The 115343-nt window shown below is 62.0% G+C and carries 102 protein-coding genes and 2 pseudogenes (2 of these 104 running past the window's edge); 48 read left to right on the top strand and 56 right to left on the bottom strand.

From position 1 onward, the window contains the following. A protein-coding gene (locus ACKJSM_RS05315) for a lipocalin family protein (RefSeq protein WP_236182508.1) crosses the window boundary here: on the top strand, nt 1–101 show its final stretch. It extends 469 nt beyond the left edge of the window; only the last 101 of its 570 coding nucleotides appear in the window; its start codon lies beyond the left edge, outside the window; its stop codon occupies nt 99–101. A gap of 48 nt (nt 102–149) precedes the next feature. On the opposite strand, the gene ACKJSM_RS05320 is transcribed toward ACKJSM_RS05315, so the two are convergent. Beyond that, a complete protein-coding gene (locus ACKJSM_RS05320; protein ID WP_410236835.1) occupies nt 150–1514 on the bottom strand; it encodes a formimidoylglutamate deiminase in 1365 nt (454 codons plus the stop codon). A gap of 145 nt (nt 1515–1659) precedes the next feature. Here ACKJSM_RS05320 and hutC point away from each other — a divergent pair, with 145 nt between their 5' ends. The 20 genes from hutC to ACKJSM_RS05420 all read left to right on the top strand — a co-directional run bounded on the left by hutC (nt 1660) and on the right by ACKJSM_RS05420 (nt 25943). Continuing rightward, nucleotides 1660–2370 carry a histidine utilization repressor gene (gene hutC / locus ACKJSM_RS05325; protein ID WP_236182522.1) on the top strand — a complete coding sequence of 237 codons (711 nt, stop codon included), beginning with the start codon at nt 1660–1662 and terminating at the stop codon, nt 2368–2370. Then, nucleotides 2367–2936, top strand: coding sequence for a HutD family protein (locus ACKJSM_RS05330; RefSeq protein WP_410236836.1), 570 nt, complete (start codon nt 2367–2369; stop codon nt 2934–2936). The genes hutC and ACKJSM_RS05330 overlap by 4 nt, the downstream gene beginning before the upstream one ends. A gap of 489 nt (nt 2937–3425) precedes the next feature. Next, nucleotides 3426–5108: a urocanate hydratase gene (gene hutU / locus ACKJSM_RS05335; protein ID WP_236182505.1), complete on the top strand. Its 1683-nt coding sequence runs from the start codon at nt 3426–3428 to the stop codon at nt 5106–5108. Nucleotides 5109–5182: 74 nt separating this feature from the next. After that, the gene (locus ACKJSM_RS05340) at nt 5183–6655 is read left to right on the top strand and encodes a purine-cytosine permease family protein (RefSeq protein ID WP_410236837.1); all 1473 of its coding nucleotides are present in this window, start codon (nt 5183–5185) and stop codon (nt 6653–6655) included. A 70-nt stretch (nt 6656–6725) separates the two neighbouring features. After that, a complete protein-coding gene (locus ACKJSM_RS05345; protein ID WP_410236838.1) occupies nt 6726–7694 on the top strand; it encodes an ABC transporter substrate-binding protein in 969 nt (322 codons plus the stop codon). Nucleotides 7695–7778: 84 nt separating this feature from the next. Continuing rightward, a complete protein-coding gene (locus tag ACKJSM_RS05350; protein ID WP_007952475.1) occupies nt 7779–8630 on the top strand; it encodes an ABC transporter permease in 852 nt (283 codons plus the stop codon). Beyond that, nucleotides 8627–9457, top strand: a complete 831-nt coding sequence (locus ACKJSM_RS05355; protein WP_236182502.1) for a glycine betaine/L-proline ABC transporter ATP-binding protein — start codon at nt 8627–8629, stop codon at nt 9455–9457. Before ACKJSM_RS05350 ends, ACKJSM_RS05355 begins: the two co-directional genes overlap by 4 nt. 81 nt (nt 9458–9538) lie before the next feature. Next, nucleotides 9539–11062, top strand: a complete 1524-nt coding sequence (gene hutH, locus ACKJSM_RS05360; RefSeq protein WP_410236840.1) for a histidine ammonia-lyase — start codon at nt 9539–9541, stop codon at nt 11060–11062. Nucleotides 11063–11179: 117 nt separating this feature from the next. Then, a complete protein-coding gene (gene hutH, locus ACKJSM_RS05365) occupies nt 11180–12712 on the top strand; it encodes a histidine ammonia-lyase (RefSeq protein ID WP_410236842.1) in 1533 nt (510 codons plus the stop codon). A gap of 63 nt (nt 12713–12775) precedes the next feature. Further along, on the top strand, nt 12776–13981 hold the full coding sequence (gene hutI, locus ACKJSM_RS05370) for an imidazolonepropionase (RefSeq protein WP_410236843.1): 1206 nt from the start codon (nt 12776–12778) through the stop codon (nt 13979–13981). Between the two features lie 10 nt (nt 13982–13991). Beyond that, nucleotides 13992–14792, top strand: a complete 801-nt coding sequence (gene hutG, locus ACKJSM_RS05375) for an N-formylglutamate deformylase (protein ID WP_410236844.1) — start codon at nt 13992–13994, stop codon at nt 14790–14792. A 190-nt stretch (nt 14793–14982) separates the two neighbouring features. Continuing rightward, the gene (locus tag ACKJSM_RS05380) at nt 14983–15930 is read left to right on the top strand and encodes a choline ABC transporter substrate-binding protein (RefSeq protein WP_410236845.1); all 948 of its coding nucleotides are present in this window, start codon (nt 14983–14985) and stop codon (nt 15928–15930) included. After that, nucleotides 15930–16847, top strand: a complete 918-nt coding sequence (locus ACKJSM_RS05385) for an alpha/beta hydrolase (protein WP_410236847.1) — start codon at nt 15930–15932, stop codon at nt 16845–16847. Before ACKJSM_RS05380 ends, ACKJSM_RS05385 begins: the two co-directional genes overlap by 1 nt. 104 nt (nt 16848–16951) lie before the next feature. Beyond that, complete coding sequence (gene pip / locus ACKJSM_RS05390; protein WP_007952436.1) at nt 16952–17923, top strand: prolyl aminopeptidase; 972 nt, start codon at nt 16952–16954, stop codon at nt 17921–17923. Continuing rightward, nucleotides 17920–18357, top strand: coding sequence for a D-aminoacyl-tRNA deacylase (dtd, locus tag ACKJSM_RS05395; protein WP_064592873.1), 438 nt, complete (start codon nt 17920–17922; stop codon nt 18355–18357). The genes pip and dtd overlap by 4 nt, the downstream gene beginning before the upstream one ends. A 321-nt stretch (nt 18358–18678) precedes the next feature. Next, a complete protein-coding gene (locus tag ACKJSM_RS05400; RefSeq protein ID WP_276574245.1) occupies nt 18679–20493 on the top strand; it encodes a glucan biosynthesis protein G in 1815 nt (604 codons plus the stop codon). Continuing rightward, complete coding sequence (gene mdoH, locus ACKJSM_RS05405) at nt 20486–23056, top strand: glucans biosynthesis glucosyltransferase MdoH (protein WP_236182494.1); 2571 nt, start codon at nt 20486–20488, stop codon at nt 23054–23056. Before ACKJSM_RS05400 ends, mdoH begins: the two co-directional genes overlap by 8 nt. A gap of 246 nt (nt 23057–23302) precedes the next feature. After that, nucleotides 23303–24100 (top strand): transporter substrate-binding domain-containing protein, encoded by a 798-nt coding sequence (locus tag ACKJSM_RS05410; protein WP_236182493.1) that lies wholly within the window; start codon nt 23303–23305, stop codon nt 24098–24100. 156 nt (nt 24101–24256) lie between these two features. Then, on the top strand, nt 24257–25216 hold the full coding sequence (locus tag ACKJSM_RS05415) for an amino acid ABC transporter permease (protein ID WP_410236850.1): 960 nt from the start codon (nt 24257–24259) through the stop codon (nt 25214–25216). Next, nucleotides 25209–25943 carry an amino acid ABC transporter ATP-binding protein gene (locus tag ACKJSM_RS05420; protein ID WP_236182491.1) on the top strand — a complete coding sequence of 245 codons (735 nt, stop codon included), beginning with the start codon at nt 25209–25211 and terminating at the stop codon, nt 25941–25943. The genes ACKJSM_RS05415 and ACKJSM_RS05420 overlap by 8 nt, the downstream gene beginning before the upstream one ends. A gap of 61 nt (nt 25944–26004) precedes the next feature. On the opposite strand, the gene ACKJSM_RS05425 is transcribed toward ACKJSM_RS05420, so the two are convergent. The 11 genes and pseudogenes from ACKJSM_RS05425 to ubiE form a co-directional block, all read right to left on the bottom strand. Then, the gene (locus ACKJSM_RS05425) at nt 26005–26877 is read right to left on the bottom strand and encodes a methyl-accepting chemotaxis protein (protein WP_371807397.1); all 873 of its coding nucleotides are present in this window, start codon (nt 26875–26877) and stop codon (nt 26005–26007) included. Continuing rightward, nucleotides 26860–27921: pseudogene (locus ACKJSM_RS05430) on the bottom strand (methyl-accepting chemotaxis protein); the annotation flags it as partial. The gene ACKJSM_RS05425 and the pseudogene ACKJSM_RS05430, both read right to left, overlap by 18 nt. Nucleotides 27922–28012: 91 nt before the next feature. After that, nucleotides 28013–28720, bottom strand: coding sequence for a 16S rRNA (uracil(1498)-N(3))-methyltransferase (locus ACKJSM_RS05435; RefSeq protein ID WP_410236852.1), 708 nt, complete (start codon nt 28718–28720; stop codon nt 28013–28015). Beyond that, the gene (gene tatC / locus ACKJSM_RS05440; RefSeq protein ID WP_339489413.1) at nt 28717–29505 is read right to left on the bottom strand and encodes a twin-arginine translocase subunit TatC; all 789 of its coding nucleotides are present in this window, start codon (nt 29503–29505) and stop codon (nt 28717–28719) included. Before tatC ends, ACKJSM_RS05435 begins: the two co-directional genes overlap by 4 nt. Further along, a complete protein-coding gene (gene tatB, locus ACKJSM_RS05445) occupies nt 29502–29948 on the bottom strand; it encodes a Sec-independent protein translocase protein TatB (protein WP_410236853.1) in 447 nt (148 codons plus the stop codon). The genes tatC and tatB overlap by 4 nt, the downstream gene beginning before the upstream one ends. Nucleotides 29949–29958: 10 nt before the next feature. Further along, on the bottom strand, nt 29959–30237 hold the full coding sequence (locus ACKJSM_RS05450; protein WP_410236855.1) for a twin-arginine translocase TatA/TatE family subunit: 279 nt from the start codon (nt 30235–30237) through the stop codon (nt 29959–29961). Nucleotides 30238–30262: 25 nt separating this feature from the next. After that, nucleotides 30263–30595, bottom strand: a complete 333-nt coding sequence (locus ACKJSM_RS05455) for a phosphoribosyl-ATP diphosphatase (protein ID WP_236181091.1) — start codon at nt 30593–30595, stop codon at nt 30263–30265. Next, nucleotides 30588–30989, bottom strand: coding sequence for a phosphoribosyl-AMP cyclohydrolase (gene hisI / locus ACKJSM_RS05460; RefSeq protein WP_007909357.1), 402 nt, complete (start codon nt 30987–30989; stop codon nt 30588–30590). Before hisI ends, ACKJSM_RS05455 begins: the two co-directional genes overlap by 8 nt. A gap of 80 nt (nt 30990–31069) precedes the next feature. Then, nucleotides 31070–32674, bottom strand: a complete 1605-nt coding sequence (gene ubiB / locus ACKJSM_RS05465) for a ubiquinone biosynthesis regulatory protein kinase UbiB (RefSeq protein ID WP_410236857.1) — start codon at nt 32672–32674, stop codon at nt 31070–31072. Continuing rightward, on the bottom strand, nt 32671–33294 hold the full coding sequence (locus ACKJSM_RS05470) for an SCP2 domain-containing protein (protein WP_410236859.1): 624 nt from the start codon (nt 33292–33294) through the stop codon (nt 32671–32673). The genes ubiB and ACKJSM_RS05470 overlap by 4 nt, the downstream gene beginning before the upstream one ends. Continuing rightward, nucleotides 33294–34064 (bottom strand): bifunctional demethylmenaquinone methyltransferase/2-methoxy-6-polyprenyl-1,4-benzoquinol methylase UbiE, encoded by a 771-nt coding sequence (gene ubiE / locus ACKJSM_RS05475; RefSeq protein WP_007952418.1) that lies wholly within the window; start codon nt 34062–34064, stop codon nt 33294–33296. The genes ACKJSM_RS05470 and ubiE overlap by 1 nt, the downstream gene beginning before the upstream one ends. Before the next feature lie 164 nt (nt 34065–34228). Here ubiE and ACKJSM_RS05480 point away from each other — a divergent pair, with 164 nt between their 5' ends. The 3 genes from ACKJSM_RS05480 (at nt 34229) to ACKJSM_RS05490 (ending at nt 35950) form a co-directional block, all read left to right on the top strand. After that, a complete protein-coding gene (locus tag ACKJSM_RS05480) occupies nt 34229–34504 on the top strand; it encodes a polyhydroxyalkanoic acid system family protein (RefSeq protein ID WP_007952417.1) in 276 nt (91 codons plus the stop codon). 161 nt (nt 34505–34665) lie between these two features. Continuing rightward, entirely contained in the window at nt 34666–35088 is a 423-nt protein-coding gene (locus tag ACKJSM_RS05485; protein WP_410236860.1) for a phasin family protein, read from the top strand. A 10-nt stretch (nt 35089–35098) separates the two neighbouring features. Continuing rightward, a complete protein-coding gene (locus ACKJSM_RS05490) occupies nt 35099–35950 on the top strand; it encodes a phasin family protein (RefSeq protein WP_410236862.1) in 852 nt (283 codons plus the stop codon). Nucleotides 35951–36050: 100 nt separating this feature from the next. Here the strand turns inward: ACKJSM_RS05490 and ACKJSM_RS05495 are convergent, their stop codons facing one another. The 10 genes from ACKJSM_RS05495 to ACKJSM_RS05540 form a co-directional block, all read right to left on the bottom strand. Beyond that, a complete protein-coding gene (locus ACKJSM_RS05495; protein WP_236181095.1) occupies nt 36051–36671 on the bottom strand; it encodes a TetR/AcrR family transcriptional regulator in 621 nt (206 codons plus the stop codon). 28 nt (nt 36672–36699) lie between these two features. Beyond that, entirely contained in the window at nt 36700–38382 is a 1683-nt protein-coding gene (gene phaC, locus ACKJSM_RS05500) for a class II poly(R)-hydroxyalkanoic acid synthase (protein ID WP_236181096.1), read from the bottom strand. Nucleotides 38383–38534: 152 nt separating this feature from the next. Then, entirely contained in the window at nt 38535–39389 is an 855-nt protein-coding gene (gene phaZ / locus ACKJSM_RS05505; protein ID WP_007952412.1) for a poly(3-hydroxyalkanoate) depolymerase, read from the bottom strand. 69 nt (nt 39390–39458) lie between these two features. Continuing rightward, nucleotides 39459–41138, bottom strand: a complete 1680-nt coding sequence (phaC, locus tag ACKJSM_RS05510) for a class II poly(R)-hydroxyalkanoic acid synthase (RefSeq protein WP_039772445.1) — start codon at nt 41136–41138, stop codon at nt 39459–39461. Nucleotides 41139–41396: 258 nt separating this feature from the next. Beyond that, on the bottom strand, nt 41397–41774 hold the full coding sequence (locus ACKJSM_RS05515; RefSeq protein WP_011332068.1) for a gamma-butyrobetaine hydroxylase-like domain-containing protein: 378 nt from the start codon (nt 41772–41774) through the stop codon (nt 41397–41399). 76 nt (nt 41775–41850) lie between these two features. Beyond that, nucleotides 41851–43188, bottom strand: coding sequence for an ATP-dependent protease ATPase subunit HslU (gene hslU, locus ACKJSM_RS05520; RefSeq protein WP_410236863.1), 1338 nt, complete (start codon nt 43186–43188; stop codon nt 41851–41853). Between the two features lie 49 nt (nt 43189–43237). Further along, nucleotides 43238–43774: an ATP-dependent protease subunit HslV gene (gene hslV / locus ACKJSM_RS05525; protein WP_236181098.1), complete on the bottom strand. Its 537-nt coding sequence runs from the start codon at nt 43772–43774 to the stop codon at nt 43238–43240. A gap of 155 nt (nt 43775–43929) precedes the next feature. Beyond that, complete coding sequence (locus ACKJSM_RS05530; protein WP_236181099.1) at nt 43930–44643, bottom strand: SPOR domain-containing protein; 714 nt, start codon at nt 44641–44643, stop codon at nt 43930–43932. 1 nt (nt 44644) lies between these two features. Beyond that, nucleotides 44645–46381, bottom strand: a complete 1737-nt coding sequence (gene argS / locus ACKJSM_RS05535) for an arginine--tRNA ligase (protein ID WP_410236864.1) — start codon at nt 46379–46381, stop codon at nt 44645–44647. Between the two features lie 142 nt (nt 46382–46523). Beyond that, entirely contained in the window at nt 46524–48743 is a 2220-nt protein-coding gene (locus ACKJSM_RS05540) for a primosomal protein N' (RefSeq protein ID WP_410236865.1), read from the bottom strand. Between the two features lie 328 nt (nt 48744–49071). Here ACKJSM_RS05540 and rpmE point away from each other — a divergent pair, with 328 nt between their 5' ends. The 3 genes from rpmE (at nt 49072) to ACKJSM_RS05555 (ending at nt 51569) form a co-directional block, all read left to right on the top strand. Next, nucleotides 49072–49293 carry a 50S ribosomal protein L31 gene (rpmE, locus tag ACKJSM_RS05545; RefSeq protein WP_410236866.1) on the top strand — a complete coding sequence of 74 codons (222 nt, stop codon included), beginning with the start codon at nt 49072–49074 and terminating at the stop codon, nt 49291–49293. 41 nt (nt 49294–49334) lie between these two features. Then, nucleotides 49335–50117, top strand: a complete 783-nt coding sequence (locus ACKJSM_RS05550; protein WP_410236868.1) for a thermonuclease family protein — start codon at nt 49335–49337, stop codon at nt 50115–50117. A 183-nt stretch (nt 50118–50300) separates the two neighbouring features. Beyond that, nucleotides 50301–51569: a malic enzyme-like NAD(P)-binding protein gene (locus ACKJSM_RS05555; protein WP_007952395.1), complete on the top strand. Its 1269-nt coding sequence runs from the start codon at nt 50301–50303 to the stop codon at nt 51567–51569. A gap of 158 nt (nt 51570–51727) precedes the next feature. On the opposite strand, the gene ACKJSM_RS05560 is transcribed toward ACKJSM_RS05555, so the two are convergent. After that, on the bottom strand, nt 51728–54172 hold the full coding sequence (locus ACKJSM_RS05560; protein ID WP_373874309.1) for a penicillin-binding protein 1A: 2445 nt from the start codon (nt 54170–54172) through the stop codon (nt 51728–51730). Nucleotides 54173–54391: 219 nt separating this feature from the next. Here ACKJSM_RS05560 and ACKJSM_RS05565 point away from each other — a divergent pair, with 219 nt between their 5' ends. From ACKJSM_RS05565 to hemE, 11 genes are all read left to right on the top strand, one after another. After that, nucleotides 54392–55456, top strand: a complete 1065-nt coding sequence (locus ACKJSM_RS05565; RefSeq protein ID WP_339489391.1) for a pilus assembly protein PilM — start codon at nt 54392–54394, stop codon at nt 55454–55456. Then, nucleotides 55456–56022 carry a PilN domain-containing protein gene (locus ACKJSM_RS05570; RefSeq protein WP_410236870.1) on the top strand — a complete coding sequence of 189 codons (567 nt, stop codon included), beginning with the start codon at nt 55456–55458 and terminating at the stop codon, nt 56020–56022. The genes ACKJSM_RS05565 and ACKJSM_RS05570 overlap by 1 nt, the downstream gene beginning before the upstream one ends. Next, complete coding sequence (pilO, locus tag ACKJSM_RS05575; RefSeq protein WP_410236871.1) at nt 56019–56642, top strand: type 4a pilus biogenesis protein PilO; 624 nt, start codon at nt 56019–56021, stop codon at nt 56640–56642. Before ACKJSM_RS05570 ends, pilO begins: the two co-directional genes overlap by 4 nt. Then, nucleotides 56639–57163, top strand: a complete 525-nt coding sequence (locus ACKJSM_RS05580; protein ID WP_236181108.1) for a pilus assembly protein PilP — start codon at nt 56639–56641, stop codon at nt 57161–57163. Before pilO ends, ACKJSM_RS05580 begins: the two co-directional genes overlap by 4 nt. Before the next feature lie 14 nt (nt 57164–57177). Continuing rightward, on the top strand, nt 57178–59256 hold the full coding sequence (pilQ, locus tag ACKJSM_RS05585) for a type IV pilus secretin PilQ (protein ID WP_410236872.1): 2079 nt from the start codon (nt 57178–57180) through the stop codon (nt 59254–59256). A gap of 4 nt (nt 59257–59260) precedes the next feature. After that, entirely contained in the window at nt 59261–59779 is a 519-nt protein-coding gene (gene aroK / locus ACKJSM_RS05590; RefSeq protein WP_011332081.1) for a shikimate kinase AroK, read from the top strand. A 152-nt stretch (nt 59780–59931) separates the two neighbouring features. After that, the gene (aroB, locus tag ACKJSM_RS05595; protein WP_236181110.1) at nt 59932–61032 is read left to right on the top strand and encodes a 3-dehydroquinate synthase; all 1101 of its coding nucleotides are present in this window, start codon (nt 59932–59934) and stop codon (nt 61030–61032) included. A 10-nt stretch (nt 61033–61042) separates the two neighbouring features. Next, nucleotides 61043–62644, top strand: coding sequence for an AAA family ATPase (locus ACKJSM_RS05600; RefSeq protein WP_410236873.1), 1602 nt, complete (start codon nt 61043–61045; stop codon nt 62642–62644). Nucleotides 62645–62993: 349 nt separating this feature from the next. After that, entirely contained in the window at nt 62994–67439 is a 4446-nt protein-coding gene (gltB, locus tag ACKJSM_RS05605) for a glutamate synthase large subunit (RefSeq protein WP_410236875.1), read from the top strand. Nucleotides 67440–67472: 33 nt separating this feature from the next. After that, nucleotides 67473–68891, top strand: coding sequence for an FAD-dependent oxidoreductase (locus ACKJSM_RS05610; RefSeq protein ID WP_007909438.1), 1419 nt, complete (start codon nt 67473–67475; stop codon nt 68889–68891). 168 nt (nt 68892–69059) lie between these two features. Beyond that, entirely contained in the window at nt 69060–70127 is a 1068-nt protein-coding gene (hemE, locus tag ACKJSM_RS05615) for a uroporphyrinogen decarboxylase (protein ID WP_007952372.1), read from the top strand. 71 nt (nt 70128–70198) lie between these two features. Here hemE and ACKJSM_RS05620 read toward each other — a convergent pair whose 3' ends face one another. From ACKJSM_RS05620 to ACKJSM_RS05630, 3 genes are all read right to left on the bottom strand, one after another. Then, on the bottom strand, nt 70199–70843 hold the full coding sequence (locus ACKJSM_RS05620) for a retron system putative HNH endonuclease (protein WP_236181113.1): 645 nt from the start codon (nt 70841–70843) through the stop codon (nt 70199–70201). After that, on the bottom strand, nt 70840–72111 hold the full coding sequence (locus ACKJSM_RS05625) for an AAA family ATPase (RefSeq protein ID WP_236181114.1): 1272 nt from the start codon (nt 72109–72111) through the stop codon (nt 70840–70842). The genes ACKJSM_RS05620 and ACKJSM_RS05625 overlap by 4 nt, the downstream gene beginning before the upstream one ends. Before the next feature lie 77 nt (nt 72112–72188). After that, nucleotides 72189–73466 (bottom strand): MFS transporter, encoded by a 1278-nt coding sequence (locus tag ACKJSM_RS05630; RefSeq protein ID WP_410236877.1) that lies wholly within the window; start codon nt 73464–73466, stop codon nt 72189–72191. A 118-nt stretch (nt 73467–73584) separates the two neighbouring features. Between ACKJSM_RS05630 and ACKJSM_RS05635 the strand changes: the two genes are divergently transcribed. Continuing rightward, nucleotides 73585–74481 (top strand): LysR family transcriptional regulator, encoded by an 897-nt coding sequence (locus tag ACKJSM_RS05635; protein ID WP_236181116.1) that lies wholly within the window; start codon nt 73585–73587, stop codon nt 74479–74481. Here ACKJSM_RS05635 and ACKJSM_RS05640 read toward each other — a convergent pair whose 3' ends face one another. Next, nucleotides 74482–74919: an excinuclease gene (locus ACKJSM_RS05640; protein WP_410236878.1), complete on the bottom strand. Its 438-nt coding sequence runs from the start codon at nt 74917–74919 to the stop codon at nt 74482–74484. A gap of 118 nt (nt 74920–75037) precedes the next feature. Here ACKJSM_RS05640 and ACKJSM_RS05645 point away from each other — a divergent pair, with 118 nt between their 5' ends. Together ACKJSM_RS05645 and ACKJSM_RS05650 are read left to right on the top strand one after the other, a co-directional pair. Further along, nucleotides 75038–75343 (top strand): type II toxin-antitoxin system RelE/ParE family toxin, encoded by a 306-nt coding sequence (locus ACKJSM_RS05645; RefSeq protein WP_039766452.1) that lies wholly within the window; start codon nt 75038–75040, stop codon nt 75341–75343. Further along, complete coding sequence (locus tag ACKJSM_RS05650; protein ID WP_011332089.1) at nt 75340–75627, top strand: addiction module antidote protein; 288 nt, start codon at nt 75340–75342, stop codon at nt 75625–75627. Before ACKJSM_RS05645 ends, ACKJSM_RS05650 begins: the two co-directional genes overlap by 4 nt. 47 nt (nt 75628–75674) lie before the next feature. Here ACKJSM_RS05650 and ACKJSM_RS05655 read toward each other — a convergent pair whose 3' ends face one another. From ACKJSM_RS05655 to ACKJSM_RS05755, 21 genes are read right to left on the bottom strand one after another with little or no spacing between them, the layout of a single operon-like run. Then, the gene (locus ACKJSM_RS05655) at nt 75675–76115 is read right to left on the bottom strand and encodes a hypothetical protein (protein WP_064592917.1); all 441 of its coding nucleotides are present in this window, start codon (nt 76113–76115) and stop codon (nt 75675–75677) included. 20 nt (nt 76116–76135) lie between these two features. Continuing rightward, the gene (locus ACKJSM_RS05660) at nt 76136–77371 is read right to left on the bottom strand and encodes a beta-ketoacyl-ACP synthase (protein ID WP_085611127.1); all 1236 of its coding nucleotides are present in this window, start codon (nt 77369–77371) and stop codon (nt 76136–76138) included. Then, entirely contained in the window at nt 77371–78099 is a 729-nt protein-coding gene (locus tag ACKJSM_RS05665; protein ID WP_410236879.1) for a 3-ketoacyl-ACP reductase FabG2, read from the bottom strand. Before ACKJSM_RS05665 ends, ACKJSM_RS05660 begins: the two co-directional genes overlap by 1 nt. Beyond that, nucleotides 78096–78557: a hotdog family protein gene (locus ACKJSM_RS05670; RefSeq protein ID WP_410236881.1), complete on the bottom strand. Its 462-nt coding sequence runs from the start codon at nt 78555–78557 to the stop codon at nt 78096–78098. Before ACKJSM_RS05670 ends, ACKJSM_RS05665 begins: the two co-directional genes overlap by 4 nt. Next, nucleotides 78554–79750 (bottom strand): beta-ketoacyl-[acyl-carrier-protein] synthase family protein, encoded by a 1197-nt coding sequence (locus tag ACKJSM_RS05675; RefSeq protein WP_410236883.1) that lies wholly within the window; start codon nt 79748–79750, stop codon nt 78554–78556. The genes ACKJSM_RS05670 and ACKJSM_RS05675 overlap by 4 nt, the downstream gene beginning before the upstream one ends. Further along, nucleotides 79747–80229: a hypothetical protein gene (locus tag ACKJSM_RS05680; RefSeq protein ID WP_236181124.1), complete on the bottom strand. Its 483-nt coding sequence runs from the start codon at nt 80227–80229 to the stop codon at nt 79747–79749. Before ACKJSM_RS05680 ends, ACKJSM_RS05675 begins: the two co-directional genes overlap by 4 nt. After that, nucleotides 80229–80954 (bottom strand): class I SAM-dependent methyltransferase, encoded by a 726-nt coding sequence (locus ACKJSM_RS05685; RefSeq protein WP_410236884.1) that lies wholly within the window; start codon nt 80952–80954, stop codon nt 80229–80231. The genes ACKJSM_RS05680 and ACKJSM_RS05685 overlap by 1 nt, the downstream gene beginning before the upstream one ends. Further along, nucleotides 80951–82198, bottom strand: a complete 1248-nt coding sequence (locus ACKJSM_RS05690) for an NAD(P)/FAD-dependent oxidoreductase (RefSeq protein WP_410236885.1) — start codon at nt 82196–82198, stop codon at nt 80951–80953. Before ACKJSM_RS05690 ends, ACKJSM_RS05685 begins: the two co-directional genes overlap by 4 nt. After that, a complete protein-coding gene (locus tag ACKJSM_RS05695) occupies nt 82185–83345 on the bottom strand; it encodes a sodium:proton antiporter (protein ID WP_410236886.1) in 1161 nt (386 codons plus the stop codon). Before ACKJSM_RS05695 ends, ACKJSM_RS05690 begins: the two co-directional genes overlap by 14 nt. Beyond that, nucleotides 83342–85681, bottom strand: coding sequence for an MMPL family transporter (locus ACKJSM_RS05700; RefSeq protein WP_410236887.1), 2340 nt, complete (start codon nt 85679–85681; stop codon nt 83342–83344). Before ACKJSM_RS05700 ends, ACKJSM_RS05695 begins: the two co-directional genes overlap by 4 nt. Then, complete coding sequence (locus ACKJSM_RS05705) at nt 85665–86267, bottom strand: outer membrane lipoprotein carrier protein LolA (RefSeq protein ID WP_410236888.1); 603 nt, start codon at nt 86265–86267, stop codon at nt 85665–85667. Before ACKJSM_RS05705 ends, ACKJSM_RS05700 begins: the two co-directional genes overlap by 17 nt. After that, the gene (locus tag ACKJSM_RS05710) at nt 86264–86689 is read right to left on the bottom strand and encodes an acyl-CoA thioesterase (protein WP_085648031.1); all 426 of its coding nucleotides are present in this window, start codon (nt 86687–86689) and stop codon (nt 86264–86266) included. The genes ACKJSM_RS05705 and ACKJSM_RS05710 overlap by 4 nt, the downstream gene beginning before the upstream one ends. Further along, on the bottom strand, nt 86682–88226 hold the full coding sequence (gene hutH / locus ACKJSM_RS05715) for a histidine ammonia-lyase (RefSeq protein ID WP_410236890.1): 1545 nt from the start codon (nt 88224–88226) through the stop codon (nt 86682–86684). Before hutH (ACKJSM_RS05715) ends, ACKJSM_RS05710 begins: the two co-directional genes overlap by 8 nt. Further along, nucleotides 88207–89154 (bottom strand): glycosyl transferase, encoded by a 948-nt coding sequence (locus tag ACKJSM_RS05720; protein WP_236181131.1) that lies wholly within the window; start codon nt 89152–89154, stop codon nt 88207–88209. The genes hutH (ACKJSM_RS05715) and ACKJSM_RS05720 overlap by 20 nt, the downstream gene beginning before the upstream one ends. Continuing rightward, nucleotides 89151–89885 carry a glycosyltransferase family 2 protein gene (locus ACKJSM_RS05725; RefSeq protein WP_410236891.1) on the bottom strand — a complete coding sequence of 245 codons (735 nt, stop codon included), beginning with the start codon at nt 89883–89885 and terminating at the stop codon, nt 89151–89153. The genes ACKJSM_RS05720 and ACKJSM_RS05725 overlap by 4 nt, the downstream gene beginning before the upstream one ends. Next, complete coding sequence (locus tag ACKJSM_RS05730; RefSeq protein ID WP_410236892.1) at nt 89878–91557, bottom strand: AMP-binding protein; 1680 nt, start codon at nt 91555–91557, stop codon at nt 89878–89880. The genes ACKJSM_RS05725 and ACKJSM_RS05730 overlap by 8 nt, the downstream gene beginning before the upstream one ends. After that, nucleotides 91554–92099 (bottom strand): hypothetical protein, encoded by a 546-nt coding sequence (locus tag ACKJSM_RS05735; RefSeq protein ID WP_236181134.1) that lies wholly within the window; start codon nt 92097–92099, stop codon nt 91554–91556. Before ACKJSM_RS05735 ends, ACKJSM_RS05730 begins: the two co-directional genes overlap by 4 nt. Continuing rightward, entirely contained in the window at nt 92096–92350 is a 255-nt protein-coding gene (locus ACKJSM_RS05740) for an acyl carrier protein (protein ID WP_007947135.1), read from the bottom strand. The genes ACKJSM_RS05735 and ACKJSM_RS05740 overlap by 4 nt, the downstream gene beginning before the upstream one ends. A 9-nt stretch (nt 92351–92359) precedes the next feature. Next, nucleotides 92360–92620, bottom strand: a complete 261-nt coding sequence (locus ACKJSM_RS05745; RefSeq protein ID WP_085701087.1) for a phosphopantetheine-binding protein — start codon at nt 92618–92620, stop codon at nt 92360–92362. Continuing rightward, complete coding sequence (locus tag ACKJSM_RS05750) at nt 92601–93410, bottom strand: lysophospholipid acyltransferase family protein (RefSeq protein WP_236181135.1); 810 nt, start codon at nt 93408–93410, stop codon at nt 92601–92603. Before ACKJSM_RS05750 ends, ACKJSM_RS05745 begins: the two co-directional genes overlap by 20 nt. Next, on the bottom strand, nt 93386–94111 hold the full coding sequence (locus ACKJSM_RS05755) for a beta-ketoacyl synthase chain length factor (protein WP_236181136.1): 726 nt from the start codon (nt 94109–94111) through the stop codon (nt 93386–93388). The genes ACKJSM_RS05750 and ACKJSM_RS05755 overlap by 25 nt, the downstream gene beginning before the upstream one ends. Before the next feature lie 369 nt (nt 94112–94480). Here ACKJSM_RS05755 and ACKJSM_RS05760 point away from each other — a divergent pair, with 369 nt between their 5' ends. Next, on the top strand, nt 94481–95251 hold the full coding sequence (locus ACKJSM_RS05760) for a ParA family protein (protein WP_007952339.1): 771 nt from the start codon (nt 94481–94483) through the stop codon (nt 95249–95251). A gap of 6 nt (nt 95252–95257) precedes the next feature. On the opposite strand, the gene trxC is transcribed toward ACKJSM_RS05760, so the two are convergent. Next, nucleotides 95258–95692: a thioredoxin TrxC gene (gene trxC, locus ACKJSM_RS05765; protein ID WP_236181138.1), complete on the bottom strand. Its 435-nt coding sequence runs from the start codon at nt 95690–95692 to the stop codon at nt 95258–95260. Nucleotides 95693–95886: 194 nt separating this feature from the next. Between trxC and ACKJSM_RS05770 the strand changes: the two genes are divergently transcribed. Beyond that, entirely contained in the window at nt 95887–96183 is a 297-nt protein-coding gene (locus ACKJSM_RS05770) for a type II toxin-antitoxin system HigB family toxin (RefSeq protein WP_207984807.1), read from the top strand. Then, a complete protein-coding gene (locus ACKJSM_RS05775) occupies nt 96180–96581 on the top strand; it encodes a type II toxin-antitoxin system HigA family antitoxin (protein ID WP_207984808.1) in 402 nt (133 codons plus the stop codon). Before ACKJSM_RS05770 ends, ACKJSM_RS05775 begins: the two co-directional genes overlap by 4 nt. A gap of 6 nt (nt 96582–96587) precedes the next feature. Here ACKJSM_RS05775 and selO read toward each other — a convergent pair whose 3' ends face one another. The 5 genes and pseudogenes from selO to ACKJSM_RS05800 form a co-directional block, all read right to left on the bottom strand. Then, a complete protein-coding gene (gene selO / locus ACKJSM_RS05780) occupies nt 96588–98051 on the bottom strand; it encodes a protein adenylyltransferase SelO (RefSeq protein WP_410236893.1) in 1464 nt (487 codons plus the stop codon). A gap of 48 nt (nt 98052–98099) precedes the next feature. Beyond that, nucleotides 98100–101453 carry a mechanosensitive channel MscK gene (gene mscK / locus ACKJSM_RS05785; RefSeq protein ID WP_236181141.1) on the bottom strand — a complete coding sequence of 1118 codons (3354 nt, stop codon included), beginning with the start codon at nt 101451–101453 and terminating at the stop codon, nt 98100–98102. 34 nt (nt 101454–101487) lie between these two features. Next, a complete protein-coding gene (locus ACKJSM_RS05790; RefSeq protein WP_236181142.1) occupies nt 101488–103230 on the bottom strand; it encodes a potassium/proton antiporter in 1743 nt (580 codons plus the stop codon). A gap of 172 nt (nt 103231–103402) precedes the next feature. Next, nucleotides 103403–104275 (bottom strand): methyl-accepting chemotaxis protein, encoded by an 873-nt coding sequence (locus ACKJSM_RS05795; RefSeq protein WP_371850982.1) that lies wholly within the window; start codon nt 104273–104275, stop codon nt 103403–103405. 30 nt (nt 104276–104305) lie between these two features. Beyond that, nucleotides 104306–105055 (bottom strand): annotated as a pseudogene (locus tag ACKJSM_RS05800) (MCP four helix bundle domain-containing protein); the annotation flags it as partial. A 251-nt stretch (nt 105056–105306) separates the two neighbouring features. On the opposite strand from ACKJSM_RS05800, the gene ACKJSM_RS05805 reads away from it, so the two are divergent. From ACKJSM_RS05805 to ACKJSM_RS05815, 3 genes are all read left to right on the top strand, one after another. Then, nucleotides 105307–105537 carry a hypothetical protein gene (locus ACKJSM_RS05805; protein ID WP_007952320.1) on the top strand — a complete coding sequence of 77 codons (231 nt, stop codon included), beginning with the start codon at nt 105307–105309 and terminating at the stop codon, nt 105535–105537. Next, entirely contained in the window at nt 105534–105836 is a 303-nt protein-coding gene (locus tag ACKJSM_RS05810; protein ID WP_039766503.1) for a cell division protein ZapA, read from the top strand. The genes ACKJSM_RS05805 and ACKJSM_RS05810 overlap by 4 nt, the downstream gene beginning before the upstream one ends. A gap of 100 nt (nt 105837–105936) precedes the next feature. Continuing rightward, on the top strand, nt 105937–107874 hold the full coding sequence (locus ACKJSM_RS05815) for a methyl-accepting chemotaxis protein (RefSeq protein WP_410236894.1): 1938 nt from the start codon (nt 105937–105939) through the stop codon (nt 107872–107874). 64 nt (nt 107875–107938) lie between these two features. On the opposite strand, the gene ACKJSM_RS05820 is transcribed toward ACKJSM_RS05815, so the two are convergent. Together ACKJSM_RS05820 and putA are read right to left on the bottom strand one after the other, a co-directional pair. Then, the gene (locus ACKJSM_RS05820; RefSeq protein ID WP_410236896.1) at nt 107939–109741 is read right to left on the bottom strand and encodes an acyl-CoA dehydrogenase; all 1803 of its coding nucleotides are present in this window, start codon (nt 109739–109741) and stop codon (nt 107939–107941) included. A gap of 159 nt (nt 109742–109900) precedes the next feature. Continuing rightward, nucleotides 109901–113854 carry a trifunctional transcriptional regulator/proline dehydrogenase/L-glutamate gamma-semialdehyde dehydrogenase gene (gene putA / locus ACKJSM_RS05825; RefSeq protein WP_410236898.1) on the bottom strand — a complete coding sequence of 1318 codons (3954 nt, stop codon included), beginning with the start codon at nt 113852–113854 and terminating at the stop codon, nt 109901–109903. 456 nt (nt 113855–114310) lie between these two features. Between putA and putP the strand changes: the two genes are divergently transcribed. After that, on the top strand, nt 114311–115343 hold the 5' portion of the coding sequence (putP, locus tag ACKJSM_RS05830; RefSeq protein ID WP_410236899.1) for a sodium/proline symporter PutP. Its footprint extends 452 nt past the window's final position; the window shows 1033 of its 1485 coding nt (coding positions 1–1033); its start codon is at nt 114311–114313; its stop codon lies beyond the right edge, outside the window.

The raw sequence follows: 115343 nt of genomic DNA on the forward strand, positions 1-115343 counted from the left end.
TGCGTGAGGAACTGCTGAGCAAGGCACGTCAGCAGGGTTACGACACCACGCGCCTGATCTGGCGGGCGTCGGATCAGCAGATGGCCAAGACGTCCAACTGACGCGCAACAAAAAACCTGTGGAGGTTGCCCTCCACAGGTTTTTTTATGTCAGCCCAAAAGGTCTCGCAGAACCTGGGTGAAGGCGCGATTGCTGTCCTCCTCCCCGGCATGTCGCCCCTCTCGAACAACCCACTGACCGTTGACCAGCACGTCGCGCACCTGACGGTCACCGCCGGCAAACAGCCAGCGGTTCAGGATCCCGTCACCACTGGCGGTGGCCAGATACGGATCGCTGCCATCGAGCACAATCCAGTCGGCACGTTTGCCGACCTCCAGCGCACCGATCGGCTGGCCCAACGCCTGAGCGCCACCGTCCAGCGCCGCGTCATACAACGTGCGCCCAACCATTGGCTGATCCGCGCCATACAAGCGGTTGCGTCGCTGATCGCGCAGGCGCTGGCCGTATTCCAGCCAACGCAGTTCTTCCACCACGCTCAACGACACATGGCTGTCGGAGCCGATACCCATGCGCCCGCCCTGGGCGAGAAAATCCACCGCCGGGAAAATCCCGTCGCCGAGGTTGGCCTCGGTGGTCAGGCACAGGCCGGCGATGGCGCGACTCTTGGCCATCAGCGTGACTTCTTCCGGATTGGCGTGGGTCGCGTGCACCAGGCACCAGCGCTGATCGACTTCGGTGTTCTCGTACAGCCATTGCAGTGGACGGCGACCGCTCCAGCTCAGGCAGTCATCGACTTCCTTCTGTTGCTCGGCGATGTGGATGTGTACCGGGCATTGCTTGTCGCTGGCCGCCAGCACTTCGCTGATCTGCTGCGGCGTGACCGCGCGCAACGAGTGGAAGCACAGGCCCAGCGACTGGGCCTGTTGCTGCGCCAGCAGCGGCTGCAGACGCGATTGCAGCTTCAGGTAATTTTCGGTGCTGTTGATGAAGCGGCGCTGACCTTCGTTCGGCGTCTGGCCGCCGAAACCACTGTGGCTGTAGAGCACCGGCAGCAAGGTCAAACCGATACCGGCCGAGCTGGCCGCCTGGCTGATGCGCAATGCCAGTTCGGCCGGGTCGGCGTAAGGCTGGCCGTTGTTGTCGTGGTGGACGTAATGGAATTCGGCGACCGAGGTATAACCGGACTTGAGCATTTCGATGTACAGCTGACGGGCGATCACACCGAGCTGGTCCGGGCTGATTTTTCCGACGAGCCGGTACATCAGATCGCGCCAGGTCCAGAAACTGTCGTTGGGATTGCCGGCCACTTCCGCCAGTCCTGCCATCGCTCGCTGGAACGCGTGGGAGTGCAGATTGGGCATCCCCGGCAGCAGCGGACCGCTCAGCCGTTCGGCGCCATCTGCGGTGGAATCGGCCTGGATTCGGGTCAGCACGCCATCGGCGCTGACCTCGAGACGTACATGGTTGGCCCATCCGTTAGGCAGCAGCGCGCGTTCGGCGAAGAAGGCGGACATGGTTCAGTACCCCATCGTGTGTTATTTGTATATACATATACAGACGTTTGCCTGCCCGGTAAACTCCGGCAAGCTAGCCACTTTCACCAATGAACAGGGATCCACCGTGCCGACTCCGCCTCCAGTCTCCCCGTTGGCCGCGAACATGGGCGACAGTCCGGCGCCCTTGTACGCCCGCGTCAAACAGATGATCACCCAGCAGATCGACAGCGGTAACTGGCCGCCACATTACCGCGTGCCGTCGGAAAGCGAGCTGGTCAGCCAGTTGGGCTTCAGCCGCATGACCATCAACCGCGCACTGCGGGAAATGACCGCCGACGGTCTGCTGGTGCGTATGCAAGGCGTCGGCACGTTTGTCGCCGAACCGAAGAGCCAGTCCGCGCTGTTCGAAGTGCACAACATCGCCGACGAAATCGCCTCCCGTGGCCATCGCCACACCTGTCAGGTCATCACTCTGGAAGAAGAGGCCGCCGGTTCCGAGCGCGCGCTGGCGCTGGACATGCGCGAAGGGCAGAAGGTGTTTCACTCGCTGATCGTGCATTACGAAAACGACATTCCGGTGCAAATCGAAGACCGCTTCGTCAACGCGCTGGTCGCCCCTGACTACCTCAAGCAAGACTTCACCCTGCAAACGCCTTACGCCTATCTGAACCAGGTCGCGCCGCTGACCGAAGGCGAGCACGTGGTCGAAGCGATCCTCGCCGAAGCGTCCGAATGCAAACTGCTGCAGATCGAAAAGGGCGAGCCGTGCCTGTTGATCCGCCGTCGTACCTGGTCGGGTCGTCAGCCGGTGACGGCGGCGCGCCTGATTCACCCCGGTTCTCGTCATCGTCTGGAAGGGCGTTTTCATAAATGAATGGTTTGAAGGTTTTACGCGCCGAAGGCTACCCGCGCATGCCGTGGAAAAACGGCGGCGGCAGCACCGAGGAAATCACCCGTGACGCCGGTGCCGGCCTCGACGGTTTTGGTTGGCGCCTGTCGATTGCCGACATCGCCGAATCCGGTGGTTTCTCGACTTTCGCCGGTTACCAGCGGGTGATCACGGTGTTGCAGGGCGACGGCATGACCCTGTGTGTGGACGGCGACGATACTCGGCCATTGTTACCCCTCGACCCGTTTGCCTTCAGCGGCGAAAGCCAGGTCTCCTGCACCTTGCTTGGCGGCGCGATCCGCGACTTCAACCTGATCTATGCGCCCCAGCGTTACCGCGCACGGCTGCAATGGCTGGAGGGCGAGCAGCGGTTTTTCAGTTCGGCGAGCACCGTGCTGGTGTTCAGTGTCAGTGAACTGCTGGAGGTCACGGTCGGTGACAGTGCATCGCAACTGGGTCGCCATGACTGTCTGCAACTGGACGGTAACACCGGGCTGACCGAGATTGCCGTCACGGCCGGCTGCTGCGTGATCGAACTGTCCATGCGCTGATTCTCTCCCACGGATCGTTCCCATGCTCTGCGTCACAAAGCGGACGCGGAGCGTCCATGGCGGCATTCCCGCGCAGAGCGTGGGAACGATCAAACTGTGAAAGACCGCTGCTTTGAAAGCAGCGGTTTTTTTTCGTCCCGACGTTCCCGAAATGCGCACCAACTTGTTACCGAACGCCCCAGCGTGGCGCAAAACCACGCTTTCGTAACAACCTCGCGCCGCCCTCAATTCACCCCACGAAAAATTTCATGAACGCCAGAACCCTTGATTCAGGCGCTCTGCAGACCTGTCCGGGATTTTTGTTGAACAGCCCTCCAACAAGTTGGCCGCTTGATTGCATATGCTTGTATGTACAAGTAAAGACGTATGCGTATGAGTCAATCGAGACTCTCCGCAGCGTCCACTGATTCGCTTGTCGCGCACTGAGGCGCACAGGCTGCTTGCCCACTGCCAGGGTTGGTTTGAATTGATCGCTGAGGAGTCTTTTTCGTGACTGACAATAAGCCTACTAAGTTTCGTAATGTTGAGATCCGCGCCGCCCGCGGCAACAAGCTGACCGCCAAGAGCTGGCTGACCGAAGCGCCGCTGCGCATGCTGATGAACAACCTCGACCCGGAAGTCGCCGAGAACCCGAAAGAGCTGGTGGTCTACGGTGGCATCGGCCGCGCTGCGCGTAACTGGGAGTGCTACGACAAGATCGTCGAGAGCCTGACCCACCTCAACGAAGACGAAACCCTGCTGGTGCAATCGGGCAAGCCGGTCGGTGTGTTCAAGACTCACAGCAACGCCCCGCGCGTGCTGATCGCCAACTCCAACCTGGTGCCGCACTGGGCGACTTGGGAGCACTTCAACGAACTCGACGCCAAAGGCCTGGCCATGTACGGCCAGATGACCGCCGGCAGCTGGATCTACATCGGCAGCCAGGGCATCGTCCAGGGCACCTACGAAACCTTCGTTGAAGCCGGCCGCCAGCACTACAACGACAACCTCACCGGCAAGTGGGTACTGACCGCCGGCCTCGGCGGCATGGGTGGGGCCCAGCCACTGGCCGCGACCCTCGCCGGTGCCTGCTCGCTGAACATCGAATGCCAGCAGATCAGCATCGATTTCCGCCTCAAGACCCGCTACGTCGACGAGCAGGCCACAGACCTCGACGACGCGCTGGCCCGCATCGCCAAATACACCTCCGAAGGCAAGGCTGTTTCCATCGCCCTGTGCGGCAACGCCGCTGAAATCCTGCCGGAACTGGTCAAGCGCGGCGTGCGTCCGGACATGGTCACCGACCAGACCAGCGCCCACGACCCGCTCAACGGTTATCTGCCGGCCGGCTGGACCTGGGACGAATACCGCGCCCGCGCCAAGACCGAGCCAGCCGCTGTGGTCAAGGCCGCCAAGCAATCGATGGCGGTGCACGTCAAAGCCATGCTCGACTTCCAGAAGATGGGCGTGCCGACGTTCGACTACGGCAACAACATCCGTCAGATGGCTCAGGAAGAAGGCGTCGAAAACGCATTCGATTTCCCTGGCTTCGTACCGGCCTACATTCGTCCGCTGTTCTGCCGTGGCATCGGCCCGTTCCGCTGGGCGGCGCTGTCGGGTGATCCGCAAGACATCTACAAGACCGACGCTAAAGTCAAAGAACTGATCCCGGACGACGCCCACCTGCACAACTGGCTGGACATGGCGCGCGAGCGCATCAGCTTCCAGGGTCTGCCGGCGCGTATCTGCTGGGTCGGCCTGGGCCTGCGCGCCAAGCTCGGTCTGGCGTTCAACGAAATGGTGCGCAGCGGCGAGCTGTCGGCCCCGATCGTGATCGGTCGCGACCACCTCGACTCCGGCTCGGTCTCCAGTCCGAACCGTGAAACCGAATCGATGCAGGACGGCTCCGATGCCGTCTCCGACTGGCCGCTGCTCAACGCGCTGCTGAACACCGCGAGCGGTGCGACCTGGGTGTCCCTGCACCACGGTGGTGGCGTCGGCATGGGCTTTTCCCAGCACTCGGGCATGGTGATTGTCTGTGACGGTACTGACGAAGCGGCCGAGCGTATCGCTCGCGTGCTGCACAACGACCCGGGCACCGGCGTCATGCGTCACGCCGATGCCGGTTACCAGATCGCCATCGACTGCGCGAAGGAGCAGGGCCTGAACCTGCCGATGATTACCGGCAAGTGAATATCGGCGGGAGCGGGCACCCTCGCTCCCACAGGGCCACAACACTAACCAGAACAATCCACAGAGGTTGAATCATGGCGGGCAACACCGATCGTGCAGGCAGTAAACCGTTGATCGAAAGGCGTTCGATCGACTACATCCCGGAAGCGGAAAGACACGGTCGTCTGTTCAGTCAGTTCACCCTGTGGATGGGGGCCAACCTGCAAATCACCGCGATTGTCACCGGGGCCCTGGCCGTGGTGCTGGGCGGCGATGTGTTCTGGTCGTTGATCGGTCTGCTGATCGGGCAACTGCTGGGTGGCGGGGTGATGGCGCTGCATGCGGCGCAAGGGCCGAAGCTTGGCCTGCCGCAGATGATTTCCAGCCGGGTGCAGTTCGGCGTTTACGGCGCGGCGATTCCGATCGTGCTGGTGTGCCTGATGTACCTCGGTTTCACCGCCACCGGAACCGTGCTGTCCGGTCAGGCGCTGGGCCAGTTGTTCGGGGTCAGCGACACTGTCGGCATCCTGCTGTTCGCCAGCGTCATCGTCGCGGTCACGGTGCTCGGTTATCGGGTGATCCATTGGATCGGCCGTATCGCCAGTGCCATTGGCGTGATTGCTTTCGTGTACCTGTTCAGCCGTTTGATGAGTCAGGTGGACGTCGGTGCTCTTCTGCAAATCCGCCACTTCAGCTGGAGCAGTTTCCTGCTGGCGGTGTCGCTCGCGGCCTCCTGGCAGATCGCTTTCGGCCCATACGTGGCGGACTACTCGCGCTACCTGCCGAGCAAGGTGTCTTCGGTGAAAACCTTTTTCGCCGCCGGTGCCGGTTCGGTGATCGGTGCGCAGGTGGCGATGATTCTCGGTGTGTTCGCGGCCGCTTCGGCCAACGGGCAATTCGCCGGTCATGAAGTCGCCTACATCGTCGGTCTGGGCGGGACCGGTGCCACCGCCGCGCTACTGTATTTCAGCATCGCGTTCGGCAAGGTCACCATCTCGACCCTGAACTCCTATGGCAGCTTCATGTGCATCGCGACCATCATCAGCGGCTTCCGAGGCCACGTGACGGTCACCCGGATGCAGCGTCTGGGGTTCGTGCTGGTGATCGTCGGCGCGGCGACCCTGATCGCGCTGCTCGGCCAGCACTCGTTCCTCGGTGCGTTCAAGTCTTTCATCCTGTTCCTGCTGGCGTTCTTCACGCCCTGGAGCGCGATCAACCTGGTGGACTACTACTGCATCACCCGCGAGCGCTACGACGTACCGGCGCTGGCGGATCCGAACGGTCGCTACGGCCGCTGGAACCTCCTCGGTATCAGCATTTATGTGTTCGGGGTGCTGGTGCAGCTGCCGTTCATTTCCACCAAGTTCTATACCGGTCCATTGGTAGCGGCTCTGGGGGATGTGGATATTTCCTGGATCATCGGTCTCGTGCTGCCCGCAGCGCTGTACTACGTCTGCGCGAAAAAATGGCACGGCACCGTACCCGACCGACTGATTCTGCCCGTCGAGCAGCACAGCGTTGTACAACCTAAAACAAGCGGGGCCGGTCGCGCTGCGGCGCAGGCCTGATCTGGACGTGGACAGGGCTGGATGCCTCTTGACTGCCGTAAGCCAATTCATGATTAGGAGCGTCACAACAATGAAATCGAACAAGACCCTGCTGACCACTTTGCTTTCCATGGGCCTGCTGGCCAGCGCCGGCGCGACTCAGGCCGCCGGCTGGTGCGAGTCCGGCAAACCGGTGAAATTCGCCGGCCTGAACTGGGAAAGCGGCATGCTGCTGACCGACGTTATGCAAGTGGTGCTGGAAAAAGGTTACGACTGCAAGACTGACAGCCTGCCGGGCAACTCCATCACCATGGAAAACGCCCTGAGCAGCAACGACATCCAGATCTTCGCCGAAGAATGGGTCGGCCGCAGCGAGGTCTGGAACAAGGCCGAGAAGGCCGGCAAGGTGGTCGGCGTCGGCGCCCCGGTGGTGGGCGCGATCGAAGGCTGGTACGTGCCGCGCTACGTGATCGAAGGCGACGCCAAGCGCAAGCTGGAAGCCAAGGCGCCGGACCTGAAAAACATCGCCGACCTGGGCAAATACGCCGCTGTCTTCAAGGACGCCGAAGAGCCTTCAAAGGGGCGTTTCTACAACTGCCCGGCCGGCTGGACCTGCGAGCTGGACAACAGCGAAATGCTGAAAAGCTATGGCCTGGAAAGCAGCTACACCAACTTCCGCCCGGGCACCGGTCCAGCCCTGGATGCGGCGGTGCTGTCGAGCTACAAGCGTGGCGAGCCGATCCTGTTCTACTACTGGTCGCCAACCCCGCTGATGGGCCAGATCGACGCAGTGAAACTGGAAGAGAAACCGGGCGTCGACAAGACCGTGACCATCAAGGTCGGTCTGTCCAAGACCTTCCACGAACAAGCGCCGGAGCTGGTGGCCGTGCTGGAAAAGGTCAACCTGCCGATCGACTTGCTGAACCAGAACCTGGGCCGCATGGCGAAGGAACGTATCGAGTCGCCGAAACTGGCGAAAATCTTCCTCAAGGAACATCCTGAGGTCTGGCATGCGTGGGTGAGTGAAGACGCTGCCAAGAAAATCGACGCGGCGCTGTAGGTGGAATTCCTCCCGGCCAACCGAGAGGCTGGCCGGGGTGTTCGCCGCCATCGCTTGATTGAGTTTCCTGATTGAGAGCCGCTTATGTTTCCCGAAAGCTTTACCTTTTCCATCGCCGACTGGGTCAACGGTTGGGTCGATGCGCTGGTCACCAACTACGGCGATGTGTTCCGCCATATCTCCGACACCCTGCTGTGGGCCATCGTCAATCTTGAAGGCCTGCTGCGCGCCGCGCCGTGGTGGTTGATGCTGGCCATCGTCGGTGTCGTGGCCTGGCACGCAACGCGCAAAGTCGTGACCACTGCCGTGATCGTCGGTCTGTTGTTCCTGGTCGGGGCCGTCGGTCTGTGGGACAAGTTGATGCAGACCCTCGCGCTGATGATGGTGGCGACGGTCATTTCGGTGCTGATCGGCGTACCGCTGGGGATTCTCTCGGCGCGCAGCAATCGCCTGCGTTCGGTGCTGATGCCGCTGCTCGACATCATGCAGACCATGCCGAGCTTCGTGTACCTGATTCCGGTGCTGATGCTGTTCGGCCTGGGCAAGGTGCCGGCGATTTTCGCCACCGTGATCTACGCCGCGCCGCCGCTGATCCGCCTGACCGATCTGGGCATCCGCCAGGTCGACGGCGAAGTGATGGAAGCGATCAACGCCTTCGGCGCCAACCGCTGGCAGCAACTGTTCGGCGTGCAACTGCCGCTGGCCCTGCCGAGCATCATGGCAGGGATCAACCAGACCACCATGATGGCCCTGTCGATGGTGGTGATCGCCTCGATGATCGGTGCCCGTGGCCTGGGTGAAGATGTGCTGGTGGGCATTCAGACCCTCAACGTCGGACGCGGGCTGGAAGCCGGTCTGGCGATCGTGATTCTCGCAGTGGTCATCGACCGCATTACCCAGGCGTATGGTCGGCCACGGCATGAGGTGAGCAAATGAGCAACGCAACCGTGAGCAAGATCGAAGTCAAAAACGTCTTCAAGATTTTCGGCAACCGCGCCAAGGATGCCCTGGCGATGGTCGGCCAGGGCAAGACCAAGGATCAGGTGCTGAACGAAACCGGTTGCGTGGTCGGGGTCAACGACTTGTCCCTGAGCATCGGTACCGGCGAGATCTTCGTGATCATGGGCCTGTCCGGTTCCGGCAAGTCGACCCTGGTGCGCCACTTCAACCGCCTGATCGACCCGACCAGCGGCGCGATCCTGGTGGACGGCGTGGACATCCTGCAATACGACATGGACGCCTTGCGCGAATTTCGCCGGCACAAGATCAGCATGGTGTTCCAGAGCTTCGGCCTGCTGCCGCACAAGACCGTGCTCGACAACGTCGCCTACGGCCTGAAAGTGCGCGGCGAGACCAAGCAACTGTGCGCCGAACGCGCGCTGCACTGGATCAACACCGTGGGCCTCAAGGGCTACGAAAACAAATACCCGCACCAGCTCTCCGGCGGCATGCGCCAGCGTGTAGGTCTGGCCCGCGCATTGGCGGCGGACACCGACATCATCCTGATGGACGAAGCGTTCAGCGCGCTGGATCCGCTGATCCGCGCCGAGATGCAGGACCAGTTGCTGGAGCTGCAAAAGACCCTGCACAAGACCATCGTCTTCATCACCCACGACCTCGACGAGGCCGTGCGCATCGGCAACCGCATCGCGATCCTCAAGGACGGCCGCCTGATTCAGGTCGGCACGCCGAAAGAGATTTTGCATTCGCCGGCGGACGAGTATGTCGACCGGTTCGTGCAGCGGCGGTCGGCGGTGGTTTAAAGGTTTACGGCAGGCTCGTTCCCACGTCGAACCGTCTGCGTGGGAATACATCCCGTGACGATCAGGTTAAAGAGGTTTTAGATGTCCCAGGCTGAAAAAATCGTGATCGCCGACGCTCCGATGCGTTGGCAGGATGTGGTCGCAGTCGCTCGTCATGGTGCGCCGCTCGAGCTGTCGGCTCAGACCTGGGCGCGCATTGAAAACGCGCAGGGCATCGTCCAGCGCATCGTTGCCAGCGGCGAGCGCGCCTATGGCGTGAACACCGGGCTCGGCGCGCTGTGCAACGTCTCGCTGAAAGACGAACAGCTCAGCCAGCTGTCGCGCAACACCTTGCTCAGCCATGCCTGCGGCGTTGGTCCGGTGCTGGCCGATGAGCAGACCCGCGCGATCATGTGCGCGGCGATTCGCAACTACAGCCACGGCAAATCCGGGATTCATCGCCGGGTGGTCGAAGCGCTGCTGGCGCTGCTCAATCGCGGCATCACCCCGCAAGTGCCGTCCCAGGGCTCGGTGGGTTACCTGACTCACATGGCACACATCGGCATCGCGCTGCTGGGCGTGGGCAATGTCAGCTATCGCGGGCAGGTCGTGTCCGCGCAGCAGGCGCTGGCCGAAGAAGGCCTGCAACCGGTACAGCTCGGGGCGAAGGACGGCCTGTGCCTGGTCAACGGTACACCGTGCATGACCGGCCTCGGTTGCCTGGCGATTGCCGACGCCACGCGTCTGGTGCAATGGGCCGACGTGATCGGCGCCATGAGCTTCGAAGCCCAGCGCGGCCAGATTGCCGCGTTCGATGCCGAGATCATCGCGCTCAAGCCGCATCCAGGCATGCAGCAGGTCGGCGTCAATCTGCGCGCCTTGCTCGATGGCAGCGAAGTGATCGCTGCGAGCAAAGGTATTCGCACTCAGGATGCCTTGAGCATCCGCTCGATCCCGCAGGTGCACGGCGCCGCCCGCGATCAACTGGAACACGCGATCAAACAGATCGAAACCGAACTCAACGGCTGCACCGACAACCCCTTGCTGTTGGGCACGCCGGACGACTTCCGGGTGATGTCCCAGGCCAACCCGCACGGGCAATCGGTGGCGTTGGCGGCGGATCTGCTGGCGATTGCGATGGCTGAAATCGGCTCGATCGCCGAGCGACGTCTGGATCGCCTGATCAACCCGCACGTCAGCGGTCTGCCGGCGTTTCTGGTGGCCAATCCGGGGGTGAACTCCGGGATGATGATCGTGCAATACGTCGCTGCGTCGCTGTGCGCGGAAAACCGCCAGTTGGCGCAACCGGCGGTGCTCGACAACTACGTCACCTCGGGCCTGCAGGAGGACCACTTGAGCATGGGCACCAACGCCGCGCTGAAGCTTCTCCGCGCGCTGGAAAACTGCACGCAGATTCTTGCCATCGAGTACCTGCTGGCGGCTCAGGCGTTTGAATTTCTCAAGGAACAGCGCTTTGGCACCGGCACTGATGTGGCGTGGCGGCTGCTGCGCGAAAAAGTCCCGGCCTACGATCAGGACCGCTGGCTGGCGCCGGATATCGCCGCTGCCGCAAGCGTTCTGAAAGACCCGGATCTACTGCACAACGCATTACCGAATCTGCACTGACAACTACCCATACCAGCGTGCCAAGGCGCGGATCGTCCAAAAGACGAGAAGCGACGGATAACGGAATGCTCCGGAGCGACTGGTAGTTAATAACAATGCCTCAAAAGGAGCATTTAAATGACGGCGCTGAACCTGATCCCCGGCCAACTGAGCCTGGCCCAACTGCGTGACGTTTATCAGAATCCGGTCAAGCTGACCCTCGACAACAGCGCCAGCGCGCAGATCGAAGCCAGCGTGGCCTGCGTCGAGCAGATCCTCGCGGAAAACCGCACCGCCTACGGCATCAACACCGGTTTCGGCCTGCTGGCCTCGACCCGCATCGCCAGCGAAGACCTGGAAAACCTTCAACGCTCGCTGGTGCTGTCCCACGCCGCCGGCGTCGGCCAGCCGATCAGCGATGAGCTGGTGCGCCTGATCATGGTGCTCAAGGTCAACAGCCTCAGCCGTGGTTTCTCCGGGATCCGTCGCGTGGTGATCGATGCGCTGATCGCCCTGATCAACGCCGAGGTCTATCCGCACATTCCGTTGAAAGGTTCGGTCGGCGCATCCGGTGACCTGGCACCGCTGGCGCACATGTCGCTGGTGCTGCTGGGCGAGGGCAAGGCGCGCTACAAGGGCGAGTGGATGGAAGCGACCCAAGCGTTGAAAGTCGCCGGTCTGACCCCGCTGACGCTGGCGGCCAAAGAAGGTCTGGCGCTGCTCAACGGTACTCAGGTGTCTACCGCATTCGCGCTGCGCGGTCTGTTCGAAGGTGAAGACCTGTTCGCCGGCGCACTGGCGCTGGGCGGTCTGACGGTGGAAGCAGTGCTCGGTTCGCGTTCGCCGTTCGACGCGCGCATCCACGCCGCCCGTGGCCAGAAAGGCCAGATCGACGCCGCTGCCGCTTACCGCGATCTGCTGGGCGAGCGCAGCGAAATCTCCGACTCGCACCAGAACTGCGAGAAGGTTCAGGACCCGTACTCGCTGCGTTGCCAGCCGCAAGTCATGGGCGCGTGCCTGACCCAGTTCCGTCAGGCCGCTGAAGTGCTGGCCATCGAAGCCAACGCCGTGTCCGACAACCCGTTGGTATTCGCGGCCGAAGGCGACGTGATTTCCGGCGGCAACTTCCACGCCGAACCCGTGGCCATGGCCGCTGACAACATGGCGCTGGCGATTGCCGAAATCGGTTCCCTGAGCGAGCGCCGTATCTCGCTGATGATGGACAAGCACATGTCGCAACTGCCGCCGTTCCTTGTCGCCAACGGTGGCGTGAACTCCGGCTTCATGATCGCCCAGGTGACCGCAGCGGCCCTGGCCAGCGAAAACAAGGCACTGTCCCATCCGCATTCGGTGGACAGCCTGCCGACCTCCGCCAACCAGGAAGACCACGTGTCGATGGCCCCGGCCGCCGGCAAGCGTCTGTGGGAAATGGCCGAGAACACGCGCGGGATTCTCGCTGTGGAGTGGCTGGCGGCGGTGCAGGGTCTGGACTTGCGCAACGGCCTGAAGACCTCGGCCAAACTGGAACAGGCTCGGGGGATTCTGCGTCGCGAAGTGCCGTTCTACGAGAAGGACCGCTTCTTCGCCCCGGACATCAATGCGGCGACCGAGCTGCTGGCCTCGCGGGTGCTGACGGAGCTGGTTCCGGCGAAACTGCTGCCGAGCCTTTAACCACCACTGATGATCGTTCCCACGCAGAGCGTGGGGACGATCGCAATCCAACGGAGGCCTACAGTGAAAACCCTCTGGCAACACTGCCACGTCGCAACCATGGCGCAAGGCGTCTACTCGATCATCGAGGATGCGGCCATCGTGACGTCCGGTGCGTTCATCGAGTGGATCGGCCCGCGCAGCCAACTGCCATCAGGCGAATACCCGGCGGTCAATGACCTGCAAGGCGCGTGGGTCACCCCCGGCCTGATCGACTGTCACACCCATACCGTGTTCGGCGGCAACCGCAGCGGCGAATTCGAAAAACGCCTGCAGGGCGTCAGTTACGCCGAGATCGCCGCGGCCGGTGGCGGCATCGCCAGCACCGTGCGCGCCACCCGCGAAGCCTCGGAAGACGAGCTGTTCGCCAGCGCCGCCAAGCGCCTGAAAAGCCTGATGCGCGACGGCGTGACCACGGTCGAAATGAAATCCGGCTACGGCCTTGATCTGGCCAGCGAGCGCAAGATCCTGCGGGTCATCCGTCGCCTCGCCGCCGAGCTGCCGATCAGCGTGCGCAGTACCTGCCTGGCCGCCCACGCATTGCCGCCGGAATACAAGGATCGCGCCGACGACTACATCGATTACATCTGCGCCGAGATGCTCCCGGCCCTGGCCGCTGAAGGCCTGGTGGATGCGGTGGATGCGTTCTGCGAATACCTGGCGTTCTCCCCGGAGCAGGTCGAGCGGGTGTTCATTGCCGCACAAAAACTCGGGTTGCCGGTGAAGTTGCATGCCGAGCAATTGTCGTCGTTGCACGGCTCCAGCCTCGCTGCGCGCTATCACGCGTTGTCCGCCGATCACCTGGAGTTCATGGACGAAGCCGACGCCATCGCCATGGCCGAATCCGACACCGTCGCGGTGTTGTTGCCGGGCGCGTTCTACTTCCTGCGTGAAACCCAGTTGCCGCCGATGGACGCCCTGCGCAAGCACAAAGTGAAAATCGCCATCGCCAGCGACCTCAACCCCGGCACCTCGCCGGCGCTGTCGTTGCGCCTGATGCTGAACATGGCCTGCACCTGCTTTCGCATGACTCCGGAAGAGGCGTTGGCCGGCGCCACGATTCATGCGGCGCAAGCCCTGGGCATGGCCGAAACCCACGGCTCGCTGGAAGTCGGCAAGGTCGCGGATTTTGTCGCCTGGCAGATCGACCGCCCGGCGGATCTGGCCTACTGGCTGGGTGGTGAACTGGACAAGCGCGTCGTGCGTCACGGCGTTGAATCAAGTCTGTAGGAGAGCGGTTGTGGATAAGGTTCTGAACTTCAAACAAGGGCGCGTGCCGCTGCTGATCAGCATGCCCCACGCCGGCGTGCGCCTGACCCCGGCGGTCGAGGCCGGTTTGATCCCGGACGCGAAAAGCCTGCCGGACACCGACTGGCACATTCCGCAGCTCTACGATTTCGCCGCCGAGCTGGGCGCCAGCACCCTGGCAGCGGAATACTCGCGGTTTGTCATCGACCTGAACCGGCCGTCCGACGACAAGCCGCTGTACGCCGGCGCCACCACCGGTCTGTACCCGGCGACGCTGTTCGATGGCATTGCGTTGTTCAAGGAAGGCAAGGAGCCGTCGAAAGAAGAACGTGCGACGTACCTTGAGCAAATCTGGACGCCATACCACCGCACCTTGCAGGAAGAACTGGCGCGGCTGAAGGCTGAGTTCGGTTACGCGCTGTTGTTCGATGCGCACTCGATCCGTTCGATCATCCCGCACCTGTTCGACGGCAAGCTGCCGGACTTCAACCTCGGGACCTTCAATGGCGCCAGTTGCGATCCACAACTGGCCACGCAACTGGAAGCGATCTGCGCCCGCCACGCCGATTACAGCCATGTGCTGAACGGACGCTTCAAGGGCGGCCACATCACCCGTCACTACGGCAACCCGGCCGAGAATATCCACGCCGTGCAACTGGAGCTGGGCCAGTGCACCTACATGGAAGAGTTCGAACCGTTCCGCTACCGTGCCGATCTGGCGGAGCCGACGCGGGTGGTGCTCAAGGAGCTGCTGCAAGGGCTGCTCGCCTGGGGCACAAAGCACTACAACTGAGTCTGCTCTGATCGTTCCCACGCAGACGGTTCGACGCCTCGACGTGGGAACGATCGGGAGAAGTCGCCACCGTGCAAATCCCGGTCGCCACAGTTCGCTTTTCCCGCTCGTCTGCTGCGTAATGTTTCGGCCACGGTGCAAGAAGACACCGATCCGAACAATAACCCGCTGCCGCACGAGACGATCCCACATGAAAAAACTGTTCACTCGTTGTGCGTTAATCCTGACCGGCAGTGCGCTGCTCAGCGCCGGTGCCCTGGCTTCCGATGATGCTTCCTGCAAAACCGTGCGCATGGGCGTGGTCAACTGGACCGACGTGATCGCCACCAGCGGCATGGCCGACGTGCTGCTCAACGGCCTCGGCTACGAAAGCAAGCAGACCAGCGCCGTGCAGCAAATCATCTTCGCCGGCATCCGCGACAAGCGCCTCGATATCTTCCTCGGCTACTGGAAACCGGCGATGGACAAGAACATCGCGCCGTTCCTCGCCGCCAATCAGGTCAAGGTCATGGACAAGCCCAGCCTGGCCGACGCCCAGGCGACGCTGGCGGTGCCGGATTACGTGGCGGCGGCAGGGCTGAAGACCTTCGGCGACATCGCAAAATTCAAGGATCAGCTCGGTGGCAAAATCTACGGCATCGAGCCCGGCAGCGGTGCCAACACCACGATCAAGACCCTGATCGAAACCAACCATTTCGGCCTGAAGGATTTCAAGATCATCGAATCCGGTGAGGCCGGCATGCTTGCCGCCGTGCAGCGGGCGGTGAACCGCAAGGAGTTCGTGGTATTCGTCGGCTGGACCCCGCACCCGATGAACATCAACATGAAGATCACCTACCTGACCGGCAGCGATGACGTCTATGGCCCCAACGAAGGCGCCGCCACCGTTTCCACGGTCACCGCGCCGGACTACGCCGAGCGCTGCCCGAACGTCCATCGACTGCTGGAAAACCTGACCTTCACCGCCGCCCAGGAAAGCCAGTTGATGGTGCCGATCATGGAGCGCAAAACGCCTCAGGAAGTGGCGAAGAGCTGGCTGCGTGAGCATCCCGAAGACTTGCAACGCTGGCTGGCGGGTGTCAGCAGTTTCGACGGCAAGGACGGCGTGGCCACGGTTCAGGCCAGCCTGAAAAACTGATGGGCACTTATCCACTCTCGCCGTCGATGGCGGCGTTCGTCGCCAGAACCGAAGGTTTTGCGAGCGAGGACAGCAGCCTCGGCGGATTGCGCAAATCCTATGACGACATGTGCCGCGCCTTTACGCCCGAACGGCCGGCGGGTCTGGAGGTGGTGGATTTCCAGTTGAGCGGGGTGGCGGTGCGCTCGTATCGCCCGCCCGTCCAGCCATCGGCCAGTGGCTGGCCGTGCGTGTTGTACCTGCACGGCGGCGGTTGGGTGGTCGGCGGGCTGGATTCCCATGACTTCATCTGCTGCGAGCTGGCGATGGCGCTCGGGGCGATGGTGGTGGCGGTGGATTATCGGCTGGCGCCGGAGCATCCGTTCCCGGCCGGTTTCGAGGATTGCCTGAGCGTCTGGCGCGCGTTGCGCAGCGGGCCGTTCTGGTTCGATCCCGGACGGATGCTGGTGGCGGGCGACAGCGCCGGGGGCAATCTGGCGGCGGCGCTGTGCCTGGCGTTGCGCGATGCCGACGAGCCGCTGCCGGGCGCGCAGGTCTTGATCTATCCGGGGCTGGGTGGCGACGAGCAGTTACCGTCGCGCAGTGAATGCGCCGATGCGCCGTTGCTCGCCAGCAGCGATGTCGACTGTTATCACGCCTTGTACCTGCGCGGCACCGCGAAGCCGAACGCTTATGCGCTGCCGTTGCGGGCCGCAGACTTCAGCAGATTGCCCCCGGCCTGGATCGCCGTGGCGCAGTTCGATCCGCTGCGCGACGATGGCGTGTGCTACGCCGGTCGCCTGAATGCTGCAGGTGTCGACGCGGCGTTGTACTACGGCGAAGGGCTGGTTCACGGTTGCCTGCGGGCGCGGCATCAGGTCGCCGAGGTCGATCGTCTCTTTGAGAACCTGCTGGGGTTCATGGCTGACAAATTGTGACAGCGCGCGGGCATGCTCATTGACGTAAATCGGGTTTATGATGCCGGACGGCAGAATAATAGAAGTCCCCCCAGGGATGACCTCGACCCCTTACGGAGCGCGCAATGCAGACTTTGTTTCCGCAGATCAAACCTCACGCACGGCACGATCTGGCCGTCGATGACACCCATACCCTGTACGTCGACGAAAGCGGTTCACCGGAAGGTTTGCCGGTGGTGTTCATCCACGGAGGTCCCGGCGCCGGGTGCGACGCCCAGAGTCGCCGCTACTTCGATCCGAACCTGTATCGCATTGTCACCTTCGACCAGCGCGGCTGCGGTCGCTCCACGCCCCACGCCAGCCTGGAAAACAACACCACCTGGGATCTGGTCGAAGACCTTGAGCGTATTCGTAAACACCTGGGCATCGACAAATGGGTGCTGTTCGGCGGCTCCTGGGGCTCGACCCTGGCGCTGGCCTACGCGCAGACCCACCCGGAGCGCGTGCATGGCCTGATCCTGCGCGGGATCTTTCTCTGCCGTCCGCAGGAAATCGAATGGTTCTACCAGGCCGGTGCCAGCCGTCTGTTCCCCGATTACTGGCAGGACTACCTTGCGCCGATCCCGCTGGACGAGCGTGACGACCTGCTCAGCGCTTTCCACAAACGCCTGACCGGCAACGATCAGATCGCCCAGATGCACGCGGCCAAGGCCTGGTCGACCTGGGAGGGGCGCACCGCGACCCTGCGCCCGAACCCGCTGGTGGTCGATCGCTTCTCCGAACCGCAGCGCGCCCTGTCGATCGCGCGGATCGAATGCCACTACTTCACCAACAATGCGTTCCTCGAGCCAAACCAGCTGATTCGCGACATGGGCAAGATCGCCCATCTGCCGGGCGTGATCATCCACGGCCGTTACGACGTGATCTGCCCGCTCGACAACGCCTGGGAACTGCATCAGGCCTGGCCGAACAGTGAGTTGCAGGTGATCCGCGATGCCGGCCACGCCGCGTCCGAACCGGGCATCACCGATGCACTGGTGCGCGCCGCCAGCAAAATGGCCCGGCGTCTGCTCGACCTGCCGCCCGAAGAAGCATGAAGGGGCTGTTGCAGCGCGTGAAAGGCGCGCGGGTCGAAGTGGCGGGGGAGGTGGTCGGCAGTGTCGATCAGGGTCTGCTGGTGCTGGTGGCGGTCGAACCCGACGACACGCCGGCCAGCGCCGACAAACTTCTGCATAAGCTGCTTAACTATCGAGTGTTCAGTGACGCCGAGGGCAAGATGAATCTGTCCCTGGCGGATGTGGGCGGCGGGTTGCTGCTGGTCTCTCAGTTCACCCTCGCCGCCGACACCAAAAGCGGGTTGCGCCCGAGTTTCTCGACCGCCGCCCCTCCGGCGCTGGGCGAAGAATTATTCGACTATCTATTAAGCAAAGCGAAACAGATGCATGGCACAGTGGCATCAGGTAGATTCGGCGCGGATATGCAGGTGCACCTGGTCAACGATGGCCCGGTAACCTTCCTGTTACAGACATGAAAGCGCCTGAAACATCTTTTTAAGGGCATTTCGACTGAAAACAGGGAATTTTCGCGATAAATACTTTGTTACCCCTGATGCGTTGTCACGCGGGCTACTAGATAATCGCGCGCTACGGGGATCAGCGTTCGTTGGTCCATTTTGACTTAGGTAGAGACTTGTCCGGATCCGATTGGGGAATCATTTTGACCCAGCGGAGTCGGAACAATGCTCGCCAACTTGGCAAGGGTGTCCTGAAAGGTCGGTTTTTCTGTACCGCATCCCTTACAGGCACTTCATCTGGCCGTTGGTTTATTGATCTGTTTTCGGCGAGGGTTGCTCGTGATTGTTAGTCCCTGTAATGCAGCAAAATTGTCTGCCAAACGCTTGCGCAGCGCTCTGGTAGCGGGCTCGGCAGTACTCTGCCTGCTCAGCGCCGGCCAGCTTTGGGCATTCAGTCTTGATGATGTGTCGGCCAAGGCCAAAGACCTGGCCGGGCAGAAGTTCGAAGCCCCGCGCAGCAACCTGCCGAACGAATTCCGTGATATGAAATTCGCGGACTACCAGAAGATTCGTTTCCGCACTGAAAAAGCCGAATGGGCCGACCAGAAAACCCCGTTCAAGCTGTCCTTCTATCATCAGGGCATGCACTTCGATACGCCGGTGAAAATCAACGAAATCACCGCGAACACCGTCGAAGAGATCAAATACGATCCGAGCCGTTTCGATTTCGGCGACCTGAAGTTCGATCCGAAGGCCACCGAACAACTGGGCTACGCCGGTTTCCGTGTCTTGTACCCGATCAACAAGGCGGACAAGCAAGACGAAATCATGACCATGCTGGGCGCGAGCTACTTCCGCGTGGTCGGCAAGGGGCACACCTACGGCCTGTCGGCCCGTGGTCTGGCGATCGATACCGCTCTGCCGTCCGGTGAAGAATTCCCGCGTTTTCGCGAGTTCTGGATTCAGCAGCCGAAGCCGGGCGACAAGCACCTGGTGATCTTCGCCCTGCTGGATTCGCCACGTGCGACCGGCGCCTACCGTCTGATCCTGCGTCCGGGCAGCGACACTATCGTCGACGTCAAGGGCCAGATGTACCTGCGTGACAAGGTCGGCAAGCTCGGCATCGCGCCGCTGACCAGCATGTTCCTGTTCGGCGCCAACCAGCCGTCGAAAGTGCTCAACTACCGTCGTGAACTGCACGACTCCAGCGGTCTGTCGATCCATGCCGGCAACGGCGAGTGGATCTGGCGCCCACTGAACAACCCGAAACACCTGGCCGTGAGCAACTTCAGCGTCGAGAACCCGCGTGGTTTCGGTCTGCTGCAACGTGGCCGTGACTTCAGCCATTACGAAGACCTCGACGACCGTTACGACAAGCGTCCAAGTGCCTGGATCGAGCCGAAGGGCGACTGGGGCAAGGGCACCGTCGATCTGGTCGAGATCCCGACCGCCGACGAAACCAACGACAACATCGTTGCGTTCTGGAGCCCGGAAAAACTGCCGGAGCCTGGCCAGCCGCTGGACTTCGCCTACCGCATGCACTGGACCATCGACGAAGCCGCGCTGCACGCGCCGGACAGCGCCTGGGTCAAGCAGACCCTGCGTTCCACGGGTGACGTCAAGCAGTCGAACCTGATCCGTCAGCCGGATGGCAGCGTGGCCTACCTGGTCGATTTCGAAGGCCCGTCCCTGGCGGCCCTGGCCCCGGATGCGGACGTTCGCAGTCAGGTCAGCATCGGCGACAACGCCGAACTGGTCGAGAACAACGTGCGCTACAACCCGGAAACCAAAGGCTGGCGCCTGACCCTGCGGATGAAGATCAAGGACCCGAGCAAGTCCACCGAGCTGCGCGCAGCCCTGGTGCGGCCGGCGGTCACCGCTGATCTGGCCAAATCTTCGGTACCGACGTCCAACTCGTCGGTGGCCAAGGCCGACAAGGTTGCCGCCAAGCAACAAGAGAAAGCCGACAAGGAAGCCAAGGCCGCCGAGGCCAAACAGGCCGACGCCAAGCCGGTTGCAGATGCCAAGGACAAGGCCAACAAAGACGCCAAGCAGCCAGCCGCTGCAGACGCGGCCCCAGCCACACCGGAATCGGCGCCGACTGAAGAAGTCCTGACCGAGACCTGGAGCTATCAGTTGCCTGCCGATGAGTAACTCTCAAGTACAGCCAGAGACTCTGTCCGAGTACCTGGCACATCTGCCGATGACCGACGAGCAGCGCGCGGAACTCGCGGGCTGCCAGTCCTTCAGCGAATTGCATGAACGCCTGTCGTCCAGGACCTTTGACGCGCCGACCGAAGCCGCCCAGGCTTCGGTCGGCCAGCGCCTGATCCTGAGCACCGCCGAAGAGCTGCAAGACGCGGAAATGCTGGTGCTCGACGCCAGCGGCCGGGTCAGCATGAAGGCCACGCCGCCGATCCGTCGGACCAAGGTCGTGCCGGAGCCATGGCGCACCAACATCCTGGTGCGTGGCTGGCGCCGCCTGACCGGCCGGACCAACCCGCCGCAACCGCCGAAGGACGCCAACGTGCTGCCGGCGGCGCGCTGGCGCACGGTCGGTTCGATCCGTCGCTACATTCTGTTGCTGCTGATGCTGGGTCAGACCATCGTCGCCGGCTGGTACATGAAAGGCATCATGCCGTATCAGGGCTGGTCGTTCGTCGATCTGGAAGAAGTCCTGCATCAACCGCTGCTGCAAACCGCCACGCAAGTGCTGCCGTATGCGCTGCAAACCAGCATCCTGATCATGTTCGGGATTCTGTTCTGCTGGGTGTCGGCCGGTTTCTGGACCGCGCTGATGGGCTTCCTCGAATTGCTCACCGGCCACGATAAATACCGGATCTCCGGTAAAAGTGCCGGCAACGAACCGATTCCCAAAGACGCCCGTACTGCACTGGTGATGCCGATCTGCAACGAAGACGTGCCGCGGGTGTTCGCCGGTCTGCGCGCGACCTTCGAGTCGGTCGCCGCTACCGGTGACCTCGATCGCTTCGACTTCTTTGTGCTCAGCGACAGTAACGACACCGACATCTGCGTTGCCGAGCAGCAGGCCTGGTTGGATGTCTGCCGCGAAGCCAAGGGCTTCGGCAAGATCTTCTATCGTCGCCGTCGCCGTCGCGTCAAACGCAAGAGCGGCAACCTCGACGACTTCTGCCGTCGCTGGGGCGGTGACTACAAGTACATGGTCGTGCTCGACGCCGACTCGGTGATGAGCGGCGAGTGCCTGACCAGTCTGGTGCGCCTGATGGAGGCCACTCCGGACGCCGGCATCATCCAGACCGCGCCGCGTGCGTCGGGCATGGACACGCTGTATGCACGCATGCAGCAATTCGCCACCCGCGTTTACGGTCCGCTGTTCACGGCTGGCCTGCACTTCTGGCAGCTGGGTGAATCCCATTACTGGGGTCACAACGCGATCATCCGCATGAAGCCGTTCATCGACCACTGCGCCCTGGCGCCGTTGCCGGGCAAGGGAGCGTTCTCCGGTGCGATTCTGTCCCACGACTTCGTTGAAGCCGCGCTGATGCGCCGTGCCGGCTGGGGCGTGTGGATTGCCTACGACTTGCCGGGCAGCTACGAAGAACTGCCGCCGAACCTGCTCGACGAACTCAAGCGTGACCGTCGCTGGTGCCACGGCAACCTGATGAACTTCCGTCTGTTCCTGGTCAAAGGCATGCACCCGGTGCACCGCGCAGTGTTCCTGACCGGCGTGATGTCTTACCTGTCGGCGCCGTTGTGGTTCTTCTTCCTGGTGCTGTCGACCGCGCTGCTGGCGGTGAACACGCTGATGGAGCCGCAGTACTTCCTTGAACCGCGTCAGCTGTATCCGTTGTGGCCACAGTGGCATCCGGACAAGGCGATCGCGCTGTTCTCGACAACCATCGTGCTGCTGTTCCTGCCGAAGCTGTTGAGCATCATCCTGATCTGGGCCAAGGGCGCGAAAGAGTTCGGCGGCAAGTTCAAGGTGACCCTGTCGATGCTGCTGGAGATGCTGTTCTCCATGCTGCTGGCGCCGGTGCGGATGATTTTCCACACCCGTTTCGTTCTGGCCGCTTTCCTCGGCTGGGCCGCGACCTGGAACTCGCCGCAGCGTGACGACGACTCCACGCCATGGAGCGAAGCGATCAAGCGTCACGGTCCGCAGACGCTGCTGGGCTTCTTCTGGGCCCTGCTGGTGATCTGGCTGAACCCGAGCTTCCTGTGGTGGCTGGTGCCGATCGTCGGTTCGCTGATGCTGTCGATTCCGGTGTCGGTGATTTCCAGCCGCGTCGGTCTGGGCCTCAAATCCCGTGACGAGAGCCTGTTCCTCATCCCCGAGGAATACAATCCGCCACAGGCGCTGCTGGCCACCGATCAGTACACCCACGAAAACCGCTGGCATGCACTGAACGACGGTTTCGTCCGCGCGGTGGTCGATCCGCAGCAGAACGCTTTGGCGTGCTCGCTGGCGACTTCGCGTCACGGTCAGGCCGAGCCGATCGAATGGCTGCGTCAGGAACGTGTGCGTCACGCGATCAAGGTCGGCCCGGCCGGGCTGAACAACCATGATCGTCTGCAATTGCTGAGCGATCCGGTGGCCCTCGCCCGTCTGCACGAGCAGGTATGGGCCGAAGGGCACGCCGAGTGGCTGGACGCCTGGCGGGCTTCGGTGAAAGCCGATCCCCATGCGCCGCTGTTGCCGCTCAAGCCTGTGAGCTTGCAGGCGCAACCGGCCTGATGAAGAACCCCGCGAAAGCGGGGTTTTTTTTGCCTGCCGATTAGCGTCGCGGATCACTCGTTCCCACGCTCCGCGTGGGAATGCAGCCCGGGAGGCTCTGCGTCCCATCCGGCACCGACCGATCAAAAAACCTTGTGCAAACGGACGAGTGCGTTAGCATCCGTCCCCGAATTGGCGCACCCGGACAATCTTGTCCATTTCTGTCGGTTTTCGCGCCGCAAACGCAATGGTTTTGGGGACTTGAAGATGAAGAAGTATCTGTCGATGCTGCTGGTCGGCGTCACGGCACTGGTTGCAGTCAATGCGGCGCAGGCCGGCGCAATCGACGACGCGGTCAAGCGCGGTTCGTTGAAAGTCGGTATGGACCCGACCTACATGCCGTTCGAGATGACCAACAAGCGCGGCGAAATCATCGGTTTCGAAGTCGACATCCTCAAAGCCATGACCAAGGCCATGGGCGTCAAGCTGGAGCTGGTCTCCACCGGTTACGACGGGATCATCCCGGCGCTGATGACCGACAAGTTCGACATGATCGGCAGCGGCATGACCCTGACTCAGGAGCGCAACCTGCGCCTGAACTTCAGCGAACCGTTCATCGTGGTTGGCCAGACCCTGCTGATCCGCAAGGAGCTGGAGGGCACCATCAAGTCCTACAAAGACCTGAACACCGCCGACTACCGCATCACCTCCAAGCTCGGCACCACCGGCGAGATGGTCGCCAAGAAACTGATCTCCAAGGCCAAGTACCACGGCTACGACAACGAGCAGGAAGCCGTGCTCGACGTGGTCAACGGCAAGGCGGATGCCTTCATCTACGACGCCCCGTACAACGTGGTCGCGCTGAACAAGGTCGGCGCCGGCAAACTGGTGTTCCTCGACAAGCCGTTCACCTACGAGCCACTGGCCTTCGGTCTGAAGAAGGGTGACTACGACAGCCTCAACTTCATCAACAACTTCCTGCACCAGATCCGCGAAGACGGCACCTACGATCGCATCCATGACAAGTGGTTCAAGAGCACCGAGTGGCTCAAGGACATGGAATAACACTCGCTCGCCGATCGTTCCCACGTCGAGGCGTCGAACCGTCTGCGTGGGAATGCCGCCCGGGACGCTCCGCGTCCCTTCGCAAGCGTGACGCAGAGCGTCACAGGATGCATTCCCACGCACAGCGCGGGAACGAGCGAATCAGAGAAACATTCAATGAAACAGAAAAAAGCCCAATGGCCCTGGCACGTCCTGACCGTGCTGGTGCTGGTCGGCCTGGCCGGCGCGCTGTATTACGCCACGTCGCTGATGTCCTACGAATGGCGCTGGAACCGCGTGCCGCAGTACTTCGCCTATCAGGCCGAGGAAACCCAGCGCGCGGCCGACATTTCCACCGTCAGCGAACTGGTGCGCAAAGGCGACAGCGCGCAAGTCACCCTGCGCAACGATGCCGGTGACGAGCAGCACCTGACCGTCGACGAAAACAGCCTGCAATTTGCCCAGGGCGACGATGTGGCCGAAGGTGACGTCGTGGGCGTGACCCGGCATTGGGCGGCAGGTCCGCTGTTGTGGGGCCTGTGGACGACGCTTTGGCTGTCGGTGGTGTCCGGCGTGCTGGGCCTGCTGATTGGTCTGGCCACCGGGCTGTGCCGGCTGTCGAGCAACCCGACCCTGCGCGACCTGTCGACGATCTATGTCGAACTGGTGCGCGGTACGCCGCTGCTGGTGCAGATCTTCATTTTCTATTTCTTCATCGGCACGGTGATGAACCTGTCCCGGGAGTTCGCCGGGATCGCCGCGCTGTCGCTGTTCACCGGCGCCTACGTGGCGGAAATCATCCGTTCCGGCGTGCAGTCGATTGCCCGTGGCCAGAACGAAGCCGCCCGTTCGCTGGGCCTGAGCGCCGGCCAGTCGATGCGTCATGTGGTGCTGCCGCAGGCGTTCAAGCGCGTGCTGCCGCCGCTGGCCGGGCAGTTCATCAGTCTGGTCAAAGACACCTCGCTGGTGTCGGTGATCGCCATCACCGAGCTGCTGAAAAGTGGCCGCGAAGTCATCACCACGTCGTTCTCGCCGTTCGAAATCCTGTTCTGCGTGGCCGGCCTGTACCTGTTGATCAACCTGCCGCTGTCGAAAATCGCCAGCCGACTTGAGCGGAGGCTCGCGCAAAGTGATTGAAGTCCGCGATCTGGTAAAAGTCTTCGACACCCGTGGGCAAGTCGTGCGCGCGGTGGATAACGTCAGCACGTCCGTGGCCAAGGGCGAAGTGCTGGTGGTGATCGGTCCGTCCGGTTCCGGCAAGTCGACCTTCCTGCGTTGCCTCAATGGTCTGGAAGAATTCGATTCCGGCTCGGTGAGCATCGACGGTCTGCAACTGGCCGACCCGAAAACCGACGTCAACGCCTACCGCCGCGAAGTCGGCATGGTGTTCCAGCATTTCAATCTGTTCCCGCACATGACCGTGCTGGAGAACCTGTGCCTGGCGCAGAAAGTCGTGCGCAAACGCGGTCAGAAGGAAAGCGAGGCCAAGGCCCTGGCGTTGCTGGAGAAGGTCGGCATCGCCCAGAAAGCCCGCGAATACCCGTCACGCCTGTCCGGCGGACAGCAGCAGCGTGTGGCGATTGCCCGGGCGCTGGCGATGGACCCCAAGGTCATGCTGTTCGACGAACCGACCTCGGCCCTCGACCCGGAAATGGTCGGTGAAGTGCTCGAGGTCATGAAGAACCTGGCCGTGGAAGGCATGACCATGGTTTGCGTGACCCACGAAATGGGCTTCGCCCGGGAAGTGGCGGATCGGGTGCTGTTCTTCGATCACGGCAAACTGCTGGAAGATGCCTCGCCGGCCGAGTTCTTCGATGCACCGAAGGATCCACGGGCTCAGGCGTTCTTGCGGCAGGTCCTCTAAACGCGACGTCACCGATCGTTCCCACGCGGAGCGTGGGAACGATCAGGGTGGGTGAATTACCTCAAACCTTGAATCGGCCCACCAGCGTTTGCAGGTGAGTGCCCAGGCGCGCCAGCTCGACGCTGGAGGCCGCCGTTTCTTCACTGGCCGCCGAGGTCTGATCCGAGACATCCCGCACATTCAACACGCTGCGGTTGATCTCTTCGGCCACGGCGCTCTGCTGCTCTGCCGCTGCGGCGATCTGCTGGTTCATCGCCTGAATCGCCGAAACGGTACGGGTGATGCTTTCCAGTGAGCCACCGGCACGACGGGTCAGCTCAACGCTGCTGTCGGTCAGGGTGCGGCTGTTATCCATGATCGTCGCCACTTGCTGGGTGCCGTTCTGCAGGCCGACGATCAGCTCTTCGATCTCTTCGGTGGACTTTTGAGTGCGCTGGGCCAGGCTGCGGACTTCGTCGGCAACCACCGCAAAACCACGTCCGGCTTCACCGGCACGGGCAGCCTCGATGGCGGCGTTGAGGGCCAGCAGGTTGGTTTGCTGAGCCACGGACTTGATCACGTCGAGCACGCTGCCGATCTTGTCGCTTTCGCGCTTGAGCTCGCCCATGGCCTCGGTGGAATGGCCGACTTCGGCAGCCAGGCGTTCGATCTGGGCAATGGCCTCGCCAACCACCTTGTCGCCTTCACGGGCCTGCTGGTCGGCGGCGACCGCTGCTTCCGAAGCTTCCTCGGCGTTGCGTGCGACTTCCTGCACGGTGGCGGCCATTTCGTTCATGGCTGTGGCGACCTGGTCGGTCTCGACTTTCTGATTGTTGACCCCGGCGCTGGTCTGCTCGGTCACCGCGGACAACTCTTCGGCGGCGCTGGCGATCTGGGTCACGCCGTCGCTGATGCCGCCGATCAGTTCGCGCAGGCCCTGGGTCATGCTCTGCATCGAGCGTTGCAGTTGACCGAGTTCGTCGCGGCGCAGGGACACCAGATTGTGGGTCAGGTCACCGGCGGCCACACGTTCGGCGACTTTCAGGGTCTGCTCCAGCGGGATGATGATCTGCCGGGTGATCGCCCAGGCCGCGAGCAGACCGAAGGCCAAGGCCAACAGGGTGGCGATCATCAGCATGTTCTTGGCGTGCGCGGCGTCGGTGTCGCGGACGATGGTCTGGGACACCGTGAGCTTCTTGCTGACGTCGAGCAGAATGTCACCCTGAGCCGACATGCGAGCCAGGGCCTTGGCATTGTTGACCTGGGAGTCGCGGAACTGGCTGACGGCAGCGCGGTAAGCCTTGAGCGATTCGGTGGCCTGTTGCAGGTTGGCGATGTGTTGCTCGGGCAGTTTGCTCGGCAGGCTTTCAAGCGTGTTCAGGGCAGCGGCGATGGCATCCAGCGCCGGTTGTTCGGCCTCGGCCTTGCCGCTGTAGGTGTAGCCGCGCACCTGATAGCGCGCCTGCTGCAGCAGTTTGCTCAGTTCGATCACGCTGTTGAATTGCGCAACGCTGTCGCCTTGCAGCAGGGATTTCTCGACTTCGCTGACCTTGGCCACGGCGTTGTCGGCACTGGCGCCGAGTTTGCTGCGGGCATCTTCACGCTGCACGGTGGCCTGAGTCATTTCGCCAAAAGCGCGTTTGTACTCGGCGACCGCCGCCAGTTGCTGATCGATCATGGCCACGTCGGACGGTTGCTCGATCATTTGGCGGGCGCTTTGCAGGCCGCTGTCGAGTTTGCCGAGCAGGTCGTTGACCGCGCCGGGGCCCTGTTCGCCACGGCGGGCTTCATAGTCCAGACGCGCCAGGCGCAGGTCTTTGGTCAGCTCGTTGAGGCTGGAGATGAAGCCGAGCTTGTCGCCCCGGCTGATGATGCCGCTCATGCCGGTCCAGCCGGTGAAGGTAATCAACAGGGTCAGCAGCAGCACCAGGCCGAAACCGATTCCAAGCTTACGTTTAACGCTGACGTTTCCAAGACTCTCGGCTAACCAACGGTACATGCGACGACTCCCTCGGACCACTAATTGGACTTATGGAGAGGGTATCGGCTGCATGATGGCAATCTGTAACGCCTTTTGTCTGGCGAAGATTTCAGAACAGCCGGGCGAGCAGCGCGGTGACGGCGGTTTCGACCCGCAGGATTCGGTCGCCCAGTTGCACCGGTTGCAGCCCGGCCTTGGCCAGGAGGTCGATTTCGTAGGGAATCCAGCCACCCTCGGGGCCGATGGCCAGGGTCACCGGTTCGTTCAGGGCGCGGGGGCAGGGCGGGAAGTGGCCCGGATGGCCGACCAGACCGAGGGTGCCGTCGGTGATGGCTGGCAGGCGATCTTCGACGAACGGCTTGAAGCGTTTCTCGATGATGATCTCCGGCAACACCGTATCCCGAGCCTGTTCGAGGCCGAGGATCAGTTGCTCGCGGATCGCGTCCGGTTCGAGGAATGGCGTCTGCCAGAAGCTTTTCTCGACCCGGTAGCTGTTGACCAGAATCATCTTCGACACGCCCATGGTCGCCACGGTCTGGAATACCCGGCGCAACATCTTCGGGCGGGGCAGGGCGAGTACCAGGGTCAGCGGCAGTTTGGCTGGCGGTGGCTGATCGAGGGTGACCCGCAGCTCGGCTTCGCCCGCGTCCAGACGCAGCAGCTCGGCCGAGCCCATCAGACCGCCAATGCGCCCGACCCGCAGGCTGTCGCCGACTTCCGAGCGATGGACTTCCTGCAGGTGGGTCAGGCGCCGATCACGCAGCACCACACGGTCGGCCGCGATGAAGTCGGCCTCTTCGAGCAGCAGCAGGTTCATGGCTGAGTCGCTGGCGGCTGGTCGTTGTGATCGTCGGCGGTTTCTTCCGGGCGCTCGCGCTTGCTGACCAGGCTGCCGAACAGGATGCCGACTTCGAACAGCATCCACATCGGCACGGCCAGCAGGGTCTGGGAGAAGATGTCCGGCGGGGTCAGGATCATGCCGACCACGAAGCAGCCGATGATCACGTACGGGCGGATCTTCTTCAGGTATTTGACGTCGACCACGCCGATCCACACCAGCAGCACCACGGCCACCGGGATTTCGAACGCCACGCCGAAGGCGAAGAACAGCGTCATGACGAAATCGAGGTAGCTGGTGATGTCGGTCATCATTTCCACGCCGGCCGGGGTGGCCGAGGCGAAGAACTTGAAGATCAGCGGGAACACGAAGAAGTAGGCGAACGCCATGCCGGTGTAGAACAGCAGGATGCTGGAGATCAGCAACGGCACCGCGATACGCTTCTCGTGCTTGTACAGGCCGGGTGCGATGAAGCCCCAGATCTGATGCAGGATCACCGGGATCGCCAGGAACAGCGAGACCATCATCGTCAGCTTCAGCGGCGTCAGGAACGGCGACGACACGTCGGTGGCGATCATCGTAGCGCCGGCCGGCAGGTATTCACGCAGCGGCGTCGAGACGAAGGTGTAGATCTGCTGGGTGAAGGCAAACAGCCCGGCGAAGATGATGAAGATCGCCGCCACGCAACGCAGCAGGCGGGTGCGCAACTCGGTGAGGTGCGAAACCAGCGGCATGTGCTGGTCGTTTTCGGGGAGATCGCTCATGGGGCTCGCGGCGGCAATGTTGGGTCGTGAGGCGCTGGTGTGGTCGGCGCGGCGGTTGGAGCTACATGTTCAACCGTCGTGGCTGCGACAGCAGGTGCAGAATCGGTTGGCGCTACGACAGGTGCTGGTGGCGTCGCGGCGGCAGGCGCATGAATCGTCTGCTCACCTACAGGCTCGACCGGCGTCGGCTCCTGCTGAACCGGCGTGAAAATCTTCCGCGCCTCCTGTTCCAGCGACAGGATGTGCTCGTTGTGCAGTTGCCGACGGATTTCGTCGGCACCGATTTCACGCTCAACTTCCTGTTTGATCGCGTTGAAGCTGCGCTTCAGCCGTCCGACCCACAGGCCGGCGGTGCGCGCAGCACCCGGCAGACGCTCGGGACCCAGCACCAGCAGGGCAACGAGGCCGACGAGCAGCAGTTCAGAGAAGCTGATACCAAACATTCGTCAGTGCTCACACGTCTTTGCGGATCGGCTCTTCGACTTTCTGCGCCTGCACGTCGATGGTGTGCGGCGGGTTGGCCTGAGCGGTGGCTTGCGGCTGGACCGGTGGCACCGGTTGCGCAGGCGTGACGGTCGGATCGGCCGTTTTTTCGTCGTCGTTCATGGCTTTACGGAAGCCCTTGATCGATTCGCCAACGTCGGTGCCGAGGTTTTTCAGTTTCTTGGTACCGAACACCAGTACCACGACCACCAGGATGACGATCCAGTGTTTCCAGTCAAAAATGCCCATGTTGCTGTTCCTCTCTGATAGTTGTTCAGGTGGACGGACGCGAGGCTTTCTCGACGTGTCCGGACAGGCCGAAACGGCGATCCAGTTCATCCAGCACCGCCTGCGGATGCTGCCCCAGTTGGGCGAGCATGACCATGCTGTGAAACCACAGGTCGGCGGTCTCGTAGATCACGTCGCTGCAGTCGCCGCTGACGGCGGCGTCCTTGGCGGCAATGATCGTTTCGACCGACTCTTCGCCGACCTTTTCCAGAATCTTGTTCAGACCCTTGTGGTACAGGCTGGCGACATACGAGCTGTCGGCGGCTGCGCCTTTGCGCTCCTCAAGTACCTGAGCAAGGCGGGTCAGGGTGTCACTCATGTTTGTGTCCTGCGGAATAGATGGCGTGCGGGTCTTTCAGGACCGGGTCGACCGTTTTCCAGTCGCCGTTTTCGAAGACGCGGTAGAAGCAGCTTTGACGGCCGGTATGGCAAGCGATGTCGCCGATCTGTTCGACCATCAGGATGATGACGTCGGCGTCGCAGTCCAGCCGCATTTCATGCAGCGTCTGTACGTGGCCGGACTCTTCGCCCTTGCGCCACAGCTTGCCACGGGAACGTGACCAATAGATGGCACGGTTTTCCGCGGCGGTCAGCTCCAGGGCTTCGCGGTTCATCCAGGCCATCATCAATACGCGTCCGGTCTTGTGATCCTGGGCAATCGCCGGCACCAGGCCATCGGCGTCCCACTTGATCTCGTCCAGCCAGTTTTTCATCTTCGACTCCGACAGCGAACCCACACTTCAATAGTCGGGTTCAGGCGTTGAAACAGTGTGCCAGCCGTTCACGGAACTGGCTATCGGCGAACGACCAGATACAAGCCGACGGCCACCATGATTCCGGCGGGCCAATGCCCCAGTTCGTGCAACGGGCCCCCGGCGGCGAGGATCGTACCGCCCGCCAGATGAGCGCTGCCGAGCAGGCGCAGGAACCAGTCGTCCTTGCGTTTTTTCCACGGTGGTGGCGGGTCGTTGGCGTGGGGTTGGGACATCCGTTCGAGCAGGTCGCGGGCCATGTTGGCCAGGTGCGGCAGCTGTTCGAACTGGCTCTGAACGTTGCCGAGCAAGGCTTTGGGGCTGACGCGCTCGCGCATCCAGCGTTCGAGGAACGGCTGCGCGGTGTTCCACAGATCGAGGTCCGGGTACAGCTGACGGCCCAGGCCTTCGATGTTCAGCAGGGTCTTTTGCAGCAATACGAGTTGCGGCTGCACTTCCATGTTGAAGCGCCGCGCAGTCTGGAACAGGCGCATCAGCACCTGGCCAAATGAAATATCTTTTAATGGTTTTTCGAAGATCGGTTCGCACACGGTCCGGATCGCCGCTTCGAATTCGTTGAGCTTGGTTTCCGCCGGCACCCAGCCTGAATCGATGTGCAATTGCGCCACGCGGCGGTAGTCGCGCTTGAAGAAGGCGAACAGGTTGCGCGCCAGATAATCCTGGTCTTCCGGGGTCAGGCTGCCGACGATGCCGCAGTCGATCGCAATGTACTGCGGGCTCCACGGGTTGACGGTGCTGACGAAGATGTTGCCCGGGTGCATGTCGGCGTGGAAGAAACTGTCGCGGAACACCTGGGTGAAGAAGATCTCCACGCCGCGTTCGGCAAGCATCTTCATGTCGGTGCGCTGGTCGGCGAGGGTCGCCAGATCCGTCACCTGAATCCCGTAGATGCGCTCCATCACCAGCACTTTCGGCCGGCACCAGTCCCAATAGACTTGCGGCACGTAGAGCAGCGGCGAGCCTTCGAAGTTGCGCTTCAACTGGCTGGCGTTGGCCGCCTCGCGCAACAGGTCGAGTTCGTCGTAGATGGTTTTTTCGTAGTCGCTGACCACGTCCACCGGGTGCAGCAGACGGGCGTCGGCGGAGACCTTTTCGGCGGCGCGGGCGAGGATGAACAACCACGCCAGATCCTGAGCGATCACCGGTTTCAGGCCCGGGCGGATCACCTTGACCACCACTTCTTCGCCGGTCTTCAGTTGCGCGGCGTGTACCTGCGCCACCGAGGCCGAGGCCAGCGGCTCGACGTCAAAACGGCTGAACACTTCGCTGATCTTCTTGCCCAGTTGCTCTTCGATCAGCTTGACCGACAGCTGCGAATCGAACGGCGGCACGCGATCCTGCAACCGCATCAGCTCATCGGCGATGTCTTCCGGCAGCAGGTCGCGGCGGGTCGAGAGGATCTGCCCGAACTTGATGAAAATCGGCCCCAGGTCCTGCAACGCCAGGCGCAGCCGTGCGCCCCGGCTCAGGTCCAGCGGCTTGCGCGGGAACCAGCGCCACGGCAGGACGTAGCGCAGCGCCAGCAGGAACCACGGCAAAGGCAGATCGAACAGCAGGTCATCGAGGCGGTAGCGGATCACGACGCGCTGGATGCGCAACAGACGGCGGACGGCGAGCAGCTTCATGCGTTATCGCTTGGGTCGAGGGATCGGGAAAGGCGCTCGAAGCGCGCCTCGAGACGTTCCAGATCGAGTTTGATCCGGTCCAGTTCGCTGAAGCGGGCTTCGGCTTCGCGCTGCCCGACGAGGGTGCGCGACTCTTCGGCCAGGTATTCGGCGAGGTTCTGGTTGAGGCTGGCAAATCCTTGTTGATACCAGCGGGCGCGGCTGCGCAGGTGACCGCCGACCAGTTGCGTGCCGACCGGCCCCAGCCAGCGCGAGAGTTCGTACTCCCAGTCCAGCTCCAGGTCCTGCAGCACGCCCGCCAGCTCCAGCAGCACGCCGCTGTCGCCGTCGAGTTCGACTTCCGGTGCGTGCAGCACCGCCGTCTTGTCCTTGCTCAGGGCCAGTTTCATCAGACTCGAGGCCGGGGCGCGCAGGGTGCAGTCGACGCCGGTTTCCCAATGGGACGCCAGCATCAGGCCTTCGTCGCTCGGCAGGATGAACAGTTGCAGCGCCGGACTGCGGCAATCCACGGCAATCACTTTGCCGGTCAGGTGCGCCAGTCGCGGCAGCGCCGTGCTGTCGAGACGCAGCATGCGGTTCAGGCCGAGTTCGACGCTGGCCAGCAGCCCGGTCAGCAGCATCAGGGCTTGATGCCGCGGTGCAGGGCGACGATGCCTGCGGTCATGTTGTGATAGGTCACGCGGTCGAAACCGGCGTCGACCATCATCGACTTCAGGGTTTCCTGATTCGGGTGCATGCGGATCGATTCGGCCAGGTAGCGATAGCTTTCCGAGTCGTTGGTGATCAGCTTGCCCATCAGCGGCATGAAGGCGAACGAGTAGGCGTCGTAGGCCTTGGACATCAGCGCGTTGGTCGGCTTGGAGAATTCCAGCACCAGCAGGCGGCCGCCCGGCTTGAGCACGCGTAGCATCGAGCGCAAGGCGTCTTCTTTATGCGTCACGTTGCGCAGGCCGAAAGCGATGGTCACGCAGTCAAAGTGGTTGTCCGGGAACGGCAGCTTTTCAGCGTCGGCCTGGACGAACTCGACGTTGCCGGACACGCCGACATCCAGCAGGCGGTCACGACCGACCTTGAGCATGGATTCGTTGATGTCGGCCAGCACCACCTGACCGGTCGGGCCGACCAGGTGCGAGAACTTCTTGGTCAGATCGCCCGTGCCGCCGGCGATGTCCAGCACGCGGTTGCCGGCGCGCACGCCCGACAGTTCGATCGCGAAACGCTTCCACAGACGGTGCATGCCGCCCGACAGAAGGTCGTTCATCAGGTCGTACTTGGCGGCCACGGAGTGGAACACCTCAGCGACTTTTTCCGCTTTCTGGCTTTCCGGAACGTTTTTGAAGCCGAAGTGAGTGGTGGGTTCGGCATCGCTGCCTTTGCGCTGATCAGTCATATCGCTGTCACCAAAAGAGAATGCGCGACATTCTAATCCCCAAGCCATGCTTTGTCTTGGAATGGCTAAAGGTAAGATGGGCAACCTTCGGGACGATTTGCCGCAGTGGCGGTCAAGATTCGTTGCAGGCATTCATAGCCCCATTCAAAAGCAGGAGTCATTCAATGGCCCATATCAGTGTTGAGCGTGCCCACAGCCTGGGCAAGGAAGCAGCCCGCGAGAAAGCCGACAAACTGGCGCAGAAACTCTCCGATCAATATGGCCTGGAGCCGCAGTGGTCGGGTGATGTCCTGAACCTCAAGCGGTCGGGCGTGAAGGGCGCGGTGCATGTGGCCGAGGATTCGATCCGGGTCGACGTGGAACTGGGCCTGATGATGTCGGCCATGAGCGGCATGATCAAAGCCGAGATCGAAAAGGCGCTGGACAAAGCGCTGGTCTGATCAGGACAAAACGGGGAGCTTCGGGCTCCCCGTTTTTTTCTCGTGCACCTGCCTTTTATGTCAGTTGTTAGGGTGCCGTTTCTAATTTTTCTCCCTACTTTGTGCCTGAGCCCGACACTCGTCAGGGCAGTTCCTCAAACCTTCTGCGCGTGAGGTGCACCATGGCCAAAGTCATTTTGAAGAAAAAAATCGACGCCTCGACTTCTGCTCTGAGCGACGTCAAATCCTATGCCCGCAAGATCTGGCTGGCAGGCCTGGGTGCCTACACCAAGGTCGGTCAGGAGGGCGGCGAGTACTTTCAGGAGTTGATCAAGGCTGGTCAAACTGTTGAAAAGAAAGGCAAAAAAGTCGTCACCGAAAAACTCGAAGCGGCCAACGCCGAGATCGATGAAGCCAAGAGCGAAGTCAGCTCTTTCAAAGGGCGTGTCGAAGTTCAGCTCGACAAGGTCGAGAAGGCGTTCGACACGCGTGTCGCCAGTGCCTTGAATCGTATCGGCATTCCGTCTAAACATGACGTTGAGACACTCTCTGCTAAGCTCGATGAGCTGACGGCATTGCTCGAACGCGTCGCGCGTAAATCTTAAGGAGAACGGGATGGCTGGTAAAAAGAACACCGATAAAGAAGGCAGCTCGTGGATCGGAAAAGTCGAAGACTATTCGCGCAATATCTGGCTGGCTGGTTTAGGCTTGTACTCGAAGATCGACACTGACGGCAGCAAACTCTTCGATTCATTGGTCAAAGACGGCGAGAAAGCCGAGAAGCTCACCAAAGCTGCAGTCGGCAAGAAAGTCGATGCTGCCAAGGACTCTGCCAGCTCGGCAAAATCGCGCATCAGCGGCGTGAAAGATCGCGCACTGGGCAAGTGGGACGAGCTGGAAGGGGCCTTCGACAAGCGCCTGAACAGTGCGATTTCGCGCCTGGGCGTACCGAGCCGCAACGAGGTGAAGGATCTGCACAAGAAGGTCGATACCCTGACCAAGCAGATCGAAAAACTCACCGGCCTGAAAGCTCAACCTGTCGCGGCGAAAACCGCAGCAGCCAAGCCTGCGGCCAAAACCGCTGCCAAGCCACTGGCTAAAGCCGCCGCCAAACCGGCAGCAAAACCAGCAGCCAAAACCGCTGCCGCCAAGCCTGCAGCGAAAGCCGCGGCCAAGCCGGTTGCCGCCAAGGCCGCCGCCAAGCCAGCTGCAAAACCAGCCGCTAAAACTGCGGCCAAACCAGCCGCGAAAACCGCTGCCGCCAAACCCGCTGCCAAGCCTGCCACCAAACCGGCTGCGGCGAAAAAACCAGCAGTGAAAAAACCGGCCGCGCCGAAAGCCGCTGCACCCAAACCGGTGACCACACCGCAAGCACTGGCAAGCACGTCGAACTCCGCCTCGGCTCCAACCCCGGCGCCTGCTCCGACTGCTGCATCGACGCCGTCGACGCCAACCAGTCAGTCCTGATTTTTCAGGGCTCAAGAAAACGCCCGGCCTGTGAAGGTCGGGCGTTTTTGTTTGGGCGATTTAGAAGTCGTCTCTCTCCCCAAAGGAGAGGGCTTTTCCGTTACTCCTGATCCTCGAGGTACTGCAAAGCCATCCTCTCTGTCGCCACCTTCACCGGCGGCAACAGATGCGGCGCCACCAGCATCATGATCTGGTACACCACCAGCCGCACTTCCCCTTCACGATCAAGAATCCGCTGATAATCCAGCGAGAACAGCAACGTCATGGTGATCTGCTCCACCAGTTGCCCCAGTGCCTGGGTGTCGCTGACCAGTTGCCCCGACGCCTTCAGCCGAGCCAGCAATGAGGCCAGCGTACGCTTGAGTACATTGAGGAACTGGCGAATGCCCTTGGCCAGTTTCGGCAGGCGCCCGGCGAGGTTCGACAGGTCCTGGAACAGGAAACGATATTGCGCCAGCCGTTCGACGATCAGGTGCAGGAACAGCCAGTAATCCTCCGGCGCCAGTTCGACATCGGCGGGCGGGTCGAGCAGCGGGGCGAGGTCGTTCTGGAAACGCTCGAACAATCCGAGAATCAGCGGTTCCTTGCCGTGGAAGTGGTAGTAGAGGTTGCCGGGGCTGATCCCCATTTCATTGGCAACCTCCATCGTGGAGACGTTCGGCTCGCCCTTTTCATTGAACAACTGCAGGGCACATTCGAGGATCCGTTCGCTTGTTTTCATCCAGTCTTCTTAAAAGGGTTCGGGTCAGTCAGCGCACACGCACATAGGTACCGGGTGCCGCTTCCATCGGTGGATAATTGGCGTTGCCGAGGGTCATCTGGGTTTCGTGCAGGGTACCGGAGCGCTGCTGCACCCACTCCAGCCACTGCGGCCACCAGCTGCCGTCGACTTTCCTGGCGTCGTAGTACCAGGCGCGCGGATCACCGCTGAGCTTGCTGTTCTCGACGTAATGGGCTTTCGGGTTGCCCGGCGGGTTGAGAATGCTCTGCACGTGGCCGCTGTTGGACAGCACGAAGCGCCGCTCACCGCCCAGCAACAGCGTCGAGCGATACACCGCATCCCAGGGTGTGATGTGGTCGTTCATGCCGGCCACGCTGAAACTGTCGACCGTGACCTTCTGCAGGTCGATCGGCGTGCCGCACACTTCCAGGCCGCCCGGATGGGTCAACGGGTTGTGCTTGAAGAAGTCCAGAATGTCGCCGTGAAACGCGGCGGGCAGGCGGGTGCTGTCGTTGTTCCAGTAGAGGATGTCGAACGCCGGCGGCTCCTTGCCCAGCAGGTAGTTGTTGACGAAGTAACTCCAGATCAGATCGTTGGGGCGCATCCAGGCAAACACCTTGGCCATGTCGCGGCCGTCCAGCACGCCTTTCTGATAGGAGCGCCGCTTGGCCGCTTCCAGGGTCTGTTCATCAGCAAACAGAGTGGCCGGGGTGTTCATTTCACTGTCGAGCAGGCTCACCAGATAGGTGGCGCTGGAGACCCGCCGCAACTGCCGCTTGGCTTGCAGATGCCCCTGCAGCGCGGCGATGGTCAGCCCGCCTGCGCAGGCGCCCATCAGGTTGACCTCACGGGCGCCGGTGATTGCCCGGCAGATGTTCATCGCTTCTTCCACGGCTTCGACGTAGGTCGACAGGCCCCATTCGCGATGCCGTACATCCGGGTTGCGCCAGCTGATCATGAAGGTCTGCAAACCGTTCTTCAGGGCGAACTGGACGAAGCTGTTGCTCGGGCTGAGGTCGAAAATGTAGTACTTGTTGATTTGCGGCGGCACCACCAGCAGCGGTTTCGCATACTGTTTTTCGCTCATCGGCCGGTACTGGATCAGCTCGAGCATTTCGTTGCGAAACACCACTGACCCTGTGGTGGTGGCGACGGTCTTGCCGACTTCGAAAGCCTGTTTGGTCACCTGCCGGGGCAGGCCGTCGTTGTGCAGCAGATCATCGACCAGATGGCTCAGACCGCGCACCAGACTGTGGCCGCCGGAGTTGAACAGTTCCTTGACCGCCAGCGGATTGAGCAGGGTGTTGGAGGGCGCCACGGCATCGTTGAGCAGGGTGAAGGCGAAGTGCGCGCGGGCGCGGTCGTCGTCGCTCATGCTGCTCTCGTCGATCCAGCTCTTGACCTGTTTCTGCCAGGCCAGATAAGCCTGAAGGCTGCGCCGATAGAACGGGTTCAGGCTCCACGCCGGATCGGCGAAGCGGCTGTCCTGTGGATTGGTCGGATGCAGGGTTTCGCCGAGCAGCACGCGTCCGAGCGCGCCCCCCAGCTTCAAGGCGTGTTTTGCACTGTGGATCGGATTGCGCAAGCCGTGGGCCGCCACGCTGCGCAAGGTCGAGATCAGATCGCGGCCACGCAGACCGGTCATGGCACTCTGTGCATTGATGAACACGGCGGGGCTGGGCACCACACCCGTCGCTGGTTTGTCACGCATGACTCAACACTCCTTCGTCTTCAGGCCAAAAACAAACACACCGAACCAGAACACCATAGACGCTGTTGCGGGTTGTTGCCTGCGCAGCGTCCTGCCACGCATGTTCAAAAAATACTGTGCAAGGAACTGTCCAGAAAACCGGGTCGGGACCGTTATCCGCCCAGCGGTGTCGGGTGCGGATGCATCACCGCACGCTGACGTTCCTCCTGGAGGAATTTCATGATGATCGGCGCCACCGCCTCGGCCCGGGTAATCAGGAACAGATGCCCGTCGTCGATGATGTGCAGCTGCGCGTTGGGGATTCGCCAGGCAAGCATGCGCATGTTGATCAGCGGAATCAGCGGATCGTCATCGCCGGCCAGCACCAGCGTCGGCTGGTGGATCTTGTGCAGCCAGTGAATGCTGGTCCAGCCCAGGCCCGCGAACAGTTGCCAGTAGTAGCCGAGTTTGCCCGCCGAACGCACCTTGGCCGCATGGCTGGCGGCGAGTGTCGGGTCGCGACGGAACGAGCCGCCGTAGATCATCGGGGCGATGCGGATCACATGGGACGGCTGGATGTAGCGCCGTGGGCTGGCCATCATCCACAGCACTTTCGGCTTGCCCGGCACCATCACCGCACCGGCCGCGGTCGCCGCCAGCACCAGCTTCTTGCAGCGCTCGGGATAGTCGTAGGCGAACTGCTGCGCCAGCGCGCCACCCCACGACACGCCGATCACGTTGACCTGTCCGTAGTCGAGGTAATCGAGCATCCGCGCGGTGAGTTTCGCCAGCCCGGGGAAGCGATACGGTCGGCTCGGCGTCGAAGAACCACCGACACCGGGCACGTCGAAGGCGATCACTTCCAGGTCCGGATCCAGCGCCGCGACAAAAGGAAACACCAGCTCCAGGTTGGCGCCGATGCCGTTGAATATCAGCAAGGGCGTCAAGTGAGGCTTGCCGGGGCGGACCGCCGTGCGGATGGTCTGGCCATCGAGCTCGACAGTTCGAAAGATGAACGGGTGCGGCATGCTTCAAGGCCCTGTGGGTCGCAATCTCAGTGTTCACCTCACTCCCGAAAAGGGAGTGAGGTGTGTCGGTTACCGCTCGTGTACGTAAGTGCCTGGTGAAGCTTCACCTGCCGGATACGCCTTGTTGCCCAGTTTGGTTGGCGCCTTTTTCAGCTCGCCCGAACGCGCGGCCTGCCACGCCTGCCAGTACAGCCACCAGGAGTCGGCGTGCTTGGTCGAGTTTTCCTGCCAGTCATCGGCATTGGCGGTCATTTCGTCGCTGGTCATGTAGCGCGATTTCGGGTTGCCCGGCGGGTTCAGGATGCTCTGGATATGCCCGCTGCTGGACAGCACGAATTCCACCTTGCCACCGAACAGCTGCGCCGACTTGTAGCAGGACTTCCACGGGGTGATGTGGTCGTTGGTGCCGGCCAGCGAGAAGATGTCGGCGGTCACCTGCTTGAGGTCGATCGGCGTGCCGCACACTTCCAGTGCATTGGGGCGAATCAGTGGGTTGTTTTTGAACATCTCGATCAGGTCGCCGTGGAACGCGGCCGGCAGTCGAGTCGTATCGTTGTTCCAGAACAGGATGTCGAACACCGGCGGCTCGTTGCCGAGCAGGTAGTTGTTGACCCAGTAGTTCCAGATCAGATCGTTGGGGCGCATCCAGGCGAAGACCTTGGCCATGTCTTTGCCTTCGAGCACGCCGGCCTGATACGAATGGCGCTTGGCGGTCTCCAGGGTCTGCTCGTCGACGAAGAGCGCGACGTCGCTGTCCAGCGTTGTATCGAGCACGCTGACCAGCAGGGTCAGGGCGTTGACCTTGTTCTCGCCGATCGCCGCGTAGTGGCCGAGCAGGGCGGTGCAGGTGATGCCGCCGGAGCAGGCGCCGAGCATGTTGACGTCCTTGCTGCCGGTGATCGCGGTGACCACGTCGACCGCTTCCTTCAGGGCTTCGATGTAAGTCGAGAGGCCCCACTCGCGCTGTTCCTTGGTCGGGTTGCGCCAGCTGACGATGAAGGTCTGCACATTGTTGCGCAGGCAGAAGCGCGCCAGGCTCTTGTCCGGGCTCAGGTCAAATACATAGAACTTGTTGATCTGCGGCGGCACCACCAGCAGCGGGCGCTCGTGCACCTGTTCGGTGATCGGCTTGTACTGGATCAGCTCCAGCACGTCGTTGCGAAACACCACTGCGCCCTCGGTCACGCCCAGACTCTTGCCGACCTCGAACGCGCCCATGTTGACCTGGCTCGGCATGCCGCCGTTGTGCACCAGATCCTTGGCCAGGTGCGAGAGCCCGTCGAGCAGGCTCTTGCCGCCGGTCTCGAAGAAACGTTTGACCGCCGCCGGGTTGGCTGCCGTGTTGGTGGGCGCCATGGCCTCGGTCATCAGGTTGATCACGAAGTGGCCGCGCGCGATGTCCTTGGGCGAGAGGCTGCTGTCGTCGATCCAGGCATGGAGTTCCTTGCGCCACGCCAGGTAGGTTTGCAGATAACGTTTGTACAGCGGGTTCTGACTCCACGCCGGATCGACGAAGCGACGGTCATCGCCCGCCGGTTGCAGGTCGGATTTGCCGAACAGCACGTTCTTCAGTTCGAGGCCGAACTGGGTGACGTGTTTGACGCTATGGATCGGTTGTTTGATGGCCTGGGTCAGCACCATTCGAGCAGAGGCCAGCAGATCCTTTCCGCGAAGCCCAACGACAGGATTCAGCCCCAGGGTGTTCTCCGAGGCCTGGTACTTCAAATCATCGTTATTCTTGTTACTCATCTACGACGCTCCATTGTCCTGAGACGAGTACCCGGTTTTCTGCTGTGCAGTTCCACAGCCAATGCCAGGTACTACTGCTCGGGTGACCGTTGATTCTGCATAGCTGCTTTACAGTCGTAGAGCACTGCAGGGAACTTGCCAGTTCCATTGGTTACCCGAGATTGATTTTTTTCGCAAGCAGCCGATCCCGGGCCGCTTTAGCGGAGCATTCAAACAGATGAATCTAGAAAATGCCCTCTAAACAGTCCGAGGCGCGGACTAGAGCATCAGCTTGACGACGGACTGGTCCGGGTCGCGGGTTTTGCCGGCGGCTTTGAGCTCGGCCAGATAATCGGCCCAGAGTGCGTCATGACGTCGCCCCAGCTCGTAAAGATAATCCCAGGTGAACAGACCGCTGTCGTGACCGTCGTCGAAGGTCAGTTTCAGTGCGTACTGACCGGCCGGTTCTACTTTGGTCAGGCCGACGTGCAGCTTGCCGAATTGCAGGATCGGTTTGCCGTGGCCCTGGACCTCGGCGGAGGGGGAATGCACGCGCAGGAATTCGGCGGGCAGGGTGTATTCCTCGCCGGACGCGTATTTGAGCGACAGGGTTTTCGAGGCTTTGTGCAGTTTGATGTCGGTGGGGAGTTGGGTCATCGCCGGCGTTCCGTCAGGTGGAAAAAATTGTGGGAGCCGATGGCTCCCACAGTTTCACGACCACTGTAAGTATGGCTTACAGGATATAACGGGACAGGTCTTCGTTCTGCGCCAATTCGCCCAGGTGGCTGTTGACGTACTCGGCGTCGATCTGGATCGCCTTGTCGTCGTGGGCGCTGGCCAGGTCGCCGGCACTGAACGACACCTCTTCCAGCAGACGCTCGAGCAGCGTGTGCAGGCGACGCGCACCGATGTTCTCGGTCTTCTCGTTGACCTGCCAGGCGATCTCCGCCAGACGCTTGATACCTTCCGGCTGGAACTGGATGTTCAGGCCTTCGGTCTTCAGCAGCGCGCAGTATTGCTCGGTGAGCGAGGCGTGCGGTTCGCTGAGGATGCGTTCGAAGTCCTGCGGGCTCAGGGCCTTGAGCTCGACACGGATCGGCAGGCGACCTTGCAGCTCCGGCACCAGGTCGCTCGGCTTGCTCAGGTGGAACGCACCGGAGGCGATGAACAGGATGTGATCGGTCTTGACCATGCCCAGCTTGGTGTTGACGGTGCAGCCTTCGATCAGCGGCAGCAGGTCACGTTGCACGCCCTCGCGGGACACATCGGCACCGCCGACATTGCCGCGCTTGGCGACCTTGTCGATCTCGTCGATGAACACGATGCCGTGCTGCTCGACCGCTTCCAGGGCCTTGGCCTTCAACTCTTCTTCGTTGACCAGGCGACCGGCTTCTTCGTCGCGGACCAGCTTCAGCGCTTCCTTGACCTTGAGCTTGCGCGACTTCTTCTTGCCCTTGCCCATGTTGGCGAACAGGTTCTGCAACTGGTTGGTCATTTCTTCCATGCCCGGAGGCGTGGCGATTTCGATGCCGGCCATCTCGGCGACCTCGATCTCGATTTCCTTGTCGTCCAGCTGACCTTCGCGCAGGCGTTTGCGGAACAGTTGGCGGGTGTTGGAGTCCTGGCTCGGCGCTTCTTCGTTGCTCAAGCCCATGCGGGCCGGCGGGAGCAGAGCATCGAGGATACGGTCCTCGGCGGCGTCTTCGGCACGATGACGAACGCGGGTCATTTCCTGCTCGCGCAGCATCTTGATCGCGGCATCGGCCAGATCACGGATGATCGATTCGACATCGCGGCCGACATAGCCGACTTCGGTGAATTTGGTCGCTTCGACCTTGATGAACGGCGCGTTGGCCAGTTTGGCCAGGCGACGGGCGATCTCGGTTTTACCGACGCCGGTCGGGCCGATCATCAGGATGTTCTTCGGGGTCACTTCAACGCGCAGCTCTTCAGGCAGCTGCATGCGGCGCCAGCGGTTGCGCAGGGCAATCGCGACAGCGCGCTTGGCATCGTCCTGGCCGATGATGTGGCGGTTGAGTTCGTGGACGATTTCGCGGGGAGTCATGGACATAATAATTGACGGTCCTCAAGCAGAAACAAGCCGTGGCACAGGGGCCGCGTCAGGCTTGGTCAGCGAGATCCTGCTCCTCAATGGTCTGGTTGTGGTTGGTGAATACACAGATGTCGCCGGCGATGCCGAGAGCGGTCTCGACGATTTCCCGGGCCGACAGGTCGGTCTTCTTCAGCAGGGCGCTGGCGGCGGCTTGCGCATAGCCGCCTCCGGAACCCATGGCGATCAGGCCGTCTTCGGGTTCGACCACGTCACCGTTGCCGGTGATGATCAGCGAGGCGTCCTTGTTGGCGACCGCGAGCATCGCTTCGAGGCGGCTCAGGGAGCGGTCGGTGCGCCATTCTTTGGCGAGTTCGACGGCGGCGCGGATCAGGTGGCCCTGGTGTTTCTCGAGCTGGCCTTCGAAACGTTCGAACAGGGTGAAGGCGTCGGCGGTGGCACCGGCGAAACCGGCGATGACTTCGCCGTGGTACAGGCGACGAACTTTCTTCGCGTTGCCTTTCATCACGGTATTGCCGAGAGAAACCTGGCCGTCGCCGCCCATGACGACTTTGCCGTGGCGGCGGACTGAAACGATGGTGGTCAAGGGAAGAGTCTCCACACTGCGGGGCGAAAATGCCTTATGCCCATTCATATGGGGGTGATGGAGAGGATTTCAACTGCGGGGCGGGAGAGGGGACGAGCGGTGGTTTCCAGGTGATCGTCCCCACGCAGAGCGTGGGAACGATCAGTGGGGAGTTGTTAGCGGCTCTGGCGTTGTTGTAACAACAGGTTGCTGAAACCCGCGCCCGCCAGTTGTTTCTGGGCAGTGGTCAGCTGTTCGCGGTTGCTGAACGGGCCGACCAGTACGCGATACCAGGTTTCATCCTTCACCGTCCCGGACTCAACCGCCACTGCCTGACCGAGCAGAATGATCTGCGCGCGCACCTTGTCGGCATCCGTCTCTTTGCGGAACGAGCCGGCCTGGAGGAAGAACTTGGTCACGGGTGCAGCCTTCACCGGTGGCGCTGGCGGCGGGGTGATCCCGGCCAGTGCTGCCTGGGCGCGCGCCGTGTCGATCTTCGCCGCTTCGGCCGGGGTCACCGGCGTGGTCGGGATCGCCGGCACTTGTGGCGTCGGCAGGGTTTTCTCCGGCACCGCCTCCGGCGGCACGATCACTTCCGATTCCGGCAGCAGGGTGTAGAAGTCGTACTTCGGCTTCACCGGTTGCGTCGGGCTCGGCGGGGTCTTGTTGGCCTCGGCGATCCTGGTGGCTTTCTGTTGTTGCTGTTGCTCGACCTTCTCGCGCTTGACCGTGTCGCTGCCCTTGCCCGGCTCCAGTTTCATCAGGAACACGATGAACGCGCCGACCGTCAGGCCGATGGCCATCCACAGCCAGCCCGGAATCGGCTGCTTCGCTGGAGCTTGGTAACGGCTGGCGCCACGCTTGGGTGCAGGTTTTTTCTTGGCAGCCAACTTACATGCGCTCCAGGGTTTCCAGGCCGAGCAGTTCCAGGCCTTGCTTGAGGGTACGGCCGGTCAGCGCGGCAAGGCGCAGACGGCTTTGCATTTGTGCCGGGGTATCGGCGGCGAGGATCGGGCAGTTCTCGTAGAAGCTGGAGAACAGGCCGGCAACGTCGTACAGGTAGGTGCACAGGGTGTGCGGCGTACCCTTTTCCGCGACGTTGTTCAGCACTTCACCGAACTGCGCCAGTTTGGCCGCCAGTTCCTGTTCGTGCGCCGCTTCGAGGACGATCTGGCCGTCGACTTCGCTGAAATCCTTGCCCAGTTTGCGGAACACACCGGCCACGCGGGTGTAGGCGTACAGCAGGTATGGCGCGGTGTTGCCTTCGAAGTTGAGCATCAGGTCGAAGTTGAAGCTGTAGTCGCTGGTGCGGTGCTTGGACAGGTCGGCGTATTTCACCGCGCCGATGCCGACCACTTTGGCGATGGCACGCAGTTCTTCTTCGGCCAGTGTCGGGTTCTTTTCCTTCACCAGGCTGTAGGCACGTTCCTGCGCTTCGGTCAGCAGATCGATCAACTTCACGGTGCCGCCGTCACGGGTCTTGAACGGACGGCCGTCGGCGCCGTTCATGGTGCCGAAGCCCATGTGTTCCATTTCCATCGGATGGGTCACGAAGCCGGCCTTGCGCGCCACGGCGAACACCTGCTGGAAGTGCAGGGCCTGACGCTGGTCGACAAAGTACAGCGCCCGGTCGGCCTTCAGCTTGCCGCTGCGATAACGCACGGCCGCCAGGTCGGTGGTGGCGTACAGATAGCCGCCATCAGCCTTGACGATGATCACCGGCAGCGGCTCGCCTTCGGCGTTCTTGAATTCGTCGAGGAACACGCACTGGGCGCCGTTGCTTTCGACCAGCATGCCGGCGGCTTTCAGGTCGTTGACCACGTTGATCAGGTCGTCGTTGTAGGCGCTTTCGCCCATCACGTCGGCCATGGTCAGTTTGACGTTGAGCAGTTCGTAGATCTTCTGGCAGTGCGACAGCGAGATGTCCTTGAACCTGGTCCACAGCGCCAGGCATTCGGCATCGCCGGCCTGCAACTTGACCACCAGACCACGGGCGCGGTCAGCGAATTCCGGGGACTCGTCGAAACGCTGCTTGGCGGCGCGGTAGAAGTTTTCCAGGTCCGACAGCTCGTCGCTGGTGATCGGGTTTTCCTGCAGGTACGCCATCAGCATGCCGAACTGGGTGCCCCAGTCGCCGACGTGGTTCTGGCGGATCACGGTGTCGCCGAGGAACTCGAGCACACGGGCCACGCCGTCGCCGATGATGGTCGAGCGCAGGTGGCCGACGTGCATCTCTTTGGCCAGGTTCGGTGCCGACAGGTCGACCACGGTGCGTTGCGTCGGGCCGGCCTTGCGTACGCCAACGTGATCGTCGGCCAGGGCGGCGTCGAGGCGCGAGGCCAGTGCTTGAGTGTTCTGGAAGAAGTTGATGAAGCCTGGGCCGGCGATTTCGGCCTTGGTGACGTTTTCGTCAGCCGGCAGGGCGGCGATGATTTTTTCCGCCAGATCGCGCGGCTTCATGCCGGCAGGCTTGGCCAGCATCATCGCGATGTTGCTGGCGAAGTCGCCGTGGGTCTTGTCCCGGGCGTTTTCCACCTGGATCGCCGGCGTCAGGCCTTCAGGCAACACACCTTCGTTGACGAGTTGGGTGAGGGCTTGTTGGATCAGCTGGCGAATGGTGTCTTTCATGGTCTTCTCTTTCGACCGCAAGCGCGGCGGCGCATCGATGCGCGGGTGGAAAAACTGGGCATTATCCGTTGCGAAGACGGGCTTGCCAACCTTAGCAGGCAGGATGTGGATGTGTGGTGACAATTCGGCCGGTTTTGCCCGCTCAGTACAGATCCACCGGATCGACATCCAGCGACCAGCGCACCGCCCGGCCGCTTGGCATCTGTTCCAGCACCAGCAGCCAGCTCGCCAGCAATCGGTGCAGCGGCGCCCGGGCCGTGGCCTGCAACAGCAGCTGCGCGCGGTAGCGTCCGGCCCGACGTTCCATCGGCGCCGGCACGGGGCCAAGCAGTTCAATGCCGCTCAGGTTCTGCTCGGTCAGCAAGCGCTCGGCCTCGCTGCAGGCTTCATCGAGAAAACCTTCGGCCTGTCCCGGTTTGTGCGCTTCGGCGCGCAGCAGCGCCAGATGGGCGAACGGCGGCAGGCCGGCGGCGCGGCGTTCGCTCAGGGCCTGTTCGGCGAAGGCGAAGTAACCCTGCTCGGTCAATTGCACCAATAAAGGATGGTCGGCGAGGTGGGTCTGGATGATCACCTTGCCCGGCTCTTCTGCACGCCCGGCGCGCCCGGCGACCTGCACGATCAGCTGCGCCATGCGCTCGCTGGCGCGGAAGTCGCCGGAGAACAGCCCACCGTCGGCATCGAGGATCGACACCAGCGTCACCCGAGGGAAGTGGTGCCCCTTGGCCAACATCTGGGTGCCGACCAGAATGCACGGCTGACCTTTCTGGATCGTGGCGAACAACTGGTTCATCGCGTCCTTGCGCGACGTGCTGTCACGGTCGACGCGCAACACCGGATAATCCGGGAACAGAATCGCCAGCCGTTCCTCGGCCCGCTCGGTGCCGGCGCCCACGGGCCGCAGATCGACCTTGTTGCACTTCGGGCACTGGCGCGGCACGCGCTCGACGTAACCGCAGTGGTGGCAGCGCAGTTCGCCGTAGCGCTGGTGCACGGTCATCCGCGCATCGCAGCGTTGGCACTCGGACATCCAGCCGCAATCGTGGCACAGCAGTGTCGGAGCAAAACCCCGGCGGTTGAGGAACACCAATACCTGCTGGCCGGCGGCGAGGGTCTGGCCGATGGCTTGCTGCATCGGCCCGGAGATGCCGCTGTCCAGTGGGCGACTTTTCACATCCAGGCGCAGGAAACGCGGTTGCTTGGCGCCGCCGGCCCGTTCGTTCAGGCGTAGGAGTCCGTAGCGACCGGTGTAGGCGTTGTGCAGGCTTTCCAGCGATGGCGTCGCGGAACCGAGCACGATCGGGATGTTTTCCTGCCGCGCCCGCACCAGCGCCAGATCCCGCGCGTGGTAGCGCAGGCCTTCCTGCTGTTTATAGGAACCGTCGTGTTCTTCGTCGATGATGATCAGCCCCGGATTTTTCATCGGGGTGAACAGCGCCGAGCGGGTGCCGATAATAATGTCGGCCTCGCAATCGCGGGCGGCGAGCCAGGCGTCGAGGCGATCGCGATCGTTGACCGCCGAGTGCAGCAGGGCGATGCGCGCATTGAAGCGTTGTTCGAAACGGGCCAGGGTCTGCGGGCCGAGGTTGATCTCCGGGATCAGCACCAGCGCCTGTTTGCCGGCCTCGAGGGTTTCGCGGATCAGCTGCAAATAGACTTCGGTCTTGCCGCTGCCGGTGACCCCGGCGAGCAGAAACGCGTGATAACTGTCGAACCCGGCGCGGATCGCCTCGTAGGCAGCACGTTGTTCGCTGTTGAGCGGCAGTTCGGGCTGGGCGAGCCAGTGTTCATGGCGTGCGCCGGGGGCGTGGCGGCGCACTTCGACCTGCACCAGATCCTTGGCCAGCAGCAGATCGAGGCTGTCCTTGCTCAGCATCAGTTTGCTCAGCAACTGATGGGCGACGCCGTGGGGGTGCTGGGCCAGCGTCGCCAAGGCTTCACGCTGGCGCGGGGCGCGGGCGATGCGCGGGTCATCGAGGCTGGCGCCGGGAGTCACCGACCAGAAGCGCTCCTGACGGGCTTCGGCCAGCTCGCCCTGGCGTAGCAGCACCGGCAGGGCCCAGCTCAGGGTGTCGCCGAGGCTGTGCTGATAATACTGGGCCGTCCATAGGCACAGCTTGAACAGTGCCGGCGGTAGCGGAGCGGTGGCGTCGAGCAGGGCCAGCGCCGGTTTGAGCTTTTCCACCGGCACTTCGCTGGTGTCGGTCACTTCCACCAGAATCCCGATCATCTCCCGCCGGCCGAACGGCACCCGCAGGCGCATGCCCGGTTGCAACTGCGAACGCAGCACGCCGGCCGGGGCCCGATAGTCGAACAGGCGGCGCAGGGGCGAAGGCAGGGCGAGGCGCAGAATGGCGTCGGGCACGCGGGGGATTCTCATAGGCGGGGCGGTGGAGAAGGGCGGGAGCCTAGCAGACGGTCGGTTCTGTGTCCTCCATCAGGAAAGCGTTCAAATGTTGACGAGTGGATTTTGGCGTCAGGCAAGGCGCTACGACGACTCATGGCTTGCTATGGGAAGGAGTAGCAACGCAGCCTGACGTCAAAAAACGCCGTCAACATTGAACAGTCTTTTCTGATGGAGGGCACCCCTGACAGCTTGCGTGATTAGCATTGTCTGGTAGAATCCGCGGCCTAATTACGTGCGGTATTCAACAATCGTGTTGGATGGCGGCACGCCAGCTGAGGAAAACACCATGAAAGCCGATGTCCACCCGAATTACCCAGAAGTTGCAGTAACTTGCAGCTGCGGCAACAAGTTCGAAACCCGTTCGACCTTCGGCAAAGCCATGGCGATCGACGTTTGCAACGAGTGCCACCCGTTCTACACCGGTAAGCAGAAGACTCTGGACACCGGTGGTCGCGTTCAGAAGTTCGCCGACCGTTTCGGCAAGTTCGGCGCGATCAACAAGGCCTAAGGTCTTTTATTCTGGAAAATCTCTGCGGTTTTTCCGGTCTGATGAAAAAGGCGTCCCTTGCGGGCGCCTTTTTTGTGTCCGCGATTTGGCTTTCCGCCGCTCAGGCCTTCTGTCCGGCGCCGGCCGGGCTGGACAGCGTCACGGTGCAGCGGGTGGTCGACGGCGACACCCTGCGCCTGAGCGACGGGCGCAATGTGCGGATGATCGGCCTCAATACGCCCGAGCTCGGCAAGCAGGGCCGCAGCGATGAGCCGTTTGCGGTGGCTGCGCGCAGGCGCCTCGAAGCGCTGGTCGCCGAGAGCGACGGGCGGGTTGGACTGCGACTGGGTGCCCAGGCCAAAGACCATTACGGTCGTACCCTGGCCCACGTGTTCAATGCCAAGGGTGAGAACCTCGAAGCGCAGATGCTCGCCGATGGCCTTGGTTTCCAGGTCGCGGTCGCGCCGAATGTCGATCTGGTCGATTGTCAGCAAGCCGCCGAACGCCGTGCGCGGCAGGCCGGGCTTGGCCTCTGGAAGCGCTCTCCTGTACTGAAAGCGGAGCAGATCGAGCGCTCGGGTTTCGCGCTGGTCAGCGGTCGTGTGAGCAAGGTCCAACGCAATCGCGGCGGAATCTGGATCGAGTTACAGGACAAGCTTGTACTGCGCGTTGCACCCAATCTGCTGGATCGCTTCGCCGGCACTTCGCTGCAAGCGTTGAAGGGCAAGAGGATCGAGGCCCGTGGCTGGGTGGTCGACCGTGCTCGGCGCGGTGGGTTGAAATCAGGTCAGGCGCGCTGGCTCTTGCCGCTGACCGATTCCTCGATGCTTCAGCCGTCCCGCTGAAGAAAAATTGTAGACATTTTTTCTGTCGATTGTGAACAGTGTAGCCCTTGTGCGCCGTGGCTCTTGGCCCAAAGTCGTAGGGCGGGGCGCTTGACAGGGGTGACCGGTCAGTCTTGTGGGGACTTTGCGAGGCGCGTATCCTCGCTGACCAGTCTGTCCAACAGTAAAAAGCGGAATGCCAAAATGTCTGATCTGAAAACTGCCGCTCTCGAATATCATGCCAATCCTCGTCCAGGAAAGCTGAGTGTCGAGCTCACCAAGGCCACTGCTACCGCCCGCGACCTCTCGCTGGCCTACAGCCCCGGCGTAGCTGAACCAGTGCGCGAGATCGCCCGCGATCCTGAACTGGCCTACAAGTACACCGGCAAGGGCAACCTGGTTGCAGTCATTTCCGATGGCACCGCGATTCTGGGTCTGGGTAACCTCGGCCCACTGGCTTCCAAGCCCGTCATGGAAGGTAAAGGCGTGCTGTTCAAGCGCTTCGCCGGCATCGACGTCTTCGACATCGAAGTCGACTCCGAAAGCCCGCAAGCCTTTATCGACACCGTAAAACGCATCTCTATCACCTTCGGTGGCATCAACCTGGAAGACATCAAGGCACCCGAGTGCTTTGAGATCGAACGCGCGCTGATCGAGCAGTGCGACATTCCGGTCTTCCACGATGACCAGCACGGCACCGCGATCGTGACCGCTGCGGGCATGATCAACGCCCTGGAAATCGCTGGCAAAACCCTGGCCGACGCCAAGATCGTCTGCCTGGGTGCTGGCGCCGCCGCCATCTCCTGCATGAAATTGCTGGTGAGCATGGGCGCCAAGGTCGAAAACATCTTCATGGTTGACCGTACTGGCGTGATCCACGCTGGCCGTGACGACCTGAACCAGTACAAGGCTGTGTTTGCTCACCCTACCGAGAAACGCACCCTGGACGACGCCATCGAAGGCGCTGACGTATTCGTCGGCCTGTCGGGCCCGAACCTGCTGAGCGCCGAGCAACTCAAGCGCATGGCGGCCAACCCGATCGTCTTCGCCTGCTCCAACCCGGATCCGGAAATCTCCCCGGAACTGGCTCACGCCACCCGTAACGACGTGATCATGGCCACCGGCCGTTCGGACTACCCGAACCAGGTCAACAACGTACTGGGCTTCCCGTTCATCTTCCGGGGTGCTCTGGACGTTCGCGCCAAGCGCATCAACGAAGAAATGAAGATCGCTGCCGCCAATGCCCTGCGCGAACTGGCCAAGCTGCCGGTACCGCAGGAAGTCTGCGACGCCTACGGCGGTATCTCCCTGGAATTCGGCCGTGAGTACATCATTCCGAAGCCAATGGACAAGCGCCTGATCACCGTGATCTCCGACGCCGTGGCCAAGGCCGCGATCGAGACTGGTGTGGCGACCCTGCCGTATCCGAAGAACTACCCGCTGAAAAGCGTGGATGACGTGTTCAACGGCTAAGTCGTTGTAGCGCTTCAACCGAAAGCCCCGGCTCCTGAGAGTCGGGGCTTTTTATTGCCTGAGGGTTTTGCATCGGGCCGGCCGCATCGCTGCAAAAAACGCAGGCAATAAAAAGCCCCGCACTTCTCACGAAGGCGGGGCTTTTCAGCGGATCAGGATTAGAACAGATCGATCGGCGCCTGTTCATCCGCCGGCAACGGACTGCCCGGCACTGCGCCACTGCCGATCTCGTTGACCGACGGTGGTGTGTCTTCGGCCTTGAACAACTCGAAGTAGGCGCCCGGTGTGCTCGGCGATGCTGCGCGACCGCTGACTGGATCCACCCGCAGGCTGAGGATGCCTTCCGGCTCCGGCTGGACATGCGGTGGCTTGTCCTTGAGCGCGGCGGCCATGTAGTTCATCCAGATCGGCAGTGCCACGGTGCCGCCGAACTCCCGGCGACCGAGGCTTTCCGGCTGGTCGAAACCGGTCCACACGGTGGTCACGTAATCGGCGTTGTAGCCGGAGAACCACGCATCCTTGGATTCGTTGGTGGTACCGGTCTTGCCGGCGATGTCGCTGCGACCCAGGGCCAGTGCGCGACGGCCGGTGCCGAGCTTGATCACGTCCTGCAACATGCTGTTGAGGATGTAAGTGGTACGGCCATCGACGATTCGCTCGGCGACTGCGGGGGCTTGCGGCACGGCAGTACTGCCTGGTGCTTCGCCCGGAACCGGCGCTGCGTTGACGGTGAACGACTGGGTTGCCGGTGCTGCGATGCCGTCGGTGGCTGCGTCGCCCTGCGGTACGGTCGGCGGGTTGGCGACGAACAGCGTGTCGCCGTTGCGGCTTTCGATCCTGTCGATGATGAACGGAGTGATCTTGTAGCCGCCGTTGGCGAAGGTGCTCCAGCCGGTGGCGATTTCCATCGGCGTCAGGGTCGCGGTGCCCAGTGCCAGGGACAGGTTGGGCGGCAGGTCCTGCTTGTTGAAGCCGAAGCGGGTGATGTAGTCGATGGTCTTGCCCACGCCCATCGCCTGCAGCAGGCGGATCGACACCAGGTTGCGCGACTTGTACAGCGCCTCACGCAGGCGGATCGGACCGAGGAAGGTGTTGTTGTCGTTCTTTGGACGCCAGACCTTGTCCAGGTATTCGTCGACGAACACGATCGGCGCGTCGTTGACCAGGCTGGCGGCGGTGTAGCCGTTATCCAGCGCAGCGCTGTAGACGAATGGCTTGAAGCTCGAGCCCGGCTGCCGCTTGGCCTGCATCGCGCGGTTGTAGTTGCTCTGCTCGAAGGCGAAACCGCCGACCAGCGAACGGATCGCGCCGTTCTGCGGATCCAGCGACACCAGCGCGCCCTGCGCCTGTGGAATCTGGCTGAACTTCAACGAATTGTTCGGCTGGCGCTGCACGCGAATCAGGTCGCCGATCTGTGCCACATCCGACGGCTGGCGCGGGTTGGCACCCATGCTGTTGGTATTGAGGAACGGACGGGCCCATTTCATGGTGTCCCACGCCACGTGCTCTTCGCCGGTGCGGGTGAGTACTTGCAGGCCGTTCTTGTCGACCTGGGTGACGATGGCCGGTTCAAGGCTGCTGATGGTGCGTTGCTTGGTCAGTTCGGTGGCCCAGGCCTCACGGGTCTTGCCCGGCAGGCGCGACTCGGGGCCACGGTAGCCGTGACGCTGGTCGTAGGTCATCAGGCCTTCGTGCAGCGCGGTGTTGGCCATTTCCTGGAGGGTGCTCGACACCGTGGTGGTGACGCGGAAACCTTCGGTATAGGCGTCGCTGCCGTAGCGGCCGACCATTTCCGCACGGGCCATCTCGGCGATGTACGGCGCGTTCACTTCCGGGGTCGGCACGTGATAGCTGGCGTTCAGTGGCTCGTTGATCGCGGCGGTGTAGTCGGCTTCGCTGATCTTGCCGAGTTTGTACATGCGGCCGAGGATCCAGTCGCGCCGCTCCTTGCTGCGCGCCGGGTTGGCCAGCGGGTTGAAGCGCGACGGGGCTTTCGGCAGGCCGGCAATCATCGCCATCTGCGCCAGGCTGACGTCGCGGATCGACTTGCCGTAATACACCTGCGCCGCCGCCTCGATGCCGTAGGCGCGGTTGCCCAGATAGATCTTGTTCACGTACAGCTCCAGGATCTCGTCCTTGGTCAGCTGTCGTTCGATCTGCAGGGCCAGAAGGATTTCCGTGGCCTTGCGCGAAAAGCTGCGTTCGCTGGTCAGGAAGAAGTTCTTCGCCACTTGCATGGTGATGGTGCTGCCACCGGACTGGATGTGGCCGCTCTTGACCAGTTGGGTCGCGGCACGCATCAGGCTGCTCGGATCGACGCCGTAGTGGTTGGCGAAGTTGTCGTCTTCAGCACTTAGTAACGCATTGATGAAATTGGGGGGAATGTCGGCAAAACGGATCGGTGTGCGGCGCATTTCGCCAAATTCTGCGATCAGCTTGTTGTCGCTGCTGTACACCCGCAGGGGAATCTGCAACTGAATGCTTCTCAGCGCCTCCACAGATGGCAAACCCGGACTAAGGTAAAGAAACGCGCCGCTGAGACCTAAAAGCAGTCCGCAGAAAACGGCGACGATGGACCAACCGAAAAATTTCAGCAGACGAATCAAGGCTTTTGGACATCCACGCAAAGAAGGAATTGGGCGACAGGGTTCCGGGTAACACACAGAACGACCCGCGCCAGCAGTAAAAAGCGGAAAAAATCGCTGGGCATTATAAGCACTTTTCCGCAGGGGGCGTCATTTGCGCTTCTGTCAAGACGGGGCGAGGGAACGCAATGCGCATTACAGAGTCCGTAACTCACGGAAAGTCATAGGGAATTGGTAGTGCTAGGACTCTTCAATAAAAAGGCCAATACGTTACTGGGGATCGACATCAGCTCCACGTCGGTGAAGCTGCTGGAGCTGAGCCGTCAGGGAGAGCGCTACCGGGTCGAGGCGTATGCGGTGGAGCCGTTGCCGGCGAGTGCCGTGGTCGAAAAGAACATCGCCGAACTCGAGGGCGTCGGTCAGGCCCTGTCCCGGGTGCTGGTCAAGGCGCGCACCGGGCTGAAAACCGTGGCGGTGGCGGTGGCCGGCTCGGCGGTGATCACCAAGGTCATCGAGATGGACGCCGGGCTGTCCGACGATGAACTGGAAAACCAGCTCAGGATCGAGGCCGATCAATACATCCCCTATCCGCTGGACGAGGTCGCCATCGACTTCGAAGTCCAGGGCGTTTCGCCGCGCAACCCTGAGCGGGTCAACGTGCTGCTGGCCGCCTGTCGCAAGGAAAACGTCGAGGTCCGCGAGGCGGCGCTTGCCCTCGCCGGGTTGACGGCGCGGGTGGTGGATGTCGAAGCCTATGCGCTGGAGCGTTCGTTCGGCCTGCTGGCCAGGCAACTGGCCGCGTCCCAGGATCGGTTGACGGTGGCGGTGGTCGACATCGGCGCCACCATGACCACCCTTAGCGTCCTGCACAACGGCCGGATCATCTACACCCGCGAACAGCTGTTCGGCGGTCGACAACTGACCGAGGAAATCCAGCGTCGCTATGGCCTGACCCTTGAGCAGGCGGGACTTGCCAAGAAGCAGGGCGGCCTGCCGGACGACTACGTCAGCGAGGTGCTGCAGCCGTTTCGCGAGGCGCTGGTGCAGCAGGTATCGCGTTCCCTGCAGTTCTTTTTCGCCTCCGGCCAGTACAACGCCGTCGACCATATTCTGCTGGCGGGCGGCACAGCGTCGGTGCCCGGGCTCGACCGGCTGATCGAAGAACGTTTGAACACCCCGACCCAGGTCGCCAACCCGTTTTCCGACATGGCCTTGAGCAGCAAGGTCAACGCCGGGGCCCTGGCGAGTGATGCACCAGCCCTGATGATTGCCTGCGGGCTCGCGCTCAGGAGTTTCGACTGATGGCGCGGATCAACCTTTTACCCTGGCGCGAGGAGCGTCGCGAAGAGCGGCGCAAACGCTTCCTGCTGGCCTTGATCGGTGTGGTGGTCGGTTCGGTGGGGGCAGTGCTCATCGCTGATCAGATCATCAGCGGCGCCATCGCCCGGCAGGTTGCACGCAATGACTACATCGGCAAGCAGATCGCCGTGGTCGACGAACGGATCAAGCAGATCAGCGACCTCAAGGCTCACCGCCAGCAACTGGTGGAGCGCATGCGCATCATCCAGGACTTGCAGGGCAACCGGCAGATCAGCGGACGGATCTTCGATCAGTTGGCGCGCACCTTGCCCGACGGGGTGTATTTCACCGACGTGAAAAGGGTCGGCGAGACCCTCTCGATCAGCGGTGCGGCGGAGTCGAACAATCGGGTGTCCGACCTGATGCGCAACCTCGACGCCTCCGACTGGTTCGATGCGCCCAACCTCAATGAAGTGAAGGCCACCACCGCCGGACAGGTGGATCAGGCCAACGTTTTTCAGCTGACCGTTCGCCAGACTCGACCCCGGCTCGAGGAGGACGACCAATGAAGCCGTCCGAATGGCTGGAAAGCCTGCGCAATGTCGATTTCAACGACCTGGACACCAGCAATATCGGCTCCTGGCCCCCGGCGGTCAAAAGCCTGGCCGGCGGGCTGTTGATGGTGCTGGTTCTGGCGCTTGGCTATAACTTTTTCATCAGTGACATGCAGAATCAGCTCGAACTCAAGCGTGAGGAAGAGATCACCCTCAAGGAGCAGTTCGCGAGCAAGGCGCGTATGGCGGCCAATCTGGAGCTGTACACCCAGCAGATGAAAGAGATGGAAAACTCGTTCGGTGTGCTGTTGCGGCAACTGCCCAGTGACACCGAAGTGCCGGGTTTGCTGGAAGACATCACCCGTACCGGGCTGGGCAGCGGTCTTGAGTTCGAAGAGATCAAACTGCTGCAGGAGGTTACCCGGCAGTTCTACATCGAGCTGCCCATCCAGATTACCGTGACCGGTGCCTATCATGACCTTGCGACCTTCGTCAGTGGCGTGGCCGGGCTGCCCCGCATCGTCACCCTGCACGATTTCGAGCTGGCGCCGGCCAGTCCTGAAGGCGGGCCGAAGTTGCGCATGAGCATTCTCGCCAAGACCTACCGCTATAACGACAAGGGGCAGCAGAAATGACCCCGATCCGTTTTATCGCCTTGTCGGCACTGTTATCGGTGCTCGGTGGCTGTGGCGGCGATGACTTCAGCGACCTCGACGCCTACATGAATGAAGTGCGCCTGCGCCCGCCGGGCAAGATCGAGCCGACCCCGACATTCCGCGCCTTCCCGACGTTCACCTACAGCGCCGCCAACCTGCGCAGTCCGTTTTCGCGTCAACTGCGGGTCGATCTCGCCGGGCAGAAACAGGGTTCGCGTGACGTGAAGCCCGATCCCCACCGGGTCAAGCAATACCTCGAAGGTTTCAACATCGAGCAATTCGAAATGGTCGGCACGATTGCCAACGCCTCAGGTTCTTTCGCGCTGCTGCGGGGTGCGGGCGGTGTCCATCGGCTCAAGGTCGGCGACTACCTGGGCCGCAACGACGGGCGCATCGTCGCCATCAGCGCTTCACAGGTCGACGTGGTGGAAATCGTTCCGGATGGCCAGGGCGCCTGGCTTGAGCGGCCACGCACCATTCCTTTGAAAGAGCATTCATAAGTGGAAGTCGAACAATGAACAGGATTTTCTCCACCCTCGGTTTTTCGCTATGGATAGCGCTGCTTTCGCCGATGGTACAGGCAGCCAATCTCAAGGCGCTGGACGTCGCGGCGTTGCCGGGCGACCGGGTCGAGCTGAAGCTGTCGTTCGACGGCCCGCCTCCGCAGCCCAAGGGCTACACCACCGATTCGCCGGCACGGATCGCCCTTGATCTGCCGGGTGTCGCCAGTCAGCTGGCAAGCAAGACCCGTGACCTGGGCAGTGGCAATGCCCGCACGGCCACGGTGGTCGAAGCCAATAATCGTACGCGCCTGATCATCAACCTGACGCAACTGGCCCCTTACGACACCCGGGTCGAAGGCAATACGGTGTTCATTGTGGTCGGGCAAGGCAGCAAGACCGCTGCCCCGCGTACGGCGGCTCGTGCGCCGCGCGCAGCACCGGCGGCAGCGCCGGTCCGCACGTTTGCGTCGACCGCCAGGGCCATTCGCGGCGTGGATTTCCAGCGTGGCACGGCGGGCGAGGGCAATGTGGTCATCGATTTGTCCGATCCGGCCATCGCACCGGACATCCAGGAACACGACGGCAAGATCATCCTCAACTTTGCGCGTACCCAATTGCCCGAACCGCTGCGGGTGCGCCTCGACGTCAAGGATTTCGCCACCCCGGTGCAATTCGTCAATGCCGGTGTCAGCGGTGATCGGGCGACGATCACTGTCGAACCCAGCGGTACTTTCGACTATTCCACTTACCAGACCGACAACAAGCTGACCGTCAGCATCCGGCCGCTGACCGTCGATGACCTGCAAAAGCGCAACGCCGACCGCAACAGCTATAGCGGCGAAAAGCTCTCTCTCAATTTCCAGGACATTGATGTGCGTTCGGTGCTGCAACTGATCGCCGACTTCACCAACCTCAATCTGGTAGCCAGCGATACGGTGCAAGGCGGGATCACCTTGCGCCTGCAGAACGTGCCGTGGGATCAGGCGCTGGATCTGGTGCTCAAGACCAAAGGCCTGGACAAGCGCAAGGTCGGCAACGTGTTGTTGGTGGCGCCGGCGGACGAAATCGCCGCCCGTGAGCGGCAGGAACTGGAATCGCAGAAACAGATCGCCGAATTGGCCCCGCTGCGCCGCGAGCTGCTGCAAGTGAATTACGCCAAGGCCGCCGACATCGCCAAGCTGTTCCAGTCGGTCACCAGCGCAGAAGCCAAGGTCGACGAACGGGGTTCGATCACCGTCGATGAGCGAACCAACAACATCATTGCCTACCAGACCCAGGATCGCCTCGACGAGCTGCGGCGAATCGTGGCGCAACTGGATATCCCGGTGCGCCAGGTGATGATCGAGGCGCGGATCGTCGAGGCCAACGTCGACTACGACAAGAGCCTGGGCGTGCGCTGGGGCGGTTCGATCCAGAACAAGGGCAACTGGAACACCTCCGGGGTCAGCAACGGTTCGTCGACCACCATCGGCACGCCGGGCAGCACCAGCACCAACTCGCCGTTCGTCGACATGGGCACGGTCAACAACACCTCCGGAATCGGCATCGCGTTCATCACCGACAATGTCTTGCTCGACCTTGAACTGACGGCGATGGAGAAGACCGGCAACGGCGAAATCGTCTCGCAGCCCAAGGTGGTCACCTCTGACAAGGAAACCGCGAAGATCCTCAAGGGCACCGAGATTCCGTACCAGGAAGCCAGCTCCAGCGGCGCTACGTCGGTGTCCTTCAAGGAGGCGTCGCTGTCGCTGGAAGTGACGCCGCAGATCACCCCGGACAACCGCATCATCATGGAGGTGAAGGTCACCAAGGACGAACCGGACTACCTGAACAAAGTGCAGGATGTACCGCCGATCAAGAAAAACGAGGTCAATGCCAAGGTACTGGTGAACGACGGCGAGACCATCGTGATCGGGGGCGTTTTCTCAAATACTCAAAGCAAGGTTGTAGATAAGGTGCCATTTCTTGGCGATGTGCCGTATCTTGGCCGCCTTTTCCGGCGTGATGTGGTTTCGGAGAAAAAATCCGAGCTGCTGGTATTTCTCACTCCGCGTATCATGAATAACCAGGCGATTGCTGTGAGTCGTTGATTCTGTGCGAAATTTGATTCTTGTAGGACCGATGGGGGCTGGAAAAAGCACCATCGGCCGATTACTGGCCAAAGAGCTGCGCCTGCCGTTCAAGGATTCCGACAAGGAAATTGAACTGCGTACGGGCGCCAATATTCCGTGGATCTTCGACAAGGAAGGCGAGCCCGGCTTTCGTGACCGAGAGCAGGCGATGATCGCCGAGCTGTGCGCGTTCGACGGTGTGGTGCTGGCGACCGGCGGCGGCGCGGTGATGCGCGATGCCAATCGCAAGGCCCTGCACGAGGGCGGGCGGGTGGTGTATCTGCATGCCTCCGTCGAGCAACAGGTCGGCCGCACCTCCCGCGATCGCAACCGGCCGTTGCTGCGCACCGCCAATCCCGAGAAAACCCTGCGTGATCTGCTGGCGATCCGTGATCCGCTCTATCGGGAAATTGCCGATCTGGTGGTGGAAACCGACGAGCGGCCGCCCCGCATGGTCGTGCTCGATATTCTCGACCGCCTGGCACAGCTTCCGCCCCGTTAAAGCATCGCTCGAAATGCGCTATCCTCGGCGTCCTGTCACAACCCGCCGAGGTTGTGGCGGATGGCGTGCGAGCGGCGTCATACCCGCTACAGGCGGCAGACAACCAATCATTCAGGGCAGGACGCCTGCTTCCATCTTCACTGTGGGGACACATGCAGACACTCAAGGTCGACCTCGGCGAGCGCAGCTACCCGATTCACATTGGCGAAGGATTACTGGATCAGCCTGAGCTGCTGGCTCCGCACATCCACGGGCGGCAAGTGGCAATCGTCTCCAACGAGACCGTTGCGCCGCTCTATCTCGAGCGTCTGACCCGCAGCCTGGCGCAGTTCTCGGTGGTTTCCGTGGTGCTTCCCGACGGTGAAGCTTTCAAGAACTGGGAAACCCTGCAACTGATCTTCGACGGACTGCTGACCGCCCGTCATGACCGTCGTACCACGGTGATCGCCCTCGGTGGCGGTGTGATCGGCGACATGGCCGGTTTCGCGGCCGCCTGCTACCAGCGCGGCGTCGATTTCATCCAGATTCCGACCACACTCCTGTCCCAGGTCGATTCGTCGGTGGGTGGCAAGACCGGGATCAACCATCCGCTGGGCAAGAACATGGTTGGCGCGTTCTATCAGCCGAACGTGGTGCTGATCGATACCGCGTCCCTGAAAACCCTGCCAGCGCGTGAGCTCTCGGCCGGCCTGGCGGAAGTCATCAAGTACGGTCTGATCTGCGACGAACCGTTCCTGACCTGGCTCGAAGACAACGTCGACGCCCTGCGTGCGCTGGATCAATCGGCCCTGACCTATGCCATCGAACGCTCCTGCGCCGCCAAGGCAGCGGTGGTCGGCGCCGATGAGAAAGAAACCGGCGTACGAGCCACCCTCAACCTCGGCCACACCTTTGGCCACGCCATCGAAACCCACATGGGCTATGGTGTCTGGTTGCATGGTGAAGCGGTCGCCGCTGGCACCGTGATGGCGCTGGAAATGTCTGCGCGCCTGGGCTGGATCAGCGAGCAGGAGCGCGATCGCGGCATCCGTTTGTTCCAGCGTGCCGGTCTGCCGGTGATCCCGCCGGAAGAGATGACCGAAGCCGATTTTCTTGAACACATGGCAATTGACAAAAAAGTGATCGACGGTCGCTTGCGTCTGGTGCTGCTGCGCCGGATGGGCGAAGCGGTGGTGACCGACGATTATCCGAAAGAGGTTCTACAGGCCACGCTGGGAGCGGATTACCGCGCTCTGGCTCAGCTTAAAGGTTAATAAGATTCCGATGACTAGTTTGCATGCCGACGAGGCGTTCCTCGGCCATTTCCAGTTAAGTCACGACCCTTTCGCGCCGCGGGTGCCGGGCTTCAAATTCTTCCCGGCCCAGCGCAAGCCGGTGCTGGGGCAACTGCATCATCTGGCGCGTTACAGCCAGTTGCTGCTGGTGGTCACCGGCCCCCAGGGCAGCGGCAAGACCCTGCTGCGTCAGGCGCTGGTTGCCAGCACCAACAAGCAATCGGTGCAGAGCGTCGTCGTTTCCGCTCGTGGTGCCGGCGATGCCGCCGGTGTGCTGCGTCAGGTGGCCCAGGCGCTGGACGTGGCGCAGGCCGAGGTCGGGGCGATCCTCGATCAGGTCGTTCAATTGGCGCTGACGGGGCAGGAAGTCTATCTGCTGGTGGATGATGCCGAGCAGCTCGACGAGTCCGCCCTTGAAGCCCTGATGGCGCTGGGCGCCGGCGCACCGGAAGGCCGCCCGCATGTGTTCCTGTTCGGCGAGTCGTCGCTGATCGCGCAGCTCGAGGCTTTGCACCTTGAGGAAGAGCGCTTTCACGTCATTGAACTGCAGCCGTACACCGAAGAAGAAACCCGCGAGTATCTCGACCAGCGGCTCGAAGGCGCCGGCCGGGGTGTCGAACTTTTCACCGCGGATCAGATCTCTGATATTCACGAAAGCTCAGAGGGTTGGCCGGGCAACATCAACCAGGTCGCTCGCGATGCTCTGATCGAAGTCATGATTGCCAGCCGCTCTGCGGTCAAGCGTCCAAGTATGGGGTTCAACATGCCGAAGAAACACGTATTGGCGATATCCGCCGTGGTCGTGGTCGCGGTCGCGGCGGCCTGGCTGATGCCGGGTCGCAACAAGGCACCGACCACCGGTGCGCCGGCCAACGAGCAGGCGCAACTGCCATTGGGCCAGGACACGCCGCAGGCGGGTGGCGCGCCGTCCGTCGAATTCAACGGCAATACTCAGCCGATGCCGCTGCCGCTGGTCGGCAACTCGCAGCCGGTGATGCGCGGTCCGCTGGCTGAAGCGGCGGGTGGTATCACCGAGGGCGACGACGGCGTGCCGGTCGAAGGTTCCAGCAATACGCCGCCGACCGTGACCACCACCGCCCCTCCCGCGGGCGTTCAGGCCGGTCCTGCACCGACCCCGGTTCCTGTCCCGGCGGCCAAACCGACCCCCGCACCAACCCAGGTTGCTACCGCCAAGCCGGCACCTGCTCCGGCCGCTCCAGTGGCCAAACCGGCTCCGGCGCCTGCCAAGCCTGTTGCCACCACCAAACCTGCCGAGAAGCCGGTCACCGTCGCCAAGGCTGCCGGTGGCAGCTGGTACGCCGGTCAGCCGACCAGCAACTACGTGGTGCAGATCCTCGGCACCAGCTCCGAAGCGACTGCGCAAAACTTCGTCAAGGAGCAGGGCGGCGAGTACCGTTATTTCAAGAAAGTCCTCAACGGCAAGCCTCTCTACGTGATCACCTACGGCAACTTCGCCAATCGTGATGCAGCCGTTTCTGCCATCAAGGCCTTGCCAGCGAAGGTTCAGGCTGGTAAACCTTGGCCTCGCACTGTCGCCAGCGTCCAACAGGAACTGGCAACAACTCGCTGAAGATTCGGCGGCCTTACCCAGGCCGCCTCTCCAAGCACCTCAAAATTTCTACAAGTGCGCGCTTCCTTTCAGGTCGCGTGCCTTGTGGTGTCTGCGTCACAGTAGTCTTTGAGTCGTTGCGGTCAAAATTAAAAAAGTTTTGACTAGCACAGCAGATCGCTTTAAACCTTTCACAAATGCGACATGAATTTGCGACATTTCGTCGTCAAATTTGTGAGCCTCTGTGTCGCTGTGTACAATGACCACCCTTTTGCCCCCGCAAAGCCGGCGTACGTTCGGCGCGAGATGCAAGTGGTTGAATTGAAAAGAAATTTGCCTCGTAAAGAGGCAGCCTGGTGAGAAAGTGTCTATGAAAGCAGGTCTGTACCAACCAGATGAATTCAAGGATAACTGCGGTTTCGGCCTGATAGCCCATATGCAGGGCGAACCCAGTCATACCCTTTTGCAAACGGCCATTGAGGCCCTGACCTGCATGACCCACCGCGGTGGGATTAATGCCGACGGCAAGACCGGTGACGGTTGCGGTCTGCTGATTCAAAAACCCGACGCCTTCCTGCGTGCCATTGCCCGGGAAGCCTTCAGCGTCGAGCTGCCCAAGCAATATGCCGTGGGCATGGTCTTCTTCAACCAGGATCCGGCCAAGGCCGAAGCCGCTCGCGAGAACATGAACCGCGAGATCCTGGCCGAAGGCCTGCAACTGATTGGTTGGCGCAAAGTGCCGATCGACACCAGCGTCCTCGGCCGCCTGGCCCTTGAGCGCCTGCCGCAGATCGAGCAGGTGTACATCGGTGGCGAAGGCCTGAGCGATCAGGACATGGCGGTCAAGCTGTTCAGCGCCCGTCGTCGTTCGTCGGTGGCCAACGCCGCCGATACCGACCACTACATCTGCAGCTTTTCCCACAAGACCATCATCTATAAAGGCCTGATGATGCCGGCCGACCTGGCCGCGTTCTATCCGGACCTGGGTGACCAGCGCCTGCAAACCGCGATCTGCGTGTTCCACCAGCGCTTCTCCACCAACACCCTGCCGAAATGGCCGCTGGCCCAGCCATTCCGCTTCCTCGCCCACAACGGCGAGATCAACACCATCACCGGCAACCGCAACTGGGCCCAGGCCCGTCGCACCAAGTTCACCAACGATCTGATGGATCTGGAAGAACTCGGCCCGCTGGTCAACCGTGTCGGATCCGACTCCTCGAGCATGGACAACATGCTCGAGCTGATGGTCACCGGTGGCATCGACCTGTTCCGTGGCGTGCGGATGATCATTCCGCCAGCGTGGCAGAACGTCGAAACCATGGACCCGGATCTGCGTGCGTTCTACGAGTACAACTCGATGCACATGGAACCGTGGGATGGCCCGGCCGGCGTGGTCATGACCGACGGTCGCTACGCGGTGTGCCTGCTCGACCGTAACGGTCTGCGCCCGGCGCGCTGGGTCACCACCAAGAACGGCTTCATCACCCTGGCTTCGGAAATCGGCGTCTGGAACTACCAGCCTGAAGACGTGCTTGCCAAAGGCCGTGTCGGCCCGGGCCAGATCTTCGCCGTGGACACCGAAACCGGGCAGATCCTCGACACCGACGCGATCGACAACCGTCTGAAATCCCGTCATCCGTACAAGCAATGGCTGCGCAAGAATGCCCTGCGCATCCAGGCCACCATGGAAGACAACGATCACGGTTCGGCTTTCTACGACGTCGATCAGCTCAAGCAATACATGAAGATGTATCAGGTCACGTTCGAAGAGCGCGATCAGGTACTGCGTCCGCTCGGCGAGCAGGGCTACGAAGCCGTTGGCTCGATGGGCGACGACACGCCGATGGCCGTGCTGTCCCAGCGCGTGCGCACGCCGTACGACTATTTCCGCCAGCAGTTCGCGCAGGTGACCAACCCGCCGATCGACCCGCTGCGTGAAGCGATCGTGATGTCGCTGGAAATCTGCCTCGGTGCCGAGCGCAACATCTTCCAGGAATCGCCGGAACACGCTTCGCGCGTGATCCTCAGCTCGCCGGTCATTTCCCCGGCCAAGTGGCGTTCGCTGATGAACCTCGACCGCCCGGGTTTCGAGCGGCAGATCATCGACCTCAACTACGACGAAAGCGTCGGCCTCGAAGCGGCGATCCGCAACGTCGCCGATCAGGCTGAAGAAGCCGTGCGTGCCGGTCGTACCCAGATCGTTCTGAGCGACCGCCATATCGCTCCGGGCAAACTGCCGATCCACGCCTCGCTGGCCACCGGCGCGGTGCACCACCGCCTGACCGAAAAAGGCCTGCGCTGCGACTCCAACATCCTGGTGGAAACCGCCACCGCACGCGATCCGCACCACTTCGCGGTGCTGATCGGTTTCGGCGCCTCGGCGGTCTATCCGTTCCTGGCCTACGAAGTGCTGGGCGACCTGATCCGGACCGGTGAAGTGCTGGGCGACCTCTACGAGGTGTTCAAGAACTACCGCAAAGGCATCACCAAAGGTCTGTTGAAGATCCTGTCGAAGATGGGCATCTCGACCATCGCTTCGTACCGCGGTGCGCAGCTGTTCGAAGCCATCGGCCTGTCCGAAGAAGTCTGCGAGCTGAGCTTCCGTGGCGTACCGAGCCGTATCAAGGGCGCGCGCTTCGTCGACATCGAAGCCGAACAGAAAGCCTTGGCCACCGAAGCCTGGAGTCCGCGCAAGCCGATCCAGCAGGGCGGTCTGCTGAAGTTCGTTCACGGTGGCGAATACCACGCGTACAACCCGGATGTGGTCAACACCCTGCAAGCCGCCGTGCAGCAGGGCGACTACGCCAAGTTCAAGGAATACACCTCGCTGGTGGACAACCGTCCGGTGTCGATGATCCGTGACCTGTTCAAGGTCAAGACCCTCGACACGCCGCTGGACATCAGTGAAGTCGAGCCGCTGGAATCGGTGCTCAAGCGCTTCGACTCCGCTGGCATCTCGCTGGGCGCCCTGTCGCCGGAAGCTCACGAAGCCCTGGCCGAAGCCATGAACCGCCTCGGTGCGCGTTCCAACTCCGGCGAAGGCGGCGAAGACCCGGCGCGCTACGGCACCATCAAGAGCTCGAAAATCAAACAGGTCGCAACCGGCCGTTTCGGGGTGACCCCGGAATACCTGGTCAACGCCGAAGTGCTGCAGATCAAGGTCGCCCAGGGCGCCAAGCCGGGCGAGGGCGGGCAACTGCCGGGCGGTAAAGTGAACGGGCTGATCGCCAAACTGCGTTACGCAGTGCCGGGCGTGACCCTGATTTCGCCACCGCCGCACCATGACATCTATTCGATCGAGGACTTGTCGCAGCTGATCTTCGACCTGAAACAGGTCAACCCGAAGGCGCTGGTCTCGGTAAAACTGGTGGCTGAAGCGGGCGTCGGCACCATCGCCGCCGGTGTGGCCAAGGCCTACGCGGACTTGATCACCATCTCCGGTTACGACGGTGGCACCGGTGCTTCGCCGCTGACCTCGATCAAATACGCTGGCGCTCCGTGGGAACTCGGCCTGGCCGAAACCCACCAGACCCTGCGCGGCAACGACCTGCGCGGCAAGGTTCGGGTACAGACCGATGGCGGCCTGAAAACCGGCCTCGACGTGATCAAGGCAGCCATCCTCGGCGCCGAAAGCTTCGGCTTCGGCACCGCGCCGATGATCGCGCTGGGCTGCAAATACCTGCGTATCTGCCACCTGAACAACTGCGCCACCGGCGTCGCGACCCAGAACGAGAAGCTGCGCAAGGATCACTACATCGGCACCGTCGACATGGTGGTGAATTTCTTCACCTACGTCGCCGAAGAGACCCGTGAATGGCTGGCCAAGCTGGGCGTGCGTTCCCTCGAAGAGCTGATCGGCCGCACCGATCTGCTGGAAGTCCTCGAAGGCCAGACCGCCAAGCAGCATCACCTGGATCTGACCCCGCTGCTGGGCAGCGATCACATCCCGGCGGACAAGCCTCAGTTCTGCGGCGTCGAGCGCAACCCGCCATTCGACCAGGGCCTGCTGGCCGAGAAAATGGTCGAGATGGCGACGTCGGCGATCAACGACCTCAGCGGCGCCGAGTTCGAGCTGGATATCTGCAACTGCGACCGTTCGATCGGTGCGCGGATCTCCGGGGAAATCGCGCGCAAGCACGGCAACCAGGGCATGGCGAAGGCGCCGATCACCTTCCGCTTCAAGGGCACGGCGGGTCAGAGCTTCGGCGTGTGGAACGCCGGCGGTCTGAACATGTACCTGGAAGGCGACGCCAACGACTACGTCGGCAAAGGCATGACCGGTGGCAAGCTGACCATCGTGCCGCCGAAGGGCAGCGTTTATAAGACTCAGGAAAGCGCCATCATCGGCAACACCTGCCTGTACGGCGCCACGGGCGGCAAGCTGTTCGCCGCCGGCACCGCCGGCGAGCGTTTCGCCGTGCGCAACTCCGGTGCCCACACGGTCGTGGAAGGCACTGGCGATCACTGCTGTGAGTACATGACCGGTGGTTTTGTCTGCGTTCTGGGCAAGACCGGTTACAACTTCGGCTCTGGCATGACCGGCGGTTTCGCCTACGTGCTCGATCAGGACAACACTTTCGTTGACCGGGTCAACCACGAACTGGTGGAAATCCAGCGGATCAGCGGCGAGGCGATGGAAGCCTATCGCAGCCACCTGCAGAACGTGCTGAACGAGTACGTCGCGGAAACCGACAGCGAGTGGGGTCGTGAACTCGCCGAGAACCTCGATGACTACTTGCGCCGCTTCTGGCTGGTCAAGCCGAAGGCTGCCAACCTGAAGTCGTTGCTTTCCAGCACCCGTGCCAACCCGCAGTGATATGCGCCTGAAGAGTTTGATGAGGTTTTAACAATGGCTGAACGTCTGAATAACGACTTCCAGTTCATCGATGTCGGGCGCAAGGATCCGAAGAAGAAACTGTTGCGTCAACGCAAGAAAGAGTTCGTGGAAATCTACGAACCGTTCAAACCCCAGCAGTCGGCCGACCAGGCCCACCGCTGCCTGGGTTGCGGCAACCCGTATTGTGAATGGAAGTGCCCGGTGCACAACTTCATTCCGAACTGGCTGAAGCTGGTGGCCGAGGGCAACATCCTCCAGGCCGCCGAGCTGTCGCACCAGACCAACACCCTGCCGGAAGTCTGCGGCCGGGTGTGCCCGCAGGATCGTCTGTGCGAGGGTGCCTGCACCCTTAACGACGGCTTCGGCGCGGTGACCATCGGTTCGGTCGAGAAGTACATCACCGACACCGCGTTCGCCATGGGCTGGCGCCCGGACATGTCCAAGGTCAAACCGACCGGCAAACGTGTCGCGATCATCGGCGCAGGCCCGGCGGGCCTTGGTTGTGCCGACGTGCTGGTGCGCGGCGGCGTGACCCCGGTGGTGTTCGACAAGAACCCGGAAATCGGCGGTCTGCTGACCTTCGGCATCCCCGAGTTCAAGCTCGAGAAGACCGTGCTGAGCAATCGCCGCGAAGTCTTCACCGGCATGGGCATCGAGTTCCGCCTCAACACCGAGGTCGGCAAGGACGTGACCATGGAGCAACTGCTCGCCGAATACGATGCCGTGTTCATGGGCATGGGCACCTACACCTACATGAAGGGCGGTTTTGCCGGTGAGGACCTGCCAGGCGTCTATGACGCGCTGGATTTCCTGATCGCCAACGTCAACCGCAACCTGGGCTTTGAAAAGTCGCCGGAAGATTTCGTCGACATGAAAGGCAAGAAGGTCGTGGTGCTGGGCGGTGGCGACACGGCGATGGACTGCAACCGCACGTCGATCCGCCAGGGCGCCAAGTCGGTGACCTGCGCCTATCGTCGTGACGAAGCGAACATGCCGGGCTCGCGCAAAGAGGTGAAGAACGCCAAGGAAGAAGGCGTGAAGTTCCTCTACAACCGCCAGCCGATCGCCATCGTTGGCGAGGACAAGGTCGAAGGTGTGAAAGTGGTCGAGACCCGTCTCGGCGAGCCGGACGCCCGTGGCCGTCGCAGCCCCGAGCCGATCCCGGGCTCCGAAGAGATCATCCCGGCCGACGCCGTGGTCATCGCTTTCGGTTTCCGCCCGAGCCCGGCGCCGTGGTTCGAGCAGTTCGAAATCCAGACCGACAGCCAGGGCCGCGTCGTTGCGCCCGAGCAGGGTCAGTACAAGCACCAGACCAGCAACCCGAAAATCTTCGCCGGTGGTGACATGGTGCGCGGTTCCGACCTCGTGGTGACGGCGATCTTCGAAGGCCGCAATGCGGCGGAAGGGATCCTGGATTACCTGGGCGTCTAAACCTTCCTCTGATCGTTCCCACGTCGAGGCGTCGAACCGTCTGCGTGGGAACGATTTTCTGTGAGAAAACCGCGACAAATTGACCCGATAGACAAAAGGCTGACCTGCATTCGTGCCTTTTGCGTCGCGCTCTGAGAAAATGCCCGCACTTTTTTTCCGGATGCCGACATGACTGCCCTGAAGAACGACCGTTTCCTCCGCGCCCTGCTCAAGCAACCCGTAGACGTCACCCCTGTGTGGATGATGCGCCAGGCCGGCCGCTACCTGCCGGAATACCGCGCCAGCCGCGCCCAGGCCGGTGATTTCATGAGCCTGTGCATGAATCCGGAATTCGCCTGCGAAGTCACGCTGCAACCGCTCGACCGCTATCCGCAACTGGACGCGGCGATCCTGTTCTCCGACATCCTCACCATTCCCGATGCCATGGGCCAGGGCCTGTACTTCGAGACGGGTGAAGGTCCGCGCTTCAAAAAAGTCGTCAGCACCCTGGCCGACATCGAAGCCCTGCCGATCCCGGATCCGCACAAAGACCTCGGTTACGTAATGGACGCGGTCAGCACCATTCGCCGCGAACTGAACGGCCGTGTACCGTTGATCGGTTTCTCCGGCAGTCCGTGGACCCTCGCCACCTACATGGTCGAAGGCGGCTCGTCGAAAGACTTCCGCAAGACCAAGGCGATGCTCTACGACAACCCGCAAGCCATGCACCTGCTGCTGGACAAGCTGGCACAGTCGGTGACTTCGTACCTCAACGGCCAGATCCAGGCCGGCGCCCAAGCGGTGCAGATCTTCGATACCTGGGGCGGCAACCTGTCGGCGGCGGCGTATCAGGAATTCTCCCTGGCCTACATGAAGAAAATCGTCAGCGGTCTGATCCGTGAGCACGACGGTCGCAAAGTGCCGGTGATCCTGTTCACCAAAAACGGCGGCCTGTGGCTGGAAAGCATCGCCGACGCCGGCGCTGACGCACTGGGCCTGGACTGGACCTGCGACATCGGCAACGCCCGCGCCCGCGTTGGCGACAAGGTCGCGCTGCAAGGCAACATGGACCCGACCGTGCTCTACGCCAAGCCGGAAGCGATCCGCACCGAAGTCGGGCGCATCCTCGCCAGCTACGGCAAGGGCAGCGGCCACGTGTTTAACCTTGGCCACGGCATCACGCCTGAAGTCGACCCGGAACACGCCGGCGCGTTCCTGCGTGCGGTGCACGAGTTGTCGGCGCAGTATCACGAGTGATCGGCGCTCAGCTCTAAGGGTAGAAAACAAAAACGCCCGGCTTATGCCGGGCGTTTTTGTTTGCGATGTGTTTAACGACCGAGGAGTTGTTCGGCGTAGCGGGCGATGATGTGGTCGAAAGGCTTTTGATTGGGGATAGCGGTAGTTCTGATCGCCGTCACTAACCGCTCAAGCTCTTCTTCGCTGACTTGCATGACGAACTCATCATCGAAGAAGCGGCGGATTGTGTCCTGACGTCGATTTTTGAGGTAGGCGATGTCTAGCGCCAATACCTCGATCATCTTTGTGGCGGGAAGGTCGTCAGAATCTTTTGGCTGGATTTCGCCGGTTCGCAGATATCGGAAGCGCTTTTCACAGTTCTCGTCGGTGGGAGAAATGTGTTGGTTTTCGTCGAACCAGTTGCCCTTCTTATGGCCGCAGTGCAACGGGTTGCCGGGCTTGGTTTCTCGCAGGCAGGAGGCATGAAGGTTGTGAAACTCCAACGCCAGCTCTTCGAAATGCTCTTGTGGTCTGAAGTGTTCGATATGGCTGGTCGAAGCATCTATTTCCCGGCCGCAATAACAGCAGAAGAAGCCTTGCTCCCGCAGAAGGGCGTTGTGCAGATCTCGTTTCTCTGGGTTTTGCAGAGTGGGGTAGGTCGGACTCCACTCCTCGTTCGCCGAGTTTTTCCAATCTGTAAATGAAGCGGGTTCAGTTCCTTTGAGCACTCGCTTCATTTGCCGAGAATCTCCTTGCGCCTGATCAGAGCCTCTGCGCCTGCAAATTCTGGAAGGTCAGGAGCTTTTTTCTTCAACGCAGCAAGCTGCGATTTTGCTTTTTTTAGATCGTTATCTTCCAATGTTGAAAAGAGCTCAGAGAGGAGGTTTTCAATCTCTGGCTCACGCTGCTTAACACCCATGACCTCTTCGAGCACACTGCTCGAATCCAGGCCGTAAGTTACTTGTGGGTGAGATGGGTCACCATTGTTTAGTACTACGACCTCTTCGGGTCTGAGGCTGCCAATGATCTGTGGGGAGTGGCTGGCTGCAATGAACTGGACCTTGGGAAACGCCTGTTTTAATGCCGGTGCAATACTCCGCTGCCAAGCTGGATGAAGGTGGATGTCCAACTCATCAATGATCACTACTCCTGAAGTCCTAGTCAGAACGTTCATGCCCATGTGTGGGTTGAGAATGCACATGCGTCGAGCGATATCGGCGAACAGCGCGATCATGCCTCTTTGTCCGTCGCTAAGTTCGTTGAAAGGCACAGTTACGCCGCCGTGAAAATCGATCAGCAGACTTTGTAGTCTCAAGTCGTAACGCAAATCTCTGACATCCGGCAACGCGATTTGAATAGCGGCATTTACCCACGCTAATTCATCGTCGAATTCTGAACTGGCAGATCCCGAGTCCAGCATGTCTTGTATTCGATCCAGCGTTCGTCCGATCAGCCAGGTCTCAAAGTCTTTCAGATCGGTGACCGCATCCAGCCAGTTTGAATAGCCGTCATAACGAGATATTTTTTGTTGCGCTGCCGACTCCGCAGAAACACCCGCGGCCTTCCAGCGGCGGTTGGATCGATAAAAAGCAAGCACCGGTAAATCAATCTGTTCTCGTCGATTGATTTTGTTGGTCAGTTCAAAAAGTTCATCAGCAACACCCGTGTCTGTGAGGTGAGGCGATTCTATTGCTTGTCTGATGATCTTCCACTCAGAGGCGCCCAGCAGTTTTCCTTTGGCTTCTATCAGATGCGGAAACTTTCTCTCAAAGCGACTGCGGCCTTCAAACTTATCAATGAAAAAACGAACGTTTTCGTCATTTAACTTGAGGCTGTCTGATGCCATCACAGCGCCAAATTCATGGAAGGATGCCGCCGCCGCCTGCAACAAAGAAGTCTTCCCGCTCCCATTAACCCCCACCACCAGATTGAATCCTGGTTGAAAGTCGAATGTGGCATCTTCGTAGCAACGAAAATTTTTAATGTGGAGACGGTCCAGGCGCATTCTGGCTTCCTTTACCAAAGCAGATGAATGCCGTCAGTGTACCTTGGCCCGTGATTACCGCTAGGGCGCAGTTGTGGCTAAACCTTTTCGCCACCACCCAGCGGCGGCAACTTCGCCAGCTTCAACGCCACCAACAGCGCCACCAGCAACAACGCGCCGATGAACAGGCCGATCCCGTTCCACCCCGCCAGGTGCCAGAACACCCCGCCCGCCGTTCCGGCGATGCTCGAGCCGGCGTAATAACTGAACAGGTACAACGACGACGCCTGGCCCTTGGCCTTGAGCGCCCGACGGCCGATCCAGCTGCTGGCCACCGAGTGAGCGCCGAAGAAGCCGAAGGTGAAGATCAGCATGCCGATGATCACCAGCGGCAGCGGTGTGAACATCGTCAGGGCGAGGCCGGCGAACATCAGGGCGATGGTCGCCCACAGCACTTTGCGGCGGCCCAGTTTGTCGGCCAGCGAACCGATTTTCGCCGAGCTGTAGATGCCCGACAGGTAGACCACCGACAACAGCCCCACGAACACTTGATCCATGTGGTACGGCGCGGCCAACAGGCGATAACCGATGTAGTTGAACAGGGTGACGAATGCGCCCATCAGCACGAACGCTTCGAGGAACAGCAGCGGCAGGCCGGCATCGCGAAAGTGCATGGTGAAGCCGTCGAGCAGGCTGCGCGGATGCAACGAGCGGGAGCGGAAGTTGCGCGACTCGGGCAGGATTTTCCAGAACACCGCCGCTGCGATCAGCGCCAGGCCGCCGATCACCATCATCGCCGTGTGCCAACTGACGAAGTCGATCAGCACGCCAGTGATCAACCGTCCGCTCATCCCGCCAATCGCGTTGCCACCGATATACAAACCCATCGCCAGACCAATGTGCTGTGGATGGATTTCCTCGCTCAGGTAAGTCATCGCCACCGCCGCCAGACCACTCAATGACAGCCCGATCAGCGCACGCATGATCAGCACACCGTGCCAGCTCGGCATCATCGAACTGGCGATGGTGCACAGCGCCGCGGCAAACAGCGCGGCGACCATCACCGGTTTGCGCCCGACCCGATCGGAAATCGGACCGGTGATCAGCAGGCCGAAAGCCAGCATGCCGGTGGCCACCGAGAGGATCAGGCTGCTCTGCGCCGCGTTGATCGAATATTCGTGGGACAGCAGCGGCATCATCGGCTGCACACAGTAGAGCAGGGCGAAGGTCGCAAAGCCGCCGCTGAACAGCGCGAGTACCGTGCGCATGAACGCGGGTGTGCCTTTCTCGATGTAGATCTCTTGCAGTTCGGTCAGCACATTGTCCGCCGCAGCGGGCGGGACTTCATGGGCCAGTGGAGCGACGGCGGTTTTCACATCAGACCTCGGAGGGCGCGGGCAGGCAGGCAATGAAAAAATCATATAGCTGGCTAATGTTTCTATCCAATATATTGTTCGACCTGTTTGATAGCTTTCACGACCTAATGGGGTATCCATGGAATTGCGTCATCTGCGCTACTTCATCGCCGTCGCCGAAGAACTGCACTTCGGCCGCGCCGCACAGGTGCTGGGCATCTCCCAGCCACCGCTGAGCCAGCAGATCCAGGCGCTAGAACAGGAAGTCGGCGCGCGACTCTTCGAGCGTACCAATCGTCGGGTCGAGCTCAGCGAGGCCGGGCGACTGTTTCTGGAGGAAGCGCGGCTGGTGCTCGCGCAAGTCGATAAAGCGGCCGACGTGGCCCGCCGCGCGCAACTCGGCGAGCTGGGTGAATTGAAGATCGGCTTCACCTCCTCGGCGCCGTTCAACTCGACCATTCCCCAGGCGATTTTTTCCTTCCGCCAGCGCTTCCCGGCGGTGCACCTGAATCTGCGCGAGATGAGCAGCACCATGGTCGCCGACGCGTTGGTGGACCAATCGATCGAAGTCGGCATCATGCGTCCGCTGGGTTTGCCGGATTCACTGAGCGTGGTCGAGCTCACGCGCGAGCCGCTGGTGGCCGTGCTCAGCTCCAAGCATCCGTTGGCGCAGGGCACTGAAGAGGGGCTGTTCCTCTCTGCACTGGCCCTCGAACCGTTCGTGTTCTTCCCGCGCAGTTACGGCAGTGGTCTGTATTCACAGTTGATCAGCCTGGCCCGTGATGCCGGGTTCAGTCCGCACTTCGCCCAGGAGGCCGGCGAAGCCATGACCATCATCGGTCTGGTGGCAGCCGGTCTGGGCGTGTCGGTGATGCCGGCGTCGTATCAGCGGATGCGCATCGACGGTGTGGTCTATCGGCCGCTGCTCGATCCCGAGGCCGTGACGGCGGTGTGGCTGGTGCAGCGCAAGGATCAGAAATCGCCGATGGCCAAGGCGTTTGTCGAACTGCTCACGCGCAAGGTCGAAGCCGGTTGATCAGGGCAGCCGAACCAGATCCCCCTTCAACGCCACCCGCGTCACAAACACCCCGGCCCGACACTCGTAAGTGTTCAGATCCTTGCGCACATGCTGGTCGTAATAGCTGACGATATTGGTCACCGCATTCGCCCCGACACGCTTGGCCTCGGCCTGCAGCGCAATCAGATTCGACTGCAACACCCACTCGCAGGAGTCGTGATCGCTCTTGTTGAAACCGTTGGTCTTCAAATCGCTGACCACTCCGCGCTGCAACAACCGCTGAGTGCCCTGAGGTCCGTTGCCGATCAGATAAAACTTCACACTGCCATCCAGCCGCCCGGCGCGCATCGCATCCGACACGACTGTTTCGAACGGCATGTACATCAGATTGGTGGCGTGGCTGGCACTGGGGAGCAGGCTGAAAAGGGCGGCAGCGATCAGGGCTTTCGCATGCATGGTCATCTCCTTGACGTAACGCGCAGCAAATCATGGGTATGACGAGTGTAGACGCCGTGTATCGGACAGAGAGAAGTCCATGTAGAGTGCGTGTAGCTCAAAGGCTACACTTGCGACCATGACTGAGATACTTCGAAGCTCCACATTCTCGAGCTGGCTTGTGAAGCTGGCTGATAGTCGCGCCAGGATGCGTATTCAGGTGCGAATTGATCGTATGGCTGAGGGAAACTTCGGTGATGTCAAAGCCATTGGCGAAGGGATCAGCGAAGCCCGAATTGACTATGGCCCGGGATATCGGGTCTATTTCATGCAGCAAGGTCGTCAGCTGGTCATCCTCCTTTGTGGTGGAGACAAGAGCAGTCAATCTCGAGACATCAAGCAAGCCAGGCTCATCGCGGAATCCTGGCAGGAGCAAAACCCATGACCGAACAATTCACTCGTTGGGACTCAGCCGAGTACCTCAAGACAGAAGAGGACATGGCCAACTATCTGGATGCCTGCATGGAAGAGGCGGGGGATGACCCGGCTTTTATTGCCAAGGCACTTGGCACTATCGCTCGGGCGCGTGGCATGACCCAGGTCGCGCGGGATGCGGGGCTATCAAGGGAAAGTCTTTATCGCGCACTGTCAGGCGAGGTAAATCCCGAGTTTGGAACGATCCTCAAAGTCATGAAAGCGCTGGGGCTGAAGTTGCATGCCAGCACATGATCTGAATTGAAAAGGGCGCCGAAAGGCGCCCTTCGTCGTTCCGGCCGTTACTTAACCGTCGCCAGATCGCCCTTCAACGCTACGCCGGCCATGATGGCGCCCGCGTGGCATTCGTAGGTTTTCGCATCCTTGCGCTCGTTGCTCTTGTAGAAGCTGACGATGTTGGTCACGGCGTTGGCGCCGGCGTTTTTCGCGGCCTGGTGCAGGCTGATGATGGCCGATTGCACGACCCACTCGCAGGCTTCCTGGTCGGTCTTGTTGAAGGCGTTGGTCTTTTTGTTGGTCACGGCGCCGGGGCTGACGACGGTGACTTTGCCGGCCGGGGCGTTGCCCGCCAGATAGAACTTCACGCTGCCATCGATCTTGCCGGTGCGGGTTGCTTCGGCGACGGCCTTGTCGAACGGCAGGTACACCGCCGTGTCACGGGCCTGGCTGACGGCCGGCAGGGCGCAGATGAGCAGGGTGGCAGCGAGTTTCTTGAAGTGCATGGAGGTCTCCTTGACCTGGATTAATTCGGTTGGGGCCAGCGACGGAAGATCAGCGAGGTGTTGACCCCGCCGAAAGCGAAATTGTTGTTCATTACGTATTCGTGGCTCATCTGCCGGAACTCGCCGCGCAGGTAGTCGAGCTTGCCGCAATGCGGATCGACCTCGTCGAGGTTGAGCGTGTGCACGTACAGGTCGCGGTTGAGCATCTCGATGCTGAACCACGATTCCAGCGCCCCGCAGGCGCCGAGTGTGTGGCCCAGGAAGCTCTTTTGCGAGCTGATCGGCATGCGCTCGCCGAACAGGGCACTGGTGGCCAGGGTTTCAGCGACATCGCCTTGTTCGGTGGCGGTGCCGTGGCCGTTGACATAGCCGATGACGTCCGGCGCAAGGCCTGCGTCTTCCAGTGCCAGTTCCATTGCCCGGCGCATGGTGACTTGTTCGGGGCGGGTGGTGTGCTGGCCGTCGGCGTTGCTGCCGAAACCGACGATTTCGGCGTGAATGTGCGCACCGCGTGCCAGGGCGTGCTCCAGCTCTTCGAGCACCAGCATGCCGCCGCCTTCACCGATGACCAGACCGTCGCGGCCCTTGTCGTACGGGCGTGGCGAGGTGTGCGGTGCATCGTTTTTCAGGCTGGTGGCGTACAGCGCGTCGAACACCATGGCCTCGGTCGGGCACAGCTCTTCGGCGCCACCGGCCAGCATCAGCGGCAGGCGCCCGAACTTGATTGCCTCGTAGGCGTAACCGATGCCCTGGCTGCCGCTGGTGCAGGCGCTGGAGGTCGGGATCAAACGGCCGGTGAGGCCGAAGAAGATGCTGATGTTCGCCGCCGTGGTGTGCGGCATCATCCGCACGTAGGAGTTGGCGTTGAGGCCTTCGGCCACCGAGTTGAGCAGCATGTTGCCGAACGCCTTGATCTCGTCGGTGCTGCCGGTGGACGAACCACAGGCCACGCCCATGCGCCCGTCCTTGATCGATTCGTCGCCGAGCAGGCCGGCATCGGCCAGCGCTTTTTCCGCCGCGCCGACGGCCAGCCGTGAAACCCGGCCCATGCTGCGCAGCTGTTTGCGGGTCCAGTGCGCCGGCACCTGGAAATCGTCGATGGGCCCAGCCAGGCGGGTGTTGAGCTCGCTGAAGCGATCCCACTCGTCCATCCGGCGGATGCCGCTGCGGTTGGCGGCGAAATTGCCGGCGATGGTGTCCCAGTCACTGCCCAGCGAAGTAATGCCGGCCATGCCGGTGACGACGACGCGCTTCATCAGCACAAGCCTCCGTTGACCGCCAGCACCTGGCGGGTGATGTACGACGCTTCCGCCGACATCAGGAAATTCACCGCACCGGCCACCTCTTCAGGTGTGCCCATGCGTTGCGCGGGGATCATTTTCATCAGCTCTTCCACCGGCACGTTTTCATCGAGCATCGCCGTGTCGATCAGGCCCGGCGCAACACAGTTGACCGTGATCTTGCGCTTGGCCAGTTCGATCGCCAAGGCCTTTGCCGCGCCGATCACGCCGGCCTTCGACGCGCTGTAATTGACCTGGCCACGGTTGCCGATCAGCCCCGAGACCGAGGTGATGCAGACGATGCGCCCGGCCGCGCGGCGACGGATCATCGGCATCATCACCGGGTGCAGGACGTTGTAGAAACCGTCGAGGTTGGTGCGCAACACCACGTCCCAGTCGTCGTCGCTCAGGGCCGGAAAGGCGCCGTCGCGGGTCAGGCCGGCATTGAGCACCACGCCGTAGTAGGCGCCGTGGGCTTCAACGTCGGCTTCGAGGATGGCTTTGCAGGTTTCGCGGTCAGCCACGTCGAATTGCAGGATGCGCGCTTGGCGGCCCAGGGCCTGGATTTCAGCCTGTACCGCCTGCGCGTCGCTCACGCCGCTGCGGCAGTGCAGGACGATATCGTGACCGGCGCTGGCCAGACGCAGGGCGATGGCGCGGCCGATGCCACGGCTGGAGCCGGTGACCAGGATGGATTCAGTCATGGTTCGACTCCCTTGGATTGTTCCAGATAGTCCGCCGCCTGCGGCGGGCGGAACACGTTCAGCCGGGCGCTGGCCTCGATGCCGGGTGCGTTGATATGGCATTCGAACACACCCATGCCGTTGTCGTCTTCCAGCGAGCGCAAGCCATGGATGGTCAGTTCGCTGCCGACCGGGAAAGCCGCGACGTTGCATTCGAACTTGCGTGTGCCGAGCAGAAAGCCCAGCTCCACCGGGTTGCCTTTCTGCCGCGCATGGCAGCCGGCGAATGCGGCGACGCTTTGCGCCATCAACTCGACGCCGACCCACGCCGGCAGGCTGCCGTCGGGCAGACTGAACAGGCCGCCGGGCCGGACGGTGAGGGTGGTGTGGATCTGTTCGTCGTCAAAGCTCAGGATCCGGTCGATCAGGATCATGTCGCCTGCGTGGGGCAGCAGTTCGGCGAGCGGCCAGTCGGTCATGGAGCGTCTCCGATAATCAGGCTGACGTTATTGCCACCGAAGGCAAATGAGTTGCTCATCAGGTAGCGGGGTGCAATGGACGCCAGGCGTTCGCTTGCGGTCACCCACTTGAGCGCTGGCAGGTCGGGATCTGGCTGGCCGTCCCAGACGTGCGGTGGCAAGGCGTGGTCAGGGTTGTCGGCACTCAGGCTCAACCAGCAGAACGCCGCTTCCAGTGCGCCGGCGGCGCCGAGGGTGTGGCCGGTCATCGGTTTGGTCGAGGAACACGCCACGCCTTCGGCAAACAGAGCGGCGACGGCCAGGCTTTCCATGGCGTCGTTGTGCTGGGTCGCGGTGCCGTGCAGGTTCAGGTAGCTGATGTCGCCGGCTTGCAGATGGGCTTGGTCGAGCGCCTTCTGCATCGATTGCAGGGCGCCACGGCCGGTCGGTTCCGGCGCGGAAATATGGTGCGCGTCGGAGCTGGCGCCAGCGCCGAGCAGGGCGATGCCCGGCCCTGTGCCGCGCGCTTTGCTCATCACGAACAGCACCGCCGCTTCGCCGATGTTGATGCCGTTGCGGTTGGCGGAAAACGGATTGCAGCGCTGGTCCGACACCGCTTCCAGGGCACTGAAACCGTTGAGGGTCAGTTTGCACAGGCTGTCGACCCCGCCGCACAGCACGACGTCGCACAGACCCAGATCGAGCAGGCGCCGGGCGCTCATCAGCGCGCGTGCGCTGGAGGTGCAGGCAGTGGAGATCACATAGGTCGGGCCGCTCAGTTGCAGCCAGTCGGCGAGGAAATTCGCCGGGGCGCCGAGTTCCTGTTGCCGGTAGTCGTAATCGGCCGGGAACTGTCGGTCGTGAATGTAGTGCGCCATGCCACGACTGGCCTCGTCGATGCCGGAAGTGCTGGTGCCGAGCACCACGCCGATGCGGTCGCGGCCGTAAGTCTGGATCGCCTGTTCGATGTCATCGTGAATCTGCAACGCGGCTTCCAGCAACAGTTGATTGTTGCGGCTGCGCTGGTCGGCCAGCGCCTCGGGAATGGGCGCCAGATCGCCATGCACAGCGGCCACCGGCAGCTCGCGCTCCGGCACCCAGCCGGACTCGCGGCGCATGCCCGAGCAGTCGCCGGCAAACAGGTTGCGTGCCACGGTTTGCTTGTCGCGTCCCAGGGCGCAGATCACGCCGAGGGCATTGAGGTAGGCGGTCATGACGTCGGTTCACCGAGTGGCGTTACGCGATAGTGCGGGCCTTGTGGCAGGTTCAATTCGAAGCTCAAGGGTTGGGTGTAGTGGATGTCCCAGCGCGCCGGCAGGGAACGTTGGCCGCCCCGTTGCTGCGCGTCAGGGTAGTTGCGCGCCAGCTCGCCCGAGGGGGTCAGGGCGAACAGCAGCGCGGCGAACAGCTCCCGCGCTTCCGGGTTGGGCGGCAGCAGGCCGTCGGCCTGCCAGTGCCCGTCGATCAACTGCTGACGGGCCTGGGGAATGCCCAGCGGATCCATCATCGACCAGCGGATGCCGGATCCTTCGCGCTGGATCACCAGCAACCAGTCTTGCTGCTGCCCGGCCAGGTAACGCTCGATATGCAATTGCAGCGGCAGCGGCAGGCTCGGGTTGCCGGCCGGCAGCGGCGCCTGACTGGCGCAGGCACCGAGCAGGAGGACGCAGGCGAGCAACAGAACACGCAACATCAGACAGCCTCGTTCAAGGGTTTGCGGGCCACCACGTTGACCAGGGTTTCTTCCCGCTGGCCAAAGGGCTTGGGCTGGCGCAGACCGAAACGTTCAAGCAGACCGAAATCCTTGGACCGGCTCCACCACAGATACGGGTACGAAACGTTCTGTTCGCCGAACTCAAAACCCTGCTGGCGAATCATCTCCAGGTACTGTGCCGCACTCTTTTGCACGTGCATCGGATGCCGGAACAGCCAGCGAATCACCCACGTATCAATGTAAGCCTCGGTGGACTCGGCGAACAGCAGATAACCGCCCGGCTTGAGCACCCGATAGAACTCGGCGAGGGCTTTTTCCTGCTCCACCAGATGATGGAAGGTCTGGTGACAGAACAACAGGTCGACGCTGGCATCGGGAACATTGAGTGTCGCGCAGTCGCTGCCGATCAGCTCGACGGCGAAGCCCTGGCGCGCCGCTTCTTCAGCGCTCAATTCCAGGCTGTGCGGGTCGGCATCGACGCCGATCAGGCGCTGGGGCGCGAAGGTCTGGCGCAGGTGGCCGAACGACTTGCCCTGGCCGCAGCCGGCATCCAGCAGCACTGGATTGGCCGGTAACGATTCGCTGAACAGCCCGCGCAGATCATTGATCGCCACGCGCAGCACATGGTGCTGCCAGGTGTGGCTGCGCAGGAACCAGAAGCCGAAGCGGGTTTCCTCGACGTAGCTGTCGCTCAAGTAATTCATGTGTCGTCCCTTGCACAGAGTTCGGAGATGGTCTTCAGCCGACGGCGCGCTTCACTGACGAACGGGTTGCGTTCGTCCCAGGCGTAACCGGCGAGGATCGAGCAGATCATGCGGCGGATTTCCGGCGAGCCTTGCTCGTGGAAAATCACGTCCTGAAAGGTGCCGGCGTACCAGCCTTCGACGTAGCAGCGGAAGGTGTCGACCCCGCGTTTCAGTGGCTCGGCAAACTCCCGTTGCCAGTCCACCGGTTCGCCCTGCAACTGTCGATGCAGCACAGCGGCGGCCATGCTCGCCGAACGCATGGCAATGGTCACGCCCGAGGAGAACACTGGATCGAGAAATTCCGCGGCGTTGCCCAACAGCGCAAAGCCCGGGCCATGCAGGGTTTTGACGTTGGCCGCATACCCGCCGAGCGTGCGCGCCGGGGTATCCCACACGGCGTTGTTCAGCACCTTGGCCAGGCTCGGGGTTTCGGCGATGAACCCGCGCAGGCAGGCATCGAGGTCGGTATTGCGGCCTGCAAAATGTTCGGCAGCCGCTACCACACCCACCGAGCAGCGACCGTTGCTGAACGGGATCGACCAGAACCAGATGTCGCGGTGCTGCGGGTGAGTGGTGATAAGGATCTTTTCCCGGTCGAAACCGGGGTGATCGATGTGGTCTTCAACGTGGGTGAAGACGGCCTGGCGCACCGGGAAATTCGACGGTGCTTCCAGGTCAAGCAGACGCGACAGCACGCGACCGTAGCCGCTGGCATCGAGGACAAAATCGGCTTCGACGCGGTACTCGCTGCCGTCTTCGCGGCGTACATCCAGCAGCGGTCGCGGGCGCTCGAAATCGACGCTGACAATCGCGTCGCCATAGCGGATTTCCGCGCCCTGCAATGCCGCCTGATCGGCCAGCAACTTGTCGAAGTCGGCGCGTTGCACCTGCAAGGTCGTGGGCTTGCCGGTGGTGAAGGTGTCAGCAAAATCGAAGGCGCTGTAGCGCTCGCCCCAAGCGAAGGCCGCACCGTTCTTGCGTTGGAAACCGGCGGCATTCACCGCCTCGAGCATGCCGGCCTCTTCGACGAAATCCAGGCAATGGCAGAGCAGGCTTTCACCGATGGAGAACCTCGGAAAGTGCTGGCGCTCGATCACCAGCACGTCGTGTCCCTTGCGCTTGAGCAGTGCGGCGGCGATGGCGCCGGAGGGGCCGGCGCCGATGATCACGACCTGACGGGATTCCATTTCAACGATTGGCACGCGAGCTCCTGGGGACGGCAATAGGGTTCAGTGACGCCCGGTGCAGGCCGATGAAGGCCGGCAGCAGCGTCGCGATCAGACCCATCAGCATCAGCGCAAAGTACAGCGCAGGGCTGATGAGCTGTTGTTGCAACAGCAGGTTGAGAAAGACGATTTCGCTCAAGCCGCGAATGTTCAGCAGCACGCTTTCGCGCCAGCGACTGGCGCCTGCGAATGAAGCGCCGGCCCAGCCGAGGCCGAGCCAGTTGCCCACGATTTTGCTGGCGACCGGCAACAGCAGCAGCGCTGCCCATTGCATGGCGCCGAGGCTGGCGAGGGCGCTGTGCACGTCGATCTGGACGATGCCGAAAGTCAGGATCAGCGGAATTGCGATCCAGGTCTGCAAGCGGTTCATCCAGTGCGCCGGCAGCGGCAACACCAGTGGCACCTTGAGCGCGGCCATGCACAGCAGGTAACCGATGCCGAAAATCAGTGCGTTGAGTTTGTAGTGTTCGGCCAGCACCAACAGGGCAAAGAAACCGAGGCTGTAGGTCAATGGCCGGCGTAGGCCGAACACCCGCAGCAGCAACGGCACGCAGGCCAGCCCCAGCGGCAGCAACAGACTGCTCAGGTGCAGGCTGCCCTGAGCTAGGCCGAAGAGGGTCCAGCAGGTCAGGTCGATCAGAATCGCGGTCTGCACCAGACGCCGGGTGGCGGCGGGCGGATAGTCGATGTGGCGCAGGTACAGGTACAACACCGGGATCGCGGTGATGGCGAACACCAGACCGATCGCCAGCGAGTTGATCCACGGTTGCGTCGGCAACAGCCAGTATGCCGTCGCCAGGCCGCAGGCGAACGGCACAGCGAAACTCGGCAGGGCGATTTTCACGCTCTGACGGTCCAGGCGCAGGTCGATCACGTCGCTGAGGATGTGCCCCAGCAGCAGGGCGAAACTCAGGCTGTAGAGATTTTTCAGCCAGCCCGGCGCGATCAGTTCGGCGCCGTTGAGTTGCCAGCCCGGTGCGATCCAGAAGTACATCAGCAGCGGCAGGCCGAAGCTTGCCAGCAGCAATTGACTCACGATCGGGATCAGCCCGAAATGCCGGCCGACCCGGGTGGCGACGAAGAACAGCGCCAGGGCCATCAGCCAGAACATCACCACCATCATGCTGAAGGCTCCGTGACGGCAGCCGCGTGGGCCTGACGCCCGGCCCACGGCGCAAGCATGAAGCTGAAGGCCAGCCCGAGACTTACCGACAGGCCGAAGTTGCTCACCGCCGGTGTGCTCGACACCGCCAAGAGGCCGAACGACAGCCAGGTGGTGACCGCCGCGAGCAAGGTGCCAAGCAGGCTGACGGCCGCGCCGCCGACCTGCTCGCGCATGAGGATCGCGTAGTCGACGCTGATCGCCGTCACCAGCAGCAGGCCGAACAGGCTGAACAGGGTCAGCGGCTGACCGAGCCAGCCCAGGCTGGCGAGGCTGCACAGCGCAGCGAGCAGCGGTAGAGCAACGATCCGCAGCGCGCCACCGAGACCGAACGGCAGCATCAGCACCAGCACGATCAACACGCAGGACGCGAGTTTCAGTTCAGCGGCGCTGATCTGGGTCTGGGCGAACACCTTGTTCAGATCACCGAGCCGGTCCACCAGCATCACGCCCGGCAGGTCCAGCGCCTGCACCCGCAGCAGCGACGGGTTGTTCAGGCCTTGCAGGCTGACCATCGCCGCCACGCCGTCCTCGGTCGGCCCCAGCCACAGCGTGCGGTACGGCTCGCCGAGCGGGCCGGCCAGCGCCGTATCGATGTCTTCGGCGGGCAGGGCCTGCAACTGTTGCAGTTCGGTTTGCAGCGCCGCCAGCGGCACGCCGACCTCCAGCAACGGCTGCCAGACTTGCGGTAACTTGCTCAGCGCTTCACGCACCTGTTGCTGCTGTGCCGGCGGGCTGACCAGTTGATTGAGCGCCAGATAACCTTGCAGTTTGTCGAGGTTGACCAGTTGATCCAGGCGCTCGCTCAGGGCCGCTTGCCGTTCCAGCAATTGCTGCTGATCGGCGGCGCGCACCAGGAAGAACTGGCTGGTCGGCTGATAGCCGGTAATCCGCGCGATGGTCTGCGCTTCATCGGTCAGGCGTTGCGGCGCACCGACCCACTGGCGAATGTCGTTCTTGCTCTCCAGTTGCAGCAGGCCGCCGACGCAGAAGGCGATCAGCAGGGCCAGCAGCACCGGCGTCTTGATGTGTTCGAGCAGGTTTTCCCGCAGGCGCAGCAGACGCTCGGCCAGTTGCAACGGCCATTGTGCCGGGCGCAGCTCGACGTTTTTCAGCAGCGCCGGCAACAGGCACACCGCCGACAGGTAGGCACCGAGCAAACCGGCGGCGGAGAACACGGCGATCTGCGTCAGTGCCGGGAACGGTGTCCAGGCCAGCGCCAGGTAGCCGACGGCGCTGGTGATCAGGCTCAGCGTCAGCCCGGACAGGGTCAGACGCAACGCCGGCCAACTGTGCCACGGCTTGAGGCTCCAGCTCTTGGACAGGTAGTGCAGCGGGTAATCCACCGCCACCCCGATCAGGCTGGAACCGAGCACCAGGGTCATCACGTGCATGTGCCCGAACAGCGCGACACAGGCCACCGCGCCGAACAACATGCCCACCAGCACCGGAATGAACGCCAACAGCACCCGCCAGCGGCGGAAGGCGAGCAGCAACAGCAACAGGATGCCGATGGTGGCGCCGCCGCCGACCCAGGTCATTTCCCGGGTCGCCTGCTGCTGACCGTTGGCGGCGTACAGCAGACCGCTGGCGGCCAGCAATTGCACGTCGGCGCGAGCCGCTTGCTCACGGCTGTGTTGCAGCAGGGCGGCGACTTGCAGCGGTTGATTCATGTCGAAGGCGCTGCCGGTGGTGCGTGCGCGCAGCAGCACCCAGCTTTTGCCGTCGGCGTCGGCGATCAACGCGCCGCTGCCGATGTCCAGTTGTACCGCGCCATGTTGCGGCTGGCTGTTCTGGATGCGTCCGGTCAGGCCCAGCCAGTCGTCCTGACTCGGCACCAGACTGAAGCCGGTGAACGGATCGAACAGTGCCTGCACCCGTTGCTGGATGAAAGCGTCGGGATGTTCGGTCAGCAGTTGCCGGTCATCCGCCGAAAGCATCGCCAGCCGCCCTTGCAGCAATTGCGTGCGCAGGGCCGGCAGGTCGGCTTGCAGGTTCCACTGGACCTTTTCGAACAGCCCGCTGGCCTGCCATTGCTCGCCCAGGGTCTGGGCCATGGCGACGGCTTGCTGGCGATCGGCGTGGCCGACCAGCACCAGCATGTCGCGGTTGAGCGGTTCCTGCATGCGTTGTTCGGCGCGCAGTTCGAGGGCGTCCGGGTGGGTGCCGGGCACCAGTTCCATCAGGTTGGCCGACAGCGGCGCACCGTCGCGCCACTGCCAGGCGCCCAGTGCGACGACCGCCAGCAGCAGGATCAGGAACAGCCAGGGCAGCCTGCGTTCACTCGGCAAAGTCATGTTGCTCCGCGTCGCTCAGAGGTTGGTCGGCGGTGCTGTCCTGCATGCGCAATACGGTGCTGTCGCCCTGGGTTTCCAGCAGTTCGATGGTGTTCACCAGCGTGCCGCCGCTGATGTTGATCTGATTGAAGACCTGCTTGAGCAGCACCGAGCGCGGGGTCAGGGTCAATTGCCATTGCTGCGCATCGCCGCTCAGGGCCAGTTCGAAATCCCGTTGCAGACCGCTGCTGTCGCCTTGCAGTACGGCGAGGAACAAGCGGTTCTGTTCGGCGCCGGCGCTCTTGCCGGGCAACAGTTGCCAACCGCTGACGTCACGACGGGCAATGCCCTTGGCGCTGATCCGGTAATCCTGTTGCAGCGGGGTTTTCAGCAGCCACAGCAAACCGTGGTTTCTGGCGAGGACAAAACTGCCCTTGCTGATCAGCGGCTGGGGCAGGGCGCGCAGGTGTTTTTCCTGGATGAACCGGCCGTGGATCACGTCCGGCTTCGCCAGTTGCTCGCTCAACTGTTGCAGGTCGAAGGCATTGGCCAGTGACGACAGCGTCAGCAGCGCCAGGGCCCCAAGGGATTTCAACCACACATTCATCGCAGCATCCTTTCCACGGCATCGGTGAAGACTTTCGGTGAGGCCAGTTGCATCTCGCGGCTGCTGACTTCGACGGCGACCTGCACCGAACTGGCGCGGGTCAGGCGTTCGCCGGTCTGGGCGTCAGTGATCAGGTAGTTAATCTTCAGGCGGTTTTCCCACTCCACCAGACTGGCGCGCACGTTCAACCGTTGACCGAACACCGCGCCGCGCACGTAGCGCAGTTGCAGGTCGATCACCGGCCAGGCGTAGCCCGAGTCGACCATCTGGTTGTAGTTGTGGCCGATCTTGTCGAGCAATGCGCAACGCGCCACTTCCAGGTATTTCACGTAATGGCCGTGCCAGACGACGTGCATGGTGTCCACGTCAAAGAACGGCACGAGGATTTCCGTATCGGCGTGAAGCACTCCGGCACTACGCATGCAGCCTCCAGTGTTGTTCGGCGATGCGTTGCAGGCACAGGCGCAGTTCGCCTTCCAGGGCGCGGTCTTCGATGACCGGCGGGAAGTCCTCGGCCAGTTGTTCATGCATGGCGGCCAGCGATGGCGGCAGCGGACGGGCGTCTGCATCGCGGCCGCGCAGCCACACGCCCTGATTGGCCGCCAGCAGCGCGGCGGCGGCGACCTGTTCGGTCAGCTCCAGCACGCGAATGGCGTCGCGGGCGGCGATGGTGCCCATGCTCACCTTGTCCTGGTTGTGGCACTCGGTGGAGCGCGAGAACACACTGGCCGGCATGGTGTTTTTCAACGCTTCGGCAGTCCAGGCGCTGGCGCCGATCTGCACAGCCTTGAAACCGTGGTTGAGCATCGCCCGGTCGGCGCTGGCGCCGGACAGGTTGCTCGGCAAACCGTGGTTGTAACGCTGGTCCACCAGCAGCGCGAGTTGTCGGTCGAGCAGGTCGGCGACGTTGGCCACGAGGTTTTTCAGGCTGTCCATGGCGAACGCGATGTGTCCGCCGTAGAAATGCCCGCCGTGCAGCACGCGCTCGGCTTCGGCGTCGATGATCGGGTTGTCGTTGGCGCTATTGAGTTCGGTCTCGATGAACGAGCGCAGCCAGTTCAGGCTGTCGGCCAGCACGCCGAGCACATGCGGTGCGCAGCGCAGCGAGTAGCGATCCTGCAAACGGTGCAGCGGCGCGGTCGGCGCGTCGATCGCCAGATCCTTGCGCAGCCACGCGGCAACCTGCATCTGCCCCGGATGCGGCTTGGCGGCGAACAGGCGCTCGTCGAAGTGCTCTGGATTGCCTTGCAGCGCCACCACGTTCAGCGCGGTGATGCGGGTGGCCAGTTGCAGCAGGTAATCGGCGCGGGCATAAGCCAGGCACGCCAGGCCGGTCATCACGGCGGTGCCGTTCATCAGTGCCAGCGCTTCTTTCGGGCGCAACACCAAAGGCGTCCAGCCCAGTTCGCGGTGCACGTCGGCAGCCTGGCGACGCTCGCCACGGAACATCACTTCACGCTCGCCGGACAGGGTCGCGGCGACGTAGGACAACGGCGTCAGATCGCCACTGGCGCCCACCGAACCTTCTTCGGGGATCAGCGGCAAAATGTCGTGTTCAAGGAAGGCATGCAGACGTTCGAGCAGTTCGATGCGCACCCCGGATACACCGTGGCACAACGACTGCAAACGCGCCGCCAGCACCGCGCGGGTGGCCTGGGCGTCGAGCAGCTTGCCGAGTCCGCAACCGTGGAACGTGTAGAGATGACGCGGCAGCGCCTCGACGTGATGCAGCGGCACCGCGACCACGCAAGAGTCGCCGTAACCGGTGGTCACGCCGTAGATCACGCCTTCCTTGTCCAGCAGCGAATCGAGGAACCGTGCGCCCTTGGCGATGCGTTCGCGATACGGTGCGTCGCTCTGCAACTGCACAGGCGCCTGACGGTTGGCCAGGGCCAGCACGTCTTCGATGCGCAAAGGGCGTTCGCCGAAGGTGACCGGCTCAGGAGTTGGCGTTGTCATCGGTTTTCCAGAATGGGTAAAAGTTGAACCATTGGCACGGTGCTTCGAGGCAATAGTGACTCAGGCGTTGCGCATAGCGGGTGGCCCACTGATGAATGACCTGTTCGCGCTCGCGGCGTGACCACACCACGGCATCGGCGAACGGTTCCAGCGTCAGGCGATAGTGGCCGTCGGGCTGTTTCAGGCACATCAGCAGATTGACCGGGCATTTCAGCAGGCCGGCCAGCAGCCACGGCCCTTGCGGGAACGGCGCCGGGTGACCGAGAAAGTCCACGGTCACGCTGCGCCCGCCATGCAGCGGCACGCGGTCGCCGGCAATGGCCAGCCACTCGCCGCGCTCCAGCCGTTCGTGCAGTTGCAGCATGATCACCGGGTCCAGCTCGCTGACCTGAATCAGCCGCAGGTTGGTCGCCCCGGCTTCGCCCAGCAGGCGATTGAATTGCTCGGCGTGCTTGGTGTGCACCAGCACGTTCATCGTGACTTTCTCGCCCAGCTCCGCCAGCGCCCGGCACACCTCGAGGTTGCCCAGATGCGCGCCCACCAGCAGTTGCCCGCGACTGCCGCGCAACTGGTTGCGCAACAGCGCCGGGTCGATGATTTCGATCTGCTCGATCTTCAGCTTGCCGTTCCACACGTCGAGCTTGTCGAGCAGCGAATCGGCGAATGCCATGAACTGACGGAACACCCGCCACCGGGTCGGGCGCAATTCGTGGCGACCGCTCCAGTCGGCCAGGCGCTGCTGATACTGCCAGGCACTGCGCCGGGCAGTGCGGCCGAACAGGAAAAAGTACAGAACGATGCCGTACAGCAACGGGCTCAGCAGGCGTCGGCCAAGGACCTTGGCGGCGAACGCGGTGAATTTCATCAGCAGGAAACTGCCGCGTTCTTCGCGGTCGGCCCAGTGCTTTTTGTCGGTCTCGACGCTCATGGGCGCCACCGTCGCCAGAGGATCGCGGGCAGGCGCAGCAACATGCCGAAGAACAGGCGCGTGTGCATGCTCGAGATCAGTACGTTGTCGTGGAACAGGCGAAAGTGCGACACGCCGTCCAGCGGGTAATGCACGCTGGTCTGCAGCCAGCGCATCGGCTGATTACGCCAGGCCAGGCGCACCAGAATGTCCGAGTCGAAATCCATGCGCTTGCCGATCCGCGCCGAGTCGATCACGCCCAGCGTCGGTTCCAGCGGATACACCCGAAAGCCACACATCGAGTCGCGGATCTGCAGCGACAGGGTGTTGATCCACACCATCACGTGGGTCAGATAACGCGCATACAGACGACCTTTCGGCACGCTGGCGTCGTACAGCGGATAGCCGCAGATCAGCGACCTGGGGTGAGCGCGAGATTCTTCGATGAAGCGCGCGACATCTTGCAAGTCGTGCTGACCGTCGGCGTCGACCTGCAGGGCATGGCTGAAGCCCAGTCGCGCCGCTTCACGCAGGCCGGTCATCACCGCGCCGCCTTTGCCCTGGTTGGCGGTGAGACGCACCAGATAAACCCGCTCACGCTCGGCCAGCACGTCCAGCACTGCCGCACAGGATTTGCTGCTGGCATCGTCCACCAGAATGCACGGCAGATCCTCGGCGAGCAGGGCGGCGACCACCGTGCCGATGGCGGTTTCGTGGTTGTAGACCGGGATCACGGCGCAAGGGTTATGCATCGCCAGCCCCCAGCAGAATCCGCCCGCTGGAGCAGGTGGCGGTGTCGTTGCGGTAGGCGAAATACAACTTGCCGCGTTCCGGGTCGAAGCGCAGGTGCAACTGGATTTCATCGCCGGGGCGCACCAGTTGCTGGAATTTCAGCACTTCCATGCCGGCGAACGCGCCGGGCAGGTTCAGCAGTTGCCGACCCAGGTTCAGCGCCCATTCGACTTGCACTACACCGGGGAGCACCGGTGCCTTGGGAAAGTGCCCGCTGAAGTACGCGAGGTCCGGCGGGACGCTCAACTGCAGGTTCCATTCGCCCTCGGTTCCGGCCTGCTCCAGAATCTCCGGCACCTTTGGCCGTGGTGCCAGCAGCAAGGCTTCGACGTCGGCCTGAGGCAACTTGCCCTGCGAGTTCAGCGGCAACTGTCGCAGCAGGCGCCAGCGGCGGGGCAGGGCCAGGGCTTCGCAATGGTCGCCGAGATGACGGCGCAGGGTTTCGGTCAGGCTACGGCGACCGTGTTCGCGCAGGGCAAACAGGCCCGATTCGCTGAGCACCAGCAGGGCACCGAGGGACGCGCGGTTTTCCTGCACCACGCCCAGACGCGCTTCGGCAACCCAGTCGTGGGCCATCAGCGCCTGTTCAAGCATCGGCAGGGAAATACGTTTTTCTTCGAGTTTGACGATCCGGTCGAGCCGCCCGAGCAACTCAAAGCGGCCATCGGCCTGAATGCGCGCCGCATCGGCGGTGTGTTCGACATGGCCGCCGGGCAGATAAGGCGAAGCGATCAGCAAGGCACCGTCACTGTCCTGGCTCAACTCGACCCCGGCAAACGGCTGCCACAACGATTCGCCCTGACGCCAGGCGATGCCACCGGTTTCCGAGCTGCCGAGGATTTCCGTCGGCCACTGTCCCAGGCGTTGATTCAGGCTGCGCGCGGCGTCTGCGGGCAGTGCGCCACCGGAGGAAAACACCCGGCGCACGGCGCTCAGCGCCGGCCAGTCGAGGTTGTCGCCCATGCGCTTGAGCAGCGCCGGGCTGGCGACCCAGGCGAAGGCCGGGTGCTCTCGGCTGGCCCGTTGCAGGTCTTCCGGAAAAGCCAGTTGCTTGCGCAGGAACGGCCGCCCGGCGCACAGCGGCCACAGCACGCGGAACAGCAAACCGTAGATGTGCTGGGTGGCGACGCTGCCGAGGATGCAGGCTTCGCCGAGATCCGCACCCCACAATTGCTCAAGCGCTTCGACTTCGTTGGCCAGTTGTCGCAGGGATTTGTCGATGCGCTTGGGCTCGCCACTGGAGCCGGAGGTGCACAGGCTCAGGCGGCACTGGTCGAGATCCAGTTCGGCAGCGGGCAGGGCCGGTTGCTGCAGATCGCTCAGGCGAGCGTCATCGGGCTGATCGGTCAGCCACAGATCGACGTCGTTCGACCAGCGCTGACGGGTCTGCGCTTGCAGATCCGAGGGCAGCAGCACGCTGACGCCGACGCGCCAGGCACCGAGCAGCGCGATAGCCAGATCGGCGGCATCTTCCAGATGCACCGCCAGGCGCTGCACGCCCTTGGCTTGCAGACCGGCGGCCAGGCCCAGGGCCTGTTCGCGCAGTTGTGCGTGATCGAGTGCCGGTGCGCTTGTTACAGCACGCGCCGGCAGGGCCTTGAGCAACAGCTGCTCAAGTTTTATCCAGTTCATGGGCGACCTCTTACCCGTTGTCGTATCAGCCATTCAATGGCAAACATCAGGCCGATCAATCCGTAGGAGATCAGGCCGGTGTACAACATCCACCAGTTCAGCGGCGCCCAGAGTGTCAGCAGGGCGGCGCACAAACCGTTGCAAAAGAAAAACACGCTCCAGGCCACGGTGACCCGGCGCGTGTAACGAATCGCCTTGAGCGGCAGTTGCGGTTCCCGCAGGCGAGCCAGACGCTCGACCATCGGCGGGCCGTATTTCAGGCTCAGGCTGAACAGCACGAGCATGAAGCCGCTGATCAGCACCGGGTACCAACGCAACAGCAGAGGGCTGTCGAACACCGCCAGCAGCAGGCAGAACACGATCGCCACAACGGCCATCCACAGGCTGCCGGGCTTGCGTTCGCCGGTCAGCGCGCGGGCCAGCCACAGGCCGCCCAGCAGCAGACCGAACTGCCATGGCGCGAAATGCTCCATGCCGAAATACACCGCGAAGGGATACAGCAGGCCCGCCAGCAGCAGGCCGAGGCCGATCAGTCGGCTCATGCGGCCGGTTGAACCAGACGGTAGACCGCCTCGACCACGTCGCTGACGGTGCGCACCGACTTGAATTCCTCGGCGGCGATTTTCTTGCCGGTCTGGCGCTTGATGTGATCGATCAGGTCGACCGCGTCGATGCTGTCGATTTCCAGATCCTGATACAGGTTGGATTCCAGGCTCACGCGGGCCGGGTCCAGTTCGAACAGCTCGACCAGGGCATCGCGCAGGGTGTTGAAAATGTCGTCACGAGTTTGCATGGTCCGGTCTCAAGCTGCCTGTTTTGCCGTGACGAACGCCGCAAGGCTCGCCACGTTGGTGAAATGGTTGCGGGTGTCCTTGGCGTCGGCGTCGATCTTGATGCCGTACTTTTTCTGGATCGCCAGGCCGAGCTCCAGGGCGTCGACGGAATCCAGGCCCAGGCCTTCGCCGAACAGCGTCTGGTCGTCGCCGATGTCCTCTGCGCTGATGTCTTCGAGGCCCAGGGCGTCGATGATCAGCTCTTTGATGTCACGGTTTAGATCGCTCATCTTCGGCGAGCTCCTTGATAAAGAATTGGTGCAAATAGTCGTTGAGCTTGCGCGAAGCCTGGGGCGCGGGGCCCTGCGCGGCAAACGTCTGTGGGTCTATATCGGCCCCGACGTGAAAACTGAAGTGCACGCGGCGACTGGGAATGCGATACCAGGGCTCGGCCTTGGTCAGGGTGGTCGGACTGACCTTGATCACCACCGGGGTAATGATTTTCGCACCGCGCAGCGCGATGGCCGCCGCGCCCCGATGAAAGGCCGGTGCCTGACCCGGTTGAGTGCGGGTGCCTTCGGGGAAAATGATCAGGGTCTGCCCGCTCTGCAACGCGCCGGCGGCAGCATCGAGCATGTCCATGCTGCCATCGTTGCTGATGTATTCGGTGCTGCGCAGCGGGCCGCGGGTGAAGGGGTTTTCCCACAGGCTTTTCTTCACCACGCAATTGGCCCCGCGCACCAGACCGATCAGGAACACCACGTCAATCAGCGAGGGATGGTTGGCGATGATCATCTGCCCCGGACGGCCGAGTCGTTCGGCGCCCTGAATGTCGTAGGTCAGCACGCCGGTACGGGCCATGAACCGGACGAAAAACCAGAACAGCCGACTGACGGTCTGGCGTGCCCGTTCGCGATGCGCAATGGCGTCGCCCGGCAGGCAACCGAGCAATGGAAATACCAGCAGGCGCAGGCACAGGCCACCGAGCCCGAACAGGGCGAAGCTGGTGGCAGTGGCCAGCAGGCGCCAGTAATAGCCGTCGCGGTTTTTTCCGATCACGGGTTGCGTTGCCAGGTCCATAGACGATTTTTCCAGGCATGTTGGCAATGGGATTGCTGATCGAGCAGGGTTCGCAGCAGATTCAGTGCGTGGGGCCACTGCGTTTTTGACCGTGCTTGCGGGGCGCTGTTCAGCGTCAGCCGCCAGTCGGTACCGGGGGTGAGCAGCAGCCCGACTGCATAGGGAAACGGAACGTCGTCGATCCATGTTGAATAGGCTTCGGGCGGTTGTTCCTCGGTGATCACCAGCAGCACCGCCGGGGCGCCTTCGTTCAGCAATGCCGCCGCTTCAAGCATGCCGTGTTCGAGGCCGTCACCAGCGGCGGCGAGTGCGGTCATTTCGCTGGTTTCGCCACGCATGATCGACCACAGGCCGATGATCGCGTTATGCACCGACAGGCTGAACTGGGTCGGCGACAGCGGCTGTTCGTTGGCCAGATCGCTGAGAATTTCAAAGGTGCGCGGGGTTTCGCCATGTCGGGAGACGAACACCAGCGGCAGATTTTCCCGACCGTCGGCCAGCGGCCAGCCGACACTGAACGCCATCCGCGCCAGACGACTGAGACGACGGCGCTGCATGGCCGGCAGAAACGACACGTCGGGTGCGGCATCGCTGCCTTCAAGCACGACCGGCTGTCGGCTCCAGGCTTGCCAGGCTTGCACACTGTCGAGCCCGGGAGCCCAGGCCCGCCATTGGGCGATGTTGAAGTTGATCACGGACATTTATCCCGCCCCTGCGGCTGATTTGACGCGGTTTCGCCAACGTCGCCGCTGAGCTGATTTAGCCGGAAATGGCATGGCGCGTGGCGCCGGGTGGCGCGCATTATCCCGGTGCGACGAGTGTGTAGCAAATGCTGGTTACACTTTGCGCAGTGAAATGGACCGAATGGTACGCAGCAAGAAACTGTCACTTGGCCATTATCCAGATTGGCAGGCGTCTGTCTGTCGGGCAGATCGGCGATCAACGGGGGGCTTTACGCCGTATTCATTGGGATATTGGCGTCTGACGCTGTAGTCCGTGTCCATCGAGGTAGCGAACCGGCACCGGGCACCACTACACTCGGTCATTCTTTGATACACGGAGGTTTTGTCATGCGGCGCGTGGTGTTCAATCAGAAAGGTGGCGTGGGCAAATCCAGCATTGCCTGCAATCTGGCAGCGGTGAGCGCCAGCGAGGGTTATCGCACGCTGTTGGTCGACCTCGATGCCCAGGCCAATTCCACTCAGTATCTGACCGGGCTCACGGGTGACGACATTCCGATGGGCATTGCCGACTTCTTCAAGCAGACCCTGTCTTCAGGGCCGTTCTCGAAAAAGAATCAGGCGGATATCTACGAAACGCCGTTCGACAACCTGCACATCATTACCGCCACCGCCGAACTGGCCGACTTGCAGCCCAAGCTCGAGGCCAAACACAAGATCAACAAGCTGCGAAAACTGCTCGACGAGCTGTCGGAAGATTACGACCGGATTTATCTGGATACGCCGCCGGCGCTGAATTTCTATGCGGTCTCTGCACTGATTGCCGCCGATCGGGTACTGATTCCCTTCGACTGCGACAGCTTTTCGCGTCAGGCCCTCTATGGTCTGATCGCCGAGATCGACGAGTTGAAGGAAGACCACAACGAGGGCCTGGAAGTCGAAGGCATTGTGGTCAACCAGTTCCAGGCCCGGGCCAGCCTGCCGCAGCAGATCCTCGACGAACTGATCGCCGAGGGCCTGCCGGTGCTGCCGGTCTACCTCGCCAGTTCAGTGCGCATGCGCGAATCCCATCAGGCCAATACGCCGCTGATCCACCTCGATCCACGGCACAAGCTGACGCAGCAGTTCGTCGAACTGCACAACCTGCTCGAAGACGCCTGAACCCCGTCAGATGCCCTGGCTGCGCAGCCAGGCCATCAACTGTGGCAACGGGAAGGCCCCGCTCTGACGGGCCACTTCCCGGCCGTTGCGAAACAGAATCAGGCTCGGAATCGAACGAATCCCCAACTGCGCCGACAACGGCTGGTTGGCCTCGCTGTCCAGCTTGGCCAGCCGGCACTTGCCCGCCAGTTGCGCGGCCGCCTGCTCGAACACCGGCGCAAACGACTTGCACGGCCCGCACCAATCCGCCCACACGTCCACCAGCAACGGCAGATCGCCCTTGATCTGACTGGCGTAATCGCCTTGTTTGAGTTCGAACGGCTTGTTCAACAGCACCTCGGACTTGCAGCGCCCGCACTTCGGGTGGTCGTTGAGGCGCTCGGCGGGGATGCGGTTGAGGCCGTTGCAGGAGGGGCAGGGGATGAGGAGGGGGTCGGTCATGATCGGGATCCAGTGGAGAGCTGATAACTCTTAGTTGGAGACGTTTGCTCATATTTTCAATCGTGCAGTGTTTGGCTGTGAGCCTAGGCTGAGATGAACCGATTGAGTCCGTTGGTCTGCTCGGCTGTATCGCAACTTGCGATAATTTTGATCTGTGATTAACTCCCCATAGCAGAATGCGATAAGGATGTTGCATGCATGTGTTTAGTGAAAAACCTATTCGAGAGGCCAAGGAAATTTGGCCACAGGCAGCAAGTGCATTGGCACAGTGGTTTCGTTTGGCAAAAAGAAGTAATCCGTGTGATTTCGCGGCGATGAAAGCAATTTTTCCTGCGACAGATAAAGTCGGTGAGTTTCATGTTTTCGATATTGGAGGCAACAAGCTGAGGTTGATCGCTTTCGTCAGTTATCGATCTCGGACGCTCTACATAAAGCATGTGCTTGATCACCGCGAATACGAGCGCGGTAAATGGAAGGAGGGAAAGGTATGAGCATTCTGATCAAAACGGTTGCCGAGCACTGGGAGTTTGTCTCGCCTTTGCTTCGAAAACCGAAAAGTGAGCAGGATTACGACATGCTGGTGCGGGCTGTCGAAGAAATACTCGACATAACCGGTGATGATGAATCGCATCCATTGATGAGTCTGGTCGACATCATTGGTGACTGGATTGCGGAATGGGATCGCACGCATCACCCCATGGCCGAGGCGAGCGGCGAAGAAGTCCTCGGCTATATGATGCGCGAGCATGGTCTGACACAAAGCGACCTGCCAGGTGTCGGTACTCAATCGGTTGTTTCGGAAATTTTGAGTGGTAAACGCAAGCTCAACCTGCGTCAGATCCGCTGGTTGGCCGAGCGCTTCAATGTACCGATCGACGTGTTTACCTGACCTTGATCACGACGAGCAACTGATCTCCAAATGCTTGCCCCACTCCGGCGGCCGTTCCGCGTAGCTCTCCATTCCAGGCTGTTCCTCGAATGGATTGCTCAGCACCGCATGCAGCCGTCGCACTTCGGAATAATCACCCTGCCCGGCGGCATCAATCGCCTTCTGCGCCAGATAGTTGCGCAGGATGTACAGCGGGTTCACCGCATGCATCCGCGCACGGCGTTGTTCCTGATCGGTCGCGCCATCGCGTGCGACGCGGGCGACATAACGCTCGCCCCAGGCATCGAATCCTTTGATATCCACAAAGTCATCGCGCAGGCGAGCGACGGCCTGTTCGGCTGACTCTTCGCCCAGTCGGCGGAAGAACAGGGTGTAGTCGACGCCGCTGTTCTGCATCAGTTGCAGCAACTGCTCCAGCAGTTGCTGGTCGTCGTCCTCGGCGGTGGTGAAGCCGAAGCGCCGGCGCATCAGGTCGAGGTAATGGGCCTGGAACAGCGGCAGATACAGGCCGAGGGTTTCGCGCAGGGCTTCGACGCTGATGAACGGCGTGAGGGCCTGGGCCAGGGCGCTGAGGTTCCACTGGCCGACCGGCACCTGATTGCTGAAGGAGTAGCGGCCCTGATCGTCGGAGTGGTTGCAAATGAAGTTCGCGTCGAAATCGTCGAGGAAGGCGAACGGGCCGAAGTCAAAGGTGATGCCGAGGATCGACATGTTGTCGGTGTTCATCACCCCGTGGCAGAAGCCGTACGCCTGCCACTTGGCAATCAGTTCGGCGTTGCGCTCGACGATTTCTCGGAACATCGCCAGATACGGTTCCGGCTGTTCCAGGCACTCGGGGTAGTGGATCGCCAATACGTGCTCGCCAAGTTGCTTCTGCTGTTCAGGACGCTTGGTGTAATAGAAATATTCGAAATGGCCGAAACGGATGTGGCTCGGCGCCAGGCGCAGCACCATCGCGGCGCGCTCCTGTTTTTCACGCCAGACTGGAGTGTCGGAGCCGATCACGCAGGCGGCGCGTGACGAAGGAATATTCAGCGCATGCAGCGCTTCGGAGGCGAGAAACTCGCGGATTGACGAACGCAGCACCGCACGACCGTCGCCCATGCGCGAGAACGGCGTCTGCCCGGCGCCCTTCAGGTGCAGGTCCCAGTGCTCGCCGGCGGCGTTGTAGACCTCGCCCAGCAACAATCCGCGCCCATCGCCCAGTTGCGGGGTGTAGCCGCCGAACTGATGCCCGGAATAGACCATCGCCCGTGGCTCGGCATCGGCCCACAACTTGTGGCCGCCGAACAGTTCGGCAAATTCCTGGGTGTCGGCCACCGCCGGGTCGAGATCCAGCAGCGCCAGGGCCGCAGGGCTGGCCACCACCAGTCGCGGATTGTCGATCGGTTCAGGCAGCACATGGGCCGAGAACGCATCGCCCAGGCGGGCGAAGCGGTTGTCGAAGGTCAGTTCGTCGAGGGCTTTCAAGGACCGGCTCCAGCAGAATGTCCGAGCATTCTGCTGGGATTATCCGGGTTAGTCGAGTTTGGCCGGTGGCGGATCCTGCAACGGTTTCTGCTCGTCGCTGACCGGCGCAATGGTTTTGGTTTCCGGCTCGATTGGCACCATCTTGTATTCCTGGCCCTGGAGGTTCTTCAGGTAAATCTCCATCTGGCGGAACGAGATGTTGATGTGCTGCTTCTTGAACTCGCGGTTGATGAAGCGGTTGACCTCATCGAGCACCGGGTTACGGTCGCCGAGATCACGCACATGCATGCGCAGTTCGTGGTCGAGGGTGCTTTCGCCGAAGTTGAGGAAGTACACGTGCGGCTCGGGCTCCTTGAGCACGCGCGGGTTTTCCCGGGCGGCCTTGAGCAGCAGTTCCTTGACCAGATCCAGGTCGGAGCCGTAATCCACGCCCAGTTTCAGGGTTACCCGGGTGATGGTGTCGGTCAGCGACCAGTTGATCAGTTGCCCGGTAATGAACGTCTTGTTCGGGACAATGATGTCCTTGCGGTCGAAGTCGGTGATGGTCGTGGCGCGGATGCGGATCTTGCTCACCGTACCCGAGAGGTTGCCGATGGTGATGGTGTCGCCGATCCGCACCGGACGTTCGAACAGGATCATGATGCCGGAGATGAAGTTCGCGAAGATCTCCTGCATGCCGAAACCCAGGCCCACCGACAGCGCCGCCACCAGCCATTGCAGCTTGTCCCAGCTGACGCCGAGGGTCGACAGGGTCGAGACGAAACCGACCCCGGCGATCACGTACGACAGCAGCGTCGTGGTCGCGTAGGCACTGCCCTGGGCCAGATTGAGCTTCGACAATACGAACACTTCAAGCAGGCCCGGCAAGTTGCGGGCGAGCGCAAAGGTGATGCCGATGATGATCAGCGCGCCGAGCATGTCGCCGATGCTGATCGGCACCATGCTCATGTTGGCGCCGGTGCCGCTGGTGTATTCGTAGAGGGTGATGTTGTCGAGGTACGAGAACACCGTGATCAGGTCGGCCCAGACCCAGTACAGCGCGGCGATGAAACCGCCGAGCAGTGCCAGACGGATCAGGCGCAGGGACTGTTCGTTGACCTTTTCGATGTCCAGGGTCGGCTCTTCGATCACCGCTTCGCCGTCGCCGGCTTCCTTCGCGGCCTGACGTTTGGCCAGGGCGCGCTGGTAAGCCAGGCGGCGTGCCGCAACCGCCAGTCCACGGACGAAAGTCGCTTCGATCACCAGCCAGAACATCAGCAGGTACAGGGTGTTGATCAAGCGGTCGCTGAGCTTCAGCGCGGTGTAGTAGTAGCCGAAGCACACGGCGACGAACAGCGCGATCGGCAGCAAGGTGAACATCACGCCCACGGCCTTGCGAAACAGCGAGGCGTTTTCGTGGGTCGGGCTGCTGATCAGCAGGCGGCTGAGCAGCCACGCCATCAGGGCGTAGCAGGTCAGCACCACCGGCATGCCGATAACGTCATCGGCCAGCGCCGCCGGTTGCAGCTCGGCAACCGCCACGACCGCCACCAATGCCATGACCACCAGACCGAGGCGACGGACCCAGCCTTGCAGGAATTCGACCTGCGGCTTTTCCCAGCGGAAGTGCAATTCGGCGACGCCGCCCGGCGCGAGGATCCGGTAAGCGGTGTAGAACACCAGCCACGCCTGGGCCATTTGCAGCAGCGCCGCGCCCATGTTGGCGTTCTGCCCGCGAGCGTCGATCTGCAACGCCAGCCCGCACAGGGCCAGGCCCAGCGCCACGGGCATTGCCAGCAGAATATTGATCAGGATCGCCTGCGGCGTGTGCCACTGGCTGTCACGCTTGAAGTGACCGATGTCCTGGTGAACCTTGTTCAGGCGCGAATAAAGTTGCTTGCGCCGCCACAGCAGTGCGCCGATCAGCAGCGCCAGCGGCAGGAACAACAACGGTCGCTGGGTCAGGCCGTCGGTCAGTTCGCTCAAGCTCGAGGCCAGCGGCAAGGTGTCGATCTGACGCTTGAGACGTTCCGGCACGCCGCGCATCCATTCGGTGTCCAGCGGCTTGTTGCTCGGAATCCAGAACATCTGCTCGTCGAGGGTCGCGCGCAGGCTTTGCGCGGTGCTCAGCAGTTGTTTCTGGTTCAGTTGCAGGGTGATCGACTCGTTGAGCATCGCGCTCAGTTCGCGACTCAGCCGCTCCAGCAGATCGACGCGGGTGTTGGCCAGCTCCAGCAGACTCTTGCGCAGTTGTGGCGTGACTTGCTCCGGCGGCTGGGTGGACAGCAGGTTGTCGACGTAAGTCGCCGGATTGCTCAGTTGTTCGCGCTGTTGGTTGATTTCGAACTGGTACAGGCGAATGTCGGCGATCTGATCCGCCAGGTCGCGGTCGACCTTGAGGCGCGGCAGCGCTTGCTTCTGCTTATAGAGAATCTTCGACAGCAGCAGGCTGCCCTTGAGCACGTTGATCTGCTCGTCGAGAGCCGAGTCGCTCTGGGTCACGCTGTCGAGTTGCTGTTTGGTCTGCAGGTTCTGCTGGGTCAGTTCGTTGAGGCGGTCAGTGCTTTTCAGCAGATAGTCGGAGAGCTTGAGGTTGGCCGCGCTTTCCGTGGCGAGCAGAGTGCTGCTGCCGGACTTCTGCGCCTCGATCGACTGCTGCGTCACGGTTTCCTGCGACAAGGTCAAGCGCTTCTGGTTGATCAGGGTTTGCAGTTCCTGGATCTCGCGATCCAGACGATCGGATTTTTCCGAGAGCAGGTCATGCTGACTGTTGCCCAGATCCTGCAACTGGCTGTTGCCCGCCAGCTCCTGACGGCGCAGCGGGATCAACGCGTTGAGCGCCGCCAGCTCGGCGTTGAGCAGGTCGCGCTGCTCGGCGCTGACGGTCTTGCCGGCGTCCTTGCCGGACTTGAGGATGTTGTTGATCTGCTGGATGCGTGTCTGGCTGCTGGAAATCTCGGCCTGGGCGCGCTCGGGGCGGGTCTGGGCGGTGATGATCAGGCTGTTGGCGTCGGCCAGGGCCTTTTGCAGATCGCTTTGCTGGGTCGAACGCTCGGTGAGCATCTGCTCCAGCTGCTGGATGTTTTCCTTGGGGAAGCGCTGCGCCACCGGCACCACGGCGCTGGCCTTGAGGCGGGTCAGTTCGCGCGAATTCTCGATGGTCTGCTTCGGCGCAGTGGCCAACTGCTGCTTGAGGTCGATCAGCTTCTGTTCGTAGTCACGCCGGTTGTTGAGCTGGTTCAGCGTGTTTTGCAGGACCGTCTGCAGGGCCTTCTTGTCGGCCTCGGGCAGTTTGCTGTCGGTGAGTTTGTCCAGGCTGGCCTGCACGGCGTCGCTGGACGGCGGTTCGGCGGCTTGCAGCGGGCCGACGGAAAGACTCAGGCCCAACAGGGCCGCGAGGAAAAAGGAGCGCAGGGTAGGCATAGAGACCGGTCAAGCAAGTGAGAGTGGACGCAGTTTAGAGGAAGAGTCCGGGGCCCGGGCGACTTCCTTCGGGGAATCTGACGCCCACTTTGGCGATCTTGTTCCCGTCCATGACCGCAACCGTCCAGTGGGTGTTGTTCCATTCCACCTGGTCACCAACGATCGGTGCACCGCCGACTTTCTGGGCAATGAAGTGGCCCAGGGTCATGTCCGGATCGATGCCTTCGGCGGGCAGGCCGTACAGGGCGGCAACCGCTTTGAGCTGGGCGTCTCCTTCGAGTACGAAGTCGCCGAAGAAACGCAGATCCAGGCCGCGTTGTGGCGCCTGGCTGAACAGTTTTCCGAGGGCCGGAAGGTTGTGTTCATGGCCGATGACGCACAGCAAATCATCGACCTCCAGCACCGTACTACCCGACGGATGGAGCAATTGCTGACCGCGAAACAGGGCCGCGATACGTGTGCCTTCAGGCATCTTCAGTTCGCGCAGGGGCGAGCCGATGCACCATTTTTCCGCGCCGAGCTTGTAAACGAACAGCTCCCACTCGCTGGTGACGTGCACTTCGAGGGCGGCGCGGGAGATCGGCGCCGGCTCCGGCGGCACGGTCACCTTGAGCAGCTTGGCCACCCACGGCAGGCTCGTGCCCTGGACCAGCAGTGACACCAGCACGATAAAGAACGCGAGGTTGAAGTACAGCTGCGCATTCGGCAGCCCGGCCATCAGCGGGAACACCGCCAGAATGATCGGCACCGCGCCGCGCAGGCCCACCCAGGAAATGAAGGCTTTCTCGCGGCCGTGGAAGGCCTTGAACGGCAGCAGCCCGACCAGCACCGACAGCGGCCGTGCGAACAGAATCATCCACAGCGCCAGACCCAGGGCAGGCACGGCGATCGGCAGCAGATCATGCGGCGTGACCAGCAGGCCCAGCACCAGGAACATGCCGATCTGCGCCAGCCACGCCATGCCGTCGAGCATGTGCAGAATGCCGTGACGGCTGCGCACCGGGCGGTTACCGATCACCAGGCCGCACAGGTACACGGCGAGGAAGCCGCTGCCGTGCAGGGCGTTGGTCAGGGCGAACACCACCAGGCCGCCGGCGATCACCAGAATCGGATACAGACCGGCGGCAAGATTGATCCGGTTGACCATTTGCAGCATCAGCCAGCCCCCACCCAGACCGATCACGCCACCGATGCCGAACTCGCGGATCAGGTGGGTCAACAGGCTCCAGTGCAGGCCGGTCTGGCCGCTGGCAAGCATGTCGATCAGGGTCACGGTGAGGAACACCGCCATCGGGTCGTTGCTGCCGGATTCGATTTCCAGGCTGGCGGTCACCCGCTCGTTCAGGCCCTTGCCGCCGAGCAGCGAGAACACCGCGGCGGCGTCCGTGGAGCCGACGATGGCGCCGATCAGCAGGCCTTGTATCAGATTGAGGTCAAACAGCCACGCGGCGGCCATGCCGGTGAGGCCGGTGGTGATAAGAACCCCGACCGTCGCCAGCGACAAGGCCGGCCACAGGGCCACGCGGAAACTGGACACCCGGGTGCGCAAGCCGCCGTCGAGCAGGATCACTGCCAGCGCGAGGTTGCCGACCAGATAGGCCGTCGGGTAGTTATCGAAAATGATCCCGCCGCCATCGACCCCGGCAGCCATGCCGACCGCGAGGATGATCACCAGAATCGGGATGCCGAGACGCGAAGACAGGGAGCTGACGAGAATACTTGCGCCTACCAGCAACGCGCCGATCAAGAACAGGCTGTTGATGGTCGTCGCATTCAAAGGCAGTACTCCAGAAGCGGAAAGACGGGCACAAACTGACCATGCAGTCTGCGTGCCAGCGATTCTAACCTGTTGAAATGTGATGCTGTCAAAAAGCTTTTTCAGCTTGGCGCAAGATCGTTCCCACGCAGACGGTTCGACGCCTCGACGTGGGAGCGATCAATGCAGAGGGTTAGAGGCTGAACCGCCCAACCATATTGTTCAGATCCAGCGCCAGGCGCGACAGCTCGTTGCTCGCCGCACTGGTCTGATTCGCGCCGGTCGCCGATTGCACCGACAGATCGCGGATGTTCACCAGGTTGCGATCCACTTCCCGCGCCACTTGCGCCTGCTCTTCGGCGGCGCTGGCGATCACCAGGTTGCGCTCGTTGATTTCGACGATGGCCGTGTTGATCGTGTCCAGCGACAGGCCGGCGCCACGGGCGATGTTCAGGGTCGACTCGGCGCGTTCGGTGCTGTTGCGCATCGAATCCACGGCGTGTTCGGTGCCGCTCTGGATGCTGCCGATCATGCGCTCGATTTCGCTGGTCGACTGCTGGGTGCGGTGGGCCAGGGCACGGACCTCATCGGCCACCACGGCAAAACCACGACCGGCTTCACCGGCACGGGCCGCTTCGATGGCCGCGTTCAGTGCCAGCAGGTTGGTCTGGTCAGCCAGACCACGGATCACGTCCAGCACCTTGCCGATATCGCGGGATTCGTTGGCCAGATCGCCGATCAGGGTCGCGGTGCTCTGCACGTCGGCGCTCATGCGTTCGATGGCGCTGACGGTTTCCTGCACCAGATCACGGCCGTCGCCGGCGGAGGTGGTGGCGTTCTTCGAGGCTTCGGACGTGCTGACCGCGTTGCGCGCAACTTCTTCCACGGCGCTGGTCATCTCGTTGACCGCCGTGGCGGCCTGCTCGATTTCGTTGTTCTGCTGGGTCAGGCCTCGGGCGCTTTCATCGGTGACGCTGTTCAGCTCTTCGGCGGCAGAGGCCAGTTGGGTGGCCGAGCCGGAAATCCGTTGCAGCGTGTCGCGCAGCTTCGATTGCATTTTGGCCATGGCGGCCAGCAGGCGTCCGGCTTCGTCGGTGCCGTCCACGTGGATCGGCTGGGTCAGGTTGCCTTCGGCGATGGTTTCCGCTGCATCCAGCGCCTTGGCGATCGGCTTGGTGATGCTGCTGGTCAACAGCCAGGCGAACAGCAAGGTCAGGCCGGTGGCAATCACCAGCAGGGTCACCACCAGATTGAACGACATCGAATACTGATCAGTGGCGCCCTGATTGGTCTCGGCGATCTGTTGGGTGTTGATCTCCAGCAAACGCGCGAGGGCGGTATTCACCGCTTCGGAGTTGGCGAGCAAATCGGTGTTGAGCAGTTGCCGCAGTTCATCGACCTGATTGTTGCGCGACAGAGTCTTCATGCGGTCTTCGAGCTGGCGGTACTGCGCCAGCAACTGCAGGTACTGATCGTACGCCGCGCGTTCTTGCGAGCCACTGATCAGGGGTTCGTAGGCGCGTTGCGCGTCGGCGATCTGCCGGTTGCGCAGATCAAACAGTTCGATGGTTTTTTGCTGGACATCTGGCTCACGGTTGATCAGCAACCGATACGACAGCACGCGCAGGCGCAGGGTCAACTGGGTGAATTCGTCGAGGGCCTTGATCGATGGCACGCTGGCCGTGGCGATGTCTTCGCCCGCCGCACGGATTTTGCTCATCTGGTTCAGGGCGAACGCGCCGAGAATCAGCATCAGGCCGCCGATCAGGGCGAAACCGGTGAACGCCCGGGGGGCGATATTCATGTTGCGAAGGGACATGGTGCGGATACCAGGGAAGGGCCGCATCCGTGCGGGCTGAGACTGCTGTTGGGTGACTTATCGGTCATACGACTAAAGTCTTGAGGCCGTGTGCGTATTTGTCGCATGGGGCGTCGGGCGACGAAGTGCAGGAACCAGATCGGCAGATCACAGTCTCTAACACTCGCAAGAACGGTCGGCCGCCAGGAAAATCAAGGCCTTGCGCCGGTTTAACCCTGGCGTCAACGACGACTTTTCTTTATCGTACGCGCCCTTTGAAAAAGCCCTGGAAGATCAAAATGTTGGAAGCATCCCTCAGCCAATTGGAACAGCTCGTCAGCGATCTGGTGCAACAGAACCAGACCCTGTCGGAAACCAACCAGACCCTGTCCACGGAACTGGCCCAGGCCAAGGATGAAAACGAAAGCCTGCAACTGAGCCTGATGGAACAGGAAGAAAAGCACGGCGCCACCGCCGCACGCATCCAGGCCCTGGTTGATCGCGTCAACGCAGGTCCTGTCAGCGCATGAACCACGGCACAGCAGGGGTAAAGGTCATCTCCATCATGGGGGAGGACTATTCGATCAAGGCACCGGCCGGGGAAGAACAGACCCTGCTGGACGCTGCGTTGATGCTCAAGGCCGCACTGGCCGACACCAAGAAGAAATACCCGACCCTGATCGGTGACCGCCTGCTGGTGCTGGCGGCAATGAATCTGTGCTCGCAGCAGATTGAAATGAAGAAGCAGCACCAGCAGGAACTCGAGCGTTACCAAGAGCAAGTCAGCGCCACGGTCGAGACCATCGCCAAAACCATCAATCAGGGCTGATGGGGTTGCGCACAACCAAGGAATAAGATTGTCGATTGCGTTGTATACAATCGGCACGGCTGTTGCAGTGTTTCAGCCTCTTATTCTTTGGGGGTGCTCCATGCAGTTCTGGCGTCGCAGTATTCAATGGCAGTTGATCCTCGGCATGGGCACCGCCCTGCTGGTCAGCATTCTGATCGTGGTTGGCATTTATACCCTGGTGGTCAACCGTCTCGCCCAGAGCTATCTGGTCGAGCAGGCCCTGCCGTCGAGCATCGAAGCGACGCGCAACGACATCGAACGAATCCTCGTTCAACCTCTCACCGCCGCCAAGGACATCGCCAGCAACACCATGGTCCGCGACTGGCTGGCCAATGGTGAAGAATCCGGCAAAACGGCGGGCTTCGCGCAGTATCTGGAAGGCATCCGCGCCGAACACAAGGCTTTTACTGCTTTGATCATCGGCACCGAATCCAATCACTACATCACCGAGAAAGGCCTGGATCGCACCCTCAGTCGCGACAAACCGGCCGATGCGTGGTTCTACTCGTTTCTCGACAGCAATCAGCCGCGAACCCTGAACATCGACAACGACGGAGCCACCGGAGAGCTGGCGCTGTTCATCGATTTGAAGGTGGAGCAGGCCGGCAAAGTGGTGGGCGTCGCGGGGCTCGGGTTGAGCATGAAAGAGCTGTCGGAGCTGATCCACAATTTCAGCTTCGGCGAGCGCGGCAAGGTCTATCTCGTGCGTTCCGACGGTTTGATCCAGGTCCATCCCGAGGCACAGTTCAGCGGCAAGCGCACCTTGAGCGAGCAGATCGGCGCCTCAGCAGCACAAGCAGTCATGGGCCATAAAGCGGCGAGCAACAGCAGCTTCCAGCGCGACGGCGAAGATTTCCTCGCCTTCAGCCTGCCTTTGCGCGACCTCGGCTGGACCCTGGTGGCCGAAGTGCCACAGTCGCAGATCTACGCCGAAGCCCGCCGGGCGATGTGGATGAGCAGCGGGATCGGGCTGACGGTGGCGCTGGTTTGCCTGGCGCTGGTGATCTGGCTGGCCCAGGGGCTGGTGCGACCGATTCGTCAGGTAACAGCTGCGCTGGTAGCCATCGGTAGCGGTGGTGGAGATTTGACTCACCGGTTAGATTCCAGTCGCGCCGATGAACTGGGCGACCTTGCACGGGGCTTCAACCGTTTCCTCGACAGCCAGCGTGGGATGATCGGCGAAGTGCTGACCACCAGCGAGCGCCTGCGCGTTGCCGTCAGCCAGGTGGCCAGGGTTGTGGACAACACCGCCGAACGCTCCGGCCGTCAGCAGGAAATGACCGACATGGTCGCCACCGCCGTCCACGAAATGGGCCTGACCGTGCAGGAGATTGCCCAAAACGCCGGCAATGCTGCGCTTGCCTCGCAAACCGCCCGTGACGAAGCGATGCAGGCGCGGGAAGTGGTCGGCGGTTCGATTCGCCATATTGAAAGCATGTCCGATGACATCGGCGTCGCCGCCGGCGCGGTGGGTGAGCTGGCGCATCAGGTGGCGTCCATCGATCAGGTGCTGGCGGTGATTCGCGGGGTGTCCGAGCAGACCAACCTTTTGGCATTGAACGCGGCGATTGAAGCGGCGCGGGCCGGGGACATGGGGCGTGGTTTTGCGGTGGTGGCCGATGAGGTTCGGACGCTGGCGCGCCGGACTCAGGCGTCTACCGACGAAATTCAGCAGATGATCGGCAGCCTCAAGCAAGGTGCGGAGAATGCGGTGTCATCGATGCGCACCGGCCAGGCCGCGACGGGCACCGGAGTCGAGTCGAGCCAGCGTACCGGGGCGTCGCTGACGGCGATAACCGGGCAGGTCGAGCGCATCAGCGACATGAACCATCAGGTCGCGACGGCGACGGAAGAGCAGTCGGCGGTGACCGAGGAGATCAACCGCAACGTGCAGGGCATCTCCGATCTGGCCCGGGCGACGGCGGGGGAGGTTCGGGCGTGTCGTGAGGATTGTCAGATGCTGCAGCGGTTGGCAGATGATCTGGCGCGGCAGATGGGTGGGTTCAAGCTGAGCTGACTGATCGTTCCCTGTCGAGGCACTGATCGTTCCCACGCAGAGCGTGGGAACGATCATTAAGAGGTCAAAACCACGCATCCTGCATTGCCAGACACGTATCATCCCGCGCCTCCAGCAACGCCAGCTCATGCTGACACCCCGGCACTTCCCACGTCAGAAAGTACCGCGCCGCCTGCAACTTGCCCTTATAGAAGTCGGCATCTGCCGCATTCCCCTTGGCCAGGCCTTCCTCGGCACGTATCGCCTGCTCCAGCCAGCGCCAGCCAATCACCGCGTGCCCGAACGCCTTCAGGTACAGCGCCGAATTCGCCAGGCTGCTGTTGACCTTGCCCTGGGCCAGATCGGTCAGCAGACCGATGGTCACGCTCTGCAAGCGCGCCACCAGTGTCTCCAGCGGCTCACGCAATGTAGTCAACGATTCGTACGCCACCGCGCGCTCGGCGGTGTCGGCGATCAGGCGGATCAGTTGCTTGAGTCCGGCGCCACCGTTCTGCGCCAGTTTGCGCCCCAGCAAATCCAGCGACTGAATGCCGTGGGTGCCTTCGTGGATCGGGTTCAGGCGGTTGTCGCGGTAGTACTGCTCCACCGGGTATTCGCGGGTGTAACCATGGCCACCGAGAATCTGGATCGCCAGTTCGTTGGCCTTCAGGCAGAACTCCGACGGCCAGGATTTGACGATCGGGGTCAGCAAGTCCAGCAGTTCGTGGGCCTGTTTGCGCTCGGCTTCGGTTTCCAGCGTGGTGGTGTCATCGAACAGCCGCGCCGCGTACAGACCGAGATCAAATGCCCCTTCGACGTAGGATTTCTGCGTCAACAGCATGCGTCTGACATCGGCGTGCTGAATGATCGCCACCGGTGCCGTGGTCGGATCCTTGCTGTCCGGCACTCGGCCCTGCGGGCGTTCGCGGGCGTATTCCAGCGAGTACAGGTAACCGGCATAGCCGAGCATCACTGCACCCATGCCGACGCCGATCCGCGCCTCGTTCATCATCTGGAACATGTAGCTCAAACCGTGGTGCGGCTTGCCCACCAGATAGCCGACGCACTCACCGTTATCGCCGAAGTTCAGCGCCGTGGACGTGGTGCCGCGCCAGCCCATCTTGTGGAACAGCCCGGCCAGCAACACGTCATTCCGCTTGCCAAGACTGCCGTCATCATTGACCAGAAACTTCGGCACGATAAACAGCGAAATACCTTTCACCCCGGCCGGCGCGTCCGGCAGCTTGGCCAGCACCATGTGCACGATGTTTTCCGAGAGCGGGTGGTCGCCGCCGGAGATGAAGATCTTGTTGCCCTTGAGGCGATAAGTGCCGTCGGACGCAGGCTCCGCGCGGGTACGAATATCCGACAGCGACGAACCGGCATGGGGTTCGGTCAGGGCCATGGTGCCGAAGAAGCGGCCGTCGATCATCGGCTGCAGGAAGCGTTGCTTCTGCTCTTCGGTGCCGAAACTTTCGATCAGGTTGGCCGCGCCCATGGTCAGGAACGGATAGGAAGTCGATGCCGCGTTGGCCGACTGGAAGTGGGCGAAACAGGCCTGGGACAACAGTGTAGGAAGTTGCATGCCGCCGGCGTCGAAACTGCGCGCCGCGTTGAGGAATCCGGCTTCGAGGAAGGCATCCACCGCCGGTTTCACCTCGGGAATCAGAATCGCCTGACCGTTCTCATAGCGCGGCTCGTTCTCATCGCCCTTGCGGTTGTGCGGTGCGAAGTACTTTTCGGCGATGTTGCGCGCCGTGCCGATGGCGGCGTCGAAGGTTTCCCGGTTGTGTTCGGCAAACCGCTCGCGCCGGGTCAGGCCCTCGGCATCGAGGACTTCGTACAGCTCGAAAGCCAGATTGCGGGAACTGAGCAGCGTCTCGGACATGGCGGCCTACCTTTTTTGGAATGGGCCGAGTCTAGGTGTGCGAATAAAGGCTGAACAGCAAGATTGATAACGGTGATAGACAGGCCAAAAAAAATGGGCGCCGGTGAGGACGCCCATTTTCAGGTTGCTGTACTGATCGTTCCCACGCTCTCGCGAGAGTTAGCCGATGGTCATCAGGCTGGCGTTACCGCCCGCCGCCGCAGTGTTGACGCTCAGCGCGCGCTCGATCACCAGGCGCTCCAGCGCAATGTTGGTCTCGCCCTGGGACAGGCCCTGAACCCCGACAATGGCGCCGGCACGCTTGGCAATCTGCTGGCAGACCGCACGCAACTGGTCGGAATGGCCGTGATGCAGAACCGCATCGAACACCACGTCGTCCTTGTTCCAGTCGGAAACCAGTTTGATCCGCGCCTGAATCTCCTTCGGCAGGCGTGCGAACAATGCCTTGCTGGTGTCGGATTCCGGCCAGACTGCCGAACCGCCCACCGCCAGTACTGCAGCCAGCTGGGTCAGCAGATCACCTTCGATGTCCGCCAGGCACAGCACGTACTCGCGTGGCAGGATCGCGTAGCTGTTCTTCTCGCCGGTCGGGCCGGCCAGCACGCGGGTGATACCGCTTTGTGACTGCGCTGCGTACTGCACGCACAGAGTGCTCAGATCCGCGAACTTGTTGCTGTCGGCCCAGGCTTTCAGGGCGGTCAGCGGTTTGCTCATGGCGTCGCGCAGACGAACATCCGGCGCCACGGTAGCATCACCGCGAGCGAAGGATTGTTCGATGGCGTCGGTAGGACGCGTCGACAGCAGACGGTACAGGTACAGCGGGCCACCGGCCTTCGGACCCGTACCCGACAGACCTTCGCCACCGAACGGCTGGACGCCGACCACGGCACCCACAATGTTGCGGTTGACGTAGACGTTACCGGCGTTGACGTTGTCGATCACCTTGGCGATGGTCTCGTCGATGCGGGTGTGCACGCCGAGGGTCAGGCCGTAACCGGAGGCGTTGATCTGGGCGATCAACTGGTCGATCTCTTTGCGCTTGTAGCGCACCACGTGCAGCACCGGGCCGAAGATCTCGCGTTGCAGCTCGTCGAAGCTTTCCAGCTCGATCAGGGTCGGCATGACGAAGGTGCCGCGCTTGACTTCCTCGGTGTCGGCGATGGCCACCTGGTACACGTTGCGACCTTTGTCGCGCATGCCCTGGATGTGCTTCTCGATACCGGCCTTGGCTTCAGCGTCGATTACCGGGCCGATGTCCACGGACAGGCGCTCCGGGTTGCCGAGACGGCTTTCAGCCATCGCGCCTTTAAGCATTTCGATGACGCGATCTGCGGAATCTTCCTGCAAGCACAGGACACGCAGGGCCGAGCAACGTTGGCCGGCGCTGTCGAAGGCCGACGACACCACGTCGATCACCACCTGTTCGGTCAGTGCCGAAGAGTCGACGATCATCGCGTTCTGGCCGCCAGTTTCGGCGATCAGCGGAATCGGACGGCCCTGGTTGTCGAGGCGACCGGCGATGTTGCGTTGCAGCAGGCGCGCGACTTCGGTGGAACCGGTGAACATCACGCCTTTGACGCGCTCATCGCCCACCAGACCGGCGCCGACGGTTTCACCGCGACCCGGCAGCAGTTGCAGTACGCCTTCCGGAATCCCGGCTTCGAGCAGCAAGCGTACGGCTTGTGCGGCCACCAGCGGAGTCTGTTCAGCCGGTTTGGCCAGCACCGGGTTACCGGCGGCCAGTGCGGCGGCAACCTGGCCGCTGAAGATCGCCAGCGGGAAGTTCCACGGGCTGATGCAGACCACCGGGCCCAGTGGGCGGTGGGCGTCGTTGCTGAAATCGTTGCGCGCCTGCACCGCGTAATAACGCAGGAAATCGACGGCTTCGCGGACTTCGGCGATGGCGTTGGCGAAGGTCTTGCCGGCTTCGCGGGCCAGCAGGCCCATCAGCGGCTGGATCTCGCCTTCCATCAAGTCAGCGGCACGTTCCAGAATCGCGGCACGTTCGGCCGGCGGGGTGGCCTGCCAGATCGGTGCGGCGTTCAGGGCGCATTGAATGGCGTTGTCGACGTCTTCGACCGTGGCTTCCTGCACGTGGCCGACCACGTCACGCAGATCGGACGGGTTGAGCACCGGTGCCGGCGCTTCGTTGCTGGAAGCGCAACCGAGCATCGGCGCAGCTTTCCAGTTGTTGTGCGCGGTCGCCAGCAGGGCGCAGGACAGCGATGCCAGGCGATGTTCGTTGGCCATGTCGATGCCGCTGGAGTTGGCGCGCTCGGAACCATACAGGTCACGTGGCAGCGGAATGCGCGGGTGCGGCAGGCCGAAACCACCTTCCACGGTCGCCATCTGCTCGATGCTGGCCACCGGATCGGCCACCAGTTCCTGAATCGAAATCGACTGGTCGGCGATACGGTTGACGAACGAAGTGTTGGCGCCGTTTTCCAGCAGACGACGTACAAGGTACGCCAGCAGGGTTTCGTGGGTGCCGACCGGAGCGTACACGCGGCACGGACGGTTCAGCTTGCCTTCGGAAACTTTGCCTACAACCTGCTCGTACAAAGGTTCGCCCATGCCGTGCAGGCACTGGAACTCATACTGGCCCGGGTAATAGTTCTGACCGGCAATGTGATAAATCGCCGACAGGGTGTGGGCGTTGTGCGTGGCGAACTGCGGGTAGATGACTTCCGGTACCGACAGCAGTTTGCGCGCGCAGGCGATGTAGGAAACGTCGGTGTACACCTTGCGGGTGTAGACCGGATAGCCTTCCAGGCCTTCGACCTGGGCGCGCTTGATTTCGCTGTCCCAGTACGCGCCTTTCACCAGGCGGATCATCAGGCGATGACGGCTGCGGCGAGCCAGGTCGATCACGTAGTCGATCACGTACGGGCAACGCTTCTGGTAAGCCTGGATCACGAAACCGATGCCGTTCCAGCCGGTCAGTTGTGGCTCGAAGCACAGGCGCTCGAGCAGATCCAGCGACAGCTCCAGGCGGTCGGCTTCTTCGGCGTCGATGTTCAGGCCGATGTCGTATTGCTTGGCCAGCAGGGTCAGCGACAGCAGGCGCGGGTACAGCTCGTCCATCACGCGCTCGTACTGGGCACGGCTGTAACGCGGGTGCAGGGCCGACAGTTTGATCGAGATGCCCGGGCCTTCATAAATCCCACGGCCGTGGGACGCTTTGCCGATCGAGTGAATGGCTTGTTCGTACGAGGCCAGGTACTTCTGGGCGTCGTGTTCGGTCAGCGCCGCTTCACCCAGCATGTCGTAGGAATAACGGAAGCCCTTGGCTTCGAACTTGCTCGCATTGGCCAGGGCTTCGGCGATGGTTTCACCGGTCACGAACTGCTCGCCCATCAGGCGCATGGCCATGTCGACGCCCTTGCGGATCATCGGCTCGCCGCTCTTGCCAATGATGCGGCTCAGGGACGAAGTCAGGCCGGCTTCGTTATGGGTGGAGACCAGTTTGCCGGTCAGCAGCAGGCCCCAGGTCGCCGCGTTGACGAACAGCGACGGGCTGTTGCCCAAGTGTGGCTGCCAGTTGCCGGTGCTGATCTTGTCGCGGATCAGCGCATCGCGAGTGCCTTTGTCCGGAATACGCAGCAGTGCTTCGGCCAGGCACATCAGCGCCACGCCTTCCTGGGACGACAGGGAAAACTCCTGCAGCAGGCCCTGAACAATGCCTGCACGACCGCCGGCACTCTTCTGGTTACGCAGTTTTTCCGCGATGGTCGCGGCGAGTTTGTTGGTGGCTTCGGCCATCGGTGCCGGCAGGCGAGCCTGTTCGATCAGCATCGGCACCACTTCCGGCTCTGGGCGACGGTAAGCGGCGGTAATCGAGGCACGCAGCACCGATTGCGGCAGGATGCTTTCGGCGAATTCAAGGAAGCATTGGTGAGCGTGATCGGTATGGACTTCGCCCGCGTCGTCGGCGTCCTTGGCGGTCAGACCGTTCAGCTCGGTCAGGGTTGCACCACCCTCGAGTTTTTCCAGGTAATTGAAAATTGCCTGCTTGATCAGCCAGTGTGGTGTGCGATCAATCGAGGTTGCGGCGGCCTTCAGGCGTTCGCGGGTCGGGTCGTCAAGTTTGACCCCAAGGGTGGTGGTAGCCATATTTTTATCCTCATAGGTGCCGCAGTTGCGCGACAACAGCTGGCGGCAAGATTAGCCGCGAGCCGAATGAGGTGCAACCGGGTGCAACCCTTTTTTTGTCGGAATATTCTGCAGCTCGTCAGGAAATAATTTCTGGTACGAAAGTGCTGCTCCTGCTTGGTGCTTTTGCTTCTAGAAAAGTGTTGTGACTGCATTAAAAGGGAGCAAAAAATCCCTTCCGTAGGATAAATCCGACTGGGTGCAACTAATTCGCCAGAAACTGGTTGCACCTGTTTTGCTTTGTTGCATAGGATTCGCGCCCAAGGTGCAACCGGGAAACCCGGCGCACCGGCCAATGGCTTTCCTGGGGAAACATTGGTCATAAATGCGCGGCCGTGCGAATCGTCTGTCAGACGTCAGTCTGCAAACGGTGCAACCGCCGCCGCTAAATAAAAACAAAGCCAGGGCACGTACGTAATGAGCGCAAGCAACCCAACCCTGATCACGTTCGTGATCTACATCGCAGCAATGGTGCTGATCGGCTTCATGGCCTATCGCTCCACCAACAACCTTTCTGACTACATTCTGGGCGGCCGCAGCCTGGGCAGCGTGGTGACGGCATTGTCCGCCGGCGCTTCCGACATGAGCGGCTGGTTGCTGATGGGCCTGCCGGGCGCCATCTACATGTCCGGTCTGTCCGAAGGCTGGATCGCCATCGGCCTGGTCATCGGTGCCTACCTGAACTGGCTGTTCGTCGCCGGTCGTCTGCGTGTTCAAACCGAACACAACGGCGATGCGCTGACCCTGCCGGACTACTTCGCCAGCCGTTTCGAAGACAAAAGCGGTCTGCTGCGGATCATTTCGGCCGTCGTGATTCTGGTGTTCTTCACTATCTACTGCGCTTCCGGCATCGTGGCCGGTGCACGCCTGTTCGAAAGCACCTTCGGCATGACCTACGAGACCGCGCTGTGGGCCGGTGCTGCGGCGACAATTGCCTACACCTTCGTCGGCGGTTTCCTCGCGGTGAGCTGGACCGACACCGTGCAAGCCACCCTGATGATCTTCGCCCTGCTGCTGACGCCGATCATCGTGCTGCTGGCTACCGGTGGCGTCGACACCACGTTCCTGGCCATCGAAGCACAGGACCCGAGCAACTTCGACATGCTCAAAGGCACCACTTTCATCGGCATCATCTCGCTGATGGGTTGGGGTCTGGGCTACTTTGGCCAGCCGCACATCCTGGCGCGCTTCATGGCCGCTGATTCGGTGAAATCGATCGCCAAGGCCCGTCGCATCTCCATGACCTGGATGATCCTGTGCCTGGGCGGCACCGTGGCCGTGGGCTTCTTCGGTATCGCCTACTTCTCGGCGCACCCGGAAGTCGCGGGTCCAGTGACCGAGAACCACGAGCGTGTGTTCATCGAGCTGGCGAAAATCCTGTTCAACCCGTGGGTGGCCGGCGTGCTGTTGTCGGCGATTCTCGCCGCGGTGATGAGCACCCTGAGCTGCC

Source organism: Pseudomonas sp. PHC1, assembly GCF_046487845.1.
GTDB lineage: Bacteria > Pseudomonadota > Gammaproteobacteria > Pseudomonadales > Pseudomonadaceae > Aquipseudomonas > Aquipseudomonas sputi.

Bases quoted from the DNA above. Each gene is read 5' to 3' on its own strand.
- phaC (WP_236181096.1), bottom strand. From the start codon at position 38,382: ATGCGTGACAAACCAGCGACGGGTGTGGTGCCCAGCCCCGCCGTGTTC.
- ACKJSM_RS05515 (WP_011332068.1), bottom strand. From the start codon at position 41,774: ATGACCCAACTCCCCACCGACATCAAACTGCACAAAGCCTCGAAAACC.
- ACKJSM_RS05580 (WP_236181108.1), top strand. From the start codon at position 56,639: ATGACCCCGATCCGTTTTATCGCCTTGTCGGCACTGTTATCGGTGCTC.
- phaZ (WP_007952412.1), bottom strand. From the start codon at position 39,389: ATGCCGCACCCGTTCATCTTTCGAACTGTCGAGCTCGATGGCCAGACC.
- ACKJSM_RS05385 (WP_410236847.1), top strand. From the start codon at position 15,930: ATGGGCACTTATCCACTCTCGCCGTCGATGGCGGCGTTCGTCGCCAGA.
- ACKJSM_RS05740 (WP_007947135.1), bottom strand. From the start codon at position 92,350: ATGCAAACTCGTGACGACATTTTCAACACCCTGCGCGATGCCCTGGTC.
- ACKJSM_RS05495 (WP_236181095.1), bottom strand. From the start codon at position 36,671: ATGAAAACAAGCGAACGGATCCTCGAATGTGCCCTGCAGTTGTTCAAT.
- ACKJSM_RS05685 (WP_410236884.1), bottom strand. From the start codon at position 80,954: ATGAATTACTTGAGCGACAGCTACGTCGAGGAAACCCGCTTCGGCTTC.
- ACKJSM_RS05555 (WP_007952395.1), top strand. From the start codon at position 50,301: ATGTCTGATCTGAAAACTGCCGCTCTCGAATATCATGCCAATCCTCGT.
- hslU (WP_410236863.1), bottom strand. From the start codon at position 43,188: ATGTCCATGACTCCCCGCGAAATCGTCCACGAACTCAACCGCCACATC.
- ACKJSM_RS05355 (WP_236182502.1), top strand. From the start codon at position 8,627: ATGAGCAACGCAACCGTGAGCAAGATCGAAGTCAAAAACGTCTTCAAG.
- ACKJSM_RS05755 (WP_236181136.1), bottom strand. From the start codon at position 94,111: ATGTCCGTGATCAACTTCAACATCGCCCAATGGCGGGCCTGGGCTCCC.
- ACKJSM_RS05650 (WP_011332089.1), top strand. From the start codon at position 75,340: ATGACCGAACAATTCACTCGTTGGGACTCAGCCGAGTACCTCAAGACA.
- ACKJSM_RS05645 (WP_039766452.1), top strand. From the start codon at position 75,038: ATGACTGAGATACTTCGAAGCTCCACATTCTCGAGCTGGCTTGTGAAG.
- ACKJSM_RS05625 (WP_236181114.1), bottom strand. From the start codon at position 72,111: ATGCGCCTGGACCGTCTCCACATTAAAAATTTTCGTTGCTACGAAGAT.
- ACKJSM_RS05600 (WP_410236873.1), top strand. From the start codon at position 61,043: ATGACTAGTTTGCATGCCGACGAGGCGTTCCTCGGCCATTTCCAGTTA.
- ACKJSM_RS05815 (WP_410236894.1), top strand. From the start codon at position 105,937: ATGCAGTTCTGGCGTCGCAGTATTCAATGGCAGTTGATCCTCGGCATG.
- ACKJSM_RS05745 (WP_085701087.1), bottom strand. From the start codon at position 92,620: ATGAGCGATCTAAACCGTGACATCAAAGAGCTGATCATCGACGCCCTG.
- ACKJSM_RS05470 (WP_410236859.1), bottom strand. From the start codon at position 33,294: ATGCTGCTGACCGGGCTGCTGGCCAGCGTCGAACTCGGCCTGAACCGC.
- pip (WP_007952436.1), top strand. From the start codon at position 16,952: ATGCAGACTTTGTTTCCGCAGATCAAACCTCACGCACGGCACGATCTG.
- hutH (WP_410236842.1), top strand. From the start codon at position 11,180: ATGACGGCGCTGAACCTGATCCCCGGCCAACTGAGCCTGGCCCAACTG.
- ACKJSM_RS05760 (WP_007952339.1), top strand. From the start codon at position 94,481: ATGCGGCGCGTGGTGTTCAATCAGAAAGGTGGCGTGGGCAAATCCAGC.
- pilO (WP_410236871.1), top strand. From the start codon at position 56,019: ATGAAGCCGTCCGAATGGCTGGAAAGCCTGCGCAATGTCGATTTCAAC.
- ACKJSM_RS05670 (WP_410236881.1), bottom strand. From the start codon at position 78,557: ATGACCGACTGGCCGCTCGCCGAACTGCTGCCCCACGCAGGCGACATG.
- ACKJSM_RS05820 (WP_410236896.1), bottom strand. From the start codon at position 109,741: ATGTCCGAGACGCTGCTCAGTTCCCGCAATCTGGCTTTCGAGCTGTAC.
- ACKJSM_RS05320 (WP_410236835.1), bottom strand. From the start codon at position 1,514: ATGTCCGCCTTCTTCGCCGAACGCGCGCTGCTGCCTAACGGATGGGCC.
- ACKJSM_RS05725 (WP_410236891.1), bottom strand. From the start codon at position 89,885: ATGCATAACCCTTGCGCCGTGATCCCGGTCTACAACCACGAAACCGCC.
- ACKJSM_RS05350 (WP_007952475.1), top strand. From the start codon at position 7,779: ATGTTTCCCGAAAGCTTTACCTTTTCCATCGCCGACTGGGTCAACGGT.
- ACKJSM_RS05345 (WP_410236838.1), top strand. From the start codon at position 6,726: ATGAAATCGAACAAGACCCTGCTGACCACTTTGCTTTCCATGGGCCTG.
- ACKJSM_RS05680 (WP_236181124.1), bottom strand. From the start codon at position 80,229: ATGTTGCGTGTTCTGTTGCTCGCCTGCGTCCTCCTGCTCGGTGCCTGC.
- ACKJSM_RS05665 (WP_410236879.1), bottom strand. From the start codon at position 78,099: ATGACTGAATCCATCCTGGTCACCGGCTCCAGCCGTGGCATCGGCCGC.
- ACKJSM_RS05675 (WP_410236883.1), bottom strand. From the start codon at position 79,750: ATGACCGCCTACCTCAATGCCCTCGGCGTGATCTGCGCCCTGGGACGC.
- ACKJSM_RS05550 (WP_410236868.1), top strand. From the start codon at position 49,335: ATGAAAAAGGCGTCCCTTGCGGGCGCCTTTTTTGTGTCCGCGATTTGG.
- ACKJSM_RS05480 (WP_007952417.1), top strand. From the start codon at position 34,229: ATGGCCCATATCAGTGTTGAGCGTGCCCACAGCCTGGGCAAGGAAGCA.
- hutH (WP_410236840.1), top strand. From the start codon at position 9,539: ATGTCCCAGGCTGAAAAAATCGTGATCGCCGACGCTCCGATGCGTTGG.
- ACKJSM_RS05695 (WP_410236886.1), bottom strand. From the start codon at position 83,345: ATGATGGTGGTGATGTTCTGGCTGATGGCCCTGGCGCTGTTCTTCGTC.
- tatB (WP_410236853.1), bottom strand. From the start codon at position 29,948: ATGTTTGGTATCAGCTTCTCTGAACTGCTGCTCGTCGGCCTCGTTGCC.
- ACKJSM_RS05775 (WP_207984808.1), top strand. From the start codon at position 96,180: ATGAGCATTCTGATCAAAACGGTTGCCGAGCACTGGGAGTTTGTCTCG.
- trxC (WP_236181138.1), bottom strand. From the start codon at position 95,692: ATGACCGACCCCCTCCTCATCCCCTGCCCCTCCTGCAACGGCCTCAAC.
- ACKJSM_RS05730 (WP_410236892.1), bottom strand. From the start codon at position 91,557: ATGAACTGGATAAAACTTGAGCAGCTGTTGCTCAAGGCCCTGCCGGCG.
- ACKJSM_RS05340 (WP_410236837.1), top strand. From the start codon at position 5,183: ATGGCGGGCAACACCGATCGTGCAGGCAGTAAACCGTTGATCGAAAGG.
- ACKJSM_RS05425 (WP_371807397.1), bottom strand. From the start codon at position 26,877: ATGCAGAGCATGACCCAGGGCCTGCGCGAACTGATCGGCGGCATCAGC.
- ACKJSM_RS05655 (WP_064592917.1), bottom strand. From the start codon at position 76,115: ATGCACTTCAAGAAACTCGCTGCCACCCTGCTCATCTGCGCCCTGCCG.
- ACKJSM_RS05735 (WP_236181134.1), bottom strand. From the start codon at position 92,099: ATGAGCCGACTGATCGGCCTCGGCCTGCTGCTGGCGGGCCTGCTGTAT.
- hutH (WP_410236890.1), bottom strand. From the start codon at position 88,226: ATGACAACGCCAACTCCTGAGCCGGTCACCTTCGGCGAACGCCCTTTG.
- ACKJSM_RS05450 (WP_410236855.1), bottom strand. From the start codon at position 30,237: ATGGGCATTTTTGACTGGAAACACTGGATCGTCATCCTGGTGGTCGTG.
- putA (WP_410236898.1), bottom strand. From the start codon at position 113,854: ATGGCTACCACCACCCTTGGGGTCAAACTTGACGACCCGACCCGCGAA.
- hisI (WP_007909357.1), bottom strand. From the start codon at position 30,989: ATGAAAAACTGGCTGGACGAGATCAAGTGGGACGCCGATGGCCTGGTG.
- ACKJSM_RS05705 (WP_410236888.1), bottom strand. From the start codon at position 86,267: ATGAATGTGTGGTTGAAATCCCTTGGGGCCCTGGCGCTGCTGACGCTG.
- gltB (WP_410236875.1), top strand. From the start codon at position 62,994: ATGAAAGCAGGTCTGTACCAACCAGATGAATTCAAGGATAACTGCGGT.
- ACKJSM_RS05810 (WP_039766503.1), top strand. From the start codon at position 105,534: ATGAACCACGGCACAGCAGGGGTAAAGGTCATCTCCATCATGGGGGAG.
- ACKJSM_RS05570 (WP_410236870.1), top strand. From the start codon at position 55,456: ATGGCGCGGATCAACCTTTTACCCTGGCGCGAGGAGCGTCGCGAAGAG.
- ACKJSM_RS05770 (WP_207984807.1), top strand. From the start codon at position 95,887: ATGCATGTGTTTAGTGAAAAACCTATTCGAGAGGCCAAGGAAATTTGG.
- pilQ (WP_410236872.1), top strand. From the start codon at position 57,178: ATGAACAGGATTTTCTCCACCCTCGGTTTTTCGCTATGGATAGCGCTG.
- ACKJSM_RS05620 (WP_236181113.1), bottom strand. From the start codon at position 70,843: ATGAAGCGAGTGCTCAAAGGAACTGAACCCGCTTCATTTACAGATTGG.
- ACKJSM_RS05635 (WP_236181116.1), top strand. From the start codon at position 73,585: ATGGAATTGCGTCATCTGCGCTACTTCATCGCCGTCGCCGAAGAACTG.
- ACKJSM_RS05720 (WP_236181131.1), bottom strand. From the start codon at position 89,154: ATGAGCGTCGAGACCGACAAAAAGCACTGGGCCGACCGCGAAGAACGC.
- ACKJSM_RS05410 (WP_236182493.1), top strand. From the start codon at position 23,303: ATGAAGAAGTATCTGTCGATGCTGCTGGTCGGCGTCACGGCACTGGTT.
- ACKJSM_RS05380 (WP_410236845.1), top strand. From the start codon at position 14,983: ATGAAAAAACTGTTCACTCGTTGTGCGTTAATCCTGACCGGCAGTGCG.
- mscK (WP_236181141.1), bottom strand. From the start codon at position 101,453: ATGCCTACCCTGCGCTCCTTTTTCCTCGCGGCCCTGTTGGGCCTGAGT.
- aroB (WP_236181110.1), top strand. From the start codon at position 59,932: ATGCAGACACTCAAGGTCGACCTCGGCGAGCGCAGCTACCCGATTCAC.
- hemE (WP_007952372.1), top strand. From the start codon at position 69,060: ATGACTGCCCTGAAGAACGACCGTTTCCTCCGCGCCCTGCTCAAGCAA.
- ACKJSM_RS05435 (WP_410236852.1), bottom strand. From the start codon at position 28,720: ATGAACCTGCTGCTGCTCGAAGAGGCCGACTTCATCGCGGCCGACCGT.
- rpmE (WP_410236866.1), top strand. From the start codon at position 49,072: ATGAAAGCCGATGTCCACCCGAATTACCCAGAAGTTGCAGTAACTTGC.
- ACKJSM_RS05660 (WP_085611127.1), bottom strand. From the start codon at position 77,371: ATGAAGCGCGTCGTCGTCACCGGCATGGCCGGCATTACTTCGCTGGGC.
- phaC (WP_039772445.1), bottom strand. From the start codon at position 41,138: ATGAGTAACAAGAATAACGATGATTTGAAGTACCAGGCCTCGGAGAAC.
- tatC (WP_339489413.1), bottom strand. From the start codon at position 29,505: ATGAGCGATCTCCCCGAAAACGACCAGCACATGCCGCTGGTTTCGCAC.
- ACKJSM_RS05490 (WP_410236862.1), top strand. From the start codon at position 35,099: ATGGCTGGTAAAAAGAACACCGATAAAGAAGGCAGCTCGTGGATCGGA.
- ACKJSM_RS05795 (WP_371850982.1), bottom strand. From the start codon at position 104,275: ATGGCCAAAATGCAATCGAAGCTGCGCGACACGCTGCAACGGATTTCC.
- ACKJSM_RS05610 (WP_007909438.1), top strand. From the start codon at position 67,473: ATGGCTGAACGTCTGAATAACGACTTCCAGTTCATCGATGTCGGGCGC.
- ACKJSM_RS05330 (WP_410236836.1), top strand. From the start codon at position 2,367: ATGAATGGTTTGAAGGTTTTACGCGCCGAAGGCTACCCGCGCATGCCG.
- ACKJSM_RS05700 (WP_410236887.1), bottom strand. From the start codon at position 85,681: ATGACTTTGCCGAGTGAACGCAGGCTGCCCTGGCTGTTCCTGATCCTG.
- ACKJSM_RS05640 (WP_410236878.1), bottom strand. From the start codon at position 74,919: ATGCATGCGAAAGCCCTGATCGCTGCCGCCCTTTTCAGCCTGCTCCCC.
- ACKJSM_RS05485 (WP_410236860.1), top strand. From the start codon at position 34,666: ATGGCCAAAGTCATTTTGAAGAAAAAAATCGACGCCTCGACTTCTGCT.
- ACKJSM_RS05710 (WP_085648031.1), bottom strand. From the start codon at position 86,689: ATGCGTAGTGCCGGAGTGCTTCACGCCGATACGGAAATCCTCGTGCCG.
- hutC (WP_236182522.1), top strand. From the start codon at position 1,660: ATGGGCGACAGTCCGGCGCCCTTGTACGCCCGCGTCAAACAGATGATC.
- argS (WP_410236864.1), bottom strand. From the start codon at position 46,381: ATGAAAGACACCATTCGCCAGCTGATCCAACAAGCCCTCACCCAACTC.
- dtd (WP_064592873.1), top strand. From the start codon at position 17,920: ATGAAGGGGCTGTTGCAGCGCGTGAAAGGCGCGCGGGTCGAAGTGGCG.
- ubiE (WP_007952418.1), bottom strand. From the start codon at position 34,064: ATGACTGATCAGCGCAAAGGCAGCGATGCCGAACCCACCACTCACTTC.
- ACKJSM_RS05805 (WP_007952320.1), top strand. From the start codon at position 105,307: ATGTTGGAAGCATCCCTCAGCCAATTGGAACAGCTCGTCAGCGATCTG.
- ACKJSM_RS05415 (WP_410236850.1), top strand. From the start codon at position 24,257: ATGAAACAGAAAAAAGCCCAATGGCCCTGGCACGTCCTGACCGTGCTG.
- ubiB (WP_410236857.1), bottom strand. From the start codon at position 32,674: ATGAAGCTGCTCGCCGTCCGCCGTCTGTTGCGCATCCAGCGCGTCGTG.
- ACKJSM_RS05750 (WP_236181135.1), bottom strand. From the start codon at position 93,410: ATGGACCTGGCAACGCAACCCGTGATCGGAAAAAACCGCGACGGCTAT.
- mdoH (WP_236182494.1), top strand. From the start codon at position 20,486: ATGAGTAACTCTCAAGTACAGCCAGAGACTCTGTCCGAGTACCTGGCA.
- ACKJSM_RS05455 (WP_236181091.1), bottom strand. From the start codon at position 30,595: ATGAGTGACACCCTGACCCGCCTTGCTCAGGTACTTGAGGAGCGCAAA.